A 115,343-nucleotide genomic window follows, 5' to 3' on the forward strand; every position below is an offset into this window, starting at 1 on the left:
CCCGCCCCCCCCGCCACGGCCGCCACCCCCCCCCCCCCGCCCCCCCCCCCGCCCCCCCCCCCCCCGCCGCCCCCCCCCCCCGCCCCCCCCCCCCCCCCCCCCCCCCGTCCCGCGTTCAGGGGCGGGTGGTCCGCCGGCACCAGTCCACGACGGTGCTGAGCACCTCCCCGTCCACCGGGGAGCGCAGCTCCTTCCGGTAGGCGCTCAGCGAAGCCGGCCCCGGCTGCCGCCGCAGGGTGTGCGTGACGTCGGGGACGAAGTGGGTCTCGACCGGGCCGCCGGCCACCGCCGCGACCACCGCCAGGTCCTCCGGCCGCACCTGCAGGTCCTTGGCGCCGGTGACCGCCAGGACCGGGACCGTGATCCGGGCGAGGTCGTCCCGCGGGTCGTGCGCCAGGAACTCCCGGGTCCACCGGGCGTTGACCCGGGCGCCGCCGATGCGGGCGACGTCGGTGGTCGTGGCCTTGATCCGCGCGTGGTTGGCCGCGACCTTCGCCTCCAGGTCGGTGCGCAGGAGGCGGAGCAGGAGGCGCACCGGCGCCGGGAGGGTCGGCGTGATCTGCCGCGCCTGCCACCGCAGGAGCTCCTCGCCGCGGGTGGCGCTCATGGCGAGCAGCACCAGCCCGGCCACGGGCGCGCCGCGGGCGGCGAGCGACGCCGCGAGGATCGCCCCCTCGCTGTGCCCGGCGAGCAGCACCCGGTCCGGGTCGACCTCCGGCCGGGCGCGCAGGGCTTCGAGCGCGGCGGCCAGGTCCTCGACGTTGTCGTGCAGACCGGTGGCCCGCCAGTCACCCGGGCTGCCGCCGACCCCGCGCTTGTCGTAGCGCAGCGAGGCGATGCCCGCCTCGGCCAGGGCGCGGGCCAGCTGGCGGGTGACGTCGAAGCGGGCGCGCCGGTGGTTCGAGTCGCGGTCGAGCGGGCCGGAGCCGGACGCCAGCAGGACGGCGGGCACGGGCGGTGCCGCGCCGGGGAGCGTGAGGGTGCCGGCGAGCGGGGCGGCGCCGGGGACCTGGACCGGGGCGTCGCGCACGTCAGCCGACCGGGTGCAGCGCGGCGGCCACGGCCGGGGCGTCGTCGGTGCCGACGAGCAGGGTGTCGTACCGCTGGCCCGCGAGGCGGACGCGGACCGCCGGCTGCCCCCGGCGCACGCAGACCAGCGTGCGCTCGCCGGGGCGCCGCCAGGTGCCGATCTTCCGGGCGCCGGGGAGGGCCAGGCCGGGGGCGCGCAGGCCGCGCGTGGCCGGCAGGGGGTCGGGCACGACCTCGGCCGAGCGGACCGCCGAGCGCGGTACCTCCACGTCCCGCAGGAGGCCGGCGATCTTCTCGCCGAGGGTGAGGTGCACCGCGACGGTCGACGGTGTCAGTTGCAGCGTGGCCATGCCGGTCACTATTCTCAGACGTGAGACTGTTGTCAAGCGTGAGAACGGTGAGCTCGTGAACTCGGTCGACCTGCTGCTGCACCCCGTCCGGCTGCGCGTGGTGCAGGCATTCCTGGGCGGGCGCACGCTCACCACGGGGGAGGTGCGCTCCGCGCTCCCCGACGTCCCGGTCGCGTCGCTGTACCGGCACGTCGGTGTCCTCGCCGACGCCGGGGTGCTCGAGGTGGTGGGGGAGCGGAAGGTACGCGGCGCCGCGGAGCGCAGCTACCGCCTGGTGCCGGCGGCGGCGGAGGTGTCGGCCGACGACCTCGCCGCCATGACGGGCGAGGACCACCGGCGGGCGTTCACCACGTTCGTCGCCTCGCTGCTGGCGGACTTCGACCGCTACCTGGCCCGCGGGGAGCCCGACCTGGTGCGCGACGGGGTCGGTTACCGCCAGGTCGGCCTCTGGCTCACCGACGCCGAGTTCGGCGAGCTGCTCTCCGATCTCCGCGGGGTGCTGCAGGCGCGGCTGGCCAACCGGCCCGGCGACGGGCGCCGGCGCCGGCTGGTCGGCCTGGTGAACCTGCCCGGGGACGAGACCCCCGGGGAGGTCAGTCGCTGAGGCGGCGACGGGCCTTCGCGGCCCGCTTGTTGGCCTTGTCGAGCGTCTTCGCCGCCTTGCGCACCCGCCGCGGTTCGCGGTCGACGGTGCCGCGCACCAGCATGCCGATGCCGATGCCGAGCAGCCAGCTGTCCTTGGCGATCGACAGCCCCTGCTCGGTGGGGGCGAGGCTGCCCTCCTTCCGCATGCCCGGCGTCTTCAGGTAGAGCCCGAGCAGCCCGCCGGAGAAGGCGGTGAGCGCGGCGCCGGCGACGGCGGTGGGCACGAACGGCGTCAGCAGCGCCGCGCCGATGGCGATCTCGGCGGTGGACAGCGCCTTCGCGAACTGCTGCGGCTCCATCCGCGCGAGGAACGGGTACGTGCCGCTGGCGAAGCCGTGCATGCCGGCCGCCGCCTGCTCGTCGGCACCGCGCTTGCCGAGGCCGCTGTTGAGGATGAAGGCGCCGGCGGAGATCCGGGGTGGGATCTCGGACAGGGTGATGGGCAGACCCACGGGAGCACACCTCTCTGGTCGGGGAAGCTGGTGAAGTGCTCAACCAGCATGACCGGATCAGTGCCCCCGCACACCGTGGGGCAACCCCGGGGCCGTCGTGCACGTGCGGCTACTCGGCGCCACCGGCGGTGCGGGTGCGGCGTGCCACTATGACGGCGTGGCGTCCTCCTCTGCGTCTGCCGGCGTGCTGCTGCGTCACGTGCGGACCGGGCGTGCCCGGAGCCGGGCGGACCTGGTGGCGCTGACGGGTGCCTCCCGGAACACGGTGAGCGCGCGGGTCGACCAGCTCATCGCCGCGAACCTGCTGGAAGAGGGCGGGCGCGGCTGGAGCACCGGCGGCCGTCCCCCGACGCTGCTGCGCTTCAACAGCGGCGCCGGCTGCGTGATCGCCGTCGACCTCGGGGTGACCAGCGTCGACGTCGCCGTCACCGACCTGTCCGCCCAGATCCTCGCGACCGTCGGCCACCCGATCGACATCGCCGACGGCCCCGGGCCGGTGCTGGCGGAGGTCGACCGGCTGGCCCAGCAGGGGCTCGCCGAGGCGGGGCTCACGGTGGGCGACGTCTGCGCGGTCGGCGTGGGGGTGCCCGGTCCGGTGGAGTTCTCGACCGGGCGGCCCTCGCACCCGCCGATCATGCCGGGCTGGCACGACCACCCGATCCCCAGCGCGTTCGGCCGGTACGAGTGCCCGGTCTACGTCGACAACGACGTGAACGTCATGGCACTGGGGGAGATCGGCGTCGCCGGCTCCGTGCAGGACGTGCTGGTCGTCAAGGTGGGGACCGGCATCGGCTGCGGCGTGATCGTCGACGGGCGGGTGTACCGGGGTGCGCAGGGCAGCGCCGGCGACATCGGGCACATCCACGTCGCCCAGCCCGACGGTCGCACCGTCGTGTGCCGGTGCGGGCAGGAGAACTGCCTGGAGGCGATCGCCGGCGGCGGCGCGCTGCTGCGGGACGCGGTCGCCGCGGGGCTGCCGGTCGAGTCCGTCCGCGAGGTCGTGCGGCTCGCCGCCCAGGGGGACGGCGTGGCGCTGGAGCTGGTCCGCGGCGCCGGGCGCACGATCGGCACGGTGCTCGCCGCGCTGGTCAACTTCTTCAACCCGCACCGCATCGTCATGACCGGGGGTGTGGCGCAGGCCGGCGTCCCGCTGCTCGCGGGCATCCGGGAGGCCGTCTACCGCCGTTCGATGCCGCTGGCCGCCCGGGCCCTGGAGATCACGGTGAGCGAGGCCCCCGAGCTCTCCGGCCGCGTCGGCGCCGCGCTCATGGCGATCGAGGAGTTCCTCGACGAGGAGTCGGTCCAGGCCCTCGCGCGCTGACCGGACCCCGGCCCCGGCTGCCCACCCGCCCGGCCGCACGCCCGCACGCCCGCACGCCCGCCCGGCCGCCCGCCCGGCCGCGTCTTCGGGGAAGTGGGGCTCTATCGGCGCGATCGGCGGCCGACTTCCGGGAACTCGGCCGGAGATCGACGACGTAAAGGGTCTCGGTTCGGTAACCAGCGCCCGGATTCTTGACCCCCTGTGACCCGCCACATATGTTGCTCCCTCAACGGACTAATGATCAGTGGTGAGCAAAAGTGCCGGAGGTGGGTGCGGTGGCCGGTGCGCCGGTGGGGCACGACGGGGCGGGAGGCGCGCCGCTGCTGGCGATGCACGGCATCGTCAAGACGTTCCCGGGGGTGCGCGCGCTCGACGGCGTGGACCTGGACGTGCGCGCCGGCGAGGTGCACTGCCTGCTCGGGCAGAACGGCGCCGGCAAGTCGACGTTGATCAAGGTGCTCGCCGGGGCGCACCAGCCCGACGGCGGCCGGATCGAGTGGCGGGGCGAGCCGGTCGCGCTGACCAACCCGCAGGCGGCGATGAAGCACGGGATCGCCACCATCTACCAGGAGCTCGACCTGGTCGCCGGCCTCACCGTGGCCGACAACATCTTCCTCGGGCGCGAGCGCACGCGGTTCGGCCTGGCCCGTCCGGCGCCGGCGAACGAGGCCGCCGGGAAGCTGCTGGCCCGCCTCGGCCACCCGGAGATCCGCCCGACCGCCGAGGTCGGCTCGCTCCCCGCAGCCGCGCAGCAGATGGTCAGCATCGCCCGGGCGCTGTCCCAGGACGCGAAGCTGATCGTCATGGACGAGCCCTCGGCCGTCCTGGACAACGAAGAGGTCCAGCACCTGTTCGAGGTCATCCGCGACCTGACCCGCGACGGCGTCGCGGTCGTCTACATCTCCCACCGGCTGGAGGAGATCCGCGAGGTCGGCGACCGGATCACCGTGCTCAAGGACGGGCGCACCGTGGCCACCGGGCTGCCGGTGCGGGACACCTCCACCCGCCAGGTGATCGAGCTGATGACCGGCCGCGACATCGAGTACGTCTTCCCCGAGCGCCGGGCGGTTCCCGCGGCGGAGCCGCTGCTCTCGGTGCGCGACCTGAGCCTGCACGGCACGTTCCGGGGCGTCTCGTTCGACGTGGCGCCGGGGGAGGTGGTCGGCCTCGCCGGGCTCGTCGGCTCCGGCCGGTCGGAGATCCTCGAGACGGTCTACGGGGCGCGCAAGGCGACCGGCGGCACCGTCTCCGTGGCGGGGAAGCGACTGCGCCCGGGCAGCGTCGCCGCCGCGGTGCAGGCCGGGGTGGGGCTGGCCCCGGAGGAACGCAAGAGCCAGGCGCTGCTCCTGGGCGACGCCGTCTACCGCAACATCAGCATCGCCAGCCTGGCGCGCTTCGCCCGCGGCGGCTTCCTCTCCGGCGGCGCCGAGAAGGACGCCGCGCGCGAGCAGGTCCAGGCCCTCGACGTCCGTCCGGCCGACGTGGACCGAGAGGTGCGGACGCTGTCGGGCGGCAACCAGCAGAAGGTCGTGCTCGCCCGCTGGCTGCTGCGCGACTGCCGGGTCCTGCTCCTCGACGAGCCGACCCGCGGTGTGGACGTCGGGGCGCGCTCGGAGATCTACGCGCTGATCCGCGAGCTGGCCGACCGCGGGGTCGCCGTCGTCGTCGTCTCCAGCGAGATCCCCGAGGTCCTCGGCCTCGCCGAGCGGGTGCTGGTGATCTCCGACGGATCGGTCGTCGCCGAGCAGCCGGCCGACGCGCTCGACGAGCACGCCGTGCTCGACCTCGTCATGGAGGGAACGGTCGGCCCGCGCCCGCGCGGCGACCGGCAGCACGCCACCGCACAGCAGCACGAAGGGGACGTGGCATGACCGGCAGCACCGCGACGACCGAGGGAGCGGGCGCACCCGCGCCCTCGAAGGACCGCGCGCCCGAGGGCGGGAACGGCAAGGGCCCTGGCTTCATGGCCGGGTCGGCGGGGCCCCTGGTCGGCCTCGTCGTGGCCCTGGCCCTCCTCTGCATCGTGGGGGCGGTCACCGCGCCGGAACGGTTCGTGGACATCGACAACGTCCTGACCATCCTGCGGCTGGCGGCGGTCGTCGGCGTCGTCAGCATTGGCATGACCTTCGTGATCATCGGCGGCGGCATCGACCTGTCGGTCGGCGCGCTGGTCGCGCTCTCGTCGGTCTGGGCGACCACGCTGGCCACCCAGCAGATGGCCGGGGACTTCCACTGGATCGTCATGGTGTTCACGGCGATCGCGGTGGGCGCCGGAGCGGGCCTGGTCAACGGGATCGTCATCGCCTACGGGCGGCTGGTGGCCTTCATCGCGACCCTGGCCATGCTCGCCGCGGCGCGGGGTCTGGCCGAGATCATCGCCAACCGCCGGACCCAGATCGTGCAGAACGACGGCTTCCTCGACTTCTTCGGGGGCGACGTCCTGGGCGTCCCGATGCTGGTGATCATCTGGGCGCTCGTGTCGATCGCCGGCTGGATCCTGCTCAACCGCACGACGTTCGGCCGGCACACCTTCGCCGTCGGTGGCAACGCCGAGGCCGCCCGGCTGGCCGGCATCCGCGTGCAGTGGCACACCCTCAAGCTCTACGTGCTCTCCGGCATCACCTGCGGCATCGCCGCGGTGATGCTCATGGCGCGGACGACGACCGGCAGCTCGACCCACGGCACGCTGCTGGAGCTCGAGGTGATCGCCGCCGTCGTCATCGGCGGCACCCTGCTCACCGGTGGCCGCGGCACGATCGTCGGCACCGTCCTGGGCGTGCTGATCTTCGTCACGCTCGGCAACATCTTCACGCTCAACAACCTGTCCAGCTCGGTCCAGGCCGTCGCGCGCGGCGTGATCATCGTGGTCGCCGTCCTGCTGCAGATGCGGCTGGCCGAGGGCGGCGGAGGCGGGTTCGGCCGGCTGTTCCGCAGGTCGGGCGGCGGCGAGTCGTCGTCCGACGGCCCGGTCGCCGGGGGCACCCCGGCGGGCGCGGTGTCCGGCGGCTCGAGCGTGTCCGGCGCCCCCGGCGGAGCCCGGCCCGGCGCCGGCCCCACCCCCTGACCAGCCCACCACCCGTCCCACCCACCAGCACCTGCCGGCGACCCGCCGGAGAAGGCACACCGAGGAGAGAAACATGTCTGCAGCGAGGCAGCGCCCCTATCGTCGCCTGATGTCCACCGCGGTCGCCCTGGCCGGCGCCGGCGTGCTCGTCGCCGGCTGCACCAGCAACGAGCCGGAGAGCACCGGCGGCGGCGGCGGTGGCGCCGGCGCCAACGCGGCCAGCTCCAACGACGAGACCGGCGAGACCGTCCGGATCGGCTTCTCGGCCCCGGCCGCCGACCACGGCTGGATGGCCGGCATCTCGGAGGCGGCGCAGGACGCGGCCGGCGAGTACGAGGACATCGACATGATCATCGCCGAGGGCACCAACGACGTCAGCACCCAGATCAGCCAGGTGGAGACCTTCATCAACGAGGGGGTCGACGCGATCGTGCTGCTGCCCTTCGACGGCGCCGCCATGACGCCGGTGGCGCTGCAGGCGATGGAGGCCGGCATCCCGGTCATCAACGTCGACCGCGAGTTCAACAGCCCGTTCGCCGCCCGCGCCACGGTGCTGGGCGACAACTACGGGATGGGCGTCTCCGCCGGCACGTACATCTGCGAGCAGGTGGGTGACAACCCCGACGCGGTCGTCGCCGAGATCGCCGGCATCGACTCGCTGCCGCTCACCCAGGAGCGCAGCCAGGGCTTCGCCGACGCGCTCGCCGACTGCGGGCTCGACGTCGACAACCGGGTCGCGGCGGACTTCACGGTGGAGGGCGGCGAGGAGGCCGCGGCCAACCTGCTCCAGGCCGCGCCGCAGATCGACGCCCTCTGGAACCACGACGACGACCAGGGCGTCGGCGTCCTGGCCGCGATCGAGAACGCGGGCCGCGACGAGTTCGTCATGGTCGGCGGCGCCGGCTCGGCGAACGCCATGCGGGAGATCCAGTCCGGCGACTCGGTGCTGCAGGCGACCGTCATCTACCCGCACACCCAGGCCGCCGACGGCATCCGCCTGGCCCGGCTGATCGCGCAGGGCAAGTCGATGTCGGACCTGGTGTCGCCCGAGGTGCCGCGGGAGATCGTGCTCAACGCGCCGGTCGTCACGGCCGAGAACGTCGACGAGTACATCGACCGCGCGTTCGAGTCCTGATCCGACGGAGCAGCGGGGGAGCGAGCGCGTTCCCCCGCTGCTCCACCCCCGCTGGGAGAAGCAGATGACCCGCACCCTCGGCGTCGGCCTGATCGGCTACGCCTTCATGGGCGCCGCGCACTCGCACGCGTGGCGCACCGCCCCCCACTTCTTCGACCTGCCGCTGCGGCCGGAGCTGACCGTGCTGGCCGGGCGGGACGCCGCCAAGGTCGCCGAGGCCGCCGGCAAGCTGGGCTGGTCGAGCACCGAGACCGACTGGCACCGCGTCGTCGAGCGCGAGGACGTCGACCTGGTCGACGTCTGCACGCCCGGCAACACCCACGCCGAGATCGCGATCGCGGCGCTGGAGGCCGGCAAGCACGTGCTGTGCGAGAAGCCGCTGGCCAACACGGTGGCCGAGGCCGAGGCGATGGCCGAGGCGGCGGCGAAGGCCGCGACCCGCGGCGTCCGGTCGATGGTCGGCTTCACCTACCGGCGGGTGCCCGCGATCGGGCTGGCCAGGAAGCTGGTCGCCGAGGGCCGGCTCGGTCAGATCCGGCACGTCCGCGCGCAGTACCTGCAGGACTGGATCGCCGATGCGTCCGCGCCGATGTCGTGGCGGCTGGAGAAGGACAAGGCCGGCTCCGGCGCACTGGGCGACATCGGCGCGCACGTGGTGGACCTGACGCAGTACATCACCGGCCAGACGCTCACCGGGGTCAGCGCGACCCTGGAGACGTTCGTGACCGAGCGCCCGCTGCCGACCGAGACCGGGAAGCTGGGCGGGGTCGGCGGCTCCGAGATGGGGCAGGTGACCGTCGACGACGCCGCCGTGTTCCTGGGCCGGTTCGCCGGGGGAGCCCTCGGCGTGTTCGAGGCGACCCGGTTCGCCCTCGGCCGCAAGAACGGCATCCGGATCGAGATCAACGGCTCGGCCGGCAGCCTGGCCTTCGACTTCGAGGACATGAACGTCCTGCACTTCTTCGACGGCACCGAGCCGGCCGAGACCGCCGGCTTCCGGCGGATCATCGTGACCGAGCCGGAGCACCCCTACGTCGCCGCGTGGTGGCCGGCCGGGCACGGCCTGGGCTACGAGCACGGCTTCACCCACCAGGTCGTCGACCTGGTCACCGCCATCGGGGCGGGGGAGGACCCGGCCCCCTCGTTCGCCGACGGCCTGCAGGTCCAGCGGGTGCTCGACGCCGTCGAGCGCAGCGCCGCGGACCGCTCCACCTGGACCGAGATCCCCTCATGACCACTCACCTGCGAGGAGACGCCTGATGCCCCGTCCCGTCACCCTCTTCACCGGCCAGTGGGCCGACCTCCCCTTCGAGGAGATGTGCCGGCTGGCCTCCGGTTGGGGCTACGACGGCCTGGAGATCGCCTGCTGGGGCGACCACCTCGACGTCGAGCGCGCCGCGAACGACGACTCCTACGTCGCCGACAAGCAGGCGATGCTGGAGAAGCACGGCCTGAAGGTCTTCGCGATCTCCAACCACCTCAACGGCCAGGCCGTCTGCGACGACCCGATCGACGAGCGGCACCGCGGCATGGTGCACCCGCGTGTCTGGGGCGACGGCGACCCCGAGGGCGTGCGGCAGCGCGCCGCGGAGGAGATGAAGCTGACCGCCCGCGCGGCGGCCAAGCTCGGCGTCGACGTCGTCGTCGGGTTCACCGGCAGCAAGATCTGGAAGACCGTGGCGATGTTCCCGCCGGTGCCCGAGTCGATGATCGAGGACGGGTACCGCGACTTCGCCGACCGGTGGAACCCGATCCTGGACGTCTTCGACGAGGTGGGTGTGCGGTTCGCGCACGAGGTGCACCCGTCGGAGATCGCCTACGACTACTGGACGACGGTGCGCACCCTGGAGGCGATCGGGCACCGGGAGGCGTTCGGGCTGAACTGGGACCCGTCGCACTTCGTGTGGCAGGACCTGGACCCGGTCGGGTTCCTCTGGGACTTCAAGGACCGGATCTACCACGTCGACTGCAAGGACGCGAAGAAGCAGGTGGGCAACGGCCGCAACGGACGGATGGGCTCGCACCTGCCGTGGGCCGACCCGCGGCGCGGCTGGGACTTCGTCTCCACCGGGCACGGCGACGTCCCGTGGGAGGCCTGCTTCCGCATGCTCAACACCATCGGCTACGCCGGGCCGATCTCGGTGGAGTGGGAGGACGCCGGCATGGACCGGCTCGTCGGTGCCCCCGAGGCGCTGGAGTTCGTCCGCCGGCTGGCGTTCGACCCGCCGTCCGCCGCCTTCGACGCCGCCTTCGCCAGCGGCGGCTGAGCTCCGGCGGCGCCAGGCAGGGTCACTCCACCTGGACGGCGACCTCGATGCCCCGTTCCCGGTCGTCGCGCTGCGAGGAGTAGAAGACGTACTCGCCGGGCTCCAGGGTGACGGTGAGGGTGCCGGTCAGCCCTGGCCGGATCAGGCCGGTGGTCGCGACCTGCTCCCCGTCGCGCTCGACGGAGAGGTCGTGCTCCTGCCCGCCCTCGTTGACGACCTCCATCTCGTAGGGCCCCGCCGCGAGCTGGGTCGGCATGATGATGCCGCCGTCCTCGAGCCGGACGGTCTCGGTGAGGACGTCGGTCTCGACCCCCGTGGGGGTCGCCGGCGCCGAGCCGCCACGCCCGGAGTCACCGGGCTGGGTCGGCAGCCCCGGTGCCGTATCGGTCGGCACCGCGTCCTCCGTGGAGCCGGTCCCCCCGCAGCCGGTGAGCAGGCCCAGCCCGACGGCGATGGCGGCCGCCGTGACCTGGCGCCGGTGGAACGGGGGACGGGGCGATCGGGGCACGGTGCCTCCTCCGGGTGCGGTGCGCCTGGCGCGGACGTCGTCGTCGGCCCGCGCCGGACGAGCGTCGGATCCGACGGACGGGCAGTCCAGTGCCCAGCGACCCGCGAGCCAACCGTCGACGGCTCCACCGCGGCGGCACCGTGCCGGTGCCGCCGCGGCAGGGGTCAGCGACCCCGGCGGGACCGCGAGCTGAACGAGGCGGCCGAGGTCGTCCCGGCCCGCGCGGCCAGCTCGGCGCGGGTGCGGGCGGGACCGGAGGCCCGCCCCGAGCCGCCGCGGGAGCCACCGGCCGGAGCCTTGGCGGCCGCGGGGGCCCCACCGCCGGAGCCGCCCCGACGACGCCGGCCGCCGCCCTGACCCTGCGGCTGCGGCTCGGGCGCCGGAGCCGGCTCGACGTGCGGCGCCGGCGGACCGGCGAGCTCGGCGATCTGCTCGGCCCCGGGGCGCACCTGGCTGACGATCGGGGAGATCCCGGCCTGGCGGGTCAGGGTGCGCACCTCGCCGACCATGTCGGGGGTCGTGATGGTGACCACCGTGCCGCCGGCCCCGGCGCGGGCGGTGCGGCCCGAGCGGTGCAGGTAGGCCTTGTGCTCGGTCGGCGGGTCGACGTGCACGACCAGCGCGACGTCGTCGACGTGGATGCCCCGGGCGGCGATGTCGGTCGCGCACAGCACCCGGCTGGAGCCGTTGCTGAACGCCTCGAGGTTGCGCTCACGGGCGTTCTGGCTGAGGTTGCCGTGCAGGTCGACGGCCGGGATGCCCGACGCGGTGAGCTGCTTGGCCAGCTTCTTGGCCTGGTGCTTGGTGCGGGTGAACAGCACGCTGCGGCCCAGGCCGGAAGCGAGCTGGCGCACGACCTCGGCCTTGTCCGCGCTCTGGACGTGGAACACGTGGTGGGTCATGGTGCTCACCGGCGCCACCGCGGGGTCGACCGAGTGGGTCGTCGGGTTGCTCAGGTAGCGCTTGACCAGCACGTCGACGCCGTTGTCGAGGGTGGCCGAGAAGAGCATCCGCTGCCCGACCTTCGGGGTGCGGTCCATGATCCGCTTGACGCCGGGCAGGAAGCCCAGGTCGGCCATGTGGTCGGCCTCGTCGAGGATGGTCACCTCGATGGCGCCCAGGTCGCAGTGGCCCTGACCGATCAGGTCCTCGAGCCGGCCGGGGCAGGCGATGACGATGTCGACGCCCTTGGCCAGCGCCTGGACCTGCGGGTTCTGGCCGACCCCACCGAAGATGGTGGTCGCCGACATGCCCAGCGCCCGGGCCAGCGGGTCGACGACGGCGAAGACCTGGTTGGCCAGCTCACGGGTCGGCACGAGCACCAGCGCGCGCGGGCGCTTGGCCTGGCGGCGGGTGCCGGAGGCGGCGAGCCGGGCGACGAGCGGGATGCCGAAGGCCAGCGTCTTGCCCGAGCCGGTGCGGCCGCGGCCGAGCACGTCGCGGCCGGCCAGGCTGTCGGGCAGCGTGGCGACCTGGATCGGGAAGGGCGCGGTGATGCCGCTGGCCGCGAGCACCTCCACCATCGGCGCGGGGACGCCGAGGGCGGCGAAGGTGGTGTCGGTGGGCAGGACGGTCGCGTCGGCCCCGACGGGCACGACGACCGGCGCGGGGGCGGCGGCGGGCGCCGGGTGGTTCTGGTTCTGCTGCTCGCCGGCCGGGCGGGTGCCGCGGCCGCGGCCGCCACGACGGCGGCGGGGGCCGCCCTCGGTCGGGGCGGGGGTGTTCTGGGTGGAGGTCAATGGAGTCCTTCGACGCTCGAGTGGCTGCGCGAGCACCGCAGTCGAGCGAGCGCCGGCGCACCTGCACGTTCGGCAGGGCGGGCTCGCATCGTCGGCGAGACGTCGGTCAGCCGGGCGCACCAAGGTGGCGCAGCCTCAGCCCGACGTCGATTCCTGCCGCTCCGGATGAGCGAGGGCGGCGCCGGTACACACCACTCAACCAGACCCGGCCGCCGTGTGGTCCCACCGGGAGGGAGTGTCAGGTCACATCGGGTGAGCGAGAGGACGCTGCGCACCCCCGGGCACAGGAGGCTCTCCCTGCGGTTCGGGGCCGCGAGACGGAGGCGCAGCCTCCTGTGCCGGGGAAGGGGTGGGGTCAGCCGGCGGCGGTGAGCTGCGCCGCGGGGGAGCGGCCCAGGATCAGGTCGGCCGCCCGCTCGGCGATCATGATCGTCGGCGCGTTGGTGTTGCCGCGCACCAGCGTCGGCATGACCGAGGCGTCCACCACCCGCAGCCCCTCGATGCCGCGCACCCGCAGCTGCGGGTCCACGACGGCCAGCGGGTCGGTGCCCATCCGGCAGGAGGACACCGGGTGGTACAGCGACTCGAGGGTGTCGCGCACCTTCTGCCGCAGCGCCTCCCGCCCGTGCACCGTGCCGCCGGGCGACCACTCCTCGGCCAGCACCGACGCGAGCGGAGCCGCCGTGGCGATCTCCCGCGCCTTTTCGACGCCGGAGACCAGCGCGTCCAGGTCCCGCTCGTCGGTGAGGTAGCCGGCGTCGATGGCCGGGGCCCACGTCGGGTCGGCCGAGCGCAGCCGCACCGAGCCGCGCGAGTGCACCCGCACCAGCACGACGGCCGAGGTGAACGCCTCGGCGTCGGGGTCGACCTCGGCCTGCTTCCAGAACTTCACCGGCAGGAAGTGCATCTGCAGGTCCGGCTCGGCGAGCTCCGGGTTCGAGCGGGTGAAGAGGCCCGCCTCGGCGAGGTTGGAGGTGAGCGGCCCGCGACCGGCCGCCTTCCACTTCGCGAGGTTGACCGGCGTCTCGGCCAGCCGCAGCGACCTGCCCGAGCGCACGTTCCAGATGACCGGCACCAGCGGGTGGTCCTGCAGGCCGGCACCCACCCCCGGCAGGTCGTGGACGACGTCGACGCCGACCTCGCGCAGGTGGTCGGCCGGGCCGATGCCGGAGAGCATGAGCAGCTGCGGGGAGTTGACCGCGCCGCCGGAGAGCACCACCTCCCGGGTGGCGCGCACCGTGTGCAGCCGGCCGCCGCAGCGGTACTCGACCCCGGTGGCCCGCCCGTCCTCGACCAGCACCCGGGTGGTCAGCGCCCCGGTGCGGACGGTCAGGTTCGCGCGGCCGGCGGCGGGGCGCAGGTAGGCGTCGGCGGCCGACCAGCGGCGGCCGCGCTTCTGCGTCACCTGGTACTGGCCGACGCCCTCCTGCGTGGCGCCGTTGAAGTCGGGGTTGCGCGGGTAGCCGCTGGCCACCGCGGCCTCCACGACCGCCGTCGTCCACGGGTGCGGCGAGCGCAGGTCCTCCACACGCAGCGGGCCGCCGACCCCGTGCCACGGGTCGGCGCCGCGGGCGTTGTCCTCCATCCGCCGGAACAGCGGCAGCACCTGCTCGTAGGACCACGACGGGTCGCCGGTCAGCTCGGCCCACTCGTCGTAGTCGGCCCGGGCGCCGCGGATGTAGATCATCGCGTTGATCGACGACGAGCCGCCGAGCAGCTTGCCCCGCGGCCAGAACAGCTTCCGGCCGCCGAGGCCCGGCTGCCCGTCGGTCGTGTAGTTCCAGTCGTGCCGGGTGCGCCAGACCTTGTAGAGGCCGGCGGGGATCTTCACCTCGAGCACGTCGTCGGCGCCGCCGGCCTCGAGCACGAGCACGCGCAGCGTCGGGTCCTCGGAGAGCCGCCCGGCCACCGCGCTGCCGGCCGAGCCGGCGCCGACGACGACGACGTCGAACTCCTCCACGCCCGCCGCCGCGCTCACCGGTGCCGCCCGTGCACCATGCCCATGACCCGGGCGAGCGCGTCGGCGGCGTTCGCGGGCCGGCCGAAGCTCATCAGGTTCACCGGCAGCGGCACCCGCTGGCGGGTGATGGCCTTGGCGCGGGTGAACTCCTTCAGCCCGTCCTCGCCGTGGATGCGGCCGAAGCCGGAGTCGCCCACCCCGCCGAAGGGCAGGGCGGGGACCGAGGCGAAGGTGAGCACCGAGTTGATCGAGGTCATGCCGCTGCGCATCCGGCGGGCGAGGTCCATCGCCTTCTCCTTGGACGCGGAGAAGATCGCCCCGGCCAGGCCGTAGGTCGTGTCGTTCGCCCGCTGCAGCGCCTCCTCGGCGTCGCGCACCTTCGTGATGGTGAGCGTCGGGCCGAAGGTCTCCTCGCGGATCGCCGCCGCGTCCTCGGGCACGTCGAGCAGCACGGTGGGCGCCACGTACCCCGCGGCGGGGAACGCCGCGGCGTCGGTGCCGCCGGTGACCACCCGGGCGCCGGCGGACTCGGCGTCGGCGACGTGCGAGCGGACCACGTCGATCTGCCCGGGCATGGTCATCGGGCCGTAGGCCGCCTCGCCGTCGGCGCCCGGCCGCAGGGTGCGCACCTGGGCGGTGACCGCTGCCACGAAGCGGTCGTAGACCGCCTCGGTGGCGTACACCCGCTCGATGCCGATGCAGGTCTGGCCGCCGTTGCTCATCGCGCCCCAGACGGCCGCGTCCGCGGCGGCGGCCACGTCGGCGTCGTCGTCGACGATCATCGCGTCCTTGCCGCCGAGCTCCATGAGCACCGGGGTGAGGGTCTCCGCGCAGGCGGCCATGACCTTCCTGCCGGTCGCCGCGGAGCCGGTGAAGGCGAGCTTGTCGACCGGCACCCGGCACAGCGCGGCGCCGGTGGCCCCGAAGCCGGTGACGACCTGGAAGGCGTCGGCGCAGTCCGGGACGGCGGCCCGCCAGGCGGCGGCCAGCCAGGCGCCGACGGCCGGCGTGTACTCGGAGGGCTTGAAGACGACGGCGTTGCCGGCGGCCAGCGCGTAGGCGATCGAACCCATCGGCGTGAACACCGGGTAGTTCCACGGGCCGATCACGCCGACGACGCCCAGCGGCTGGTACTCGAGGTAGGCCGCGTGGTTGGCGGCGAGCAGCCCCGGGGCGACGCGGCGCGGCCCGAGCGCCTTGCGCGCGTGCCCGGCGGCCCAGGCCAGGTGGTCGACGGCGAGGGTGATCTCGAGGATGGCGTCGGCGTGCGGCTTGCCGTTCTCCCGGTGCACCAGGTCGGCGAGCTCGTGCATGCGCCGGGCCAGGTAGCCGCGGTAGGCCGAGAGCCGCTCCTTGCGGCCGTCGAAGCCCAGCGCCGCCCACTGCTGCGCGGCGACGCGGGCGCGCGCGACGGTCTCGCCGACGGCGGCCTCGTCGTGCACCGGGAAGACGCCGACGACCGCGCCGGTGGCCGGCGCCGTCGACTCGAAGGTCTCGGTGGTGGTGTGCCGGCCGACCGTTCCCGCGGTGGAGCCGGTGACCGTGTCCATCTGCTCGGCGAGCGACATGTGGCGCACGTTACCCGCGAGTCACAGACACCCGCGCGGGGGTTCGCCCGGTCGGGGACGGGAGGCCGGCACGGGTCGGACCGGGCCGGTCCCGTCAGGTGCCGTCGACCACGGCCCAGGCGGTCTTGGCGCCGGGCTCGGCGAACCAGCCGTGGGCCACGGAGAGGTCGGCGACCAGGTAGAGCCCGAAGCCCCCGAGCCCGGGGTCGCGGCCCCGGGCCGGGGCCGGCGGGACGTCGGCGGCGGAGTCGCGGACGGCGATCAGCCACCGGTCGCCGTCGCGGCGGAGGACCGCCGCGACCGGTGCGCCGCCGTGGCGCAGGGCGTTGGAGGTGAGCTCGTCGGCGATGAGCACCAGCCGCTCGGACCAGTGGTCGCGCTCGGGGTGGGCGACGGTCGGGCTGCCGGTCGTGGCGGTCCGCAGCCGGGCACGCAGCGCGGCCAGCTCGCCGAGCGAGGAGAGCTCCTGGCACCACACCTCGGTGAACCGGTCCGGGGGGCGCGCGGACTGCCAGAGCGCCACCCGTCACCGCCTCCTCGTGCCGGCTTCGCTGACCGGTCGTGGCGCCACCCTGCCCGTTCCGGTGCGGCTCGAATCCTCGCCCCACCCCGAAGAGGTGACCCGGGGGCGGCGGGGCGGCCCTAGGGTCCGGGCGCATGGCCGCCAGCACCCCCGGGAACCCCCGCGACCCGTTCGGCACGGCCGGGCTGCGGCGCCGGGTGCTCGCGGCCTGGGCCGACTCGCCGGCCCGGTTCCGCGAGGACGCCAACGCCGAGGAGGACCTCGTCCGGGGTGGGTACCGCGACCGGCTGCTCGTGGAGCTGGCGCAGAACGCCGCGGACGCCGCGCTGCGGGCCGGCGTGCCGGGACGGCTGCGCCTGCTGCTGGCCGGCGACGAGCTGCGCGCCGCCAACACGGGGGCGCCCCTGGACGCCGGCGGCGTCGTGGGCCTGGCCACGCTGCGCGCGTCGGCGAAGCGGGACGACCCCGCCGCGGTCGGCCGGTTCGGCGTGGGGTTCGCCGCGGTGCTGGCGGTGAGCGACGAGCCGGTGGTGCTCTCCCGCACCGGGGGCGTCCGGTTCAGCGCCGGGCGCACCCGGGCGGAGGTGGAGGCGCTGCCGGAGCCGGCCGCCGAGCTGGCCCACCGGGACGGCGCGGTGCCGGTGCTCCGGCTGCCGTGGCCGGCCGCCGGCGCCCTCCCGGAGGGGTACGACACCGAGGTGGTGCTGCCCCTGCGCCCGGGCGCCCGGGACGGCGTCGTCGCGGCGCTCCGGGCGCTCCCGGCCGAGCTGCTGCTGGCGCTGCCGGGCCTGGCGGTGGTGGAGGTGGTGGTCGAGGGCGCCCGCCGCGTTCTGATCCGGGAGGGGAGCGCGCCGGAGGTGCGGCTGACCGAGGACGGCGTGCCGACGCGGTGGGCCCTCGCCGAGCGGTCGGGCCGGCTGCCGCCGCAGCTGCTCGCCGGGCGACCGGTCGAGGAGCGCGAGCGCCGGGCCTGGACGGTCACCTGGGCGGTGCCGCTCGACGAGGCCGGGCGACCGCGGCCGCTGCCGGGCCGCCAGGTGGTGCACGCCCCGACGCCCACCGACGAGCCGCTGTCGCTGCCGCTGCGGCTGCTCGCGCCGTTCCCGCTGGGGCCCGACCGGCGGCACGTGCTCCCGGGCCCGGTGACCGACCTGCTCGTGGCCGAGTCGGCACAGGCGCTCGCGGACCTGGTCGCCGGCCTGCCCGCCGATCCCGCGCTGCTGACGGTCCTCCCGCGGCCCGGGCTGGCCGGTGCCGCCCTCGACGCCGCGCTGTCGGGGGCGGCGCTGGACCGGCTGCGCGCGACCGCGTGGCTGCCGGTGGCCGGCGAGCCGGGGGAGCGGCAGCCGCCCACCCGCGCGGTCGTGCTGGACGACGCCACCGCCGAGCAGGTCGCGGCGGTGACCGGGGTGCTGCCCGGGCTGCTGCCGGCGGGCTGGTCGCGGCGCACCGACGGGCCGGTGCTCGCGGCGCTCGAGGTCCGCCGGGCCGGGCTCGCCGACGTCGTCGAGGCGGTGCGCCAGGTGGCCCGCCCGGCCGGCTGGTGGGCGGAGCTGTACGCGGCCTTCGCCGACGCCGACCGGGAGGAGCTGGCGGCGCTGCCGGTGCCGCTGGCCGACGGGCGGACCGCGCACGGCCCGGCCGGCGTGCTGCTGCCCGAACCCGGCCTGCCCGTGGAGCGGCTGGCTGCCCTGCCGCTGCGCCTCGCCGACCCGGCCGCGGCGGGCCCCCGGCCCGCGCGCCGGCTGCTCGAGCGGCTGGGCGCGCGTCCGGCGACGGCGACGGCGGTGCTCGGCGACCCGGCGGTGCGGGCGACGGTGGCGGGCTCGCTCGACGCGGCCGAGGAGGACGTCGCCGGCGCGCCCGGCCCCGAGGAGCTGGCCGACGCGGTGCTGGCCCTGGTCGCCGCCGCCCCGGACGTCGCCGGTGCGCCGTGGCTGGCCGAGCTGGCGCTGCCCGACGCCGCCGGCGGGTACGCCCCGGCGGGCGAGCTGCTGCTGCCGGGCTCGCCGCTGGCCGCCGTGCTGGAGGAGGGGGCGCTGGGCGTCCTCGACCCGGCCTTCGCCACGGAGGCGGACGTCGAGGCGCTGCGCGCGGTCGGCGTGCTCGACCGGTTCGCCCTGGTGCGCGCGGACGACCCCGACGAGCTCGACGTCGACGGCGCGCTCGACTGGGCCGACGCCGTGCTGGACCGGCTGGCCGGGGAGGAGCCGCCGGTCTGGCCGCCGCTGGTCGCCGTGCGCGACCTGGAGCTGGTGGCCGACTGGCCGGGGGCGCTCGCGCTGCTCGCCACGGCCCCGGCCGAGGCGTGGGCCGACGTCGTCGTCGGTGGTGTGCCGGTGCCGGGCTACCTGCGCTGGTGGCTGCTGACCCACCCGGTCCTCGACGGGCACCGGCCGGACCGGCTGGCGCACCCCGGCAGCACCGAGCTCGCCGGCCTGTACGACCCGGCCCCCCTCGGGGAGCCGCTGCTGGGGCTGCTGCGCCCGCCGGCCGTGCTGGCCGACGTGCTGGTCGATCCCGACGGCGCCCGCGATCTGCTCGACCGGCTGGCGGACCCGGCCCGCACGGTCGCGCCCGCGGTGCTCCGCACGGTCCACGCGCGGCTGGCTGCCGCGCTGGACGGGTGGGACGTCGAGCCGCCACCCCGGGTGCGGGTCGCGCCGGACCGGGTCGTGGAGCGGGCGGTGGTGCTCGACGCGCCGCACCTGCTGCCGTTGGTGGACCTGCCGGTCGTGCCGGCCGGCGGGGCCCCCGGGCCGGTGGCCGACCTGCTGGACCTCCCGCTGGCCGGCGAGCTGGTGCGCCGGCCGCGGGTGACCAGCGAGCCGCGGTACCGGTCGGCGTGGGCCGAGGTGCCCGGCGCCGGGCTGGCCGCCGCACGGCTCGGCCGCGCCGCGCTGACCGGGTCGGTGGCGGTGCACGCGCCGCTCACCGTCGACGGGCGTCCGGTGCCGTGGTGGCCGGCCGACGACGTCGACCACGTCGACGGCACGCCGGGTGCGCTGGGGCGCGCGCTGGCCTGGCGGTCGGGCGCGTGGGGCCTCCGCCAGGCGCTGGCCGAGGCGTTCGCCCTGCCAGACCGCGCCCCCGACCTGGCGGCCGAGGACGCGGTCGGCTGGTGAAGGACCCCGTCCCTCTCACCGCTCGCACGCTCGCGGCGAGCCTCCGGACGGGGCCTCACTGACCCCAGCGGGGGATGGCGGCGGCGCCGGGGGCGTGGCCGTGCGGGGACGGCCGGCCGCCGTCGCGCCGGTTGCCGGCGCCGGCCGCCGCCGGCGCCGGGGACACCGACTGCCAGCAGCGGAACAGCGACAGCCACCGGTCGGCGGTCAGCGCCGTCGGCCGGGTGGTCGGCGCGAGCCCTTCCTGGCGCAGCCAGCGGACGCCGGCCGTGCCGGGCAGCTGGGCCCGCAGGAGCGGGCCCAGCGGCGCCGTCGGCGAGGTGAGGAGGGCGTGGGCGAGGCGGTCGAACGCCTCGGTCTCGTTCTCGGGCAGCGCGGCGCGGGCGTCGGCGGCAGGACCGGACGGGACGGGGCTGGTTCGGGACACGGGGTGCCTCCGTGACGGTGCGGTGCGGGGCGTCCCGCGGGCGCGACGAGGGCCGGCGGGGACGCGGGGGAGCGGGCGCCCGGGGCAACCGGGCGCGGACGGCGGGCGGTGGAACCGGCCCGCGGCGCGTCAGCTCAGGAGGTGCGCAGTCGCACGGAGTACCGCATGGGGAGGGACGGTAGGTCGTCGTCGCCCCGCCGTCGAACCATTTAGCGGGTGGTGTCCCGCGCCGCCTTGCGCGCCTGGTGGGCCTCCCAGCGGGCGCGGTCGCGCGCCCGGGCGTCGGCGTTGCGGTCCCACTTCTCCTTGCGCCGGCGAGCCCGGGCCAGCTCCCGCTGCTCGAAGGTCTCGTGCGCCTCCCAGTCGGAGGCGGCGACGGCCAGGGCCACGGCGGTGAGCGCGGCGATGGCGACCGCGGCCGCGAGGATCAGGTCCAGCAGGAGGAACGCGGCCACCGCCACCGCCACCCCGGCGACGCAGCCTCCGACCAGCAGCGGGGACGGGCGGCGGGACGAGGGGCGGGGCTCGGTCACGGGCCCAGTATCCGCCCCCCGCCGGACCTGCGGCGGAACACCTCGCAGGCGTCGGCGTCCCGGCGGCGTGCCGACCCTTGTGCCCCGACCCCGCAATGCCTACGGTCGGAGATGCGGTTCAGCAGCAGCCGCCAATCCAGTGCTGGTCGTCGTGTCGTTCGCGTCCGCAGGCTCACTGGTCCGGCATCCGCCCCGAGAGGCATACCCGTGACCGCTTCCTCGCTCGACCGTTCGCTCACCGAGTCCACCCGGGTCACCGTCGGGCCGGACGTGCCCACGGCCGCTCCCCTCGCCCTCGAGGTGGCCGGCACCGCCGCCCAGCCGCGGCTGACCGTCGCCGGCGAGGTCGACTGCACGTCCGCACCCCGGGTCGGCGCCGTCCTCGACGAGCTCGTCGACGCCGCGCCCCGGGAAGTCGTGGTCGACCTGACCGCCGTCACCTTCCTCGACTCGGCGGGGCTGTGCGCCCTGGCCGCCGCGCACCGGAAGGCGCTGGCCGCCGGTGGGCAGCTGCGGGTGCTGGCGGCGACCCGTGCGGTGATCCGGCCGCTGCAGATCACCGGCCTTTGGAACCTCCTGGCCGGCGAGCAGGTCGACGCCGCTGCCTCCTGACCCCTCAGCCCCCGCCGGACGGGGGCCGGGGGCGCGCCCCGGTCGCCGGGGAGGCAGACTCGGCGCCACACGGTGCCGCGCCGGGCGCCGGGAGCGGACGAACGAGGAGGACCACCGTGCGGGATGCGGTCATCTGCGAGCCCCTGCGGACGCCGGTCGGCGGGTTCGGGGGCTCGCTGCGCGACGTCCCGGTCCAGGAGCTGGCGGCGACGGTGATCCGGGCGCTGATGGAGCGCACGGGGCTGCCGCCGGAGTCGGTGGACGACGTCCTGCTCGGGCACTGCTACCCGACGATGGACGCCCCGGCCCTCGGCCGGGTCGCCGCCCTCGACGCGGGCCTGCCGGTGACGGCCTCCGGTCTGCAGATCGACCGTCGCTGCGGCTCGGGCCTGCAGGCGGTCGTCTACGCGGCGCTGCAGGTGCAGTCCGGCGCCTCCGACGTCGTCCTGGCCGGCGGCGCGGAGTCGATGAGCAACGCGCCGTTCTACTCGACCGCGATGCGCTGGGGCGTCAAGCCCGGGCCCGGGGTGCTGCTGGAGGACGGGCTGGCCCGCGGCCGGGTCACCGCCGGCGGCCAGAACCACCCCGTGCCCGGCGGGATGCTGGAGACGGCGGAGAACGTCCGCCGGGACTACGGCATCGGACGCCAGGAGCAGGACGAGTACGCCGTCCGCAGCCACCAGCGCGCCGCCGCCGCCACCGCCGAGGGGCGGTTCGCCGACGAGATCGTGCCGGTGACGGTGAAGCACCGGAAGGGCGAGACGGTCGTCGACCGCGACGAGCACATCCGCCCCGACTCGAGCGTCGAGACCCTCGCCAAGCTGCGCCCGATCCTGGGCAAGAACGACCCCGACGCCACGGTCACCGCCGGCAACGCCTCCGGGCAGAACGACGGCGCCGCGGTCGCGATCGTCACCCATCCGGAGAAGGCCGCCGAGCTCGGCCTGCGCCCGCTGGCGCGGCTGGTCAGCTTCGGCGTGGGCGGCGTGCCGCCGAAGACCATGGGCATCGGCCCGGTGCCGGCCACCGCGAAGGCGCTGGCGCTGGCCGACCTCAAGCTCTCCGACGTCGACCTGATCGAGCTGAACGAGGCGTTCGCCAGCCAGGTGCTCGCCGTCGCCAAGGAGTGGGGCTTCACCGACTCCGACTGGGAGCGCACCAACGTCAACGGCTCGGGCATCTCGCTCGGCCACCCGGTGGGCGCGACCGGCGGCCGCATCCTCGCCACGCTGCTGCGCGAGATGGACCGGCGCGGCGCCCGCTACGGCCTGGAGACGATGTGCATCGGCGGCGGCCAGGGGCTCGCCGCGCTGTTCGAGCGCGTGTAAGGACCCCGCTGCCCCCCACCGCTCGCGAGCTCGCGGCGGCCCCCCGCAGCGGGGCCGTTCCCTCCCGTCGACCAGAGGAGTTCTGCATGTCCGAGTCCACTGCCCGCGTCGCGATCGTCACCGGTGCCGCCCGCGGCATCGGCGCGGCCACCGCGCTGCGGCTGGCCGCCGACGGCTTCGCCGTGGCGGTGCTCGACCTGAAGGAGGATGACGCCCGCGGCACCGTCGAGGCGATCGAGGCCGCCGGCGGCCGGGCGCTGGCCGTGGGGGCCGACGTCGGCGACGGCGAGCAGGTGCAGGCGGCGGTCGACCGGATCGCCGCCGAACTCGGCCCGCCGGTGGTGCTGGTGAACAACGCCGGCGTCACCCGCGACAACATGCTGTTCAAGATGAGCGACGCCGACTGGGACCTGGTCATGCACGTGCACCTGCGCGGCTCGTTCCTCATGACCCGGGCCGCCCAGAAGCACATGATCGACGCCAAGTGGGGCCGCATCGTCAACCTGTCGAGCACCTCCGCGCTGGGCAACCGCGGCCAGGCGAACTACGCCACCGCGAAGGCGGGTCTGCAGGGCTTCACCAAGACCCTCGCCATCGAGCTGGGCAAGTTCGGCGTGACCGCCAACTGCATCGCGCCCGGCTTCATCCAGACCGAGATGACCAAGGCCACGGCCGAGCGCATCGGGGAGGACTGGGAGTCCTACGTGCAGAAGCGTGCTGCGGCGATCCCGGTCGCGCGGGCGGGCGTGCCCGAGGACATCGCGCACACCGTCTCCTTCTTCGTCAGCGAGGGCGCCGGGTTCGTCTCCGGCCAGGTCGTCTACGTCGCCGGCGGCCCCCGGAACTGAGAGGGGACCCCCCACCGCTTGCTCCGCTCGCGGCGGGGCCCTGCACGGGGGCCGTTCCAGCACGTCACTGTGACGGGTCGCGGTCGGGGTAGCGCGCGCGGGCGAGGGCGTAGACCCCGAAGGCGGCGAACCCGGCTGCGACCCCGGCGAGCAGCCACGGCCCGGCGCGCACCCCGGCGATCGCCGTCATGGCGCCGTCCAGGCCGGTGGCGGTGGAGACGTCGGAGGAGGCGGCCGCGCGCCACAGCAGGACGCCGACCAGCCCGAACGCGATGCCCTTCGCCAGGTAGCCGATCCGGCCGAGCACCTCGATCACCGGCTCCCAGCGGTCGGGGGCGGCGGGGAGGTCGATGTCGCGCATGAAGCCGCCGGTGCAGCCGCGCGCGAACGTGTAGATCCCGACCGCCACCACCCCGGCGGCGACCGCGCCGACCAGCACGGCCCCGCCGGGGATCAGCAGCGTCTCCTCGGTGAGGTCGCGCAGCCGCTCGTCGGCCTCGTACTCGAACCCGAGGGCGAACAGCAGCGAGGTGAGCCCGAGGACGCCGTACACCGCGCCCTTGGCCAGGCACTTGGCGCAGACGACGGCGGTGCGCACCCGGTGTTCCGGATCGAGCAGCCCGTGCCACCAGAGCAGCACCTCGGCCGCCTGCCACACGGCCAGCGAGAGCATGCCCAGACCGATCGCGACGAGCAGGAACACGCCGCCCGGCCCGGCGGCGACGGTGAGCAGGGCGCCGGTCTGGTCGGCGTCGGCTCCCCGCAGGCCCATCGCCAGCCGCAGCGCGAGCACGGCGATGAGCAGGTGCATCGCGCCGTAGGCGATCAGGCCGGCGCGGGCGAGATGGGTGAGCACCGGGGAGTCGGTGACCCGGCGGACCCGTTCGACGAGGTCGTGCAGCCGGTGCCCCAGGGACCGGGCAGACGGTGCCGGCGGGCTCACGTGCGCTCGGGGTACCGGGCGCGGACGAAGCAGTAGGCACCGAAGGCGGCGATCCCCACGGCGACGAGCGTCAGCAGCACGGGCCCGGCGGGCGCGGTGAGCACCGTGTGCAGCGCGCCGTCCAGGCCGGAGGCCTTGGCGGGGTCGAAGGTCCATGCCGCCCACACGAGCAGCCCACCCACGAGGCCGAGCGCGACGCCCTTGGCGGGGAAGCCGACCTGACCGAGCCGGGTGACCAGCCGCCGGGCCGAGGTGGAGCAGCCGTGCAGGTCGATCTCCTTCAGGAAGCGCTTGGAGAGCCCCTTGTGGACGAGGTAGCCACCGACGCCCACGACGACCAGCCCGGCGGCCGCCACCAGCCAGCGGCCGGCGGGCCAGCCGAGGACGCCGGCGGTGGCCTGCTGCTGGGAGCCGCTGCCGGACTGCCCGCCCCCGGTGGCGAACCGGACCGCCAGCACCGCCAGGGCGAGGTAGACGACCGCCTTGGCCACCGCCTTGGCCGTCCGCTCCAGCGCCTGGGTGCGGGCCTTCCCGGACGCCGACCAGCCGTGCCGCCACCGCAGCACCTCGGCGGCCTGCCACACGGCCAGCGCCAGGAGGCCGACGGCGAGCACCCACAGCAGCGGACCGCCCAGCGGCTGCGCGGCGAGGGTCGCCAGGGCCCCGGACTGGTCGGCCTGCTGGCCGGCGCGCCCCCACGCGAGCTGCAGCGCCAGCCAGGCGATGAGCACGTGGACCAGCCCGTAGGCGATCAGCCCGACGCGGGCGAGGTGTTCCAGGCCGTCGCTGTCGGCTGCCCGTCCCGCGGCCGACCCGGCGCTGCCCTGCACGCTCATCCCCGGTGCCTTCCTGACCTCGGTCCTGGCCGCGTGGAACGCGGAGATGATCAGCGTGGCACGGCCTCCGGCCCGGTGCCTCCCCGAGCGGTGGCGGGGGTGAGGGACACTGGGCACGTGGCGAACGGAACCGGAATCCTCTCGGCCGGCACGGTCAGCTCGGCGACCCCGGAGGTCGCGCGGCGCACCTGGCCGCGGTGGCTGGCGCTGGGCGTCGCGATGATCGCGGTCGCGGTGGTCGCCGTCGTGTGGGAGGCAGCCGGTGCCCGGCTGCTGCTCGGCGCCGTGGGGCTGTTCCTGGCCGTGCGGGGCGCCGTCCTGCTGCGCGGCGCCCGCTCGGGTGCGGTGCCGGGTGAGGTGGCCGGACGGGCGCGGTCGCTCGGCACGGTCGCCGTCGTCGCCGGGGCCGCGGGCGTGGTCGTCGCCGTCGCCTCGGCCGCCCTGTCTGCGGTGGTCCTGCTCGTCGGCGTCCCGCTGCTGCTGCTGGTCACGTCGCTCGGCCTGCTGGGCCGGGGTGGCGCGGCGCGGCGCGGCGGGCAGGCGCTGCTGGTCTGGTCGCTGCTGGTCACCGGGCTGCTGGTGGTCACCGGCATCGCGCGGAGCTGGGACCGGGCCGCCGACGTGGCCACCGTGGTGACGGCGCTGGCCGTGGCGGTGCTCGGCGTCCCGCTGCTGATCGGCGCGGCGAACCTGCGCACGGTGGCCGCGACGCCCGCCCCGGCGCCGGTGCGCGCCGGCTGCGGCGGCTGCGCCTGCGGCGCCGGTGGCTGCGGGTCCTGACCGGCCGCGCATGACCCACGGGCCCTGGGTATGGGCCCGGCCGTGAGCGGACACGTCTTCGTGGTCGGCGCGGACCTGACGCAGCTGTCCTGCGACGACGTCCTGGTGCCGACCGACCGCTCGCTGCGGGTGGCCCGCGGCTGGTGCTCCCTCCTGCCCGAGGAGCTGATCACCGACCGGCAGGCCGACGGGAACTGCGTCGACCTGTCGTGGTCGGGGGACGAGCGGGTGCTCGAGGTGCCCGGCGAGGGCCCGCGCCGCGCCTGGCTGGTCGACACCGTCGACGGGGACGCGGACGGGTCGGGGAGCCGGGGGCTGCCCTGGTTGCTCGACGGGGCGCGCGAGGCGCTGGCGGCGGTCGCCCGGCGCGAGGTGGCCGAGCCGGTGCACGGACGCGCGCGGCGGCTGGTGGGGCTGCCCGCGCTGGGCACCGGCTGGGGCGGGGCCGCCGGCGAGCGGGGGTCGTTGCTGCAGCAGCTGCTGCCGGTGCTGCGGGAGGCCGCCGAGGAGCACGGTTTCGACGTCGCCCTGGTGCTGCGCCGGCCCAGCGACCTGGCCGCCGCCCAGCGGGTCCGCCGCGGCGAGGAGGCGAGCTGGGACCTGCCCGGGCACCTGCGGAGACTGGCCGAGGACCTGGGCGACCGGGCGCGCCGCGGCCAGCTGGCGCTCTTCATCGGTGCCGGGGTCAGCGCCGCCGCGGGGTTGCCGACGTGGGAGCAGCTGGTCGACGAGCTGGCGACCCGATCGGGTCTGGACGACGAGCTGCGCGCGGGGCTGGCCCGGCTCCCCGCCCAGGACTCCGCGGCGCTGCTGGCGCGCGAGCTGGGGGCCGACGAGCTGGCGGCGTTCGTCCAGGAGCGGTTCGGTCCCGGGCCCTACGCGCTGGCGCACGCGCTGATCGCCGACCTGCCGGTGCAGGAGTTCGTGACCACCAACTACGACCCGCTGGTGGAGCGCGCCGCCGACGACATCGGCCGGCAGGTGACGGTGCTGCCCTTCGACGAGGCCCGGCCCGGGGCGCCGTGGCTGCTGAAGCTGCACGGGGACGCCGCGCACCCGGAGAGCGTGGTGCTGACCCGGGAGGAGTACCTGCAGTTCGGCAACACCGGCGCCGCGCTGGCCGGGGTGCTGCACTCGCTGCTGCTGACCCGGCACGTGCTCTTCGTGGGCACCTCGATGCTGGACGACGACCTGATCCGGATCGCCCACCAGGTGCGCACCGCGCTGCAGACCCAGGGATCGCGGGCGGCCCGGCGGACCGGCACCGTGCTGGCGCTGCGGGAGGACCCGGCGCGCGCCCGGCTGTGGGAGCAGGACGTCGAGACCGTGGCGATGAGCCCGGCCGACGCCTCGCCGGCCGAGGCGGCGCGCCGGCTGGAGGTGCTGCTGGACCTCATCGGCTGCCTCTCCACACCACCCACCGGCTACCTGCTGGACCCGGCGTACCGGGGGCTGCTCAACGACGAGGAGCGCGCGCTGGCCGAGGCGCTGGCCGGCGTCGCGGAGGTGCTGCCCGAGGACGCCTCCTCCCACGTCGCCCACGAGGTGGCCGGGCTGCTGCGCCGGCTGGGGCACGGCAGCTCCGCCGCCGACGGGGACGACCCTCCCGCGGACGTCGCCACCCGGCCGCGCGACGACCGGACCCAGGAGCAGCGGCCCGGCTGAGCCCGGTGCACGGTTGCCCACCTGCGCGGATGGGCATCGCAGCATCCATGCCACGACTCGAGAACAGCCTGAAACTGCTGTCCAAGGGCTACGGCTGGCTGCCCGACGAGCGCCGCCGGGCCGGGAAGCGCGCGGTCGGGGTCCGGCTGGGCGGGATGCCGGCCGTCGGGATCGAGGGGCCCGAGGCCGCGCGCTTCCTCTACGACGAGGACCACGTGCGCCGCTCGCACGCCATCCCCGAGCCGGTGCAGGGCACGCTGTTCGGCAAGGGTGCGGTGCACACGCTGGACGGCGAGATGCACCGGGTGCGCAAGGCGATGTTCGTCGCGCTGCTGATGCGCGAGGACGGCATCGCCTCGCTCGTGGCGCGGACGACCGCGGCCTGGGACGCCGCGGTGCCGGAGTGGGCAGGCCGTCCGGAGATCGTGCTGTTCGACGAGGCGAGCCGGGTGCTGGCCGGCTCCGTGGCGCGCTGGACCGGCGTCCCGGTGCGCGACGACGAGGTGCCCGACCTCGCCCGCGACATGGTGGCGATGGTCGACGGCTTCGCCACCGGCGGGCCGCGGCACTTCCGGGCGCGGCGGGCCCGGGGCCGCCGGGAGAGGTGGCTGACGCAGCTGGTGCAGGACGTGCGCAGCGGGCGGACCCGCGTGGAGGAGGGGACGGCGGTCGACGTCGTGTCGCGGCACCGGGACGCCGACGGCACGCAGCTGCCGGCGAACGTGGCGGCGGTGGAGCTGCTCAACATCATCCGGCCGACGACGGCGGTCGCCTGGTTCATGGCCTTCTCCGGCCACGCGCTGATCCGCTGGCCCGGGAACCGCGAGCGGCTGGCGGCCGGCGATCCCGCGTTCGCCGAGGCGTGGGCGCACGAGGTGCGGCGGTTCTACCCGTTCGCCCCGTTCATCGGCGGCCGATCACCGCGGCGCAACGAGTTCGCCGGCGAGGAGATCCCGGAGAACGCCATGGTGCTGCTGGACCTGTACGGGCAGAACCACGACCCGGCGCTGTGGGACACCCCGTACGCCTTCCGCCCCGAGCGGTTCCTCGACCGGGAGATCGGGGAGTTCGAGCTGGTGCCGCAGGGCGCCGGCGACCCGCGCACCAACCACCGCTGCCCCGGGGAGCAGATCACCGTCGCGCTGCTGTCGGCGCTCGCGGTGCGGCTGGCCCGGCTGGACCACGAGGTGCCCGACCAGGACCTCACGATCGCGCTGCACCGGATCCCCGCCAAGCCGAAGAGCGGCGTGCGGCTGAGGGTGCGCGCCGGGGCCTGAGGTGGTCCCTCCTCGACAGTAGGTCTCTGCCCATCCTGGATGGGCAGAGACCTACTGCCCGGGACAGCTGTCCGGGGCCGGTCAGCGCGGGTCGAGGCCCTTCAGCTCCGGCGGTAGCTCGCCGGCGTGCACGACGCCGAGCCGCTGCGTGGCGCGGGTGAGCGCGACGTAGAGGTCGTTGTGGCCGCGGACGCCCTCGGTGAGGATCCCGACGGGGTCGGCGACGAGCACCGAGTCGAACTCCAGGCCCTTGCTGCCCTCCGGGGTGAGCACCACCGGGCCGGCGGTCAGGTCGCCGTCCGCGGAGGCCGACGGGAGCCGGTCGCGCACGGCGGCGGTGACGGCGGCCAGCCGGCTGCGCGGGACGACGACGGCGAGCGTGCCCGCCTCGGCGTCGAGCTCCGCGGCCGCCTCGGCCGTCGCCGCGACCAGCTCGGCCTCGGGCACCTGGCGGGACCACGGCAGCTCGCCGGTGGAGCGCACCGACCGGGCCGCTGACGTGGCGGCCCCGCCCGCGACGAGCACCGCGGCGGCGACGTCCATGATCTCGGCGGGGGTGCGGTAGTTGACGGTGAGCTCCTCCAGGCGCCACCCGCGGACGCCGAGCGCGGGCTCGAGCACCTCCGCCCAGCTGGTGGTGCCGGCGGCGGAGCCGGTCTGGGCGACGTCCCCGACGAGGGTCATCGACCGGGTGGGGCAGCGGCGCAGCAGCACCCGCCACGCCATGGCCGAGAGCTCCTGCGCCTCGTCGACGATCACGTGCCCGTAGGTCCAGGTGCGGTCGGCGGCCGCGCGCTGCGCCGTCGACCGGCCGTCCCGCTCCTCCTGCCGCTCGGCCAGGCCCTCGGCGTCGAGCAGGTCGCCGGCGGAGAGCTCCTCGGACTCGTCCTCGGTCTCCCAGTCGGTGGAGCGGGAGCCGTGGAGGAGGTCGAGGGTCTCCTGCGCGTCCCGCAGCCGCCGCTGCCGCTCCCGGCGGGCCGCGGCCCGCTCGGCGCTGTCGTCGACGCCGAGCAGTTCGTCGGCCTCCTCCAGCAGCGGGACGTCGGCCGGGGTCCACGGTGCCGAGGCGGGGCGCAGCAGCAGCTCGCGGTCGGTGTCGGACCAGCCCCGCGTGGCGGCCTCCAGCCGCCGGCGGGAGGAGAACAGGTCGCGCAGCAGCCGCTCGGCGGTGAGCCGCGGCCACAGCCGGTCGACCAGCGCGTGGACGGCGGGCTCGGCGGCGACCTCGCGGCGCAGCGCGGCGACGTCGCCCTGGCCGAGCAGGTTGCCGCCGCCCAGCACGTTCTCGCCGAGCTTGTCGGCGTACTTGCCGGCGACCAGGTCGATCACGGCGCGCACGAAGGCCGGCCGGGCCTCGTTGTGCAGCCGGGAGGCGGCGCGGGCACGGCTGCGGGCGCGGGCGGCGTCGGCCTTGGTGAAGCGCAGCGGCGTCCCGTCGATCGTCAGCGTGACCGGCCCCCCGTCGAGGACGGCCTGCCGGTTCCGGACGGCGGCGGTGACGACGTCCACCATCGCCAGCCGGCCCTTGACCTCGGCGACCTCCGGCCGCTCGGGCGCGTGCGCCTGCAGCCCGGGCCGCAGCCCGCCCATGTCGGTGAGCACCACGCCGGTCTCGCCGAGCGAGGGCAGCACGTCGGCGATGTAGCCGAGGAAGGTGGGGGAGGGGCCGACGATGAGCAGCCCGCTGCGGGCCAGCCGCTCCCGGTGGGTGTAGAGCAGGTAGGCGGCCCGGTGCAGGGCGACGGCGGTCTTGCCGGTGCCGGGGCCGCCCTGGACGACCAGGACGCCGCGGTGGTCGGCCCGGATGATGCGGTCCTGCTCGGCCTGGATGGTGCGGACGATGTCGTTCATCCGGCCGGTGCGGGTGGCGCCGAGCGCGGCCAGGAGCACCGACTCGCCGGCCAGGCCCGACCGCTGCGCGAGGTCGGGATCGGTGAGGTCGAGGGTCTCGTCGGTGACGTCGACGACCCTGCGGCCGCGGGTGCGGATGTGCCGGCGGCGCCGGACGCCGAGGTCGTGCAGCGGCGTGGCGGTGTAGAAGGGCTGGGCCGCGGGGGCGCGCCAGTCGACGAGCAGGGGTTCCTCCCGGCCGTCGTCGGCGTTCAGCCCGATCCGGCCGATGTACCGGGGCACGTCGGCGTCGTGCCGGTCCAGCCGGCCGAAGCACAGCCCGCTGTCGGCGGCGTCGAGCGCGACGATCCGCTGGCTGTGCAGCTCGACCGCGGCCTCCCGCTCGCCGACGGCCTGCGGGTTGTGCGGCACGGTGGCCAGCGCCTCCTGCAGGCGCGCGACCGTGCGGGCGCGCACCTCGTCGAGCCGGCCGTGCAGGGCGCTGACGTAGGTCTGCTCCGCCGCGATCTCGGCGTCGAGGGACCCGGCCGGACGAACTGTCGTCAAAGACTCTTCGCTCTCTACTGGAACGGTGGTGCAATCGCTCTTCGCGCCGTGTCGGCAACTGCCCATTGTGCCCACGGCCGCGGTGCCCCAGCACCGTGCCACGCACCACTAGCGTGCTGCTCGTGACGCAGGTCCCGGGCATCGACGTTCCCGACGCACGCGGCCGGACCGGCCTGGACCGGGTGGGGAGGGACCTCGACGGCAACCCGCGGGTACGGGTCACCGACGTGGAGCTCGTGGCCAGCGCCTGGCACGTGCTGCGCCGGACGACGTTCGAGTACCGCCGCGCGGACGGCACCTGGGTGACGGAGACGCGGGAGACCTACGACCGCGGCAACGGCGCGACGATCCTGCTGCACGACGTCGCCCGCGGGACCGTTCTCCTCTCCCGGCAGTTCCGCTTCCCGGTCTACGTGAACGGCCACCCCGACGGCATGCTCCTGGAGGCTGCCGCCGGGCTGCTCGACGAGGACGACCCGGAGACCGCCATCCGGCGGGAGGCCGAGGAGGAGCTCGGGGTCACGGTGGGCGAGCTCGAGCACGTCTTCGACGTCTGGATGAGCCCGGGCTCGGTCACCGAGCGGCTGCACTTCTACGCCGCGCCGTACACGGCGGCCGACCGCACGGCGGACGGCGGCGGGCTGGCCGAGGAGGGCGAGGACATCGAGGTGGTGGAGCTGCCGTTCGACGAGACGCTGCGGATGGTGGCCGACGGCCGGATCGCCGACGCGAAGACGATCATGCTGCTGCAGTGGGCCGCGTTGTCGGGCCCGTTCGCCCCGGTCAGCCGCTAGCCGATCGGGCGTCGTCCCGATCCACGGATGCCTCCCCCCTACAGGGTGGTGCGGGATTAGTTGGCGTTCCATCGCAACTCTGCGGACACCTTCTGGACACACCGGTTCCCTAACGTCGTCGGCACGACGACGAGGGGAGGACCAGCCATGAGCACGGCGACCAAGGAACGGACCACCTGGGTCTGCGACAACTGCCACGGGCGCGAGATGAGCGCCCGCAAGCGCTGCCGCGACTGCGGGACGTCCCGCTACTGATCGGCCCGGCGGTTCAGGCGGCGGGCGGGGCGCCGCGGAGCCGGACGACGGCGGCGCGGTAGCGGCCGCCGCCGTAGAGCCGCCAGGCCAGCCGCGTGGCGCGCGGGACGCCGCCGAGCAGGCGGGCGCGGTCGGCGGCGCTGCAGTCCTCCAGCGCGAGGCCCAGCACGAGCAGCTGCTGGCGCCCGGAGAGCCCGCAGCGAGCGGTCCGCACGACGGCCGCCCACGCGGCGTCGGTCAGGTGGGCGTCGAGGAGGGGAAGCAGGGTGGCTTCCTCCTCGGCGGTCTGCGCGGCGACGTCGTCGGCCAGCCGCCGGCAGGAGCGGGCGAACGTCTCCCGGGCCCGGCTGCTGCCGGAGGTGGCCCACTGGCGGGCCGCGGTGTCCAGGTCGCGCAACGCGGCGTCGATGCGCGCGCACGACGACGTCCAGGCGGCGACGGCGGCCGCCACGGCGGAACGGGCCTCCTCGGGCGCGCTGCGGAGCAGCGCCGGCCACACGGCATCCCGCTCGACGGCGTGGTGGTGCAGGAGCAGCCGGGAGACCAGCCCGGCGTGGTGGGTGAGCAGCCCGGTGCGGGCGCACACGCCGTCCGGTGCCCAGGTGACGACGTCGGCCAGCGTGCGCAGCTCCCGGCGCACCAGCTGGTGCAGCACCCGCTGGTAGGCGGCCGCCCGGCCGGGGAGCGGGGGCACCGCGCGGGCGGAGGTGGGGTCGCTCGGGCGCCGGGGGAGCGGGACGGCGGGAGGACGGACCGCGGTAGCGGTCATGGCGCGCACCTCGTTCAGCGGGGTCGGGCCGGTGCTCCGGGTCTGCCGGAGCGCGGGATGCCGGGAGGGTAGGGCCGGACGGACGGCGGCGGGAGCGGTTTCCCGGGCGGCGGACGCGGGCCGGGGGCGCGCTCCGGCGGCGCGCGGCGATGCGTCGTCCCCGGCTCACCGACCGTCATGCCCGGCGGGCGGGGATCGGCGCGGAACGGTTCCGCCGGGACCGTGCGGGGGGACCACACGGGTCGCTCGTTGCACTACGGTCGGCCTGTGGGCAGCGTCGTCACGCGGAACCGGGTCAACGTCAGCGGCCCGCCCGAGGGGCGGCCGCTGGTCTTCGCCCACGGCTTCGGCTGCGACCAGACGCTGTGGCGCCTGGTCGCTCCCGACTTCGCCGTCGACCACCGGGTCGTGCTGTTCGACCACGTCGGGGCGGGGCAGTCGGACCTGTCGGCGTACGACCCGGAGAAGTACGGCTCGCTCGACGGGTACGCGAGCGACGTCGTGGAGATCTGCCGCGAACTGGCGCTCACCGACGCGGTGTTCGTCGGGCACTCGGTGAGCGCGATGATCGGGGTGCTCGCCTATCACCGCGCGCCCGAGCTCTTCGGTGCGATGGTGATGGTCGGGCCGAGCCCGCGGTACGTCGACGACGTCGACTACGTCGGCGGGTTCAGCCGCAGCGACGTCGCCGGCCTGCTCGACGCGCTGGACAGCAACCACCTGGGCTGGTCGGCGCAGATGGCGCCGGTGATCATGGGCAACCCGGAGCGGCCGGAGCTCGCCGAGGAGCTGACCAACAGCTTCTGCCGGACCGCGCCGCACATCGCCCGCCAGTTCGCCCGGGTCACCTTCCTCTCGGACAACCGCGCCGACCTGCACGGCATCGACGTGCCCACGCTGGTGCTGCAGTGCAGCGCCGATGCGATCGCCCCCGACGCGGTCGGCGAGTTCGTGCACCGGCAGATCCCGGGCAGCGTGCTCGTGCGCATGCGGGCCAGCGGGCACGTCCCCCAGTTGTCCGCGCCGGAGGAGACGACGACCGCCATCCGCGCGTTCCTGGCGACGTGACCGGCCCCGACGACCGGGGGGAGCGGCTGGACCGCCTGCTCGACGAGGACCCGGCGGACCTCTACGAGAACGCGCCCATGGGCTACCTGTCCGCGCTCCCGGACGGGCGGATCGTGAAGGTCAACCGGACGTTCTCCGCGTGGACCGGCCGGGCACCGGGCGATCTGCTGGACCACCGCTTCCAGGACCTGCTCAGCGTCGGGGGCCGGGTCTTCTACAACACCCACCTGGTGCCGCTGCTGCGGATGCAGGGAGCGGTGCGCGAGATCGCCATCGACGTCACCCGGATCGACGGCACGCTGCTGCCGTGCCTGCTCAACGCCGTCGAGGTGCGCGACGAGGACGGTGCCCCGCTGCTGATGCGGGCGACGCTGTTCGAGGCGACGGCGCGGCGCCGCTACGAGCGGGAGCTGCTGGCGGCGCAGCGGGTGGCGGAGGACTCCGAGGCCCGCGCGCGGGTGGTGCAGAAGGTCGTCTTCGACCTGGCGGCGGCGACGACCCCCGAGGACGTGGCGACGGTGATCGTGCAGCGCGGCCGGGGGGCGTTGCGGGCGGCCGGCGCCGCGCTGGTGCTGGTGGACGGCGAGGCGGACGACCCGCGGGGGCTGCCGGTGCTGCGGCCGGTGCGCTCGGACGGGCTGTCGGTCGAGCTGCTGCGGCGGCTGCGGGAGGCGGCGGGCACCCGGTTGGCGCTGGAACTCGCCCAGGGACTGCGGTCGATCGTGCTGGACGCCCGGCTGCGCGCCGACCAGCCGGAGCTGGCGGCGAGCATGGCGGCCGACGGGGTGACCGACCTGGTCGTCGTGCCGGTGACGGCCGACTCCAAGCGGCTCGGGGTGCTGGTGCTGGCGCGCGGTGCACCGTCGCCGGGCGACCTGATCAGCCTGGAGGAGCCTGGGGAGCACCGGCCGCTCAACCCGGCCGAGGTCGACCTGCTGTGGACGCTCGGCCGGCAGGCCGGGCAGGCGCTGGAGCGGGTGCGGCTGCACGAGGAGACCCGCCACCAGGGTGAGCGGGCCGCATTCCTGCTCGAGGCCGCGCGGCTCATGAGCGGGGCCCGGGACGTCACCGAGACGGTGCAGCGGCTGGCGGGGCTGGTGGTGTCCCGGCTGGCCGACGTCTGCGTCATCGACCTGGTCGCCGAGCACGGCGTGCACCGGCCGGTCGCGCGGCACCGGGACCCGGCCCGGCAGCCCCTGCTCGACCGGCTGCGCGCCCACCCGCCGGCGCGGTCGCCGCTGCACCCGTCGGTGCGGGCGCTGCGGGAAGGGCGGACGCAGTGGCTGCGCGACCTCGAGCAGGGGCGGGCGGTGCTCGACGCGGTCGCCCCCGACGACGTCTTCCGGGAGGTGGCCGGGCAGCTGGGGCTGGTCGGCGTGGTCAGCGTGCCGATGATCGTGGACGGCCGCCGGCTCGGCGTGGTGACGTTCGGGGCCGACCGGCAGCGGGCGCCGTTCACCGCCGCCGACGTCGAGGTGGCCGAGCAGCTGGCGCTGCAGCTGTCGCAGGTGGTGGACAAGGCGCTGCGCTTCGAGTTCGAGGAGCAGACCTCGCACACCCTGCAGGCCAGCCTGCTGCCACCGTCGCCGCCCGCCATCCCGTCCCTGGCCACTGCGGTGCGCTACCTGGCGGCGACCCAGGGGGTCGACGTCGGCGGCGACTTCTACGACGTCATCCGGCTGCCCGGGGACCAGGTCGGGCTGACCGTCGGCGACGTCGTCGACCACGACATCACCGCGGCGGCGACGATGGGGCAGCTGCGCAGCGTGACCCGCGCGATGTCGGTCGACAGCCCCTCGCCGGCCGTGCTGATCGAGCGGCTGCAGCACAACTGGGAGCTGTTCGAGCTGCAGCGGATGGCGACCGCGCTGTTCGCGACGCTGGACCCGGCGTCGGGGGAGCTGCGCATCGCCTCCGCCGGGCACCTGCCACCGCTGCTGTGCGCGGACGGCGGGGCGGAGCTGCTGCCGGTGCGGCCCGCCAGCATGCTCGGTGCGCCGCCGGGGCCCGCGCAGGAGTGGACCGGCGTGCTGCCGAGGGGGGCGGCGCTGCTGCTGTTCACCGACGGGCTGGTGGAGAGCCGGGGCGCCGACATCGACGCCGGGCTGGCCCGACTGGTCGAGGTGGCGGCGCGGTCGTGGAACGGCGACCCCGAGCAGCTGTGCGACCGGCTGCTGAGCGAGCTGACCGGGGAGCACCGGGCCGACGACATCGCCCTGCTGGCGCTGACCCGCGCCTGAAGGCCGGCGCCGACCACCTTCCGGACGCCGACGTTTCGGGTCACCATGGAGGCCCGACCCGGGAGGTGGCGGTCATGGACGCATCGGCTCGTGGGAACCCGGTCACCCAGGCGATCGACGGGGCGACCGGTGACTGGACGCTGTCGGGGGACGCGATGCGCTGGTCGCCCGAGCTGGCGGAGCGGACACCGGCCACCGGTGAGCTCGGTGGCCTGGAGGCGGGGTCCGGCGTCGGCGCCGCGCTCGGGCTGGACGTGCAGGGGGTGCGGCGGCTGGTCTCCGGCGCGCTGGTCTCGCTGGGCACGGTGGCCACCGACGTCGTCACCGAGCTGCGCCAGCTGACCCGCGGCACCGGGGACGGGGACGGGGACGACGCGGAGGGGTGAGGCGTCAGCCGGCCGCGCCGAGGCCGGTCCGGACTGCGGGTGGGGAGCCCGGCGGTCCGGCGTCCGCGGCTGCCCTGTAGAACGGCGGTGAGCACGGCCACCTCCGAGGGAGTCGCATGAGCAACTCGTTGACACTGGCGCCCGCACCGCGGTCCGAGGCAGCCGAGCAGGTGCGGGCCGAGGTGCGCGAGTTCCTCGCCGCCGAGCTGGCCGCCGGCACGTTCCGCACGCACGTCGACACCTGGCTCTCCGGCGTCGACCCGGAGTTCTCCCGGAAGCTGGGCGAGCGCGGCTGGCTAGGGATGACCTGGCCGAAGAAGTACGGCGGGCACGAGCGCTCGGCGATGGAGCGCTACGCCGTCACCGAGGAGCTGCTGGCCGCGGGCGCCCCGGTGGCCGCGCACTGGATCGCCGACCGGCAGTCGGGCCCGAACCTGCTCACCTACGGCACCGAGAAGCAGCGGCAGGAGATCCTGCCGCGCATCGTGGCGGGGGAGTGCTACTTCGTCATCGGGATGAGCGAGCCGGACTCCGGCTCGGACCTCGCCTCGATCCGCACGAAGGCGACCCGCAACGCCGACGGCGACTGGGTGGTCAACGGCGCGAAGGTGTGGACGTCGAACGCGCACCACTCCCACTACGGGATCGTGCTGGTGCGCACCTCGCCGGCGGACTCGGCCAACCGGCACGCCGGGATGTCGCAGCTGCTGATCGACCTGTCCCTGCCGGGCATCACGATCAACCCGATCCGCATCCTCGACGGCGGCCACCACTTCAACGAGGTGGTGTTCGACGACGTCGTCGTCCCGGGCGACATGCTGCTCGGCGAGGAGGGCAACGGCTGGCACCAGGTGACCGCGGAGCTGGCGTTCGAGCGGTCGGGCCCGGAGCGGTTCCTGTCGACATATCCGCTCGTCGCCGAGTTCGGACGTCGATGTGCGGACTCGGGTGACCCGGCGCAGCTGGCGGTGCTGGGGCGCTTGTCGGCGCGGCTGCTGGCGCTGCGGCAGATGTCGCTGCGGATCGCGGCGGCGCTGGACCGCGGGGAGCTGCCGAACATCCCGGCCGCGCTGGTCAAGGACGTGGGGACGACGTTCGAGGCGGACGTCATCGAGGAGGTCCGGCGGGTGGTCGACCTGACGCCGTCGCTGGCGTCGCCGGACCCGCTGGCGCGGGCGCTGGCCGAGGCGCAACTGCACCAGCCCGGCTTCACGTTGCGGGGCGGGACCAACGAGATCCTGCGCGGGATCGTCGCTCGTGGATTGGGGCTGCGCTGATGGCATCGGACCAGGACCTGGTGGTCGAGACCGTCCGGGACATCCTCTCCGGCTTCGAGCCGTTCGTGCTGACGGCGGAGCGGCCGTGGGACGCCGGGCTGTGGTCGGCGCTGGCGGAGGCCGGGCTGACCGGGGTGGGGCTGCCCGAGGAGGCCGGTGGCTCGGGTGGCGAGCTGGCCGACGCGGTGGCGATCGTGCGGACGCTCGCTTCCGGTGCGGGGGCGGTGCCGGTGGCCGAGCAGCTGCTGGTCGCGGGGCCGGCGCTGGTGGCGGCGGACCTGGAGCTGCCCTCGCCGGAGGAGCCGACGACCTTCGCGATCGCCGACGCGGTGACCGTGCACCCGGTCGACAACGGCGACGGCCCGGGGCGGTTCACGCTCTCGGGCACCGTCCCCGAGGTGCCGTGGGCGGGTGCGGCGCGGCACGTCGTCGTCCTGGCGCCGGCCCCGGCGGCGATCGAGGGGGCGGTGCTGGCGCTGGTCGATGTCTCCTCGCTGCCGGCCACCGACGCGGTCAACCTGGCCGGTGAGCCGCGCGGGTCGCTGGTGCTGGACGAGGCGGCTGCTGCCGGTGCCCTGCTGACCGAGGCGCAGGCGCAGGCGGTGCGGGCCCGGTACGCGCTGGCCCGGGCGGTGCAGCTGGGCGCGGCGCTGGAGCAGGTGCTCGCCTGGACGGTGCAGTACGCGGGGGAGCGGCACCAGTTCGGGCGGCCGCTGGGCAAGTTCCAGGCGATCCAGATGGAGCTCGCGGAGATGGCCGGCGAGGTGACCGCGGTGACGGCGCTGACCGATGCGGCGGTGCAGGCGCTGGACCGGGGCGAGAACGTCGTCCTCGCCGCTGCGGCGGCGAAGGTACGCGCCGGTGCCGCCGTCGAGGTGGTGGCGCGGCTGGCGCACCAGGTGCACGGGGCGATCGGGTTCACCCAGGAGCACAAGCTGCACCACCTGACGCGGCGGCTGTGGTCGTGGCGGGACGAGGCGGGCAGCGAGCTGGTGTGGTCGCGGGTGCTGGCGTCTGGGCTGCTGGCCGACGGGCCGGACGGGCTCTGGCCGGCGCTGACCCGCGCCGTCTGACCTGGTCGGCCGCCGCCTCGTTCAGACGGTCTCGGGTACCCGGAGTTCGGCCACCACGAGGTCGTAGGTGGCGACCTCGACGACCTGGGCGCCCATCTGGCGGGTGAACTCCTGCCGCAGCTCGATGGCGCGTTCCAGGGCCTCGTGCATGGCATCGCGGGAGTCGTAGGTGACGGCCGTGGTGGCGCGCCCGGTCGTCGGCTGCACGAGCACGCTCACCGAGCAGAAGCCGGGGAGGTCCTCCAGCCGCGGGATCATGCTGACGCCGAACGCATCGGTCATCCGGTCGAGTCGTTCGGGCTTGCCGTGGGTCCAGGTGACGCGGGCGCAGGCGCCTTCCGGTGCGGGGTGCATGCGGTGGAGGACGGCGATCGACCACTCGTCGACCACCGCCGGGCCGCCGAGGATGTCGCTGGCCCGGGCGCGCATCGCCTTCACCTGGTTGGCGCTGCGGTGCAGGGCGGTGGAGTCCTCCCAGGCGGTGGTGACGATGCAGCGGCCGGAGTGCCGGTCGACGAGCATGGAGAGGCCGATGAAGCCGTCCATGCCCGTGACGGCGGGGAGCACGCGGTCGCGGATGTAGACGATGCCCCGATCGACCTGCACGGGATTGCCGGCGATGGTGGTGGAACGCGCGTACATGCGACGGGTCCTCTCGCGAGCAGCCGAGCCTCCGGCGGGTGTTGCTTGGCTGCCCACTGTCCTCGCTCGAGCGCTGCTTGGGAACAGTCCGGACGGATGCGTTCCGCGGGTCAGTGGAGCAGTGGATCGGGTGGGGCGTCCTCGTCGAGCCAGGGTGGGTCGGGTTCGGGTTCGTGGCACCAGCCCGGTGGTCGGGTGGTCCGGGAGATGCCGCTGGGGGTTCGCACGATCAGGCGTCCGTCGGCGAGCAGTTGGAAGCGCCAGCCGCGGGCGAAGGTCTTGATGCGGTGGTGCCGGCGGCACAGGCAGCAGAGGTTCCAGCAGTCGGTCGGGCCGCCGTCGGCGTGTGCGGTGCCGTGGTCGATGTCGCAGCGGCCGGGGCGCCGTCGGCAGCCGGGCATGCGGCAGTGCCGGTCGCGGACGTGGAGGAAGCGGCGTTGCCCGGCGGTGGGGCCGTAGGCGGTGGTCGGTGCCGGTGGGCCGAGGCCCGGCCCGCTCCGGGGCTGGTGCCCGGTTGGGGTGGATCGGCTGGTCGGGGCCTTGCCGCGCGTGCGGGAGGGGCGCTGGTGCCCGGCGGCGCGGCGGAGTTGGCGGTGGGTGGCGACGGCGATGAGCCGGCCGTCGGCGGGGTTGCCGATGGCCACCTGCACGCATCCACCGGTGGGTGCGGCGCCGATGCCGAGCAGGTCCAGTTCGCGCAGGATCTCCCGGCAGTGGGCGGCGGTGACGACCTCACCGGCGACCTCGGCGGCCGGCTGCGTGCCGCGCTCGCGGTCGGGGTCGTGCAGGGAGGGCAGTGGGGCGTGGATGGTCAGCTGGGCGGTGACCGGCGGCCGGGAGGTGTCCCAGGGGCGGAGGATCAGGTCGGCGGCGACGGCGGCCCGGAGGACGCCGATGGGCCGGGAGTCGCCGTCGGCGCGCAGCAGCTGGGCGTACTGGTCGATGGCGTCGGCGCAGGCGGCGGCGAGGTGGACGGGCAGGTCGGCGACGAGCTGGCTCATTCCGTCGCCGGTGCGGCGGGTGGTGACGTCGGCCCGCTTGGCCGCTTCGGTGCGGCGTTTGTCGAGGGCGTCGGCGTCGAGGCGGGCCAGTGCCCGGCGTACCCGGGCGCGCAGCTGGGGGACGGTGAGCCGGCCGGCGTCGGGCAGCACGCGGCGTTCGACCTCGGCGATGACGGCCGGCTTGGCCGTGGCCAGCAGGTCGACCAGGGCCCGCATCTTCCGCACGTCGATGCGGCCGGCGTAGAGGGCGTCCCAGGTGCCGGTGAGCAGGGTGGTGAGCAGGATCGACTCGACGGCGAGGGCTTCGGCCTCTGCCTCGGTGCAGCCGCGGATCATCGCCAGCTCGGTCACGAACGTCTCGCTGACCAGGGCGAGCACCTCGGAGCGGCGGAGCCGGCTGTCGAGCCCCGGGCCGCCGAGCGGGCCGAAGTCGCGGTCGCGGTCGATGGAACGGCGGCGGGCGAGCGCGGTGATCGCTTCGGCGCGCTGGGCGGCGTACCGGGCTTCGCGGGCATCGGCGGCCCAGATGTCGGCGACCAGTTCCAGGTCGCTCAGCCCGGGGGCGTCGGTGTCGGGCACCCAGGGGATCGGCACGCCCTCGTCCGGCGCGCGGGGAGGCTCACCGGGGAACACACCTGCACGGTAGAGCCGACCACCGACAGTCTCCGCAGGTCAGTCGTAGGGATTGGTCAGGACGGTGCGGGCCTGGAGGACGTCGAAGGTGACCGGTGGTCCGTCGGTTGTGGTGGTGCCGGGGACGTCGGCCTCGGCGCTGCCGTCGACGGTGAAGGTGGCGCCCCAGGTGACGGTGAGGTGGGCTGTGTAGTTGCCGGGCCGGTAGCTGTGCCGGATGGTGTGGTCCGGGTACGGCGCGCCGGGGTCGGTCGTGGTGATCTGGCCCGTGGCGTCGCCGGTGTGCCAGGTGAACTGCTCGGCGCTGGCTTCGATGACGACGGTGAAGCCGCGGATGTCGACGGTGAAGGTCTGGGTGGTGGGGGAGTCGGTGTAGAAGATGACCGGCAGGCCGGTCAGGCCGTCGCCCGGCGGCTGGTGCTGGGTGGTCAGCTGCGGCAACGGGAGCGTCTGGAAGTAGCGGAACACCTCGTCGGGGGACGGTGGCGGGTTCAGAGCCGTGATGTCGATGCAGGCCCGCGTTCCGACGATCCATGGCCCGACTGGCGTGCCCACCGGGGCGTCTCCGATGGGGAAACCATCGATAGTCCTCGTCGCGTTCTCCGGGCCTGAGAGAGCCAGGCGTCGCTGCTCGGCGACGAGGTCTTCCACGACCCGTCCGGGTGGTGACGGGCACTGGAAGAAGTCACTCGGTCGGCATCCGCCGTCTTCGCGATCACTGATGACGCAAGGCCGAGACAGTCGGTAGGTGTATGGGTGCTCGACTGGAGCGCCATTAGTCGCCACCCAGGATCCACCCGGCATCTGCTCCAGGTATGCCGCTGTAAGCGACCCTCTCCCTGTCTCAACGCTGGGGCATTCACCGCGGCGGCATTCAGAATTGGGTGCCGCTTTTGCAGTGGGTGCGGCTGCCACGAGGGATGGCGCGACGGTCAGCAGGGCCAGCACCAGTAGGAGAGCAGCCCTCAGCCCAGCGGTCACCCCAGCGTCAACTCAGTGAGAGTCCACGAACTCTTCAAGGAGTCCCAGACCGTGATCGCTCCCGACGACAATGAATTCTCTCCGTCGAACGTTAGGTCTGCCACCGGCTTCCCACTGGGATCTACAACCGTCATGGGCGCCTGGTCTGCCAGGAATGCCGATTGCGCCTCTTCTGGCGCCGTGACAATCACCGACATGTCGCCGGAGATGGTCAGCTCCCCGCCCTGATAGCTGTAGCCCTCGGCGGCGTCCTTCTCGGTTTCCTGCGCGATTCGCTCGCAGACATCGCACCCGTCACTCGCAAAGAGTCGCAGATGCTGAGGGTCCATCGTCTCGAGCGAGTGGTTGAGCAGAGCGAAGTAATAGCGGACGAAGGCTTCTGCGCCGGCCGCATCCTGCGTGCGGGCCTCATCCGGCATGGGCATGTCGGCCGGGCCCAGCGGCGGGAGCGCCTCGGTGGTCGGAGCGGCCGCCGTCGTCGGCAGGGTGGTGTTCGTTTCCTGCTTCTCCGAGCACCCGGTGAGCAGCACGGTGCCGGCCAGCACGCAGCCGAGCGTCGTCCGGACCAAGCCCCCACGGAGATCACGCACAGCGGGAGACTACGCAGAGTTCGGCTGCATCCGGTTCCGTAACTGTGGACAGCCGCCGCGTGCCGCCGGATCGGGTGACCGCCCCGGCGCACGAGACCTGGCTCACCGGCGCACAATCCGGAGCCGACGAGCACCGCAGACTGGGGGACGCATGAGCACGGACAGCGCCGCGACGGGGGAGCACCCCTTCGACACCAGCGGCATCGAGCTCGGCTCGGACGGCATCCGCCGCTACACCGGCCTCCCCGTCAACCTGGTCCGCGTCCTGCTGGCCCAGGCGGCGACGCGCGCGGACAGCACCGCGATCGTCGAGCTGGGCGGCGGCGAGCTCACGTACGGCCAGCTGTGGGAGCGGGCCATGCGCGTCGCGGGCGGCCTCCGCGACGCCGGCGTCCTCGCCGGCGACCGGGTCGCGGTCCAGCTGCCCAACGGCATCGACTGGGTGCTCGCCTTCTGGGGCGCCCACCTCGCCGGCGCCGTCGTCGTCCCGATGAACACCCGCCTCGCGCCGGCCGAGGCCGACTTCATCCTCGCCGACTGCGGCGCCGCCTACGTCGTCCGCCCGGGGCAGCCGCTGCCCGACGGGGAGCCCGGGGAGGTGCCCGACCCGCAGCACACCGACGTCGCCGCGCTCTTCTACACCAGCGGCACGACCGGCCGCCCCAAGGGCGCGATGACCACCCACGAGAACTTCCTGTCCACCATCGAATCGGTCATCCGCTGCCGCGATCTCAGCCGCGAGCCCGGCGTCCGGCACGCCACGCTGATCTCGGTTCCGCTGTTCCACGTCACCGGCTGCAACTCCCAGTTCCTCACCCAGATCGCCCTGGGCGGCACCTCGGTGCTGATGCCCCGCTTCGAGCCGGGCGCCTTCCTCGCCGCCATCCCCGAGCACGGCATCACGCTGATCACCAGCGTCCCGACCATCTACGAGCTGGTGCTCCGCCACCCGGCCCTGGCGACGACGGACGTCTCCACCGTCCGCACCCTCAGCTACGGCGGCGCGCCGATCGCTCCGGAGCTGGTGCACCGCCTCCGCCAGGCCTTCCCGAACGCCCGGCTCGGCAACGGGTTCGGCCTCAGCGAGACCAGCGCCCTGGCCACCTTCCTCCCGCACGAGTACGCCGAAACCCACGCCGACGCCGTCGGGTTCCCCACTCCGGTGAACGAGGTGTGCCTCGACAAGGCGGACCCGGTCACCGGGGTCGGCGAGCTGCTGGTGCGCGGCCCCAACGTCGTCGCCGGGTACTGGGGCGACCCGGTGCGGACGGCGGAGACGTTCGTCGACGGCTGGCTGCACACCGGCGACCTCGCCACCCTCACCGACGGCGTCGTGCGCATCGTCGACCGCGCCAAGGACATGATCAACCGCGGCGGCGAGAACGTGTACAGCGTCGAGGTGGAGAACGCCCTCGCCGAGCACCCCGACGTCCTCGAGGTCGCCGTCGTCGGTGTCCCGGACCCGGTGATGGGGGAGAAGGTGGGCGCCGTCGTCCTGCCGAAGCCGGACGTGGACGCCGGCCGGCTGGTGGCGTCGCTGAACGACTTCGCCCGCGAGCGGCTCGCCGACTTCAAGTGCCCGCAGTTCGTGCGGGTCATCGACGGCCCGCTGCCACGCAACGCCGGGGGCAAGGTGCTGAAGAGCCCGCTGCGCGAGGCGGAGGGCTGGGTCGCCGTCCCGCGGTAGCGCTACGTTGCCGGGGACCGCGTCCCCGGCGACAGGAGCCTCCGTGCGCATCGGCATGCCCATCTCCTACAGCGGCGGGTTCGACGAGACCGCCGCCGTCATCGCCGAGTACGAGAGCGCGGGCCTCGACACGGTCTTCGTCGCCGAGGCCTACTCGTTCGACGCCGTCAGCCAGCTCGGCTACCTGGCGGCGCGGACGACGACGGTGGAGATCGCCTCGGGGATCCTCAACATCTACTCCCGCACCCCGGCGCTGCTGGCGATGACCGCCGCCGGCCTGGACTTCGTCTCCGGCGGCCGCTTCACCCTCGGCATCGGGGCGTCCGGGCCGCAGGTGGTCGAGGGCTTCCACGGCGTCCCCTACACCGCCCCGCTCGCCATGACCCGCGAGGTCGTCGAGGTGTGCCGCGCCGTCTGGCGGCGGGAGAAGCTCGACCACCACGGGAAGCACGTCGACGTGCCGCTCACCCCCGAGCGCGGCGGCAGCGGGCTCGGCAAGCCGCTCAAGCTGATCAACGAGCCGGTCCGGCCGCGGATCCCGATGGTGCTGGCGGCGATCGGGCCGAAGAACGTGGCGCTGGCCGCCGAGCTGTTCGAGGGCTGGCAGCCGGCCTTCTTCCTGCCCGAGGGCAGCGCGACCGCGTTCGGCGACGCGCTCGCCGAGGGGGCGGCGCGGCGCGACCCCGAACTCGGTCCGCTGGGCATCGTCGTCGACACCCAGCTGCTCATCAGCGAGGACGCCGACGAGCGGGCCGCCGCGCTCGACCGGGTGCGGGCACAGCTGGCGCTCTACGTCGGCGGCATGGGCGCCCGCGGCAAGAACTTCTACAACGACCTCGCCGTCCGCTACGGCTACGCCGACGAGGCGACGACGGTGCAGGACCTCTACCTGGCCGGCCGCAAGGAGGAGGCCGCCGCCGCGCTCCCCGAGGAGTTCGTGCGCGGCGTCTCCCTCATCGGGCCCCGCGGCCACGTCGCCGAGCGGGTCGCCGCCTTCCGCGACGCCGGCGTGACGACGCTGAACGCGACGCCGCTGGCCGCCGAGCACGCCGACCGGCTGCGCGCGGTCGAGACCTTGAAGGCGCTCGCGTGACGGCGCTGCCCGCTCACGAGCAGGAGTTCGTCGCGCTCACCGCCGAGTTCGTCGACCGGCGGGTGCGCCCGCGGGTGGCCGAGTTCGAGGCCGAGGACCGTTACCCGCACGACTTCATCGAGGAGATGAAGGCGCTCGGCTTCTTCGGCCTGCTGGTGCCCGAGGAGCACGGCGGCAGCGGCGTGAGCACCGCCTGCTTCGCCCGCGTCACCGAGGAGCTCGCCCGCGGGTGGATGAGCCTCGCCGGCGCGATCGGCGGGCACTCGGTCATCTCGCACCTGCTGGCGACCGTCGGCACCGACGAGCAGCGCGCCCGGTACCTGCGGCGCATGGCCACCGGCGAGATCCGGGCCACGATGGCGCTCACCGAGCCCGGCGGTGGCAGCGACCTGCAGGCGATGCGCACCCACGCCGTCCGCACCGGCGACGGCTGGGCGGTCACCGGCAGCAAGACGTGGATCTCCAACGCCCAGCACTCGCAGCTCATCGGCCTGCTGTGCCGCACCGACCGCGACGCCGTCCCGCCGCACACCGGCATGAGCGTGCTGCTGGTGGAGCCCGGTGACGGCCTGGAGATCTCGGCGAAGATCCCCAAGCTCGGCTACCGCGGCATCGAGGCGTGCGAGCTGACCTTCGACGGCATGCGGGTGCCGGACGACGCCGTCCTCGGCGGGGAGCCCGGCCGCGGCTGGGTGCAGATGATGCGCGGCCTCGAGGTGGGCCGCGTGCAGGTCGCCGCCCGGGCCGTCGGCGTCGCGCAGGCGGCGCTGGCCGCGGCCACCCGGTACGCGCAGGAGCGCGAATCGTTCGGCGTTCCCATCTGGAAGCACCAGTCGATCGGCAACCTGCTGGCCGACATGGCCACCAAGGTGCAGGCCGCCCGGCTGCTCACCGCCGACGCCGCCGAGAAGCTCGACGGCGGCGCCCGCGCCGACATGGAGGCCGGGATGGCGAAGCTCTTCGCCTCCGAGGCGGCGATGCAGGTGGCGCTCGACGCCATGCGCGTGCACGGTGGCTACGGCTACTCCAGGGAGTTCGACGTCGAGCGCTACTTCCGCGACGCGCCGCTGATGATCCTCGGCGAGGGCACCAACGAGATCCAGCGCACCGTCATCGCCGCGCAGTGGATCGCCCGCCACCCGATCTAACGGCCCCAGCCGTCGACCAGCGGCAGCACGCTGCCCGAGGCCGCCACGTGCAGGCTCCAGGTGCCCGGCGCGCGGTCGTCGTCCAGCACCGACCGGAGCCCCTCCGCCCAGGCGTCGTCCTCCGCGGTGATCACCGGCTCGCCCGGCCGGCACAGCGCCAGCGCCAGGTGGCCGCCTCCGCCGAGCTGGTCGTCGACGACCGAGCCGTGCACCTCCCGCAACCCCACCAGCAGGGCGGGGTCCGGGAGGAGCGGCAGGTCGTCGACGGGCACGACCACCGGCAGCTGGCGGCCATCGGTGCCGAACCAGGTCAACCAGAGGCTGCGCGCCGCGAACACGGGCGAATCGAGCACCGACCGCCAGCGATCGGAGAGGTCGGCGGCAGAGCGGATCCGGGCATCGGCGAGGGGAGACGTCGTCATGCCCGTCACCGTGTCAGCTCGCGCGGACCCCGGACGGGTTGTCCACAGGTCAGCGGTGGCCGATGCCCCCGGGGCCGTGGTCAGCCGGCACCTGCTCGCCCGCCGGCGGCGGGCCGGGCGGGGTGCCGTCGCCCCACGGGCGGTCGCTGAGCTGGTCGCGGTTGTGCCGCATCAGCCAGCCGGAGGTGTCGGGGCCCTTCGGGATGATCTGCGTCGGGTTGATGTCGGCGTGGACGACGTAGTAGTGCTCCTTGATCTGCGGGAAGTCGATCGTGTCGCCGAACCCCGGCAGCTGGAACAGGTCGCGCGCGTACGCCCACAGCACCGGCATCTCGGAGAGCTTCTGCCGGTTGCACTTGAAGTGGCCGTGGTAGACGGTGTCGAACCGCGCCAGGGTGGTGAACAGCCGGACGTCGGCCTCGGTGATCTGCCCGCCCATCAGGAAGCGCCGGTGCTCCAGCCGGTCGCTCAGCCAGTCCAGCGCGGTGAACAGCCGGTCGTAGGCCTTGTCGTAGGCGCCCTGCGACCCGGAGAACCCGCACCGGTACACGCCGTTGTTGACCTCGGTGTAGACCCGCTCCATCACCTCGTCCATCTCGTCCCGCAGGTGCTCGGGGTAGAGGTCCGGGGCGCCCTCGCGGTGGTGGGCGGTCCACTGGGTGGAGAAGTCGAGGGTCATCTGCGGGAAGTCGTTGGTGACGACGGCGCCGCTGGGGACGTCGACCATCGCCGGCACCGTGATCCCGCGCGGGTAGTTCGGGTCGCGGGCGAAGAAGGCCTCCTGCAGCCGCTCGTAGCCCAGCACCGGGTCGCGGCCGCCGGGGTCGAGGTCGAAGGTCCAGCTGCGCTCGTCGTGGGTGGGGCCGCACAGGCCCATCGAGATGACGTCCTCCAGGCCCAGCAGCCGGCGGACGATGACCGCCCGGTTCGCCCACGGGCACGCCCGCGCGACGACGAGGCGGTAGCGCCCCGGCTCCACGGGCCACGGGCTGGAGCCGTCGGCGGTGATGCGGTCGGAGATGTACTGGGAGTCGCGCTTGAAGTCGGCTTCGACGTATCCGGATCCGCTCTTTTCCTTGCTCACCGCCCCAGCCTCGCGGAACGGGCCCGGCCGCGCGAGGCGGGGCGGGTCAGAGCCGGCTCGTGGTCGCGTCGTCCTCGGCGCCGGCGAAGTAGTGGTCGAGGACCTCGCGGAAGACCGGCTGGTCGGGGGCGGCGTGCGCGAACAGGGTCATCGACGACCGCAGCTTCCGGGCGTCGACCGGGCCGAGCACAGCGTCGGGGTCCTCGGTGTCCAGCGTGGTGAGCGCCCGGGCGCACTCGACCAGCCGGCGCCCCAGCACCGGGTGCGCCAGGTACGCCCGGGCCTCGTCGAGGCCGGAGAGCGCGAAGCGCTGCGCCATGCCGCTGCGGCCCAGCCCCGCGATCTGCGGGAAGACGAACCACATCCAGTGGGTGCGCTTCTCACCGGCGCGGAGCTCGGCCAGCGCCTGGTCGTAGGTCTGGGCCTGGGCGTCGAGGAACCGGCGGAGGCCGAAGGGGTCGCTCACCGGCCCAGCCTGCCGCACCCGATGAGTTCCCGGCGCCCGGGGCGTCTGCACTGCATGGAGACGACGACCGTGGACCTGGGACCGACCACCGCGGAGCTGGCGCGGGTGGTCGCCGGCGTACAGGACGACCAGCTGGCGGATCCGACGCCGTGCAGGGGCATGCCGGTGGCCGGCCTGCTCGACCACCTCCTCGGCCTGGCCCTGGCGTTCCGGCTCGCCGCGCAGAAGGCGCCGGCAGAGGGCGGCCCGTCGGCGGACGCCGCCGACCTGGCGCCCGACTGGCGCGCGCTGCTGCCGGCGCGGCTGGAGGCGCTCGCCGCCGCCTGGCGGCGACCCGGCGCCCGGGACGGCGAGGCCGAGGTGGCCGGGGTGCGGATGCCCGCGGCCGCCATGGCGCTGGTCGCCCTCGACGAGGTCCTCGTGCACGGCTGGGACCTCGCCGTCGCCACCGGGCAGCCCTACCGCCCGGACCCGGCGGCCGTCGAGGCGTGCCTGGAGTTCGTCGGCGACCGCAGCGATCCCGCCGGCGAGCCCGACGGGCTCTTCGGGCCGGTCGTCCCGGTGCCCGACGACGCCCCCGCCCTGGACCGGCTGCTCGGCCGCACCGGCCGGGACCCGCGCTGGACGGCGACCGGCGCCGGCTGACCAGGGTTCATGTCGAAGCCGTGTCATCTCCGGGGCAGGGCGCGTGGTCGCGGCGTCACCGGGGCACCGGAGCAGCGGCTCGACGGACCAGAGGGGGGACCCATGCGCAGGACCACGCGGATGCTCGCCGGTGCGGTGCTCGCCGCCGGGGTGGGCCTGACCGGCTGCGGCGGGGACGACGAGGCGGACCCAGGGACGGGCGTCCCGGACGTCTTCCAGGAGGAGGAGGTCGGCAGCCCCGACCCGGTCGACGGTGGCGAGGAGGACGCCGACGGCGTCGACCGCGGGACCGGTGGCATCGACGAGGACGACAACACCGGCTCCGACCCGGGGACCGGGGAAGAGGACGCCGGCAGCGTCGACGGTGAGGACGGCACTCCCAGCACCGAGGAGGGCGAGAGCAACAACTGACGCATCGGGCAACTGGGAGCTCGCTCACGTCGTGACCGTCCCGTCACAGCCCCCGTCCTGCCGATAAGGGCTGGTGGGTAGCGGTCTTCTCACGACCCCCGCTGCCCGGGGGGCACTGCATGAGCGAGCGACGACGGCGCATCGGCGACGGGCTGGCCGTCCTGGCCGGCGCGCGGCCGGATGTGCTGGCCGCCGCGCCCGGGGCCCGGCCCAAGTTCGTGGCGCTGGGCGGCGTGCTGCTGAGCACGGGCGCGCTCGCCGCCGTCTCCGCGGCGTTCGCGGTCGCCATGGCGCTGGGCGTCTGGTGGCCGCTGGCGGTGCTGGTCGGCCTGGGCTGGGGCGCGGTCGTGGTCAACCTCGACCGGATGCTGCTGGTCGGGATGGCGCACGACGCCTCCCTGAAGCGGAACTTCGCGATGGCCGTGCCCCGCGTCGGGCTGGCGCTGGTCCTCGGCGTCGTCGTGGCGACACCGCTGACGCTGCAGGTGTTCCACAAGGAGATCGACGCCGAGATCGTGGCGATGCAGGCCGAGGCCGCCGATGCGCACCGCCTGGCGCTGGAGTCCGACAGCCGGTTCGCCGGGCTGCCCGCGCTGCGGGAGCGCATCGCCGCGCAGGAGGCGGTCGTCGCCAGCGGGGGAGCGGCCGATCCCGGGCTGGAGGTGGTGCGCGCCGGCGTCGCCGAGAAGCAGGCGGCGTACGACCGGGCGGTGTCGCTGCAGCGCGACCTGGACGCCAAGGCGCAGTGCGAGCTGGACGGCACCTGCGGCACCGGCGACGCCGGCACCGGGGAGGCCTACCTGCAGGCGCGCGCCGCCGCCGACGCGCAGACCGCCGTCGTCACCTCCGCCCGCGCGGAGCTCGACGCCGCCGTCGCCGCGGTCGGCGCCGCCGAGGGGCGCAGTGCCGCGCTGGCGTCGTCGTCCCTGGACGGCGACCGCGCCGAGCTGACCCGGCTGACCGCCGAGCTGGAGCGGCTGCAGGCCGCGTTCGACACGCAGAACGAGGGCTCCGGGGGCATCCTGCTCCGCCTGGAGGCCCTGGACCGGCTGGGCGAGCGGAACGGCACCCTGGCGGCCGCGCAGTTCATGCTCTCGCTGCTGTTCATGTGCGTCGAGGTGCTGCCCGTCCTCATGAAGCTGCTGCTCAACTTCAGCCCGCCGACCGCCTACGACCGGCTGGTGCAGCTGCGCGACTCCGGTGACGTCGAGCTCGAGGAGATGGCGCAGGAGTCCCGGCGCACCGTGGCCGCGGCCAAGGAGGAGCTCCTGGTGCTGGCCGAGCGGGAACGGGTGGACCGGCAGAAGGAGGCGATCCTGGCCCGCCGCCGGGCGGCGCTCGCCGAGGTCGCCGCCCGCACCGGGGCGGCGCGCAGCGAGAACCAGCGCGCCGAGCAGCCGGCGGCCGAGGAGCCGGTGGAGGCGCCGCGGCAGCTGTGGGACACCGGCCCGATCCGCGAGCTCGCCGCCCGCACCGTGCGGTCGGTGCGCCGCCGCCCGGTCGACCGGACGCCGACCACCGTCTGACCCCCACCGCCCCGGACCTCCCCGCGAGGTCCGGGGCGCTGTGCGTCCGCCGGCAGTTCGCTGCGGATCGCCGCCCGCGCCGCCGTCCCGCCGCGCGGCTGTGGCAGGGTTTCCGCGTCAGCCGACCGGGCCGTCCGGCCCCGGCTCCCGCGTGCCCCCGCGCCGCGGACCCGATGACTCCCGCACCCCGACGAAGGACGTTCCGCCATGAGCACCGACGACCCGAACCCGACCGGCGCCACGGCGGGCGCGGGCCGGCCCGATCCCGCGATCGTGCCTCCCGTGCCGGCCGCCGCCGGGCCCACCGACGGCGTGGGCACCGGGGCCCTCCCCGGCGGGGTCGTGCCCGGCGCCGGCGTCCCCGGTGGCGCGGCGCCCGCGCCGGACGAGCAGCAGGGGAGCGAGCCCGGCTGGGCGTCGCGCAATCGCGGCCTGCTGATCGCCGCGCTGGTGGCCGTCGTGGTGGCGGCGATCGCCATCGCCGGGCTCATCCTCTGGCGGGGCGGTATCGACGACGACAACGCCGCCACCGAGGCCGCGGTCACCCGCGCGCTCGCCGAGCAGGGCGGGCAGGTGGAGACCATCGAGTGCGACGGCGACACCTGCGCCGCGATCATCGGCGGCCAGGCCTACACCGTGCTGGTGCAGGAGGACGAGAACGGGCAGCAGCACTTCGGCGTCGCCGCCTACACCGGCGACTGAGCACCGCGCCGACGCGGGCCCCGCACCCGCCGAGGGTGCGGGGCCCGTGCCGTCACGGGGTCCGGGCGCTCGGCCGGCGGGCGAGCAGCGCCGGCACCACCTCGGCGCCCGCCGCACCGAGGACGGCCGCGCCGAGCACCACCGCCCACGACAGCGGGTCCAGCGGGGTGCAGCCGAAGAACAGGTTCACGCCGGGGGTCTGCACGATCGCCACCAGGGCGGCCAGCGAGCCGGCCACGGTGACCAGCACGAGCGGGCTGCGCCGGCCCGACCACGCCGTCTGCGCCAGCTGGGTGGTGATCAGCGCCGCCAGCCCCATCGTGCTCGCCCGGCCGGGGAAGACCGGGGTCACCCGGCCGACCGTCCAGGCGGCCGTGGCACCGGCCGCCGTCGCCGCGCCCCGCACCACCACCATGCGCCGCACCGCCGCGGTGAAGCCGCGGTGCGGGCCGGCCCGCAGCACGGGCGCGAGCGGGTGCCCGGCGAGCGGGCCGTCGTCGTCGCCCACTGGCACCTGCCGCGGGGCCGCCACCGCCACGGCGAGTGCCGGGAACATGTCGGTGAGCAGGTTGACCAGCAGCAGCTGGCGGGTGTTCACCGGCGCCCGCCCCCCGACGGCGGTGCCGAGCACGGTGAACGCCACCTCGCCGGCGTTGCCGCCGACCAGCACCGACACCGCGTCGCGCACGCGGGACCACATGGCCCGCCCCTCGGCGATCGCGTCGACCAGGCGGGTGAGATCGAGGTCGGTGAGCACGAGGTCGGCGGCGGTGCGGGCGGCCGGTGACTCGGCGCCCTCGACGCCGACGCCGACGTCGGCCAGCCGGATCGCGGCGGCGTCGTTGACCCCGTCGCCGGTCATCGCCAGCGTCGCGCCCGCGCGGCGCAAGGCGGCCACCAGGGTGACCTTCTGCTCGGGGGAGAGCCGGGCGAAGACGGCGGTCTCGGCGACCAGGCGCGCCCGCTCGGCGTCGGTGGCGCGGGTCAGCTGCGCGCCGGTGACCACCCGGTCGGCATCGGGGACGCCGGCCTGCGCGGCGATGGCGCTCGCCGTCTCGGGGTGGTCGCCGGTGGCCACCACCACCCGCACGCCGGCGGCCCGCAGCTGCTCGACGGCGCGCACCGAGGACTCGCGCAGCGTGTCCGACAGCCCGACCAGCCCGCGCAGGGCGAGCCCCGTGGCCGCCTCGTCCAGGTCGTCGGGGGTGCCGTCGACGGCGCGGTCGGCGACGGCGAGCACCCGCAGCCCCTCGCCGGCCAGCTGCCGGACGCGGTCGCGCAGCTCGGGGGCGTCGGCGCAGCGGCGCAGGACGGTCTCCGGGGCGCCCTTGACGACGAGCCGGCCGTCGCGGACGGCGGCGGAGAAGCCGCGGCCGCCGGCGAAGGCGAGGCTCGCTTCGGGCGGGGAGTCCCAGGCGTCGCCGGCCGCGTCCAGCACGGCGCGGTCGGTCTCGTGCGCGCCGTCGTCGCCGTTGCCCATGCCCGCGGCGGCCAGCCGGAGCAGCTCCTCCTCGCTGCCGCCGTCCAGGGGGAGCAGCCGGGTGACGCGCAGCCGGTTCTCGGTGAGCGTCCCGGTCTTGTCGAAGCAGACGGTGTCGACCCGGCCGAGGGCCTCCAGCACCCGGGCGCTGCGCACGACCGCGCCGCGCCCGGAGAGCCGGCGGGCCGCGGCCTGCTGGGCGACCGTGGCCACGAGCGGCAGCCCCTCGGGGACCGCGGCGACCGCGATCGCCAGCCCGGCGGCGACCGACTCGCGCAGCGGGCGGCCCCACAGCACGCCGAGCAGGGTGACCGCCCCGCCGCCGGCGAGGGTGAGCGGGAGGACGGCGCGGGTGAGCTCGGCCAGCCGCGCCTGCACGCCGGCCGGTGGCGCCGCACCCCCGGCGGCGCGGGCGGCCCGCCCGGCCTGGGTGGCCGCACCGACCGCGACGACGACGGCGCGGCCCCGCCCGGCGACCACCGTGGTGCCGTCGAAGAGCATGCAGGTGCGGTCGGCGAGGTCGGCTCCCGGCGTCGCGGGCACCGACTTGGCGACCGACAGCGACTCCCCGGTCAGGCTCGACTCGTCGACCTCCAGGTCCTCGGCGTCCAGCAGCCGGGCGTCGGCGCCGACGATGTCGCCGGGCTCGACGAGCACGACGTCGCCCAGGCGCAGCGCGGTCGCGGGCACCTCCTCGGTCCCGCCGTCGGTCTCCCGCCGGGCGCAGTGTGCCTGCTCGAGCAGCAGCGACTCCAGGGCGCTCTCGGCGCGCATCCGCTGCAGCCCGCTGACGACGGCGTTGATGGCGGTGACGCTGCCGACCAGCACCGCGTCGGTGATCTCGCCGAGCACCGCGGTCGCCGCGGCCCCGGTGGCCAGGATCGGGGTGAGCGGGTCGGCGAGCTCCGCGGCGACGGTGCGGGTGAACCGGACCGGGACGCGGACGGCGGGGAGCGCGGCCGCCCGCCGCGCGGCCGCGGGCAGCCGGCCGGGCCGGTGCTCGGGCGCGGCCGGGACGTCGGCCAGCCGGCGGAGGACGTCGTCGGGGTCGAGCGCGTGCCAGGGGGTGTGCACCGTGGGGGCGGGCACGGGGCGGCGGGCGGCGCGGACGGCGGCGCGGGTGCCGGCGGCCATCGTGCTCAACGTGGCGTACTTGCCCGGCGTCGTCGCCCGGCGCTGGCCGAGCCGCGGGCTGCCGACGGCGGCGAGCAGCCCGCCCAGGACGTTGCCGGTGAGCGCGGCGCCGGCCGACCGGCGGCTGGTGGCCTTGGCGTCGGGGACGGCGGCGACGACGCGGCAGGCGTCGGCGAGGCCGGGGTCGGTGACCAGGTCGGCGCCCCACGCCGGGGCGTGGCCGGCGAGCACCGGGGCGAGGCCGACGTCGGCGGCCATCAGCGCGGGCCCGTCGGTCGCCGAGACGAGCAGCACGCCGCGGCCGTCCTCCTGCAGCGCGCGCACGGTGTCGACGAGCGCCTCGTCGTCCGCGACCTCGTCGGCCAGCCCGGTGACGTCGCGGGCGCCGACGTGCCGGGTGAGCACGAGCCGCAGCCCCGCGTCGGCGACGGTGGTGAGCAGCGCCTCGGCGTGCGGGTCGAGCTCGGCGGCGACCGTCACCGTGCCGACCCGCCGGCGGCCCTGGAGCAGGGAGCGCACCTCGCCGCCGGGGGCGTCGTCGCTCCTGCGCACCGGCCCGAGCCGGAGCCGGGCCGGGGCGTCCTCGTCCGGCCCGTCGCCGCTGAGCAGCCGGGTGGCGGCCGACCAGACGGCGGCGTCGTCCCACCCGTCGGCCGCCGCGGTGGCCTCGACGACCACCGGGGGGCCGGTGCAGAGCGCGGCGGCGTCGACGACGACGGTGTCGACGCGGTCGAGGCGGCGGTAGGCCGAGCCGTCCAGCGGGAGGATGCCCTGGCGGCAGAGCAGCAGGTCGAGGGTGGCGGCGAAGGACTCCCGGCCGTGCACGGCGGCCTTGGGGGTGAGCGCCCGCAGCAGGTCGGCGGAGCGGCCGGGGCGGCGGGTGAGCGCGAGCAGGCCCAGCGCCGCGCCGAGCTCGGTCGGGCCCAGCCGGTCGCGGTAGGTCTCGATCGGCCCCCTCGGCAGCGCGCCGGGGCGCGGGCCGGGCGGTGGCTCGGGGGTGCGGTCGTCGTCGGGCTCGGGGCCGCACAGCTCCCGCTCGCGGCGGCGCCACACCTGCCGGCGGGCCCGCATCTCCAGGGCTCGCTGGACGGCGGCGGCGGCGTTGAGCGCCGGCACCGTGGGGCTCTGGGTGAGCGAGTGCAGCACCGCGCTGGTGCCCTCGAACACGAGGTCGGTGCCCACCGGGCCGATGCGGTCCGACAGCGCCCGCTTGAGCCACTGCTGGGTGTCGAGCAGCGCCATGACGAGGGTGGCGTGCCGGTGCACCGCGGGGACCGGCAGGTACTTGGCGGCGGTCGCGACGCCGAAGGCCACGGTGTCGACGGCGGCGGCGAGGACGGCGGCCAGCAACGGCTCGACGTCGGCCGGGTGGTCGGGGCGCTGCGGGAAGACACCGGTGCCACCGCGGGCCTGCTCGATCTCGGTGACCACGCCGACGACGTCCTCGAGGCCGACCCGGCGGGCGTCGACGGCGACCAGCACCCGGCCGACGACGTCGTTCACCGTGGCCCACTCGACGCCCTCGAGCCGCTCCAGGTGGCGGCGCAGCGCGGCGCGGGCGGCGGGGGCGTCGTCGTCGGCGGGTTCCTCGAGCTCGACCTGCAGGCGGTCGCGGTCGCCCCAGACACGGCGGGTGTGCCGCGCCGGCGGCGGCTCGAGCAGGCCGCGGGCGGCGTCGACGAGGTCGTGCAGGTGGCCGCTGGGCAGCGGGTCGGCGCCGGTGACGAGGGTGCCGACCGCGCGCGTGCCGGAGACGGCGGCGTCGTGGACCAGGTGCAGCGACCCGGTCACCCCGGCGCGGGCGAGCCGCGTCGTCCCCCCGACCAGCCCGGCGCCGACGACGACCGGGACGGCGGCCAGCGCGGCGGCGCCGGTGGCCACGCGCGCGACGTCGTGGGCAGCCCGGCGGGCCGAGTCGAGCCGGTGGAGCAGAGTCATGGATCTCCCGTGACGACGGTCACGGCAAACGGTACGTGGACGGCGGGTGAACCGCAGGGGAGCTGGACGCGGCGCCGCCCCGGGGCCCGTGCGGACCCCGGGGCGGCGCGCGGTGGGTCAGCGGCTCACGAGCAGTGCCCGCCCGGCGCCTCGTCCCCGCCGCTGGCCGACGCGCAGTGCGACGACGCCGACCCCGGTACGCCGAGCGCGGGATTGCGGTCGAAGAACCCGACCGGCTTGAGCGTGAACCCGGCGTAGTCGACCGGCATGACCGGCCAGTCCTCGGGCCGCGGGAAGTGGGTCAGCCCGAAGGTGTGCCACAGGACGACGTCGGTGTCGGTCAGCGGCGCGTCGTCGGCGACGAACGCCGGGAGACCGGCCGAGCCGGGGTGCTGGTTGACGAAGTCGCCGGCCGCGTACCTCTCCGCCGGGTCGTACCGGGTGACCCACAGGTGCTTGCTGGAGAAGGTGGCCCGGGCGTGCACCGACGACGACTCGTCGGCCAGCAGCGCCGGACCGCCCTCGGGGTGCAGCGCGTACCCGACCGGCTGACCCAGCCGGTTCCTCTTCGACCGGTTGACCACGTGCCACACCCGGCCGACGGTGGCGTCGGCCATCCGCGCGGCGCCGGCCTCGCTGGTCAGCGGCGTCATGCGGCGGGTGAACGCGTTGCCGTAGGAGTTGACCTCGCTGACCGGCTGCCGGACGGCGTCGACCTCGTAGACGGTGTTGTCGACGCCGTCGACGGCCATGTCGAGCCGCGCGGAGAACAGGTGCTGGTGGAACGGCGCGCCGAGGCCCGGAGCGACCTCGGTGGCGTACGGGTGCTCCTCCCCGCGGTAGGCCGACGTGAACACGATGCCGGTGGCCTTGCTCTCCAGCTGGATCGTGCCGTCGAGGTAGAGGTACCAGTAGAAGCCGTAGTCGTAGTTGCCGATGGTGGTGAAGAAGCTGATCACCAGCCGGCGCTGGCGCCGCGTCTCGGCCATCCCGTTGAACATGTCGGTGTGCTTCCAGAGGACGCCGTAGTCCTCCTCGTGCATGCAGATCGCGTTGCGGATCGTGCGCGGGGCGCCGTCCTCGTCGGCGATCGTGGCGTCGAAGTAGCGGATCTCGCCGAGGCAGTCGCAGCCGAGCTCCAGCGAGTTGGTGTACCGCGCGAAGAGGTATTCGCCGGTGTCGAAGTAGTTCTGCCAGAACCGCACCGGCGAGGGGTCGGCGTAGGGCACCACCATCTCCGCGATCGAGGCGCGGTGGATGACCGAGCGGCCGTCGATCGAGAGCTGGTTGAGGATCAGCCCCTCGCGCATGTCGAAGCCGATGCGGAACCGCCAGCCGGCCCAGGTGACCTCGTCGCCGTCGACGGTGAAGCTCGGCCCCTCCGGCTGGACGATCTCGATCGGCTTGAGGTCGCGGACCGGCGCGGGGTGCACGTCGGGGGTGAGGTCGGCGCGCTCGGCGGGCACCGCCAGGTCGAAGTGGTCCTGCACCGCCGTCGCCACGCCGCGGGTGATGTCGACGAAGGCGACGACGCCGTCGACCGGGTGGGCCCAGGGCAGGTCGGCCTCGTCGGCCTGGTGGAAGCCGAGCACGCGGACGATCCGGTGGCCCGCCTCGTCGGCGAAGTAGGAGCCGGCCGACAGGGGCACGGCGCGCACGTCGGCGACGTCGAGCCCCCGCTTCGCCATCGCCGCGACCCAGCGCTCGTCGGCGGCGAGGATCGGCTCGATCGACTCGAACTCGGCGTCGAGGATCGGCACCTGCCCGTCGGCGACGGCGTCGAGCTCGACGTCGCGGACGACGGTGCCGGCGGTCAGCGAGACGGTGACGTCGCGGCCGGCGCCGGTGGCGCGGTCGAGCAGCAGCGCGCGGACCCGGCGCTCGACGGCGTCGCCCGGCCGCCAGGCCAGCACCTGGGCCTTGTGCGGCTCCTCGAGGCCGAGGTAGACGAACTTGCTGGACTCGGCGCAGAGGCCGGCGGCGCGGACGATCGCCGTCGCGGCGGCGATCTCCTCGCCCGTCAGCCGGGCGAGCGGGTGGGTGGTCGTGCCGGTGGTGACGGCGGTCATGGGACGTGCCTACTCCTGGGCGTGCGGAAGGGGAAGGGCTCCGGTCGGGGCTCGGATCGGCGCCGTCCACGTGACCGGGAGCACTCCGGCGTTCCGGCCGGACGGGTGCCGTGAGGGTGGGGGCATCGGCTAGACAGTCCCCATGACCGAGCTGACGACGGCGACAGGCGGGGGCTGGCTGGCCCGCGAGGAGATGGACGCGGCGCGCGAGCGGCTGCCGATCCTGTACGTCGACGTGGTGCCCGTCCGGGTGGACGAGCACGGCACGGTGACGTCGATCGGGCTGCTGCTGCGGGCCGGTGAGGACGGGCAGATCAAGCGGGCGCTGGTATCGGGCCGGGTGCTGTACCACGAGCGGGTGCGGGCGGCGCTGCTGCGGCACCTGGAAAAGGACCTCGGCCCGCTCGCGCTGCCGCGGATCCCGCCCGCGCCGCAGCCGTTCACCGTCGCCGAGTACTTCCCGACGCCGGGGGTGACGCCGTTCCACGACCCGCGCCAGCACGCGGTGTCGCTGGCCTACGTGGTGCCGGTCGAGGGGGACTGCTCGCCGCAGCAGGACGCACTGGAGCTCACCTGGTTCTCGCCGCTGGAGGCGCGCGACCCTGCGGTGCTGGCCGAGCTGACCAACGGGCAGAGCACCCTGCTGCTGCAGGCGCTGGCCCACCTGGGGGTCTGACTCACCCGGTCGGAGGGGCCCCCGCTCCAGCTCCGGTCGTGCCCACCCGATCAAACGGTCGTGCGCATGAGTCGGATGGCCCCGGAGGTGGCCACCCCGCGAGTGGTCGCCCGGACCGCCGGGCTGCTCACCGCTCTGGGCGGGGTGGCGGCGGTCGGGCTGGTCATCGGCACGCCCGGCGGACTCGATCACGTGCACCCGGCCGTCACCGCCCTCGGGCCGTTCACGACCCTGGTGGGGCTGGCGGTCGTGCGCTGGGGGCACCTGGTGCCGCGCGGCTTCTTCCAGGCGCTGCTGGTGCTGGGCGTCGCCGGCATCGGCGTCTTCGCGCTCTCCGCGCCGACGGTGAGCGGCGCGGTCGCGGTGCTGGCGCTGTCGGCGTTCGCGGCCATGGTCGCCTTCCTCTTCTTCCCGCGGCCGTGGGCGCTCGGCTTCCTGACCGAGATGCTCGCCATCGGCACGGTGGTCGTCGCTCTGCGCGGTGACGTCCCCGCCGGGACCGCCGTCGTCCTGGCGGTGCTGGTGCTGGGCTCGGCCGGCGCCGTCGGGGTGCTGGCGCGGCGGGCGGCCAGCGCCGAGGAGGACGCGCTCACCGGGCTGGTCAACCGGCGCGGCTTCGACGAGATGCTGGACACGGCGGTGCGGACGGCGGTGCGCTCGGGCGAGCCGCTGTCGGCTGCGCTGTTCGACCTCGACCACTTCAAGACCGTCAACGACACGCAGGGCCACGCGGCCGGCGACGAGCTGCTGCGCGCGGTCGCGGCCACGTGGCGGCCGCTGCTGCCCCGGGGTGCGGTGCTGGCGCGGCACGGGGGCGACGAGTTCTCCCTGCTGCTGCCCGCCTCGGACGGCGAGCGGGCGCTGGCGGTCGCGGAGTCGCTGCGGGCGGCGCTGCCGCAGGTGGGGACGTCGGTGGGCGTGGCGCAGCTGGCGCTCGGCGACTCGCCGTCGGACCTCATGCGCCGGGCCGACGCCGCGCTGTACCGGGTGAAGACGCTCGGCCGCGGGCGCAGCGAGCTGGACGCCGACGGGCAGAGCCCGCTGGCGCGCGACCTGGCCGCCGCGCTCGCCGCCGGCCGCTCCGGCGGGCTGTCGGTTCACCTGCAGCCGATCGTCACCCCGGCGGACGGCGAGGTCGTGGGCGTGGAGGCGCTGGTGCGCTGGGTCCACCTGTCGCGCGGGCCCGTCCCGCCGGCGGAGTTCGTGCCGGTGGCCGAGCAGGAGGGCCTGGTCGGTGCGCTGGGCGCGTTCGTGTGGGCGGCGGCGTGCGAGGACGCGCGGACGCTGTCGGCGGCGACCGGGCGCGCGCTGTTCCTCACGGTCAACGTGTCGGGCCTGGAGCTGGACGACCCGGGCTTCCCCGACCGGGTGCTCGCGGCGCTGGCGGCGACCGGCTGGCCGGCGGAGCGCACCGTGGTCGAGGTGACCGAGAGCCTGGTCGAGGCGGAGACGACCCGGTCGGTCGCGGCGCTGCACGCGCTGCGCGAGCACGGGCTGCGGGTGGCGATCGACGACTTCGGCACCGGCTACTCGGCGCTGGCGCGGCTGGACACGCTGCCCACGGACTTCCTGAAGCTGGACAACTCCTTCGTCTCGGCGATCACCACCTCCAGCCGGCGGGCGCGGCTGCTGCGCAGCGTCATGGCGCTGGCCGACGCGCTGGAGCTGGTCCTCGTCGCCGAGGGCGTGGAGACACCGGAGCAGGCGCGGGCGCTGGTCGAGCTGGGCTGCCCGCGGGCGCAGGGCTACCTGTACGGGCGGCCGAGGCCGGTCGGTGAGCTCGTCACCGAGCTCGGGCCCGGGGTCCGGGTGTAGCCGACCGCCGTCGCGCGCCATCCCGCCCTGGCGCACGAGCGGCCCCGGCGTGCGCCGCCGGGGCCGTCCGTGCGCAGGACCGGTCGGTTCAGAAGCTCGACCGCGGCACCCCCATGCCCGGGTCGATGCGGGTCGGCCCGGACGCGGACGGCTCCACGTCGAAGTCGAAGATCCCGGTGGGCAGGTAGACCGTCGAGCACGAGTTCGGGATGTCGACCACCCCGGAGAGCCGGCCCTCGATCGGTGCGGCCCCGAGGATCATGTAGCCCTGCTCCGGCGTGTAGCCGAACTTGGTCAGGTAGTCGATCGCGTGCAGGCAGGCGCGCTGGTAGGACAGGTGCGAGTCCAGGTAGCGCTGCTCGTCGTCCAGGGTCACCGACGTGCCGGAGAACGCCAACCAGCGCTCGTACCGCGGGTCGACGTTGCCCGGCAGGAAGATGGCGTTCTCGCCGACGCCGTAGGTCTCCATGCCGCCCTTGATCAGGTCGACGTGCAGGTCGATGAAGCCGCCCATCTCGATCGCGCCGCAGAAGGTGATCTCGCCGTCGCCCTGCGAGAAGTGCAGGTCGCCGAGCGAGAGCTTCGCGCCGTCGACGTACACCGGGTAGAAGACCCGGCTGCCCTTGGTGAGGTTCTTGATGTCCTGGTTGCCGCCGTTCTCCCGGGGCGGTGCGGTGCGCGCGGCCTCGCCGGCCACCCGGTCGTAGTCGGCGCCCTGCAGCGTGCCGAGGATCGCGTCCTGGGGGAGCGGCGGCAGCGCCAGCGGCGGCACCCGGTCGGGGTCGGTGTCGATGAGCGCCTGCTCCCGGCGGTTCCAGCGGGCGAGCAGCTCCGCCGACGGTGCGGTGCCCATGAGCCCCGGGTGCACGATGCCGGTGAACGAGACGCCGGGGACGTGCCGGGAGGTGGCGGTCTGCCCGGAGAAGTCCCAGATCGTCTTGTAGGCGTCGGGGAACTGGTCGGTGAGGAAGCCGCCGCCGTTCTGCTTGGCGAAGATGCCGGTGTAGCCCCACCCCTGGCCGGCGAGCGGCCCGGAGTCCTCCTGCGGGATCGGCCCGACGTCGAGGATGTCGACGATCAGCAGGTCGCCCGGCTGCGCACCCTCGACGTGGAAGGGCCCGCTCAGGCAGTGCACCGTGGACAGCGGCGCGTCGCGGATGTCGTCGGCGGAGTCGTCGTTGTGGATGGCGCCGTCGAACCACTCCCGGCAGTCGACGCGGAAGGTGTCGCCCGGGCGGACGGTGACGTTGGCCGGGATGTCGGGGTGCCAGCGGTTGTGCCCGACGTACTGCTGATCGGTGAACTTCTTCGACGAGTCGAGGGGGTACACGACTTTCGGCACGGATGACCTCCAGGTCTAGGCGGTGCGCGTCCGGGATGGGAGCGAGGCTGGGTGCGGGTGCTGGATCGGCGTCACCGCCTCTCGTGGGCGGAGGGGGTGCCGGAGCGGGAGGACGGCGGCGCCTCGGGCTCCCGGAGCTCCGGGGCGGGCGCCGTCGCCTCGGTGGCCGCCGGCTCGCGCAGCCGCGGGGCCAGCGCCAGTGACGCCAGGCAGATGACCGCGAGGGCGATCGCCGACTCGGTGAGGTAGTCGCCCCAGACGCCGGTGAGCAGCAGGAACGCCGGGACGGCGGCGGTGAACACGCCGGCGACGACGGCCACGAGCCCGGTGAACCGGGTCCACTCCTCCCGCTTCAGCCCGAGGACGACCCAGAACAGCCCCCACAGGACCGCCCAGTAGAGCCAGATGACGCCGAAGGCGGGGTCGTCCAGGCGCCCGAAGTTGAGCCCGGCGTAGACCAGGGCGCAGCAGGCGACGAACGCGGAGAACCAGCCGAGCCCGGTGCCGTCCAGGTCGCCCAGCAGGTTGAAGCCCACGTAGAGGTAGGTGAAGCCGAACAGGTACAGGCCCGAGGCGGCGAGGATCGTGTCGGGGTCACCGCCGGAGGTGACGATCAGGAAGGTCGGCGTGAGCACCTGCAGCCCGCCGACGAAGAAGTTCAACGGCGCGGCCGCGCGGGCGTCCACCCACCCGAGCAGCATCAGCCCGTTGAGGATCAGCACGGCCCCGACGTAGAGCAGTCCGACGCTGGCCATGGCGACGTCCCTTCATCGGGGGTCGGCGGAGCGGTGTGCCGGCCGGCGGACCGCTCCGGTGGGCGACGCCCGGCTCAGGGCCGGGGCAGGTGGCGGAGCGCGGGGTTGGCGGCGACCGGCGAGCGGCGGGCCGGTCGTGGGCCGGGGGAGGAGACGACCTCGGGTTCGTCGCGGGTCCGCTCGGTCCGGTCGATCAGCGCGCGGCGCGCGGGGTCGCCGAAGGAGAGGCGCGGCGGGGTGAAGACCCGGACCGCGGTGGACCCGCACGTGGGGCAGCAGGTCGTCGGCTCGGCGGTGCCGATCGGGAGCGAGCGCTCCGTCAGGCCGTGGTCGTCGCATCGGTACACGTAGGAAGCCATCGCCGTCCTCGTCACTCGCGGTGTTCGAGCAGGCGACCCACGCTCTCGGTGGCCGGAGGACCGGTCAAGGCCTCCGGGAACCCGGCGGCATCCGAGATCGTTCCGGTACGCCAAATCCCGCGCGCGCCCTCACGCACCGTGCTGTCCCCTGCGGACTCCGCCGCTCAGGGCGCCCGCTGTCGTCCCGGCCGCTACACCGGGACGGAGGCCGGCTCGGGCTGCTGCGGGACGGCGCTCGGCTGCCCCCATGCTGCGTGGGCCGCTCCGGCGGCGACCACGACGGCGGCGGCGACGGCGGGGGCCACCAGCGCGGTGCCCGCGCCCAGCCGGTCGGCGACCACGCCGGTGAGCGCGGAGGCGACCGCCTGGCCGACGACGACCGCGGACCCGAGCATCGTCATGGTGGTCGCCGAGCGGCCGGCCGGGCTCAGCGACGCGGCGAGGCTGTACAGGGTGACCAGCGTCGGCCCGACGCCGCAGCCGAGCACCGCGAGGGCCGCCACGAGCGCCGGCACCGACCCGGCGCACGCGTAGCCGATCGCGGCGGCGAGCAGCAGCGAGCCGAACGCGAGCCACCGCGCCGGCAGCGGAAAGCGCGCCGGCAGGGCCGCGGTGCCGAGCGCGAACACGGCGGACCCGATGCCCATGACGCCGTAGAGCAGGCCGGCGCGGTCGCCGTCGCCGTCGACGGCCAGGAAGCCGGTGAGCGAGGTGAGGGTGGCGCCGAAGAAGAGGCCGACGCCGAGCGTGCCGACCACGACGGTCAGCAGCGGGAAGCGGGTGAGCTCGCGGGCGGGTGCTTGCCGGTCCGTCGCCCGGCCCGTGCCCGGGTGCAGCCGGCCGGTGGGGTGCAGGGCGAACGCGGTGACGAACACGAACGTCAGCGCCGAGGCGCCGGCGATGGCGACCCACGGGGCGATCGCGGTGGCGAGCAGCCCGACGAGGAAGGGGCCGACGATGAAGACCATCTCGTCGGCGGCGGACTCGTAGGCCATCGTGCTGCTGAGCACCCGCTCGCGGCGGTCGCGGTGCACCGACCGGCGGATGATCGCCATCAGCCGGGTGCGCGACATGGGGGCGATCTGCGGCGCGGAGGCGCCGATGAGCACGGACAGGGCCAGGAGCGCGGCGTCGGCCGCGGTGCTCGCGACGACCAGCGGGAAGGCGCCCAGCAGGCTCGCGTTGAGCAGGCCCACCGGGACGAGCACGCGGCGCTGCCCGAAGCGGTCGACCGCGGCACCGAGCAGCGGGCCGGCCAGCGCGGTGCCGAGGCCGGCGCAGGCGGAGTTCAGGCCGCCGAGGGTCACCGAGCCGCGCTCGGCGACGACGAGGGTGAGCACGCCGACGACCATCATCGCGAACGGCAGCCGCGCGATGAACGCGAGCGGGAAGTAGGAGAGACCGGCGGAGCGGATCACCGCGGAGTCGGTCGGGCGCGTGTGGAACATGACCTCTGCTGCTGCGGATCGGGCGTGCCGCCTTGATCCGCCGGCGAGGCCGGCAGCAGGTAGTTACACACGGACGTTCGGAACGACGACCAGGGTAGCTCTGCCTCGGCTCAGGTCCCGGGACCCTGCCGGTGGTCACCGGAAGCGCCGGCGAGCTCGGCGATGGGCGCGGACCACGCGTCGGGCGCCGTCCAGACGAAGCTGTGCGCGCCGGGAACGCTGCGGAACCGGCCGTCCCGCGCCCGCGCGCCGAGCTCGCGCGCCCAGGCCTCGGTGCAGAGGCGGTCGCGGTCGCCGTGGAGGACGAGCACGGGGCAGCCGACCCGCTCGACGGTGTCCTCGAGGCGGTCGGCGAGGTGGGTGGCCAGGGCGTGCCGGACCCGCCGCAGCCCGGCGCGGCGCCGGTCGGGGGTGTGCTGGACGTCGAGCTCCGGCGGCTCGAGCTCGTGGTTGCGCCGCCAGGCGAGCAGGACGCGGCGCATGCTCCGGTAGGCCGGGTCGACGGTCGGGCTGGCGAGCACCAGCGCCCGCACCCGCCCGGGCTCGCGGGCCGCGACGTGGGCGGCGACCTGGGTGCCGCTGGAGTGCCCGACGAGCACCGCGTCCTCGGGCCCGCCGGCAACGAGCCAGTGGGCGACCGCGTCGGCGTGCTGGACGACGTCCATCGGGTGCGGCGGCTCGCCGCTGCCGGCGAAGCCGGGCAGCTCGACGAGGTGCGCGCGGGTCCAGGTGCCGAGGGCCTCCAGGGCGGGCTGGAGGTAGCCGGCGACGGCCAGGCCCGGGACGACGACCACCTCCGCGACGCCGGGGCGCGGGGTGCCGGCCACGCGGCTGCGCATCACGCCCCAGGGAGTGGGGCGGTGCTGCAGCTCGACGGCCGGCGGCACGCGCTACCGGGCGCCGGTCGGCGCGGTGACCTGCCGGAACCCGGCGCCGCGGCGGTCGGTGGTCATGGTCGTGGACGCTAGCGGCCGGCGGGCCGGCTCGCGCTGCGGGTCGGTCGCGGCGCTGGTTGAGTGGCCGGTGGCGGTGAGCTGACGCCGCCTGTCCTGGTACCGGGAGGTTAGCGATGGCCAAGAAGAAGACCGCAGCGGGAACGTCGAAGAAGTCGATGGCGCAGGCACTCGGCGCCGTCGGGGCGGCGTTCGGGGCGATCAGCGTCCTGGCGCCGCGGGCGGTGGCGAACAGCTACGGCGTGCCGGTGTCGCCGCCGGGCCTGCAGCTGCAGCGGCTGTTCGGCAGCCGGGCGCTGGTGGTCTCCGCGCTGGCGCTGACCGCGAAGACCGACGAAGAGGTCGACCGCGGGCTGGCCGCCGTGGCGGCGATGAACCTGCTCGACACGCTGACCGCGCTCGCGGCGGCGGGCCAGGCGGGTGGCCGGACCACGACCCGGGCGATCACCAGCTCGCTGGCCTACGGCGGGGCGGCGCTGTGGATCCGCTCGCTGAAGGACTGACCCACCCGCCACCCGCCACCCGCCACCCACCGCCGGTCGCGGCGGCAGCCGCTGCCGTAGATCCCTCCTTCGAGCTATCCAGCACCGTCCGGTGCGCGCCGAGGTCCTGCAGGAAGAGGTCTCGACGACGGATCGGGTGACGCATGAGGGACACGGCAGGCCGACCGGCCGGCAGGGGGTACCGCGGGATCGCGGTCCTGGCGGCCGCGGCACTGGGATTCGGGGGCACGGCCGTCATCGGCACGCTCGCCTCCGCGGCACCGGCGGTGCCGGTCGCCGACGACTTCGGTCCGGACGGCGACGGGCTCACCCGACTCGTCGTCACGCTGGACGGCGGGGTGACCGCCGAGCAGGTGGCGCTCCTGGACGCCCACCCCGCAATCGCGTCGGCGCAGTCGCTGTTCGACGGCTCCGCGCTGGTCGCGGGGAAGGACCTCGTCCCCTCCGTCGTCACCGAGCTGCTGGCCGGGGCGCAGGTGACGCTCTCGGAGTCCGGCGAGGTGTTCGGGGAGTCGGTCTCCGACCCGGACTGGAGCCGCTTCGGCTGGAACCTCAGCAACACCGGCTCGAACTTCTACGGGCAGAGCGGGGTGGCCGAGGCCGACGTCTCCGCGCCGGAGGGCTGGCGGGCCGGCACCGGCCGGGGCCTGACCGTCGCCGTCCTCGACACCGGGCTGGCGCCCGGCCACCCCGACCTGCAGGGTGCGCTGTGGACCAACCCCGACCAGCCCTGCGGGGCCGGTGACACCGACGCCAACGGCAAGCCGGGCGACTGCCACGGCTGGAACTTCTACACGAACTCGCCCGACGTCACGAACGCCGGGCTGGACAACTCGCACGGCACCACGGTGGCCGGCGCCGCCGGCGCCCGGGCGGGGAACGGCCACGGCACCGCGGGCGTGGCGCCGGACGTCACGATCATGCCGCTGGTCATCGGCGCCGGGCGGAGCGTCGACCTCCACCTCGGCGCGCAGGCGATCCGGTACGCGGCGGACAACGGCGCCGACGTCATCAACGCCTCCTGGGGCGGCCCCGGGGGCGCGGCGATCCTGACCGAGGCGATCGACTACGCGAACAGCTTGGGCGTCGTCGTCGTGGCGGCGGCCGGCAACGACAGCGGCAACCGCGACACGTCGTTGTTCTACCCGGCCAGCATCAACCGCCCCAACGTGATCACGGTCGGAAGCAGCACGGCCGCCGACACGGTCAGCGACTTCTCGGCCTACGGGGCGGGCACGGTGGAGCTGTTCGCTCCCGGGACGCTGGTGTACACCACCTGGCCCGACGGCGGTTACCGGTTCGTGAGCGGCACCTCGATCGCGGCTCCGCAGGTGGCCGCGGCGGCGACGCTCTACCGGGGGCTGGACCGCGAGGCGTCCGCACCCGAGGTGGTGCAGCGGCTGCTCGCCGACGTCGAGCCCCGGCCGGCGTTCGCCGGCAGGTCGGTGACCGGCGGCCGGCTCTCGCTGACCAAGTTCGGGGAGACGGCGGCACCCGTGCGGTACCGCTTCACGAACATGACCGCGATGGCCGGGACGGTGACGCCGCAGGTCGTCGCCAGCGGCTCGGTGCCGGGCGGTGCCTACGAGGCGCGGATCTCGCTGGGCATGGAGCACGGCGGCGACGTCCTGGCGCTGACCCAGCACGCGATCGAGCTGAACGGCCAGACGGTGACGACCGACGACGCCGGTGAGGCGCGGTTCTCCCTGGGAAACCGGGAGGGCCTCGGCTCCCTCGTGCTGACGCCGAGCACCGAGCTGCAGGACGGCCGGTACGTGCTGGTGGTCCAGCTGGCCAAGGACGGCGAGGCGCTCGGCATGGCCTACGCCGCCCCGCTGCTGGTCGGCGAGGAGGCGCAGCGCAGCACCGAGCCGGCGCCCGAGCCGTCCCCGGGGACGCCGGTCCCACCGTCGGGTGGGAGCGCTCCGGCGCCGTCGATCGGCAGCCCGGCGCCCGGTGGTTCGGCCCCCGCGCCGGGGACCGCCCCGACGCCGGCTCCGACGTCGCCGACCTCTCCGGCGCCGTCCCTCCCGGGCGCTCCGGCGCCGTCGGCACCGGTTCCGTCCGTCGGCACCCCGGCGCCCGGTGGCTCGGCTCCCGCGCCGGGGACCTCCCCGGCGCCGGCACCGTCGACGCCCGTGGTGGACGGCGGCCGCACCCCGGACGGTGGCAGCACTCCGCCGAGCGCGCCGCGGCCGGGCAGCGAGACGCCGTCGTCGCCGGCACCCTCGGCCCCCGCACCGTCGAACCCTGCTCCGTCGGCTCCTGCTCCTGCGCCGGCACCTTCGCCGTCGGCACCGCAGCCGGCCACGGGCGGGGAGAAGCAGTACCCGTCCGTCGGGGCGTATCGCATCACCTCCATCTCGCCGTCGGTGGTGAGCGCCTCCGGTGGCACCCGGGTGCGGATCAGCGGATCGGGCTTCCAGTCCGGGGTGCTGGTGCGCGTGGGGAGCAGCACGGCGGTGCGGATCGTCGGCCTGAGCGGCACGGAGATCGTGTTCGAGTCGCCGAAGCTGGTGGCGGGCGTCTACGACGTCTTCGTCTTCGCGCCGGACCGCTCGTCGACGGTGCTCGGCGGCGGGCTGACCCTGGTGACGGCGACCTCGTCGCCGGCCCCGACGGCGCCCACCCCGACGGCGCCCGCGCCGTCCGCCCCCGGCACCGAGCCGGGCGTGGATGCACCGGGCGGCACCCCGCCGGCCGGTGGGTCCGACGGCACGGTCCGCGGTCCGCGCGGGGAGCGGCTCCTGCCGTCCGCCCGGTTCAGCGCGCTGGCCCGCTCGATCTGGACCGTCGACTGCAGCAGCGGTTGCGGCGGGTTGAGCATCTGAGGTGAGCGACGGCAGCCCCGCGACGACCGCGGTCGTCGCGGGGCTGCCGCGTTTCCCGGCACCGGGCGGGCCGCCGTGCGGTCAGCGGGCGCTCCCGTCCGGCTCGAGGGGAGCGGTGCCGACGCCGACCGGCCACCACGGGTCGACCACCGCCGGGTGTGGGGCGGTGGCTCCCGGCGGAGCGGGGCGGTCGGGCCGCAGCAACGGAGCCTGCGCGGTTAGGGTTGCGCCATGCGCAACGGAACGGGTGACGGACCAGTGCTGGTGCAGTCCGTCGACCGGGCGCTGGCGATGCTCACCGTGCTGGCCGACCGCGGCAGCGCTGGGGTCACCGATCTCGGTGCCGAGCTGGGAGTGCACAAGTCCACCGCCTCCCGGCTGCTGGCGACGCTCGAGGCGCACGGCCTGGTCGAGCAGGTGGGGGAGCGGGGCACCTACCGGCTGGGGTTCGGACTGGTGCGCCTGGGCGGGGCCAGTGCCGCACAGCTGGACCTGACCCGGCTGGGACACGAGGTGTGCGAGCGGCTGGCCGCCGAGCTGGACGAGACGGTCAACCTGGCGGTCCTCGACGGGGACAGCGCCGTCAACATCAGCCAGGTGCACGGGAGCGCCTCGGTCGGCGTCCTCAACTGGGTCGGCCGGCGCACCCCGCTGCACGCCACGTCCAGCGGCAAGGTGCTGCTGGCGTTCGGGTCCGCGGCCGCCCGCTCGGCGCTGTCGGCCGCTCCCTTCGCCCGCTACACCCCGGCGACGATCACCGACGCGGCGGTTCTCGACGAGGTGCTGCACGAGGTCCGGAGCCGGGGCTGGGCGGCGACCGAGGGCGAGTTCGAGCTGGGCCTCAACGCGGTGGCCGCGCCGGTGTGCGCGCCGGACGGGCGGTTGCTCGCCGCGCTCAGCGTCTCCGCCCCGGCCTACCGGCTCCCCGCCGAGCGGTTCTCCGTCGTTGCCGAGCGACTCTGCGCCGTCGGGCGGGAGACCGGCCACCGGCTCTCCTGAGCGTCCTATTGCGGATCCATTCGGCCGTCCGTGTCGGCGTTGTGAACTCGTTGTAAGGACTCGCGCAGGCGCGCCGTCCGACCCTTGACGGCCCCGAGCCGCTCTCGAAGTCTGTTGCGCATCCCGCAGGGCGTTGCGGGTGCCGCAACAAGGCAGAGGTGTGGCCATGGGCAACGGTTCCCGGCAGGCTCCCCGCAGGACTCCCCGCGTCGTCGTCATCGGCGCCGGCATCGTCGGGTGCTCGCTGGCCGACGAGCTCACCGGGCGTGGCTGGACCGACGTCACCGTGCTCGACCAGGGCCCGCTGTTCGCCGCCGGCGGGTCCAGCTCCCACGCGCCCGGCCTGGTCTTCCAGACCAACCCGTCGAAGACGCTGGCCGAGTTCGCGAGCTACACGGTCGGCAAGCTGCGCGACCTATCGCTGGACGGCGCGCCGGTGTTCCGGTCCGTCGGCGGCCTCGAGGTGGCGACGACGCCGGAGCGCTGGGCCGACCTGGCCCGCCGGCACGGGCTGGCCACCTCCTGGGGGATCGAGGCCCGGCTGGTCGACCCGGAGGAGTGCGGCCGGCTGCACCCGCTGCTCGACCCGGGCGCGGTGCTGGGCGGCCTGCACGTACCGAGTGACGGCCTGGCCCACGCGGTGCCGGCGGGCGAGGCGCAGGCGCGGCGGGCGATCGAGCGGGGCGCCCGCTTCCTGGCCCGGCATCGCGTCACCGGCGTCGCCGAGGAGCGCGGCCGGGTGAGCGGGGTGCACACCGACCAGGGCTTCGTGCCGGCCGACGTCGTCGTCTGCGCCGCCGGCTTCTGGGGTCCGGACGTCGGCGCGCTCGCCGGGCTGACCGTGCCGCTGCAGCCGCTGGCGCACCAGTACGCCACCACCGCGCCGGTGCCCGCGCTGGCCGGCGCGACGCGCGAGATCAGCGCGCCGATCCTGCGCCACCAGGACGCCGACCTCTACTACCGCGAGCACCGCGACCGGATCGGCATCGGCTCCTACGGCCACCGGCCGATGCCGGTCACCGCCCGGGACACCGAGGCGCACCCGAACAGCTGCCTGCCGTTCACCCCCAACGACTTCGCCGACGCCTGGAAGCAGAGCCTGGTGCTGCTGCCCGGTCTCGCCGCCACCGAGGTCGCGGCCGGCATCAACGGCGTCTTCTCCTTCACCCCCGACGGCATGCCGCTGCTCGGCGAGCACCGCGACCTGCCCGGGTTCTGGGTCGCCGAGGCGGTCTGGGTGACCCACTCGGCGGGCGTGGCGAAGGCGCTGGCCGAGTGGCTGGTCGAGGGGCAGCCGCGCACCGACGTGCACGAGTGCGACCTGCACCGGTTCACCGACGTGCAGCTCTCGCCCGACTACGTGGCCGGGCGGGGGGCGCAGCAGTTCGTCGAGGTCTACGACGTCGTCCACCCGCTGGACCCGCCGTCGGTGGCGCGCCCGCTGCGGGTCAGCCCGTTCTTCGCCCGCCACCAGGAGCTGGGTGCGGTGTTCACCGAGGCCGGCGGCTGGGAGCGGCCGCTGTGGTTCGAGGCGAACGCGCCGCTGGCGGCCGACCTCGACCTCCCGCCGCGCGATCCCTGGGCGGCGCGCTGGTGGTCGCCGATCGCGGCTGCCGAGGCGCTGGCGACGCGGAGGCACGGAGCGCTCTACGACATGACCCCGCTGTCCCGCATCGAGGTCACCGGGCCGGGCGCGTGCGGCTTCCTGCAGCGGCTGACCACCAACGACGTCGCCAAGCCCGTCGGCCGGGTCACCTACACGCTGTCGCTGGACGCCGCGGGCGGGGTCCGCAGCGACCTGACGGTCGCCCGGCTGGGTGAGCAGCGGTTCCAGGTGGGAGCCAACGGCCCGCTCGACCTCGACTGGTTCCGCCAGCACGCGCCGGACGACGGGTCGGTGCAGCTGCGCGACAGCACGGCCGGCACCTGCGGCGTCGGGCTGTGGGGGCCGCGGGCGCGCGACGTGCTGCAGGCGCTCACCCGCACCGACGTCGGGCACGAGGCGTTCGGGTACTTCCGGGCACGGGAGCTGTTCGTCGGCGGGGTGCCGGTGACGGCCCTGCGCGTCTCCTACGTCGGTGAGCTCGGCTGGGAGCTGTACACCGACGCGGCCACCGGGCTGCGGCTGTGGGACGTGCTGTGGGAGGCCGGCCGGGCGCACGGGATGGTCGCCGCAGGCCGCCGCGCCTTCGACAGCCTGCGGCTGGAGAAGGGCTACCGCGCCTGGGGAGCGGACATGACGACCGAGCACGACCCGGTCGAGGCGGGGCTGTCGTTCGCCGTCCGGCGGGACAAGGGGGACTTCCTCGGGCGCGAGGCCCTGGAGCGCCGTCCGCACGACCGGAGGCTGACCTGCCTGGTCCTCGACGACCCGGCGGCGACGGTGCTGGGCCGGGAGCCGGTGCGGGTCGGCGGGACGCCGGTCGGCTACGTGACCAGCGCGGGGTTCGGCGCCACGATCGGGCGGACGGTCGCCTACGCCTGGCTGCCCGCGTCGGTCGCCGGGCCCGGCACCGCGGTGACGATCGACTGGTTCGGGGAACCGGTCGCGGCGACGGTGACCGCCGAACCGCTGGTCGACCCCGCCGGCGCACGGATGCGGTGCTGACAATGGCCTACGACGTCATCGTGCTGGGGCTGGGTGGCATGGGCAGCGCCGCCGCCGCGCACCTGGCCGCCCGCGGGCAGCGGGTGCTGGGCCTGGAGCGGTTCGGCCCGGCGCACGACCAGGGGTCGAGCCACGGCGGGTCGCGGATCGTCCGGCAGGCCTACTTCGAGGATCCCGCCTACGTGCCGCTGCTGCTGCGCGCCTACGAGCTGTGGGACGAGCTGTGCGCCGACTCCGGCACCGACGTGCTGGTGCGCACCGGCGGGGTGTTCCTCGGCCGGCCCGACAGCCGCACCGTCTCGGGGAGCCTGCAGTCCGCCCGGCAGTGGGGGCTGGCGCACGAGCTGCTGGACGCGGCGGACATCCGCCGCCGGTTCCCGACGCTGACCCCGGCCGACGACGAGGTGGCGCTGGTCGAGATCGCCGCCGGGTTCGCCCGGCCGGAGGCGACCGTGGCCGCGCACCTCGATCTGGCCTTCTCCCGCGGCGCCGAGCTGCGCTTCCGCGAGCCGGCGCTGGACTGGTCGGCGACCCCGGGCGGCGGCGTGCGGGTCCGGACGGCGGCGAGGGAGCACGAGGCGGGCGCGCTGGTGATCAGCCCCGGTTCGTGGGCGCCGGAGGTGCTGGCGGACCTCGGCGTCCCGCTGACCGTGGAGCGGCAGGTCATGTACTGGTTCCAGCCCGCCGGGGGCACCGGCGCGTGGACGCCGGACCGGCACCCGGTCTACATCCACGAGGCGGCCGACGGCGTCCAGGTCTACGGCTTCCCGGCCATCGACGGGCCGGACGGCGGGGCGAAGGTGGCCTTCTTCCGGCGCGGGATCCCGTGCACCCCGGGAACGATCGACCGGGAGGTGCACCCCGAGGAGGTCGCGGTCATCGCCGGGCACCTCGCCGGCGTGCTGCCGACCCTGCCGGGTGAGCTGCTCAAGGCGGCGACCTGCATGTACACCACGACGCCCGACGAGCACTTCGTCATCGCGCCGCACCCCGAGCACCCGCAGGTGACCGTGGCCTGCGGCTTCTCCGGGCACGGCTTCAAGTTCGTGCCGGTGGTCGGCGAGGTCCTCGCCGACCTCGCCACCACGGGAACGACCGCGCACCCGATCGACCTGTTCGACCCCCGCCGGCCCGCCCTGGAGGCCACCTCATGACCACGACCCTCCCCGCCGCGCCCGCCAGCCTGATGCCGACCCTGCCCGGGCGGTACTACACCGATCCCGACGTGTTCGTCCGCGAGCAGGAGCGGGTCTTCGAGGCGATGTGGTGCTGCGTCGCCCGCACCGACGAGGTGGCCGCGGCCGGCAGCTTCCGGCGGGTGCAGGTCGGCCGGGAGAGCGTGCTGGTGGTGCGTGGCCGGGACGGCGCGCTGCGCGCCTTCCTCAACGTGTGCCGGCACCGTGGCGCGCAGCTGTGCACCGAGGAGTCGGGCCAGGTGAACCGCACCCTGCGCTGCCCGTACCACGCGTGGTCGTTCGGGCTGGACGGCGAGCTGGTCGCCGCGCCCAACCTCGCGCGGATGCCCGACGTCGACCGGGTGGCCAACGGTCTGGTGCCGGTGCACCTGCGTGAATGGCTCGGCTACGCGTGGGTGTGCCTGGCCGACGACCCGCCGTCCTTCACCGACGACGTCGTCGGCGCGGTGACCGAGCGGCTCGGCGACCCGGCGGCCATCGAGGGCTACGACGTCGGGCGGCTGGAGCTGGGCCGGCGGATCCGCTACGACGTCGCGGCCAACTGGAAGCTCGTCGTCGAGAACTTCATGGAGTGCTACCACTGCGCGACGATCCACCCCGAGCTGACCGACGTCCTGCCGGAGTTCAGCCGCGGGCACGCTGCCCAGTCGTACGTCGGGCACGGGGCGCAGTTCGCGGCCGGGGTCGAGGGCTTCACCGTGGACGGCTCGGCCGGCTTCCCGGCGCTGCCGGGGATCGACGCCGACCAGGACCGGCGCTATTACGCGGCCACCATCAAGCCGGCGGTCTTCCTCAACCTGGTGCCCGACCACGTGATCCTGCTGCGGATGACCCCGCTGGCCGTCGACCGCACCGTCGTCGAGTGTGACTGGCTGTACGCGCCGGAGGTGGTCGCCGCGGGTCTGGACGTCTCCCGGTCGGTGGAACTGTTCCACCGGGTCAACCAGCAGGACTTCGCCGCCTGCGAGCGCACCCAGCCGGGGATGAGCTCCCGCGCCTACGCGGCCGGCGGCGTGCTGGTGCCCGTCGAGCACCACCTCGCGCTCTTCCACGACTGGCTGCGCGGGCGGCTCGGGGAGGGCTGAGCGCACCTGCGGGCGTGGGACCTCACCGTCGCAGCAGGCGGGCCCAGTCGTCGACCAGGCTCGTCCCGTAGCGGTGCCCGGCGCCGGGCGGGTGGTCGAGGGCCGTGACGAGACCGGCGGTCACCTGCCAGAACGTCACCGCCGGCAGCCACGGCAGGTCACCGCGCGGGGCCAGCACCAGGCCGGGGTGCCACTCCGGGATGGGGTCGTCGTCGTTGCGGACGTCGGTGCACCCGGGGACCGGCGACGAGCCCGCCGATCCCGGCCGCCCGGCCAGCAGGCAGCCGTCGACGCCGCCGACCTCGGTCACCGCCGCGGCCGCGGCGGTCGCACCCAGGCTCTCCCCGAAGATCAGCAGCCGCGGTCGCTCGCCGGCGGGCAGGGTCGCCAGCTGGGCCCGGACCGCACCCAGCAGGGCCACCGCCGACCGCGCCGCCCGGTCGGTGCCGAGCAGGTACTCCACCCAGCTCGGGCGCTGCGCGTACTGCACCGTCACCGTCGCGAGGTCCCCGCCGGTCAGCTCGTCCAGCGAGGCGACCGCCTCCTCGTCCACCCAGCCCGATCCCGTGGGCACGGCGATCACCACCGTCGAGCGCGCCAGCCCACCGGCGCCGACCAGCTCCTCGACGGCCAGGTGGGCCCGCGTCTCGTCGGTCGGCGCGTCGGCCAGGTCGATCCGCACGCGGACGGGTGTTCCCGCCGGCACGTCCGGCGCCGACGCCACGACCGGCACCCAGGCGGGCGCCGCGGCAGCTGCGCGCGGGGGCGCTGCCCCGCACCCGGCGACCACGAGCACGGCCGCCATGCCCACGGCCAGGCGGGCCGACCGCGCCCGCCCGCGGAGGACGTTCCGCACCCCCTCGACGACGGCTCCGACCAGCCGCGCCGCGCACCACCACGTCGCCGCGGTCAGCAGGCCGGCCAGCAGCCGCACCCACAGCGGCGGTTCGAGCAGCCACGGAGTGACGACGCAGACGATGCCTGCCGACGTCGCGACCACGGCCGCCACGGGATGCCGCCTCACGCCGTCGCCCCGTCCCGCGCACCGGTCACCACGCCGGCGATCGCGGTGAGCACCGCCGAGCCCGGCCGGAAGTAGCCGTCGTGCCGAGGGACGTCGTCGGCCGGGATCAGCCGGGCCCCGAACTCCGGTGACGCGGGGTCCGCGCCGTGCCCGAGGTCGCCGACCGCCAGGTGCGGCACGAACCGGATCCAGTCCTCCGCACCCCGCGCGGCGAACACCCGCGCAGACGTGCGCAGCCCGGTGACGTCGTGCGCTCGCGCGCCCGGGCTGGCCACCAACACCACCTCGTCGGCGGCCAGCTCCGGCGCCGCCAGCGCGACGACGACGGCGCCGTAGCTGTGCCCGATCACCGTGACGTGCGGCGCCGTCCCCGACCGGAACCGGAGTTCCGCGACGGCATCGAGCAGAGCCGGCGCGGCCCCCCGCGCGAGCCGGCCGGTCGCCGCGTCGACGCCCGGGCCCCGCGGTGACTCGTAGCCGACCCAGAGGACGACGGCGGTCCGCGGGCCGGCGGCCGATGCCAGCGACCTGGCCCACCCCCACGGCCGGTGCAGGGGATCGGTCGGGTCGTGCAGGGTGGCCAGATCGGTGTCGGCGCCGGGCACGAGCACCGCGACGGAGTCCGCCGTGGCCGGGTCGCCGAGCGCGACCACCGCACGTCCCCGGCCGGCCGGGTCGCAGCCGAGCACGCGCACCGCGGCGTCGGAACCGGCGGTGAGGCGAGCGGACAGCTCGTCGGCGCAGCGGGGGTCGAGGCCGACCGGGGACCCACCGGAGGAGGCCCGCGGCTGGGCGAGCAGCGACAGGCTTCCGACCAGGGACAACAGCCCGACGAGGAGGGCGAACAGCGGGGTGCGCATGCCGTCCGATCGAAGCTCCGCGAGGGAGCGTCGTCGTCACGCTGCGGAGCCGTCCTCGCGCGCTACCGGCGTCCGACGCCGGCGGTGCGTGCTACTCCGGTAGGGGGCGCAGCTGCCCTTCCGGAGGGACGCGGGGGGCCGTTCCGCGTGGCTAGGCTCGCAGCGCGATGAAGCCGACCAGCCTGCGCCGCATCACCGCCACCGGCGCCTCCGGTGCGTGGTCGGCGGTGCTCGCGGCGGTCCGGCCGGAGCAGCCGGCGTGGTCGGCGCCGTGGTCGCGGCTCCCGCGGGCCGGGACCGTCGTCCCGGTGCTGTTCGGTCTGTACGGGCTGGTCGTGGCCATCGCGGTGTCGAGCGCGGTGCTCAACGAACGCGGCGGGCTGCTCGGCGGGGTGGCCTTCCTCTACCTGCTGCCGGCGGCCCTCGGGCTCGCCGTCGCACCCAATCGTCCGCTCGACGGGTGGCTGGCCGTCACCTGCTGGCTCGTCGTCCTGCGGTTGCTCATCCCGGCGTCGCCGGAGCCGCTGCCGGTGGTGGAGGTCTGGCACTGGCTGTTCTGGCTCCCGGTGCTGCTGATGGCCGCGTGGGCCGCCCGCGGTCGCGCGCTCCTCGGCGTCGCCCTGGTCTCGGTGGTCGCGCTGCTCCTGTTCGGGATCATCGACGCGGAGGCGGTGGACGCCGGGTCGTGGTCGACGGCGCTGGTGGGGGTGGCGGTCCCGCTGGTGCTCGGCGGGGCGCTCGGGGCCCGGCAGCGGGCCCGCGCGGCGCTGGCCGGCGAGCAGGAGCGGGCGGAGGAGGCGCTGGCTCGGCAGGGCGCGCTGGCCGAGCGGGCGCGCATCGCACGGGAGATGCACGACGTCGTCGCCCACCACATGTCGCTGATCGCGGTCCGTGCCGAGACCGCGCCGTACCGGCTCGACGAGGTGACACCGTCGGTGCGCACCGAGTTCGCCGAGGTGGCGAGCGCGGCGCGGCAGTCGCTGGCGGAGATGCAGAACCTGCTCGGTGTGCTGCGCTCCGACGACGGCGCCGAGCGGGCGCCCCAGCCCGGCCTGGGCGAGCTGGAGGACCTGCTCCGTGCAGCGCGGGCGGCCGGCGCCGAGCTGCAGTGGGAGCTGCGCCTGCCGGAGGCGCCCGCGGCGCTGGGGCTGTCGGCGTACCGGATCGTCCAGCAGGCGTTGGCCAACGCCGCCCAGCACGCGCCGGGTGCACCCGTGCGGGTGCGCGTCGCCGGGGAGGGCGGGGTGCTGCGGATCGAGGTGGTCAACGGCCGGGGAACAGCGACGCCGGCCGCGTCGGGCGGAGGGAGCGGCCTGCCCGGCATGCGGGAGCGTGCGGCTCTGCACGGCGGCACGGTGGAGGCGGGCCCGACGGCCGACGGCGGTTTCCGCCTCGTCGCCGAGCTGCCGCTGGTCGCGGGGGTGGACGCGTGATCGGGGTGCTCGTCGTCGACGACCAGTCGATGGTGCGGGACGGGTTCGCCGCGCTGCTGAACGCTCAGCCGGACATCGAGGTGCTCGGCACGGCCGGTGACGGGCAGGCCGGCGTGGAGCTGGCAACCGAGCTGACTGCCCGGGGGCGCGGTCCGGACGTCGTGCTCATGGACGTGCGGATGCCCCGGCTGGACGGCATCGAGGCGACCCGGGCACTGCTCGGCGGTGCGCTGGAACCGGCGCCGCGCGTGCTGGTGCTGACCACGTTCGACCTCGACGACTACGTCTACGCGGCGCTGCGGGCGGGGGCGAGCGGCTTCCTCCTCAAGCACGCGCCGGCCGCGGAGCTGCTGCACGCCGTGCGGGTGGTGGCGGCGGGGGAGTCACTGCTGGCGCCCGAGGTGACGCGACGGCTGATCGCGCACTACCTGGCGACGGGCCCCGCGCCCGGGAACGACCGACGGCCGGCGCAGCTGGAGGCGCTGACGCCACGGGAGACCGAGGTGCTGGCGCTGGTGGGCCGGGGCCTGTCGAACCGGGAGATCGCCGAGGCGCTGTTCGTGGTCGAGCAGACGGCGAAGACGCACGTCAGCCGCGTCTTCGCCAAGCTCGGCCTGCGCGACCGGGCCCAGGCCGTGGTGCTCGCCTACGAGACCGGGCTGGTCCGCCCGGGCGGGTGACTCGAGTACGCCGCGCAGAGTGGCGTCGACATCCGCGAGGGCGGCCGGCGTGCTCGGTCCGCGCGCCGGCCGCCGTCCTCAGGCCATCTCGGGAACGCGCAGGTGGTGGATCACCAGCTCGAACTCGGCGATGTCGGTGATCTCCAGGCCGATCTGCTGGGTGAACTGCTCGCGCATCCCGCGCACCGCCTCGGCGGACCGCTCCAGGGACGCGCGGTCGTCGTAGGTGGCGGTGAGGACCCCCATGCCGGTCTGCCGGTCGCCCATCATGCTGACGCTGCAGAACCCTGGGATGTCGTCCAGACGCGGGATCAGGCCGGTCCGGAACGTCTCGGTCACGTCGTCCATGCGGGCGGGATCACCGCGGGTCCACGTGACGCGGCAGCAGGCGCCCTCGGGCGCCCGGTGCGCGCGGTGCAGGACGGTGATCTCCCACTCCTGGACGTCGAACTCGCCGCCCATGACGTCGACGGCCCGCTCGCGCATGGCGCGGACCGCGTCCCTGCTGGCGCTCATCGACTCCGCGGAGTCCCAGCTGGTCGTGACGATGGAGCGGCCGGACCCGCGGTCGCACAGCATGGACAGGCCCATGCAGCCGGGCATGCTCATGACCGCGGGCATGACCTCGTCGCGAGCGAAGGCGATGCCGTCGTCCATGCGCTGCGGGTCGGCGTGGACGGTGTTCGATCGGGCGTACATGCCGCCCTCCTCTCGGGATGGCGGGCGGCGCCCTTGCGGCGTCGCCGCAGCGGCCATGCTGCTCGCGGTCGGGAGGCTGTCAACGGGTCCGCGCACGGGCGGGGCGCCGCTCTGCGGCGGTCGGATCGCGGACCGTGCGCCGCTACCGGCGGTCGGTCCGAGCTGATCGACGGTGACGTGAACGCGTCCCCGCCCTGGCTCGCCTGCTGGTCCTCGCGGGAGTGCTACGCCGGCGTCGGCCGGGACAGTCCCGGGGGGAGGTCGACGCCGCGGCAGTCGCGCAGGTAGGCGTTCCAGTCCCAGCCGGCCAGGAACTCGCGGGCGGCCCGCTCGCCGGCCGCGATCAACCGGGCCCGCTCGGCCGCGTCGATGTCGAATTCGGTGAGCCCGGTGCCGATGGTGCCGATCGAGAAGGCCCGGCGGCGCACGCAGGGGTCGGCCAGGTAGGTGCGGTCCCGCCCGGTGACCGTGGTGGCGACCAGGGAGTCCAGCAGCCGCAGCGGCGGGGGCAGGTGCCGGACGCCGAACACCGAGACGTCCTCGTCGGCGAGCGTGTCGCCCACTCCCACCCCGAAGGTCGGCCAGCGCGGTGTGGCGGCGTCGGTGCGGTCGAAGATCTCGATCGGGAAGTTGGACAGCACCCCGCCGTCCACCAGGGTCGACCTCCGTCCGGTGCGCGGGTCCTGCAGGCTCCGGGGCGCGAAGAAGTAGGGGATCGCCAGGGACGCGCGGACGGCGTCGGCCACCGGCTGGCGGTCGGGATCCAGGCCGAACTCGCGGTAGTCCCACGGCAGTCGCAGCAGCCGGCCCCGGGTGACGTCGGTCGCCGTCACCACCAGCCGGTAGCGTTGCCACGGCTCCAGCGCGGGGTCGTCGCCGGGGTCCTCGCGGCGCAGGTCCCCGAAGGTCACGACTCCGAGGCCGGCCAGCTCCCGGCGCACCCACTCGGTGATGTAGCGGCCCGGGTGCAGCCCCGACCGGAGCAGCAGCCCCGCCGCCGGCGACAGCAGGGGCACCGGGGCCCAGGGGTCCGGGATGCGGCCGTACTCCAGCCGGGCCGCCGCTGCCCGGATCCCGTCGGCGGAGAGCCCGGCGGCGAGGAACGCGGCGAGGACGGCGCCCGCCGATGAGCCGGCCACCCGCTCGAACCGGTACCGGCCCAGCAGCTCGACGGCGGCGCCCGTGAGCGCGATGCCCTTGACGCCGCCGCCCTCGAGCACCAGGTCGGCCGGCAGGGGGCGCGGCGAGGTCATGCCCCACCGTAGGGGCGTCGCACCCCGTCGGCGCTGCGGTCAGGACGAGCCCCGCGGGGAGCCTGAGCGCGGCGGCATGTCCGGACGGGCGTGCTTTCGGGCTACCGGGGCTCTCAGACCAGTTCGGGGACGCGCAGGTGGTGCAGGACGAGGTCGAACTCGGCGACGTCGGTGGCCGACATACGCAGCCCGCGACGGAACTCGTCGCGGATGTACGTGGCCCGCTGGCGGGAGGCCTCCATGGAGCGGCGGTCGGCGTAGACGGCGGTGAGGGCGTTGTCGCCGGTCTGCCCGTCGAGCATCAGGCTGAGGCTGCAGAAGCCGGGCATCTCGTCCATCCGCGGAACGAGGTCGGAGCGGAAGACGTGGAGGACCTTGTCGAGGGTGGCCGGGTCGACGCGGGACCAGGTGACCCGGGCGCAGGAGTCCTCGCCTGCGGGGTGCAGCCGGTGCATCGCCACGATCTCCCACTCCCGCACCTCGGGCTTCTCGGCGCCCAGCTCGTCCGTCGCCTGCTCACGCATCCGCTGGACTGCCTCGCGGGTCGCGGCCATCGCCTCCTCGGTCTCCCAGGCGGTGGTGACGATGCAGCGGCCGGAGCTCCGGTCGCACAGCATCGACAGCCCGACGTAGCCGTCCATGTCGCCCACGGCGGGCATGACGGTGTCGCGGACGTCGGCGATGCCGGCGTCCAGGCGGTTGGGGTCGGCGGTGATCGTGGTGCTGCGGGCGTACATGCGCAGTTCCTTCCGCGGACAGGCGCGGCGCCCGGCGACGTCGCCGCGCGAGTCATCGTGCTCGGCTGCCCGGCGGTGTCAACGGGTTCGCGCGCGGGCGGTGTCCGTGGCGATGTCAGATGGACGGCATCGGTACCGAGCGGGCGGCGCTGATGGCGGGCTGGCTCCCATGGAGAAGGGACGGCGCGCTCAGGCGGAGCGCTTTCTCTTCCTCCGGGCGTGCGCCCAGATCGCGTGGTCCAGCTCGGTCGGCGAGACCTCCAGGCAGACCGCAGCCGCCTTGACCAACTGCTCCGCTGTCTTGGCGTCCACCATGCGACCGACGGCGGCACTGACGAATCGGATGATCCAGGTGTCGGCCTTCACACCCGGTGCGCCGAGCAGCATCGCGAAGTACTTCCAGGTCACCGGTCCGAGTCCGGTGACGCTCGCCCAGGCCCGCGCCTGCGCCGGGTCTTCTGCATCTACCTGCTCGGCGTGGCGGACGCCGATCGCGACGAGGTTGCGGGCCGCCTCCACCATGGCGCTTGCCTTCGTGCGCTGCGCCGTCAGCTGCTGGTTGTCCAGCAGCGTGGCGAGCGCGACAGGGTCGGCCTTGGCGAGCCGCTCGAGGTCGTCGAGGACCCCGTCGTTGCCCGCGCGGTACAGCGTGATCCGACGGGGGATACCGGAAGCCTGCCTGCGCTCGTCGGCCGCGCGGCCGTAGGTGGCTCGGATCGACAGGACGGCGTCGATGAGGGCAGCCTCCACCTCACCGGGTCGACCTCCCGGCCAGGGTGTCCACGGCCTCGGGATCTCCGCCTCGATGTGGTCGACGAGCCGGGTCGTGTCCTCAGCCGCTGTAGTCATGGCGGGAGCATGACGGCTAGCGGTGACGAACTGCCGTATCCCGCCGTCGGATCGGCCTGTGCCGCTTGGAACAGCGCAAGCGTGGAAGTCTGCGCGCGTGCAGATGTGTGCGGTGCCCACGGACGGGATGGCCCAGGCCCTATGTGCGGCAGCGGAATCGGCGGCAGCGGTATGAGCGCCGTCGACCTGCGCGGCGACGTCGTCCCCGTCGACCAGGCGCTGGATGCGGTGCCGACCGAGCCGGGCCTCTACGCCTGGTGGTCCCTTCCTGGCGCGCTGCCGGGTGTCAGCGGTCCGGGGCATCCCGACGGCCAGCACGAACTCGTGTACGTCGGCCTCGCCCGCAGCACTCCGTCGTCTCGGGCGACGTTGCGGAGCAGAGTTGTCGGCAACCACATCCGCGGGACGACCGGGCAGTCGACGTTGCGCCGATCACTTGCCTCCCTGCTCCACGAGCAGCAGGGGTGGCGCAGTCGCTACACCGACCGCCCCCTGCTGGTGCCCGAGGACGAGCTGGAACTGAACGCCTGGATGCAGGATCACCTGGCTCTCACCTGGGCGGTGCACGAGGAGCCTTGGACGGTGGAGGCGCACGTGATCGCCGAACTGACGCCGCCGCTCAACCAGTCGGCCAATGCGGCCCACCCGCTGTACCGCCATGTCCGCGATGCTCGGCGGCGCTGGCGGACGGCGGCACGACACGCCTCGAGCTGAGCGGGCGGCAGGCGGTCGCCCGGTCGGGTGAGTCGAGCGGCCGGCGACCCTCCGGCTGCAGTTCTGTGTCAGTGGCGTCCGCTATCCCTGCAAGCAGGCAGGGTGGGACCCGCCCCGCAGGTTGTGCGGGACGGCGACGCGGAGAGGCACGGGGATGCAGCGACTCGACGGACGGCTGGTGCTGAGCCCGACCGATCTGACGCACCACCAGGAGTGCCGGCACCTGACCCGGCTGGACCTCGGCGTGGCCGCGGGGGAGTGGGCGGCCCCGGAAGCCGAGACGACCGACGAGCTGCAGCTTGTCTTCGACCGCGGCGTGGCCCACGAGAAGAAGTACCTGGAGTCGTTGCGGGCCGCCGGGAAGACGGTCGCCGAGATCGACACCGTCTTCGACGCGGCCGGGCGCCGTCGGGCGGAGACCGAGACGGTCGAGGCGATGCGCAGCGGCGTCGACGTCGTCTACCAGGGGACCTTCTTCGACGGCGCCTGGGGTGGGCAGGCCGACTTCCTGCTCCGCGTCGAGGTGCCGTCGTCCTTCGGCGGCTGGTCCTACGAGATCGCCGACACCAAGCTCGCCCGGAAGCTCAAGGTCGCCGCCCTGCTGCAGATGGCGACCTACGCCGAGCGGCTCACCGTGCTGCAGGGCGTGGCGCCGGGCGGGATCCACGTCGTCACCGGCGACGGCGTCTCACGGCCGTGGCGGCTGGTCGACGTCGCCGCGTACGCGCGCCGGGCGCGGGCCCGGCTGGAGACGTTCACCGCCGCTCCGCCGTCGACCGCTCCCGCGCCGATCGGCTACTGCGACCAGTGCCGCTGGGCGGAGAAGTGCACGACCGAGCTGCGGGAGGCCGACGACCTCGGCCTGGTCGCCTTCATGCGCGGCGACCACCGCGACGCCCTCCGCGCGGTGGGCATCCCGACGCTGGCGGCGCTGGCGACGGCGTCCCCGGAGCAGCTCGCGGCCTCGGGTATCGGCGCCGACGCACGCACCCGGCTGCAGCAGCAGGCGGCCGAGCAGCTGAAGGAGCGGACGACGGGGGAGCCGTCGCGGACGCTGCTCGACCCGGTCGAGGGCCTGGGGCTGCTCCGGCTGCCGCCTCCCAGCGTCGGCGACCTGTACCTCGACTTCGAGGGCGACCCCTGGTTCGACGACGGCGCGGGCATCGAGTACCTCGCCGGCATCGGCGACCGGTCCGGCGGGTTCACCGCGCTGTGGGCGCACGACCGCCCGGCGGAGAAGCAGCTGGTCGCCGACCTGATCGACCGGATCGCGTCGGCGGTGCAGACCGACCCGGCGATGCACGTCTACCACTACGCGCCCTACGAGGTGACCGCCCTCAAGAAGCTGACCGGCGGCTACGGCGTCCGGGAGGCGGAGCTGGACCAGCTGCTGCGCGAGGAGCGGTTCGTCGACCTCTATCCCGTCGTCCGGCAGTCGATGCGGATCAGCAAGGAGTCGTACTCGATCAAGAAGGTCGAGGCGTTCTACGGGCGCTCGCACGAGGGCGCGGTGGCGAGCGCACTGGGCAGCGTCCTGGAGTACGAGGCCTGGCTGGAGGACGGCGACCAGGCGCGGCTGGACGGCATCGAGGCCTACAACAAGGACGACGTCGACTCGACCCGTGAGCTGCACGAGTGGCTGGAGCAGCAGCGCGCCGAGCTGGAGGCGCTGCACGGGCCGTTGTCGCGGCCGGCGGTCGCTGTCGTGGCGCCGGACGCGAAGGTGACCGAGGCGCAGGCCGCCGAGCAGGAGCTGACCGACCGGCTGCACGCGGCCGGGCACGAGCTGCTGGGTGACCTCGTCGGCTGGCACCGCCGCGAGGACCGGCCGGCGTGGTGGGAGGTCTACCGGCTGCAGGACCTCGACGCGGAGGAGCTGGAGCGGGACGGGACGGCGCTGGGCGGGCTGTCCTTCGTCCGGCACGTGAGATCGGAGAAGCGCAGCCAGCTGTACGAGTACGCGTTCCCGGTGCAGGACACGAAGGTGTCCGCCGGTGGCGACGTGCTGGATGTGGACACCGCGAAGCGGCTCGGCACGGTGGTGGAGCTCGACATCGCGACATGTCGACTCGTCCTCAAGACGACCTCGGCGGAGCCGCCGCACCCTCGGGGGTTGGGTCCGGGCGGGCCACTGAACACCGCGGGCCTGCGCGCGGCCATCCAGGACACCGGCGACGACGTGCTGGCCGGCCGGGACTGCCTGGGGCAGGCGCTGGTCGAGCGGCGCGTTCCCGCGGGAACGCGGCTGCGTGAGGGTGAGACGACGACGGCGGCGATCGTGCGCCTCGGCCTGGCGCTGGACGGCGAGGTGCTGGCGATCCAGGGGCCACCCGGAAGCGGGAAGACGACGGCCGCCGCCGCGCTGATCCGGGAGCTGCTGGACGCCGGGAAGAAGGTCGGCGTCACGGCGACGTCCCACGCGGTCATCGGCAACCTGCTCAAGGCGGTGGGTCGGCCGGCGCTGCAGAAGTGCGAGGAGCACCAGCACTGCGGCGCGGACGGGGTGGCGTGGTCGAAGGACAACGGCTTCGTCGCCCGCGCGCTGGCGGACGGCGACGCGCGACTGGTCGGCGGGACGGCGTGGTTCTGGACGCGACCCGACGTCGTCGGTGAGGTCGACGTGCTCGTGGTCGACGAGGCGGGGCAGTTCTCGCTGGCCAACGCCGTCGCCGTGGCGCGGGGCGCGCGGTCGATGGTGCTGCTCGGCGACCCGCAGCAGCTGGCCCAGCCGACGCAGGCGGTGCACCCGGGCGGCTCCGGGGCGTCGGCGCTGGAGCACCTGCTCGATGGCCACGCAACCATCCCCGCGGATCGTGGGGTGTTCCTCGACCGCTCGTACCGGATGCACCCGGCCCTCACCACGTTCGTCTCCGATCTCGCGTACGAGGGTCGGCTGGAGGCGGCGGACGGCCGGGAGCGGGTGGCGGTGCTGGGGGAGGGGCTGCTCGCCGGGAGCGGCCTGCGGGTGCACCCGGTGGAGCACGTGCTGACGGCGGCGGACAAGTGCCAGCAGGAGGCGGATGCGGTCGCGCGGTTGTGGCGGTCGGTGCAGGGCTCGAGGTGGCGGAACCACCTGGGGGAGGAGGCGCCGATCGGGCCGGCGGACGTGCTGGTGGTGGCGCCGTACAACGCGCAGGTGGCGCTGATCAAGGCGGCGCTGCCGGACGGGGCGCGGGTCGGCACCGTGGACAAGTTCCAGGGGCAGGAGGCGCCGGTGGTCCTCTACTCGATGACGAGCACCAGCGCCGACGACGCTCCCCGGGGCGTGTCGTTCCTCTACGACCTGAACCGGCTGAACGTGGCGGTGTCGCGGGCGCAGGCGCTGGCCGTCGTGGTGCTGAGCCCGTTGCTGCTGGACGCGCCGGTGCGCGCGCCGGAGCAGCTGCGGCGGGTGAACGCGCTGTGCCGGCTGGTGGAGGCGGCAAGCGTCGTCTGAGCTCGACCGCCGGTGCGCGGGCGGGTGCGGCCCCGTGGTGTGATGCCTGTCAGGTGATGTCCGGATCGGCGCTGGGGCCGGTCCGCAGGTGAGGAAGGTGGGCTCGTGGCCGGTACCGGTGAGGTTCAGCTCGAGGTGGACGGCGGCGTCGCGATCGTGACGCTGAACGCGCCCGACCGGCGTAATGCGCTGACGCCCGGGATGGCCGACGAGCTGATCGCCACGTTCGACGAGGTGGACGCCAAGCCGGAGGTCGGCGCGCTGGTCATCCGCGGTGTCGGCAAGTCGTTCTGCGCGGGCGGCGACGTCGCGACGCTGACCTCGGCCGGCAAGGACCCGGCGGCCCCCGACGCCTACGAGGGCATGGGGAAGATCTACGACTCGTTCTACCGGCTGGGCCAGGTGAAGATGCCGACGGTTGCGGCAGTGCGCGGCTCGGCGGTGGGCGCCGGCATGAACATGCTGCTGGCGACCGACCTGCGGGTCATCGCGCGTGACGCGCGGCTGCTGGCCGGCTTCCTCAAGCGCGGCATGCACCCGGGCGGCGGGCACTTCGTCATCCTGTCGCGGCTGATCGGCCGCGAGGCGGCGGCGGCGATGGCGCTGTTCGGCGAGGAGATCAACGGGGCGAAGGCCGTCGAGCTCGGGCTGGCCTGGGACGCACCGGAGGACGCTGCGGTCGAGGACCGGGCGCGGGAGCTCGCGGCTCGGGTCGCGGCCGACCCGGAGCTGGCGCGGATCGCGGTGAGCAACTTCCGCAAGGAGGCTGTTACCGGCGCGATCCCGTGGGACGTCGCCATGCAGTCCGAGCGCCCCGCTCAGATGTGGTCGATGCGCCGCTCTAGCTAGTAGTCACAGGGGTTTGAGCGGCCTCGACCACCCGCCCTCCCAGTAGCTCCTTGCCCACTTTGATGATTGGCGGTGTGGGAGCCGGTCTCCGAGTTGGCTCGTCTGATTGGGTTCCTTGATGCAAGCGACGTTCCATTTCCCTGCGGCTGAGATGAGTACACCCATCGCCGGGGCACTCTGCCTGTCCGCCGGGGACCGGTCCTCAGGTGCTCGCAGGGCGCTGGAGCAAGGTGGCTTCGACCAGGCGCCGGTTCTTGATGACGGCAGACTGGTCGGGTGGGTCAGACTGAAGGATCTCGGGGGCCGAGGATTCGTCGCATCTTCCGTGGTCCCGCTAGACAAAACAGTCGTACTCGCTCGCTCAGCCTCCGTAGGCGATGCCCTCGATCACCTGGCGCATGGCCACCTCATCTTTCTTGCAGGCTCGTCGGGCATCGTGGAATTCGTGGTGGTCTCGGACCTCGATCGCCACATCGTCAGAAGCTACTTGTACGTCCTGTTGTCAGCTGTGGAGTTCCGGCTCGCCGAACTGGCGAAACGGCACCTCGACGACGAACAGATTGTCCGAAACTTCCAAGGCCAGTCACGTTCTCGCTACAGAAGGGCGCGTGCGAAAGGTCGAGAAACTAGGGCGGTCGAATACCTGTACCTGCTCGACTATGCCCGGATCGGCAAGCTGATTCCGGAATTGCAGTCATCGGAGTGGGTCCCCGGAGACCAGGAGTGGGATCTCGTGGAGCTCAACGTCTTAAGGAACTGTGTCGCCCACCCGTCGAAGTCGCTCACCGGCGACTTCGACGCAGCGGAGGTGTCTCGGCTTGCCGCGCGAGCCAACGATATCCTTCGCTGCCTGAAGGCATGACAGAAGGGCTGGCACCGCGCAACCACACTTCTACGCTTCGACGGGTCCTACCTCTAGCCCAAGACGGCTGACGTAGTCCCGAAGGCCCTGCACCGACGTAAAGACGTGATAGCCGAGAGCAGCAAGGCCATCCTCGTCCGCTTCTTCCGGCTCCATTTCCAGGACGACGGGCGAGCCCATTCCTTCCTGTAGCCCGTTGGGCCAAAACGCCTCGGCTACGGCGAGCACGGTGCCCGTCACGGGGTCTGTCACCTCCACGCCGGTGTCCGGCTTGGCGTAGCCCTGCTCCGTGATCCAGCCGATGACCCCCTCGACAGCTGCTGTCTCGGGGTCCGTGTCCGGAGAGACGATGACAGAGCCCGAGGCAGCAACGTCCGGCGTAGCAGACTGCGCGGCCGTTCCGGAGAGCAGTGAGTTCAGGAAGCCGTTCGCTGCCGCCGCCAGCAGTTCCCGCCGGGCCGCTAGAAAGTCCATGTACCGATCCAGGCGCCACAGCGACGAATCGGTGGGTATCCACTGACTCGCCAAAGCGCCGGGATTATTAGCCTCGATGTCGGCCAGGTAGTCGGCGGGGTCGGCGGCACTGATGGCCAGGTTGGTGTTCTGTGTCAAGAAACAGAAGTTGGCGACCGCGTTGACGTCACCCTGCCTGTATCCAGCGGCATACAGCTTCGCCTTCGGGAAGATGTGGTGGACCTGCAGGCTTGTTAAATGCCCCAGCATGTGAGCCGAGAGGGGCACCCCCGAGCCGAAGTCTTGTGCGCCAAGGGTACGCGTTAGAAGGTAAAGGACCGGATAGAAGCGAGCGCCCAGGCTGTATCCCGAGAAATCGGCCGGCCTGACCGTCAGGTCGCCGCCTCGCATCTGACGGATGTTCTCGATCAGGGCGTCGACGCCACCACCGTCGACGGCCGCGAGATCCTGGTTGAGAACTGTTTCGGTCGACCCCGCGAACCGCCCCCACATGCCAGCGTGCACGTACCAGTAGAGCAGCTTGTCCCGTTCGGCTGCGCTGGGGACCTTCCCCTTGTGGTGGTGCAGGTACCGGGTCATGACCGGGAATGCGTACCGCGCGAACAGGACGCGGTCGTGATCGAGACCGAGCCGACCTGAGACGATGTCCAGCAAGTGGGAGACGCGCTTGACGGTCTCGGTCAGTCCAGTCTTGATGTGCGCCGTGTCGACGTCGGCCAAGGCGCCGAACATGGCCTCTCCGGTCACCTCGGCATTGACGTTTCGCAGTAGCCACTCGAGCCGGAAGCTGTAGCCGGCCTTTCCCCAGCTGTCGAGCGCCTCGTTCATCTGGTGTCTGGCTTCAGGCCACGACGCACAGATCTTGGCCAGGGCGAGATCGCCCTTGGACAGCTTCGTGCCCCCGGAGTTCACTCGATTGAAGATGTCGACGACGACGTCGAGGGTCTTGTCGGCTCCAGTCACTTCCTCGATGTGGACGTCGATCGCGGCGATCTGGGTGATCATGTTGAGTCGATTGATGTACTCCGCGATCGGCGTGGCGCCCTGATTCGAGAGATGCTGGGCCCGCGCGATGAAAGGGCCGATGCCCTGACTCATGAGCTCGGTGACGCTGATCCAAGCAACGTTGCCCTTCATCTTGGCCGGTGCGAAGAACTCGAACGATTCGTCGTCGAGGTTGAAGTGCAAGCCCGAGAAGGTGCTGGAGCTGCCTTCGAAGAACTTCGGCGCCTTGCCCCGTATGACGCCGTACAGGGTCGTCACCCGCTGCTGACCGTCGAGCAGCAACTTGACGGTGCTATCGACGGCCACGGGACCACCACGCGCTGCGGCGCCGTCGGCCTTCGTGTTCCAGGTCATGAACGCGCCGATGGGGTAGCCCCGGTACAGAGAGGAGAACAGGCCGCGCACCTGCTCGCGGTTCCAGACGTACCCGCGTTGGAACTCGGGCAGAGCGATGTCCCCGGAGTCGACCAGGTCGAGGATCTGTTGCACCTTCACGATTTGTCTCCCGGCTGTGCGTTGCGTGCCTAAGGGCTGGAGGCGAGGGTGAGCCGCTAGGCCACAGCGGTGTCCGGCAGGAAGGGCGACGGGGCGCCGCTCCAGGTGACGACGAGCTCGTCCCGGGCCCGGCTACAGGCCACGTAGAGAAGGGACCGTTCTTTGGCCATTGCCGTTTCCTTCTCCGGTCCGGGTGCTTGATCCAGAAGGAACCGCAACGGGACGACCGCCGACTCCACGCCGAACACGACGACCCGAGAGAACTCCATGCCCTTCGCCCGGTGCATGGTCGTGATCACCACGGCGGACCGGGTCGACTGCTGCGTCGGGCCGAGGACCTCGACCGGCACGCCGGCCGACTGCAGGGCCTGACGAGCGCGCTCCTGGTCCGCCTGGCGCCGCACCAGAACCCCGATGGAGGCCGGAGCGACGGCTCCCGCCACCCAGCCTCTCACCGTCTCCACCAGGTGGTCGGCCTCCTCGGCCTGCGTGGGGAATCCCCTGCTAGTAGGCGTAGGGCCGTCGAACGCGGCCCGGTAGCCGGCGACGGTCTCCTGGTCGCCTTCCGAGTCGACGATGTCCGCTCCCGAGATCACGCCGAGAGCGAAGCGCAGGTTCTGTCGAGAGGACCGATAGTTCAGCGTCAGACGGCGTGAGCGGCCGCGGGTCTCGATCCCGTACCGGCTGAGGACCAGGCGCTCCCCGTAGATCCGCTGGTGCGCGTCCTCGCAGATGAAGAGGTCGTTCTGTCCCGGGCTGACGAGGGCTCGCAGGAATCGCCAGTGTCCCGCGTGCAGGTCCTGGCCCTCGTCCACGACGACGTGGTCGTAGCTTGCTTGCGCCACCTCGGCGGCGCGGGCGGTGAGCAGCTCGAAGGTCGTCGAACGCTCCGCTCGCAGTCCGCGCTGGAACTCCTCCACGACTCGCCACACAGCCGTGCGCTGGACACGGTTGAGGCGGACGGCACGGCCGGGTCGCTTGGCGGACAGGTAGTGCTCTTTCGTGAGGGCCGGCATCCCGAGGATGACGGCGCGGAACTCCGCGGCCATGAAGTCCGGCGTCAGTGCCGGGACGAGGTCCGGCGGGACGTCGGCCGATGCGACGGCATCGACCCAGAGACGTTCCTGCAACCTCGAGTCGGCGAGCCGCGGCACGTCGCGGTCGCGCTCCCGCACCGTCCGGTTCACGGCCTGGTCGACGCCCAGGACGTCGATCCGCGCCAGAGCCTCGGGCGAGGCGAGCCGGCGCAGCTGCGACTCGAGGGCGCCGGCCAGCGTCCGGTTGTAGGTGCAGAGCAGGACGCGGGCTCCCGGCCGCTGCGCGAGATAGTTCGCCCGGTGCAGTGCGACGACGGTCTTCCCCGTGCCCGCGCCGCCGGCCAGACGGAACGGTCCGTTGTAGACCGGTCGCTCGGCGAGGACACGCTGCTGGGGGTGGAGAAAGGTTCGCCACTCCTCGAAGTCGCCCTCGATCATGCGTCGCAGCTCGTCGTCGTCCTGGATGGTCACGAACTCCATCCGGGTCACAGGCCGCTGCAGCGACTGCTCGGGGTCGTCCGTCGGCTCGTCACCGATGCCGTAGTCGGACCGGACGTCCTCGAGGCTCTTTCCTGTGGCCAGGTCGAGCAGGGCCTGCTGCTGCCACTCGGGAATGTCCTCGACCAGGGTCAGCAGCTCGTCCTCGCTCACCACCCGGACGGCCTGCTCGGCGATGTCGTCACGGATGCCGACCCCGACCAGCTCGTCGGAACTGAAGGGGAGGACCTGGGGCTCGTCGAGGGCGCGTGGCTTGTCTCGGAACTCCTTGACGGTGCGCTGGATGGCCTCCTCGGCAATGAGCTCCATCGCACCGTTGGCGGCGTTGATCTCGAGCCGGACCGAACTGGCATAGGCGTAGGCGTCGTCGTGGGGCTTGATGGCTGCCATGACCAGCATGTCGTTGGGCAAAGCGAAGAGGACCGCTCGGAAGTTCTGGTCCACGCGCGCTGTGCGGACCCGGCGATCGACGACGCCCTGCGGCATCTTCAGGTCGAGCCCGACGGCGTCGGGATCATTGTTCAGCTTCATCATGAAGTCCCAGGCGCGAGCCTTCATCGAGCCGTCGACGCGCAGGTCCTTCTCGTACTGCTTGGCGATGACGACGGTCATCGGGACTCCTCTGACTGGGAGTTAAGGGCGGCCAGAATCTGATGCGCGTCGACCGGGAGGACGGTCCAACCGTGCTCGGAAAGCCAGTCGTCCCGTTCGGCATCCTCCTCGACCGACACGGCGACCCGGGCCTCGGGCCAGGCCAGGTCCACGAGGTACTCGCCGTCCGCCAGCTCGAGGCCCGCCTCCGGAAGGTCGACACCGGTGGTCGCCAGCTCCCGGACGAGGTCGGCCAGAGCGCCCTCGAAGGTCGAAGCCACTTCTCGCCAGGCCGGACTCATGGCGACAGGAGCGGGCACGGCGGCATCGACGGGGAGCCCGTCGATGCTCCTCGACTGGAAGGCCGAAGGCTCGAGGAACTGCAGGACGTTGCCGAGCGACAGCCAGTCCCGCCACGCGGCGAGATGAGCGTCGGTTCCCACCACGCCGTCACGGTCGTCGACGGCGAGCACCGCGCGCACGTCGGTCAGTCCTCGCAGATCGATGCCGAGCGCCGCCCCGCCGGCGGTCCGGCCGACGACGACCTGGTGTGGGCCGGCCGGGACGGTCATCGACTCGCCGAGCATGTCGGCGCGGAGGACGGCCGGCAGGAGCGACCCCTCGGTCTGTACGGCGCTTTCCCAGAACCCGGTGGTCAAGGCGAAGGTGGCGGCTCGCGCCGCGGGAGCCCACCGCGCCGGGGCCGGCCGCAGCAGGAAGGCGGTCAAGGCGGAGACCGGGTCCGTGAGGACCGCGGTGGCGTGCACGTCACCCGCCTGGCAGAGCTGGACGCCGTACTCGGACGTCTTCGTGGCGACCTCAGACGTGACCCAGCCGGGGCGCGGAGCACCGGTGCCGTCCAAAGCCGCCTCGAAGGCGTCGAGATCGCGGTGGGTCAGGGCCCACACCAGCGCACCCTGCTCGCGGAGTTCGTGACGCTTCACGGCGTCGTCCGCGACCCGATTGCACTGTGCGTGAGCGTGATAGCGGACTCCGTCGCAGAACACGGTGACCGTCGGGACCTCCGGGTCGTCGGTGGTCAGGTCGAAGTCGGGGACGACGAAGCCGTGGTTGACCTGCGGCGTGAGCTTCCACCGCAGTCCACCGAGGGCCGCGGGGAAGACGAGGTCCACACGGTCACCGAAGCTGGTCGCCTGCGTACTCACCGAGGCGCCCTGCGCCTTCGCCCAGCGGATCAGCAGTTGGCGGAAGCGGCGTTCGATGGGTGTGTCGTGGGGGCCGACCTCGATGCTGCGGAGCGACGGGATCTCCCGAGGGACCCAATCACGGAGGACGTCCATGAGCAGCTCGATCGCACGGTCGCGTCGCGCCAGCTCGGCCATCGGCGGCGGGACGTGCGGCAGGAGGCAACGGTGACATGCGGCCACGTCCTCGTTCCGGCACGGGCAGGTCTGCAGCGCGTCGAGCGCCGCCTGCAGCAGACGTTGGACCTCCTCCGGTTCGCCGAAGCGGGCCAGGTAGCCGGTACCGCCTGGCACGGTGTCGTGCAGCACCATGGCCCAGCGTTCCACCGACCCGGGCGCGGGGTCCACGGCGGTGACGACGTCGAGGTGGTCGGGATCCCCACCGAGCACCTGACGGAGACCCAGGAGCAGCGCCGCCCGGAACGACGTCAGGAGGGTCGGGTCCACCAGGACGACCGGGGGCACCAACAGGCGCACCGCCTGCGTACGGAGCTGGTGGGTCAGTACGACGTTGGTCCAACCGTCGGCGCGAGGGGATCGACGCTGAGAGCACCATCCACGGTGACGTGCCTCGGCCGTGCTGTTCACCCCTCGCTGGGCCGCCCACACGACGCCACAGGTGGTGCACGCCTCGAAACGAGGAGCGGCCTCCTCGTTCCCTGCGATCCGCAGCGACGCTCCGTTGCGGGCCGCCGGCCCCACGTTGATCCACCGGATGTCGGCGCGGCGCAGCACCTCGGCGCCGAACTGGTAGTCCTCGAGCCCCCAGGCGACGGCGATGTCGGCCGGGTCCGCGTCAACGGTCGTGAGGACCGTGAAGGACGTGCGACGGCGGTCGTCGCTGTCCTCGTCCCGCTGGGCCAGCTCACGGGATGCGTAGGCGGACGCCTTGCGGAAGGGCAGGGTGCGGACGATCTGGCCCGTGTCCGCAGCGGCGGGGTCGTCGCAGCGGGGGCAGGCCGTGATGGCGGTACTGGCGGGCCCGGACCACCCACAGGACGGGCAGAAGCGGCGGTCCTCGGTCGCCGGGTTGCGGCTGCTGCCCAGCTCCAGTCCGTCGATCTCGACGGAGGTTCCGCGGACGTAGAAGGTGGCGCCCGGTGCGAGCTCGCCCAGTGCGGTGCGACTGCCGCGGACGTACGTGTCGTCGCTGCGCTCCGCGGCGCCGGACTCCTCGTCCGTCCACCACAGGGCCACGTCCAGGTGGGTGGAGTCGTCGAGCAGGGCGTAGTTCGGCAGCAGTCCGACCGCTTCCAGGACGCTGATCCAGTACGTCGTCCGTTGCTCGGAGAGCGTCCTGCGGATGGCGGCGAGCTCGCCGAGCGTGCGCTTGTGGTCGCGCTTCTGCGCGTCGTCCAGGGAGGGGAGCTGGTCCATCCGGTCGGCCTCTGCCTGCAGCGCCTTCTTCCGGGTCTCCAGTTCGGCGACGTCGGCGAGCCAGGTGTTGACGGCCAGCTCGACCGCCCGCTCCATCTCGGGGACCTCGGCGCCCGCATCGACGCCGGCCCAGCGACGGAGGTCCTCGGCGGTCTCCTTGGAGACGGCGTCGCCGAAGCCCTGCAGGAACTCGGTGACGTAGTCCTCGGCGTGCGCCCGCGCGTCGGCCATCAGCCGGCCCAGGTACGAGGTCGGAGCGAGTCCGCCCACGAACACGTCCGTGGCCCGCCGCAGAGGGCGGGCCTGTTCCGACCGCGCCTGACGGTCGACGAGGGAGGCGAGGTACTGGCGGCGGAGGATCTCCACGGCATCGAGGTAGCAGGCCGGTGGGACGACGTCGCCGGCGATCATGGTGAGCGGGTCCACCAGGCGCTGCAGTTCGAGCGGGCGGGCGGGCAGCAGCGACAGCACGAGTGAGCTGCCCGTGAGCCGACCGGCGCGACCGACCCGCTGCAGGTACGAGGCGGTCGAGCGGGGCATCGACGTCAGGGCCACCATGGTCAGGTCGCCGATGTCGATGCCGAGTTCGAGCGTCGGCGTGCAGGTCAACACGTTGGGGTCGCTCGCTGCCTGCTGCGTCTGCTTGAACCGCTTCTCGAGGCCGACGCGCTCGTCCGCCTTCAGGAGCGACGTGTGTTCGTGGGCCACGATCCGACGGACCCGGCCCGCGCGGTACAGGTCCCGGTAGTAGTCGGGCTCGAGCGTCGTCACCGAGTAGGTGCCGGGACACCCGATCCGCATGCACGGCGCGCCGGCGAGCTCGGCGAGGACCTCGTCCGGAGCCGGGAGGTCGCTCGAGCAGATCCCGCATCGCAGCACGCCCGGTCGACGGCCTTCGGTGCGTCGCACGTGCACCCGCGACGGCGGGAGCTGCCACACCCGGTTCTTCCCGTCCGTCTGGACGACGGAGAGCACGCCCGCGGACGTGCACGCGTCGAGAAGGGCCCGGACGTAACGGGGGGCGTCGACGGACGGCACGTCCAGCGCCCGCGCCGTCCACCGGGCGTACCAGCCCTTGGAGCCGGTGACGGTGTCGAAGGCCTCGGACGCGGCGGCCGTCGTCGGGAAGCTGGGCGCCGGGCGGCCTCGCGGGAAGGCGGGCATGCCTTCCCGACGCGGCCGTCCACCCCAGATGCTGTAGCGGTCGCCACCGGAGGTGGCGTACTTGTCGAGCCAGGGATGGGCGATCCCGCCCTGCAGGCGGATGCGCTCGAGGACCCCACGAGCCCATCGGACGGTCCTCTCGCCGCCCCGCCCGCGCAGCTCCATCTGGACGGTGAGCGCGTCGTCCTCCAGGGCCGTCTGCACGGGGAGTCCGTCGACGACCTCCATGACGGTGTCCACCAGGTCGGACAGCGAGTCGACGTGGACGTGCGCGGTCGCGGCGCCCGTCAGCTCCAGCGTGCGGCCCACGCGGGCCGACAGCCCGAACTCCAGTGCCGCGGCGAAGTCCATGAGCTTCGCGACAGAAGCGATGACCTCCCCGACGGGCTCCTCCTGCCAGTAGCGGCGGAAGGTGGCGTGCTCCTTCAGATCGGGTGGGAGGACGGCGTAACGCTCCTCCGGGGTGTGCGCCGCTGCCGTGAGGGAGTCGCCCACACGGTCGAGCGTGCATCCGTCCGGCCCGACGGCGCGCAGCAGCAACGACCGCCGGTTCAGAACGTAGGCCCGGGACTCGATGAACGATGCCCGGTGGGACGCGTCCTGGACGCTGTCGGTGAAGACGAGCGTCTTCTTCTGCGCGGGCTCGATGTCGGGGCTGGCGAAGACATGCCCGAGCGCCGCGGAGGCCAGCGTGGCCACGCTGGACCCGAGGAAGCGGATGCCGTCGTCCAGGCCGCAGAGGGGACAGCGGTCCTTGCGGGCCGCCTCGTCGTCCGGGGTGACGACGACCGGCACCTCGGTCGTGTGCCGACCCGTCGTGGTGCGGGACAGCTCACCGGTGTCGCCGTCGACCCAGTGGACGCGGGGGTCGCCGGCGGCGCCTTCACCGGGCGCGAAGATCCACGCCCGCTGCAGCCGCCTCTCGGTCATCGAGCTGCGCCACACGGTGTCGGGGTTGATGCCGTAGCCGCCCGCGGCCTTGGCGGCGGCCCCCCAGCCGGAGCGACCGCAGTGCCGGCAGAAGAGCGCGGCCATGGCCTGGCCGTGGGTGGGGGCCACTCCCTCGAACCACTCGAAGCGCGGCGCCACGTCGAGTCGCCGGACGACACGGCGCACCTCTCGCAGCCACAGCTGGACGTCCACCGCCATGAGCGGGCGGTCGCCCTCGTCGCGCGCCTCGCTCAGCATCGCCAGGAAGGCCGAGACGGCCGCACGGGCGTCCCGTGGGCGCGCGGCCCAGCCCGGTTCCACCTCCGCCGCGACGTCCGCCAGGTGGCGGGCGTCGGCGGCCGCGGCCACCAGCCGTCCGGTCAGGGGATGTGCACGCAGCGCTCTGCCGAGGGCCTGGGCATCCTCGGCTACCTCGCCGAGGAAGGTCCGTTGCGCGGCCTCCACGACCTCCTCGTGGGACGTGCAGAGCGCGAGGGCGCCGGCGACCTGGTCCAGCAGAGGAACGGCGCCTCGGGGCCCGGTCGCCCACTCCTCTGCGGTGAGCCGGTCCTCGCCCACCACGGCGTCGGCGGGAAAGGGGATGCCGAACACCGTCTCCGCGAAGTCGCGGAGTGCCTGGGTGTCGCCTGCGCTGCTGCCCAAGGTGGCCGAGGTCGCCACGGGGGCGACGCCGGTCAGGGGGCCGTCGATGCCCGTGGTGCCGATGGCCATGCCGAGACGGCGCAGCAGCATGGCGACGTCGGTGCCCTGGGCGCCGTCGTAGGTGTGGAACTCGTCCAGGACGAGGTAGCGCAGTGACTGGCCGGCGCCCTCGAACAGGGCCTTGTCCTCGCTCCTGAGCAGGATCATGTCCAGCATCTTGTAGTTGGTGAGCAGGATGTCCGGCGGGTTGCTCCGCAGCTCGTAGCGGTTCCCGATGACCGCGCCCTCGGACATGGTCGACGAGTCGGGGGAGTCGCCGGTGTAGAGCCCCACCCGGACGCCGCCGAGCTCGTCGGGATGGTCGTGCACCAAGCCGGCGATCCGTCGGGCCTGGTCGTTGGCCAACGCGTTCATCGGGTAGAGGACGATCGCCTTGATGCCGCGGACGTGGCCGTTCCGCCGGCAGTGGTCGAGCAGCGGCACAAGGAAGCTCTCGGTCTTGCCGGATCCCGTGCCCGTGGTGACCAGCGTCGGCCGTGGCGGGTGGTGCAGGGACGAGAGTCGCTGCCAGGCCTCGGCCTGATGGCGGTGCGGGGTGAATCCGTGCGGGATGAAGCCGAGCTGGTCCTGCCAGCCGTCCTGCGCCGGCCGGAACGGCAGCCGGAGGCGGACGTAGGGGCCGCGGAACACGCCGTGCTCCTCGTCCGCGATGAAGCGCTCCAGCTCCGCCCGGACGTCCTCGTCGGCGAGCGCGAACGTGGTGCCCAGGAAGCTGGTCAGCGACGAGCGCAGTTCCTCAGCGACCAACGACGGCAGCATGACCATCCCCGTTCCATGTCACAGCGCCCACACTATGCGTGAGAACTGCACCGTCCCGGTAGCCGTCGCCCGGGCAAGTCGCCGGTCCCGGCAACTCGACCGGGCAATCCAAGCCCCGGTGCGCGGATGCGCTTCGCCTCAGCGCTCCGCGAGTCGGCGTGAGAACTCGGCGTGGGCGATCGTCATCTCCGCCTCCCGGTCGACACCGGTGAAGGGGAGTGCGTACCGGCCGAGGTCCGCCCGGTCGCCCTTCTTGGCGTACTCCTTGAGCACCTCCGCAGGCACTTGGCGGCCGTTCGCGTCCATCTGCATGACCCGCTCGTACTTGCGCAGCACGCCGAACTGGGTGCGGTAGATCGCACACAGCTCCTCGGCGGTGATGCCGAGCATCACGGCAGCGAGCGCGTCGATCTCCACCAGCGCCTGGCGGCGCTCGGCGTCCTTGCGGAGCGGAGTGGTCATCGTCCACTCTTTCTGAACTTCGCCCATCGGTGCGGCGGGAAGCTTCCGGGTCCACGAGTCCTCCTGCCAACGCGGATGGAAGAGCTCCTCCCACAGCGGCGCGTAGTCGGCGGTGAGGCAATTCAGCCGTAACGCTCGCAATACGAGCTCGGAAACGAGTCCGTGGTCACGCGGATGCGGGAAGCGACCGGCGACGTTCGTCTTGAGTTCGGTGATGCCGCCAGCCTTCACGAAGAAGTCGACGGGCAACGAGGCCCACATGCCAGCTGCCACGGCTAGGTCAAGTGACGGTATGTCGCCAGCGCTCAGAACCGTCCCCACGAACGCCGGTCCCGGCGGAACTAGTGCTGCATGGAGTGTGCGCACGGTGGATGAGTCGGCCATGCGGCGCCAGGCGAGTCGGAAGAACTGGTTGCTCGGCTTGCCGTGCCAACGGGGGTAGGCAGCCTCGTACTTTTCGGGGGAGGTAGCTCGCTGATAGTTCGTCCGGGGAATCGCCCGACTGGTCAGTTCTTCGAGATTGACCGGTCGGTAATCCTTGAATGTCCGATAGGTAGGAGGAGGGTTCTGAAAGAAGGGATTCGCGGGGCCGAGGTGTGGGCCCTGCAGGATCGCGTCCCGCCAACTCTCGGGAACTGCCGACCCGCTGCTAAAGAATCCAGCCTGCCGGTCACTGGTTTCATTCCAGCCGAAGGTCCACGAAAAGTTGCTCGCGCTGAATCGAGGCGCGCCTGCCAGTTTGTCGAGGACGACCTGGCTCGATGTAGTGACGGGATAAAGCATTCGGGCTTCGGCTTCGGGAGTTCCTGGTTCGTCCACCAAAGCGGCCCAACTGGCAAGTATTCGACCGTTTACCCGCAGGACGCGCCGTCCGTGGGGGCGAAGATCCCAATTGTCTTGTTCGTCCTTGATGCCAGGCTCAGGGTCAGACCCGTCATGGTCAAGGGATCGCTGGATCGTCGCTGGGTCATAAATGGACGCCGCGTTGAGAAAGTTGGGCGCGCGGCGGCATCCATAGATGTGAACTCCGTAGGTGCGCGTGTTGCCGATTTCGAAGAACTTGAGCTCATTGCGAAACTGCCAATGGCGACGAAGTCGGGCGTAGGTCTGTCGGCGCAATCCGCCAGCCCGGGCCTCGGTGAAGTGCGATTCCGGGTGGATGAGCCCCACGATGCCGACGGTTGCCATCGACCGCCATGTTCGCTCCATGAAGCAGCGATACAGATCGGGCCGGAGCCCCGTCAGGACCGGTCGGTCGACCGTGCTGCCGAGATGCTCGCTCAATCCAGCGAGCGCGGCACGGGCCTCCAGATAACGTTCGGCCCCAGCTGGGGCGGCTAGAACGGCGGCCCGGCGATCACGCACTGCTGCGACGGAGGGCTTTTCGGCGAGGCCAAACCAGGCGTCGAATTCGGCTAGCGTGAGCGCGTCGTCCCAGTCCGGCCGCACCCACGGTGGGTTGCCCAGCTGCAGGTCGAATCCGCCGCTGCGGGCGAAAACGGGGCCGAAGGTCAGCTCCCAGTGGAAGAAGCCCTCGCGCCGCCCGATCCGCTCGCAAACGCGAAGCCACGGATGCTCGTCCAGGACTCGAGCGACCGGGCGTGCCTGGCTCCAGGCGCGGTCGTCGTGCTCGGCGACGTCCAGGTCGCCCCAGGTCTCGAGGTCGGCGAACATGCCGCGGCCGGCCTTCGCCTCGGCCTTACTCACGGTGCCGAGCAGCATCTCCAGAGCGCCGAGCCACTGTTCGCGGGTGGGCGGCGCCCCGTCAGCCGTCATCGGCCAGCTCCACAGTGCAGCCCACGCGTCCATCACCCGGTGGAGGCGCTGGTAGGCGCCGTCGGGGTCAGTGAGCACCGCCTCGATCTGCTCGCGTTGCACCGCGCCGGTCCCGGTGGGCAGGTCCTCGGCGCCCCAGACGTCGATGTGCCGGCGGGCCTCGGCCTCGGCAATCTCCAGGCGACGCAGCGCCAGTCCCCACAGCGCCTCGACGCGCTGGGCCAACGCCGCAAGTTGCTTCTGCTCGGCCTTGGACAGCGTGGCGGTGATCTTCTTGCGCCAGTCCGCCAGCTTTGCCCGCGCCTCGGGGGCCAGTTCCTTGGCCTCCTTGGTGTCGGACACTGCTCCCCAGCCCGCGGCGGGGAGCAGGAAGTGGTGGACCTCGCCGACCTCGACCGGCGTCCCCAACGGCCGGGCGGTGGGCACGGTGGTCAGCCAGGCTCGTTTGTCGAGCTCCTTCTGCGCGTACACCTCTCGTCGCGCGCCGATGAGGGAGTTGCCCCGGCGCAGGTGCAGCCCGAACCACGGTGCCCGCAGGCCCGGGTGCATGGCGTCGAGCCACAGGGTGATCTCGGCCAGTTCGACGGCGGTGGCGTTGAGGTCGACGCCGTAGCACTGATGGAGCGCGAGGTGCGCCTTCACCTTCTGCAGCTCGGCGGGGTAGTCCTCGGCGGGGATCCGCTTGCCGAGTTCGGCCTGGCGCCGGCGGAGGTACTGGTCGGCCAGCTGGCGGACGGCTTCGACGAGGAAGGCGCCGGATCCCAGGGCCGGCTCGCACACCGTCAGCGACAGGATGTCGCCCGCCGGCGTGGTCTCACCGTCCTGGTCGAGCAGTTCGGCCAGCGAGTGGTCGACCACGAGCCGTGTGAGCACCTCGGGGGTGTAGTAGCTGGCGCTCCGCTGTCGGTCGTAGCCCGAGAGACGGAACACGAAGTCGCCCGGCGCGTAGGTGATGCGGCGGAGCAGCCCGGTCTCCGGGTCGGTCACCTTGACGAACCAGGACTCGTCGAATCCCTCGGTCGCCGACTGTGGCACGACCCAGGAGCCCTTGCTGCGATCGCCGTCCTTCGCGACCTCGATGGACGGCACCGTGGCGATCGACCCGGTGTAGGACATCAGCCCCTCGTAGACCGCGCCGAGCTGGTTGATGCCGAGCTGGGCGTAGGACACGAAGCCGCGGTCGCGCCCCTTCTGCTTCTTGCTGAGCAGCAGTCGGCTGAGCACCTGCTGCAGGCACCGGTTGCCGAGGCCGACCTCGTCGACGAGGGCCACGGCGTCGTCCGAGAAGAGATCCGCACGCAGCGCCTCGAACCGCAGCTCGCCACCGTCGTCCGTCGGGACCTCCCCGACCGACCGAGTGCCCACGCCGTCCAGCGTCTCGGGCGGATAGCCTTCGTTGACCAGGCGGAACAGGGTCGCCAACGACTCGTAGAAGTGGCGGCCGTTCTCGGCGCTCTCGGTGGTGAGTTCGGTGAGGACGAGTTCGCGCAGGCGGTCGAGCCCGTAGCCCTCGGAGTACTCGGGGGCGCCGGTCGGCAGCACGCCCAGCTCGGGGCGGGCCTCCGCGTAGAGCAGGAAGAGGATCCGGTACAGGTAGCGCAGGCACTGGCGCGTGAGGTCACGGGCCAGGTCGGGCGCGTCGTCGGGCAGGCCCTTCTCGCGCCGGCGTCGCAGGACGTCCGTGGCGAGCAGTTCGATGGACTCGCGGATGCCGTCGCGCAGGTCCTGCGAGACGCCGACGGCGTGCTTCACCGACTCCTCGAGGAGGCTCAGCAGCAGTGTCGATCCGTCGTCGGCCGGCACCAGGGTGTCGGCCGACATCAGCGCCGCAGCCGTCTCCAGCTCTCCCGCGGCGCGGGTGTCCCGGCGGTCGCACACCGTGGCAAGGTCGACTGCCAGCCATCGCCCTTCCGGCCAGCTGCCGCGCTCGGCCAGCAGCAGCCACGCGCCGGCGGTCACCACCACAAGGGCAGGTGGCTCCTCGGACTGGAACACCTCGCTGATGGCCGTGGCGGTGGCCGTGATCGTCGTCGTCCCGAGCTGCGCCGGAGTGAGCAGCTGCCCCTTGCCCTCGGTGTCGAGCAGGTCCTCGACGGTGCCGGCATCCTGGGCCTGCAGGATCAGGAGGGGCGGCCCGTCGGGAGCTCCGGGTGCGACGGCGGAGACGGCCAGCTCCGTCCCGCCTCGTTCGCCCAGCCAGGTGTCCTCTTCGCCGGGAAACTGGAGTGCCGCGCGCACGGACGCGTGAAGCCTGCGCAGCCCGTCGAGGTCCTCACGGTCCATGGCGGCCCGCTCACGCAGTCGGGCCAGATCGACGCCGAACGTGCCGGCCAGTGCGAGCAGGCCGGACCGCGGGGTGGCCTTGCCGTGCTCCTCGCGCTCCTTCCACGCGGCGCGGAGCGCTTTGACGGTGGCAGGGAACTGCTCGGCCAGCCAGTGCTCGGAGACGAGGTCGTTGCCGACCACGATGGTGTCGAAGCCGGACATCACTGGCCTTCCGTGCGGGGGAGCAGGAGGAGCAGCACCCGGACCATCGGATCCGGACGGGCGGTGAGGCTCTCGGCCAGAGCGGTGGCGTCCCGGCGGGTGCGTTCGACGTCGCGTCGCAACCTCGCCGCCTGCGCGGGGGCGCGCGTGTCGGCGAGTGCCTCGGCCTGTTCGCTCCAGCCGGCGATGCGCTGCTTCGCCTGCTCGATCGGCTCGGTCAGGGCGTCGACGCGGAAGGAGTGCAGGGTCTGCATGGAGCGCTGCATCTGGGACACGGCCGCCGGTATCAGCGGCTGGTGACGGGTGAGGTCGATCGTCACGCCGGTGTTGGCGCTCGCGCTCGTGAATCCGGAGTCGTCGAGCAATCCGGCGACGTCCTCGACGAGGATCGGCTCCCATGCGGGGTCGTGGAACTGCTGCGCCACGATGCTGCGGAGGACGACCTGTCCCCGGTGGTTGCTGAGGGTGCCGAGGGTGATCGCTGTGGGCACAGGGACGTCGGCGAGGGCCACGGGTACGTGGTTGCGGCCGAGCTGGGACAGGGCGCGGTCGACGGCCCAGTCCAGCACCGGGTGCAGCGGCGAGAGGTAGTGCGCGGTCGGCCACTGGGTCTTCTCGCCCGCGCGGGCCAGGCGCAGGGACTCGTCGGCCGCCGGGCGCGTGGTGGCGAGCAGGAGTCGCTCGCGGACCTTGCGCTCGGCGAGGTAGCTCTGCGGCAGGGCGGTGAGCCGGCTCATCAGGTCGGCCGGTGGGACGAGCTCCACCACCCCGTCGTCCGGATGTTCACGCCACCCGACCCCGCCTCCCTCCAGCGGCGCCGCGGGCGCCGGGAAGGCCTCGTGCAGCGCCTCCCGCAGGAAGTCGACCTCCGTGGTGAAGAGCCCCCGCTCGTCCCACTCCGGCACGGCGGGAGGAGTGGCCGCGACGCCGGCGTCGAGGAACGCCAGCACCGCGAGCCCGGAGACGGCGGGAGTCAGCTGGGCGGGCTCGGGGACGACGTCGTCCAGGTCCCGGCCTTCTGCGAGGGCCTTGCGGATGGCGGCCTCTTCGCGGTCGACGTCGTGCAGGTCGAGCAGGCTCGCCGCGTCACCGAGTGCGGTGTGCGCGGCGTGTTCCTTGTCCAGGAGCTTGGTGATGACGCGGACGTCGCCGCTGAAGCGTTCGTCGGTAGTGGTCAGCGCCAGTGCCGTGATCTCGGGCGGGTGCACCTGCCCGTAGCGGTCGATCCGACCGTTGCGCTGTTCGATCCGGATCAGGCTCCAGGGGATGTCCACGTGGACGAGGTGGTGGCACTGCTTGTGCAGGTTCACTCCTTCACTCGCCACGTCGCCCGTGAGCAGGACGCGGATGGGGCTGCCCGAGCGCCCGAAGGCGTCGACGACCTCGAGCTGCTCCTTGTCCTGCAGCCCTCCGTGCAGGACGGCGAAGGCATCCTCGGGCAGCTTCAGGGCGGTCGGCAGGGTGCGCCGCAGCCAGTGGAGCGTGGCAAGCCGCTCGGTGAAGAGGACGACGCGGACGTCAGTGCCGCGCCGTACGCCGATGGTCGTCAGATGCTCGACCAGGGCATCCAGCTTGGCGGACCCCTCCTTCTCTGCTCCCTCGGCGAGTTCGACCAGACGGGCCAAGGCCGTGCCCTCCGCCGTGTGGCTCTCACCCTTGTCGGCCAGCGTCTTCTGCCGGTTCTGCACCGTCTCCAGCAGCGCGGCGGGGGAGGAGAGGAAGGACTTGGCGAGGGTCCAGGGGAACAGGTGCCGGCCCTGACCGGACACGGGTGTTGCGCCCTCCAGCGGGTGGAGCCAGACCTGTGAGAGTTCGGTGGCGAGCGCGTCCTCGGCGGGGGACGCCTGAACGGCGAGGACCTGGGGCACCGGCCGCGCCGCCCAGGTCGTGTTGACCTCTCGCGCTACCTCGGGGGAATTGCGGTGGCGCCGGATGAAAAGGTGCCTGATGTCGCGTAGGTCGTAGTCCGACCGGTCGACAATCGCCGTCGGGTCGAGCAGGTTCACCAGGTTCGCGAAGGACTCGGCGTCGCCGTTGTGCGGAGTCGCCGACGCCAAGATCAGCGCCTCCGTGTTCGGGGCAATCGTTCGGGCCAGCTGACTGTTCAGCGTCGACGACCGGGCCAGGTTGTGGGCCTCGTCGATCACGACGACGTCCCATCGGTGGTGCTCGAGGTGGGTCCGGTACCTGGCCGACTTGAGCGTGTCGATCGAGACGATCACCTTGGGGAAGAAAGTGAACGGGTTTCGACTGGCCGGCAGCTGCTGTCGGACCTTGGCGATGCCTTCCGAGTCGAGCCGCACCAAGGGAATGGCGAAGCGGGTCCACAGCTCGAATTGCATCTGCTCCAACACGTGCCGGGGCGTCACGACCAGGACCCGGTCGGCCCGACCACGACGTTGCAGTTCGGCCAGGGTCATGCCGATTTCCAGCGTCTTGCCGAGCCCGACCGCGTCGGCGATGAGCAGGCGGGGGCGGAGCCGGGTGGGGTCCAAGGCCTGCTGGACGGCCTGACGCTGGTACTCGTTGGTGTCGAGAAGCATGTGCTGGGCAACGGTGAGCCCGGGCTCGTGCAGCGGGACCGGCGTCTTCCGGCGGACCGCCTCCACCCACAGCCGGCTGCGGCGGAAGCCCGGGGAGGTGTCCTGGACGAGCTCTGCCTTGGCCGGGTCGAGCTGCTCGATGTCGTCCAGGCTGCTGAAGAAGGTCGCGGTCGTGCCGCGAACGAGCTCGGTCCGCCCCACGCAACGAACCTTCCAGCCGTGACCGGCGCGCTCGCTGGAGGAGACGACCCACTCCTCGTCACGGACGACGACGACGCTGCCGGCTGGATGTGCCTGGGCGACGGACATGGCCCTCCTTCGTGGCGCTGGGTTTCAGCCCCGGGCGACTGTAGGTGAGGAGCTGGAGGGCGAGGCAGTCCGACGCCCATTCTGTCCCGTAAGCCACGCCAGTCCGCGCACACTCCAGAAACGTCCAGGGGGCGTCCTTGTCGACCCGCTTCACAGCCGGCCGCCGTCGACAGCCTTCCGCCTGCCTCAGCGCCTCATGGGGTGGCCCGAAGGGCGGCTCCTCGGCGCGCCGCCTCGGCGCTCCGGACGACACCCCGCGGCCCTACAAACACCCGGACTGGTTAGGCGCCCCGCAGCGGTTCGCCTACCGAGTGATTCAGCTGTCCGACCAGACGCTTCATGCACGTCTTGCCCAAGCGGCACAGGCGTTCCAGGGTCAATGCGCCGCTGGCATCTACTTTGCCGCAGTGACGACTACACAGCGACGCGCATACCGGGACTACACGGCCGACGGCAAGTACTGGACGGTGCGCAAGTACGGGGCCACGTACTGGGTCGTCCTGATCGATTCCTCCTCAGGGTCCTATGTCTGGGACTACGTCTGGGGCGGTTATGCGACGGCGGGGGGAGCGGGCGGAGCAGCTGCCCAGCTGGCCTACAACCAGGGCCAGGCAGACGCACGCAGGAAGCTCGCAGAGTCGCCGCACATGGCTCTCGACGACGTCGGGCTCGGTCTTCCGACACCGCCCCCCGCGCCTGTGCCGGCGTCATCGGCGCCGGAGCCGACAGTCGTCAGCGAAGACGAGTAATGCGTCGCCAGTGGCCCTCTCCGTCAATATGTCGGGAGTCCGTCGGCGTGCATTGGATTCCCGGACACAGCCGATAGATGGAGCAGCTATGACGTCCTGGGGAGCTGCGGCGGCCGAAGCTCGAGACAGTCGTACGTCCGTGACCGAATGGCCTCGCCTGGGGCTACGCTGGCGAGCTTTTCGTGGTGTCGGCGTCATCCGTACGCGACCGATCGGGCAAACTCGGTGCAGATCGGCAGAGATCTCGTGAGCTTTCCGCCCGCAGGCGTGCTCGCCTCAGAGATGCTGTTCCACCGGCTCCAGGCGCTGGCCTCGGGCCTCCCGGCGCGGCTGGAGCCGCTCGGACTGAGGGCCGAGGTGGCCCACGACCCCCAGACCTTGCTCCAGTTCATCTCGATCCCGCTGCCGGCCGGCGGCAAGGTCAGGCTGTATTTCGACAGCAGGGGCGCCTGGATCGTCGTGCGCCCGCTCGAACCGCACCAGCCGGGCGAGCTGACCGCCTGGCCGTTGGAGACTCCGCCGGCGGCGCTTCTCGACGTCGTCGCGGAGGCGGCCCGGGCGAGCATCGAGCGGCGCCCTCTGCTCAGCCCCTACTTCTGGGGCCGGGTCGAACACTCCGACATCACCGGGCTCGCGGACGCCCTCGTGGCGCTCGGCGTGCCGGCCGGGGCCATCCAGGTGCCCCGGGCTCTCAAGCCTGAAGGCAACAGGTTGGTTCGGGACAGCGGGCACTTGGAAAGGTTGGTCCTGCAGGAGGAGATGGACGCGGCGCAGGTCGAGGTCGCGCTGAGACCCCATCTCGGTTGGACCGCGGACCTTGAGGTCTACGACGACCCGGGGTCCCGAGGACGGATGGACGTGCGTTTCGCCGTCCACCACGTCCGGGAGCCCAGGCCCGACATGCCCCTCGGGGAGCTGCCTGTCGACGACCTGGCCGGATTGCTCCGGGAGTGGTCGGCCGCTGACCCGGAAACCTCCAAGTGGGGACGGCTGTGGCGATACGCACCCACGCCGCGCTGGTCCGAACGCTATGAAGAGGACCTCGACGACCACTGGTTCTTCGCGAGCTGGTTCCGGTGGTGCGGCTTCACGGATGTGCGACCGCAGAAGGCCGGCAGGGGCGTTCAGCTCGGCGGAAAGCACCTGCTGGTCCATCTGCATTCTGCTGCTTCGAGCGCGGGGCTTTCCGTTGTGCAGCGTGTGCAGGGTCAGGCCAGCGTGACCGCCCGCCGCGCTGCGGTGATGTCCCGGGCGGGCTTCACCCGCCAGGCACTGCGCTGGGCCGAGGACGCGGGCGTCGCCCTGTTCGGAATCGGTCGCGACGCCGTTCCCCGGCCAGCCAATGAGGCGGCGGCGCATCTGATGCCGGAGCCAGGGGAGATACTTCCGTCGGCGTGTGCGGACTCCGCCTGCAGGGACTTCGGATGCGTGCTTGATCAAGGAGAGTGCCCCTCGGACATCGGCAGCAAGTGGTCCGACCCCCACTCCTACCTATGGCGACAAGTGCAATTCTGAGCCGATCGGACCAGCGCAGGGCTCCCGGTTCAGTTGATTGTCCTGAGACCCGAGACCCGAGACCCGAGACCCGAGACCCGAGATCCGAGACTCGCGCCGAGCAGAACGGGCGAGACGGCGCTCAAGCGCCTGCCGCCCTCGTCCGGATAGCCCCTGTGCAGGTCATGCTCTGGTCATCGTCGTCGACAGTCGGCCCCGAAGTGGTCCTCTGCGGGACGCCTACACGGCTGTGTCAACGGGGTGTAGGTCGGTGGGCCGTGCCTCAACCGTGCCGACACGACGTCGGCGGCGGAGCAGGACCCGCGTCCGTGGCGCCACGAACCGCCGCCTCGACGGATCCGGCGGCGCTCACCGGATCTTCGTGCTCCCAGAAGCGGAGAACCGTCCAGCCGAGTCGGCGCAGGTGTTCGTCCGTGTCTCGATCCCGACTCACGTTCCTGTCCAGCTTCGCTGCCCACCAGTCGGCGTTCGATGCGGGAGCGGTCCGATGCTCCGGACAGGCGTGCCAGAAGCAACCGTCGATGAACACTGCGACGTGCTTCCGGGTGAAGGCGACGTCGGCCCGTCGACGGGGTAGCCCCGGCAGCGGCCAGTCCACACGGAAACGCAGGCCCCGTCTGTGCAGCTCCCGACGCAGCGCTACCTCCGGAGCCGTGTCCCGGCGCGGCTGGCGGGACATCCGTCGGGCGACCGACGCATCCAGCGGTACCGGTGGGGCGCTGGGGCCGGGATCTTGGCTCATCGTCGGACTGTCGCCTCAACGTTCGTCGGTGGGGCCGGCTAGCCTCCGCTTGTGCAGCCGTTCCCCTCGTCCTCAGATCCGGCCGCGGACCAGGAAGGGCGGCACCTCGCGACGGTACTGGACCTCTTCAGTGGTGCCGGCGGGATGACGCAGGGCTTCCATGCGTCCGGCGCCTTCCGCACCGTGGAAGCCGTGGAGATGGATCCCCAGGCGGCGGCCAGCTACAAGGCGACGTTCGGCGACGCCGTCGTCCACGTACGAGCCATCAGCGACTGGCTAGCGAACTGCGATGTGCCGTCCGTCGACGTGGTCGTCGGAGGCCCCCCCTGTCAGGGCTTCTCGACCCTGGGGAAGCGGGACGCGGAGGACGAGCGCAATGCGCTCTGGCACGACTACGCGCTCACCATCGTGCAGGCGGAGCCCCGGTACTTCGTGCTCGAGAACGTCGGCGCGTTCCTCAAGTCGCGGCAGTTCGCGGACCTTCGGGCGGCCACCGAGCCAGGTGGGCTGCTCGCCGACTACGACTTCGAGGCGGGCGTCCTCAACGCAGCGGATTTCGGGGCGGCTCAGGCGCGCCGCCGGACCATCCTCATCGGTCATCACCGCGAGCTTCCTGCGCCGGGTCTGCCTGCGCCGACCCATCTCGGACGGCACGTGACCCTGCGGTCCGTCCTCGACGGCGTGGCAAATCAGGTGGAGACGACCGAGCTGCCGTCGGGTCAGTGGACCGTCGTGGGTACGCGGAAGGTGCCGGGCCCTTTCAGCACGTCGGAGCTCCATGTCGGACGCACCTACTCGGAGACCTCCGAGAAGCGCATCCGCTCGATCGGTCCTGGCGGCAACCGCTTCAACATTCCCGAAGAGCTGCTTTCGAACTGTTGGACCAAGCACAAGACCGGGTCAGCGGACGTCATGGGTCGGCTGTCCTGGCACAAGCCTTCGGTGACAATCCGGACTGAGTTCTTCAAGCCCGAGAAGGGGCGCTACCTCCACCCGGAGGAGCACCGTGCCATCACGCATTACGAGGCGGCGCTGATCCAGGGCTTTCCGGAGAATCACCAATGGGTTGGGTCTAAAACCGCGATCGCGCGCCAGATCGGCAACGCGGTTCCCATCCCGCTCGGACGGGCCATCGCCGCTCATCTCTCTCAGGCGATGACGAGGACCACGGCGGACGACTTGATCGACCTCGCCGTCCCTCTCGCCGTCTGACGCCCGTGGAACCAGCGGACGACAAAATGTGGGGCGTGGGCACTTCCGTTGCGCCGACCGCCCGCTTCACCGCGCTCGACCTGTTCGCCGGTTGTGGCGGTCTGACCCGGGGTTTCCTCGACGAGGGCAGCTTCTCGTCCACCGGCGCGGTGGAGGCCGACACGGCCGCAGCGGCAACGTTCGCTGCCAATTTCGATCCAAGAGGCGAACACACCTTCGCTGGCGACATCGCCGACTTCCGGAGCGTTCCGAACGTCGACGTGGTCATCGGCGGACCACCGTGCCAAGGCTTCTCCGCGTTGGGCAAGCGAGATCCGGCGGACGCGCGGAACCAGCTGTGGCGCCACTTCGTCCGCGTCGTGCGCGAGTCGGACGCGTCCATGTTCGTGTTCGAGAACGTCGACCGTTTCGCGAAGACCCCCGAGTTCGAGCTTCTCCGACGTGCGGCGAGCGAGGACGGCGAGCTGGCCGATTTCCGCACCCAGGTCCTCCGGCTCAATGCTGCCGATTTCGGGGTGCCCCAGAAGCGCGTCCGGACCATCATCGTCGGCTCGAGAATCGGTCCAGTGGCCGAGCCCGCACCTACGCACGCAAAGGTCCCGACGAACGGGCGGGCCACCTGGACGAGTCTGCGGCAGGCCTTCATGCAGGGCCCGGTCGTTCTCGAGCCGGACGTACGCGAGGAGTGGCTGCCCGAGAGCAGCATCGTCTTCGGCGGCCAGGAGGTGCCTGGAGTGTTCAAACTGCGAGACCTGCACATCACGCGGCACTACGACCTCACGTCGCAGATCCGGTACGCCCACATCGCGCCGGGGCAAGGACGGTTCAGTCTGCCCGAGGAGCTGCAGTACCCGTGCTGGCGCCGGCACACGAAGGGCGCCGGTGACGTCCTGGGGCGGCTGCGCTGGGACGAGCCGGCCGTCACGATCCGCACGGAGTTCTTCAGGCCTGAGAAGGGGCGCTTCCTGCACCCTCAGTGGCAGAACGGCGGCATCCAGGTCAACCGAGCGCTGACACACGCCGAGGCCGCGGTCGTCCAGGGCTTCGACGAGCGTCACGTGTGGTGCGGTAGCAAGGCAGAGATCGCTCGTCAGATCGGCAACGCCGTGCCGCCCCCCTTGGCCCGTGCAGTGGCGCAGGTCGTCGCACAGCGACTCCTCGCCGTCTGAGCTGCGGAGGCGGGTCCGGCGCCGTCGGCGACACCGGACCCGCCTCGCGATGTGCTTCCTACAGGCCGTTCGAAGCGAAGGAGCTGAAGAAGCCTTCGCCCGGCTCGTCAGGCGTCCCGAAAAGAAGAGCCCTGTCGAGCAGGACGTTCTGCTCCTCGCACGACGTCTCCGGGGCGAGGACGCAGGCGTGACAGGCCGCGAGATTCAGCCCGTCGGTCCCGGTGCCGACCGACTCGATGCACACGGGGTCGGAGGAGCACCACGACAGCCGCTCGAGGCCGTCGACGACCAGTCGACCGACGCGGTCCTCCTCCGCCTGAGCCGCCAGGCCGCCCAGACTTCCGGCGGAGTCCGACGTGGCGGTGTACAGCAAAACCCCGGACATCGAATCGTCGACGTACAGCCGCTCGCGGATGGAGGCTGCCGGGTAACCCGCCTCGAGCGCCAGCTGGTCGATCAGTACGTGGGCGAACGTGTGGAGCAGGACGTGAGCGATGTCGACCTCCCGTGAGGGTGGTCGACGGGCTGCCTGATCGGCCTTGTCGGACGCGTCCTGCAGGAGCTTCCTTCTCCGCTCTGCGAAGCGGTCGTGCGCCCAGCGCTGAACGGCCGCGGTGTCGATCTGGAGGAAGACGCCTTCCCCGAGTACCTCGATCGCGGGCAGCCAGGTCTGTCGGTGCTGGCTGAGTTGGCACAATCGGGGATCCGAGGGGTCGGACACCGCGGACAACCGCGAGAAGCCGAACAAGGCGCGGACCTCACGGAGTCGGGTCACTTTCCGGACGGCCGAGACATGATCGGCGAGCTCGGCCGGTACAGGCCTTTCCAGGCAGACGAAGTCGGAGCCGTCCCGCTCTTCCGGACGTCCCTCCAGGAGGGCCCGGTACTCGTCCCGGCGTAGGGACGCCTCGGTCAGGTCGTCCTCTGCCGCCTCGGCCTCGTGACGGCGACGCGTCTCGCCGATGATCTGCTCCGCAGTGAACCGCCCACGGCTCTTCTTCACCAGGCCGTCGATGAGCCACGGCGCATCGACCGACTCGGGGGATCTGAGTGAGTCCCATTCCCGGTCCACGAACCGAGCGAGTGCCTCCGAGAACGGAGGGATGGAGATCGCCGACCGGACGGCGGGGAACCACACGTTCGACGCGCCTCGCTGCAGCGTGCAGGGTGTCTCGTCGCACTCCTGGGACGCATTCGGGCCCAACCAGGGACGTTCTCCCCGGCAGCGGGTGATGCCCTTCAGCGCCGCAGCATCGAAGGAGCCGTCCAGCCCCACGGGCGGGATCCCGCAGGAGCATTCGACGATCAGGTCCGCCAGGGACGAGGTCCGGCCGCGGCTGACCAGACGCAGTTCGTGCTTGCCCTCGGACCGTTCCCCTCGGCCGGCGTGCGCCCAGCTGAAGTAGGGGAACTCCCCGACATGGCCCATGCGGCAGGCGACGATGAGACGGGACGGAGTCAGCGGAGCGGACGGGCGGCAGAGGTTGCACACCGCCTGGTTCCACGGTGATCGGAAATCGGACGGGAGACCGATCCGTCGGCAGCTCGGGCAGATCTGCATCTGCGGGAACCTGACGACGGGCACGTCCCGACGGCCGCCCGCGGGCGGCATGAGGAGGGACGTGACTCCGAGCGACCGGGCCAGACGGGGCTCGCTCGCCACGTCGGCTCGCTTCTCGTCCCAGTGCTCGAGGCCGGCGATCATGAAGCTGGTGTTCTCGGACGGGAAGAGGCCGCCGACGCCGAACGTCGAGATGAGCTGACTGCGGCGCGCCTTCGGGGTCTGGTTCATCGTTCCTTCCTCAGTGCCACCTGGTACAGGCCGCTCTCGGCGTCGACGTCCCGGAGGCTCTGCAACGTCGGCCAGGGCACCTGGCCCTGATCGAAGTCAGGGATGTCGTCGTTGACGAGCATGGTGGCGGGATCGACGAGCAACGACGCGTCCCAGTTGTTGCGCAGCCAATAGGCGAGCCCCGGCTTCGACTCCGCGGCTCCGAGCCACTCCTCCACCAGGTCGTCGAGTTGCGCAGCCGTCTCGTCGCCGTCGTCGGAGCAGTCCTGAGCCCGTCGGGCGATGATCGCGGCCGCCAGCTCGAGCTTGTCGCGCTGACCGGCCGCCATGCCGGCTCCGGTGTTGGTGCTCAGGTCGTTGAAGAGCAGGCGGACGATCGACGTCAGCACGCCGTGCAGACCCCGGTCACGAGCGCGGGCGGCGAACGGCGTCGCGCTCGTCGCCTCCACGGACCTGTACACGGACTGGTGGAAGGGGATGAAGTTCTCGAAGTGCGAACGGTCCCTGGAGCGAGCGGAGTTGAACATCGTGACGACCAAGCCAGGATGCTTGCGCCCGACGCGGCTCGTCGCCTGGATGTACTCCGCGCTCGACTGAGGCTGGCCCATCACGGCCATCACTCCGAGCCGGTCCACATCGAGGCCCACTGAGATCATGTTGGTCGCGAGCACGACGTCGTCGGCCCCACGGTCGTCGACCCTCACCTCGAGGTGCTTCAGCCTCTCCGGGATCTCGCGGGCCCCGACGCGGCTCGTGAGTTCCGACAGTTGCCGAATGGGTCGCTCCTGCGTTCCGGCCAGACGGGCGAGCAGGCCGAGGCGGATCTTGACGTCGTCGCGGACCTGGAGCTCGGCGGAACCCAGGACGCGCAGACTGCTGAAGTAGCCGAGAAGCGTCCAGTACGGATCACGTGTGTCCACATCGCCGGGGATGTCCTGGGCGCTCTGCAGCAGCGACGCGTACACGCGGATCATGAGGGACTGGTGACTGGTGCCGGGCGCCATGACTCCGACATAGGCACGGTCTCCCAGCTCCGTCGACGGCGCCGGCTCGGCGAAGAACGAGAGATCGGGATCGATCCCCGGTGGCGGAAACTGGGCAGCCTCTCGATTGAAGACCGAGTGCACCTGCTCGGTGGCCCGCCGGATCGTCGCCGTCGAGGCGATGACCTTGGCGCGACCCCGGGGTGGTGCGAACGGATCCGCACTGTCGACGGCGCACGCCGCGTCCACGGCCGTCTCGTAGAGCCCGACCATCGAACCGAGAGGCCCGGAGATGAGGTGCAACTCGTCCTGGATGACCAGCTCGGGTCGGTGTCCCTGACCGTCTCGCGCGAACAGGGACCCCGCCCTCTCGGTCCAGGCCATCCGCGCGAATTTGTCCACGGTGCCGATCACGAGCTCAGGCCGTTCGCGGTAGACGTCCTCGTCCACCAGGTGCACCGGAAGGCCGGAGGAGAAATCGCATCCCGACCGACCGCAGGCGACCCTCAGGTGTCGATCCGGGTGGTTAACGAT

The 115,343-nt window shown here is 73.6% G+C and carries 87 protein-coding genes (1 of these 87 running past the window's edge); 45 read left to right on the top strand and 42 right to left on the bottom strand.

Annotated features, from left to right (window positions below; translation table 11 throughout):
• Window positions 1-115: 115 nt before the first annotated feature.
• Together ACI79S_RS01770 and ACI79S_RS01775 are read right to left on the bottom strand one after the other, a co-directional pair.
• Complete coding sequence (locus tag ACI79S_RS01770; protein WP_456591720.1) at window positions 116-1,030, bottom strand: alpha/beta hydrolase family protein; 915 nt, start codon at window positions 1,028-1,030, stop codon at window positions 116-118.
• Window position 1,031: 1 nt separating this feature from the next.
• Window positions 1,032-1,379: a hypothetical protein gene (locus tag ACI79S_RS01775; RefSeq protein WP_456591721.1), complete on the bottom strand. Its 348-nt coding sequence runs from the start codon at window positions 1,377-1,379 to the stop codon at window positions 1,032-1,034.
• A gap of 55 nt (window positions 1,380-1,434) precedes the next feature.
• Between ACI79S_RS01775 and ACI79S_RS01780 the strand changes: the two genes are divergently transcribed.
• Complete coding sequence (locus tag ACI79S_RS01780; protein ID WP_456591722.1) at window positions 1,435-1,983, top strand: helix-turn-helix domain-containing protein; 549 nt, start codon at window positions 1,435-1,437, stop codon at window positions 1,981-1,983.
• On the opposite strand, the gene ACI79S_RS01785 is transcribed toward ACI79S_RS01780, so the two are convergent.
• Entirely contained in the window at window positions 1,973-2,476 is a 504-nt protein-coding gene (locus ACI79S_RS01785) for a hypothetical protein (RefSeq protein WP_456591723.1), read from the bottom strand. The two genes, ACI79S_RS01780 and ACI79S_RS01785, sit on opposite strands and share 11 nt — an antisense overlap.
• 184 nt (window positions 2,477-2,660) lie before the next feature.
• On the opposite strand from ACI79S_RS01785, the gene ACI79S_RS01790 reads away from it, so the two are divergent.
• From ACI79S_RS01790 to ACI79S_RS01815, 6 genes are all read left to right on the top strand, one after another.
• The gene (locus ACI79S_RS01790; protein WP_456591724.1) at window positions 2,661-3,797 is read left to right on the top strand and encodes an ROK family protein; all 1,137 of its coding nucleotides are present in this window, start codon (window positions 2,661-2,663) and stop codon (window positions 3,795-3,797) included.
• Between the two features lie 275 nt (window positions 3,798-4,072).
• On the top strand, window positions 4,073-5,668 hold the full coding sequence (locus ACI79S_RS01795) for a sugar ABC transporter ATP-binding protein (protein WP_456591725.1): 1,596 nt from the start codon (window positions 4,073-4,075) through the stop codon (window positions 5,666-5,668).
• Window positions 5,665-6,861 carry an ABC transporter permease gene (locus ACI79S_RS01800; RefSeq protein WP_456591726.1) on the top strand — a complete coding sequence of 399 codons (1,197 nt, stop codon included), beginning with the start codon at window positions 5,665-5,667 and terminating at the stop codon, window positions 6,859-6,861. The genes ACI79S_RS01795 and ACI79S_RS01800 overlap by 4 nt, the downstream gene beginning before the upstream one ends.
• 109 nt (window positions 6,862-6,970) lie before the next feature.
• The gene (locus tag ACI79S_RS01805; RefSeq protein WP_456591727.1) at window positions 6,971-7,996 is read left to right on the top strand and encodes a substrate-binding domain-containing protein; all 1,026 of its coding nucleotides are present in this window, start codon (window positions 6,971-6,973) and stop codon (window positions 7,994-7,996) included.
• A gap of 64 nt (window positions 7,997-8,060) precedes the next feature.
• Window positions 8,061-9,230, top strand: coding sequence for a Gfo/Idh/MocA family protein (locus ACI79S_RS01810; protein WP_456591728.1), 1,170 nt, complete (start codon window positions 8,061-8,063; stop codon window positions 9,228-9,230).
• Between the two features lie 25 nt (window positions 9,231-9,255).
• Complete coding sequence (locus ACI79S_RS01815) at window positions 9,256-10,263, top strand: sugar phosphate isomerase/epimerase family protein (protein ID WP_456591729.1); 1,008 nt, start codon at window positions 9,256-9,258, stop codon at window positions 10,261-10,263.
• 22 nt (window positions 10,264-10,285) lie between these two features.
• On the opposite strand, the gene ACI79S_RS01820 is transcribed toward ACI79S_RS01815, so the two are convergent.
• From ACI79S_RS01820 to ACI79S_RS01840, 5 genes are all read right to left on the bottom strand, one after another.
• Window positions 10,286-10,771 carry a hypothetical protein gene (locus ACI79S_RS01820; RefSeq protein WP_456591730.1) on the bottom strand — a complete coding sequence of 162 codons (486 nt, stop codon included), beginning with the start codon at window positions 10,769-10,771 and terminating at the stop codon, window positions 10,286-10,288.
• 164 nt (window positions 10,772-10,935) lie between these two features.
• Entirely contained in the window at window positions 10,936-12,510 is a 1,575-nt protein-coding gene (locus tag ACI79S_RS01825) for a DEAD/DEAH box helicase (protein ID WP_456591731.1), read from the bottom strand.
• A 355-nt stretch (window positions 12,511-12,865) separates the two neighbouring features.
• On the bottom strand, window positions 12,866-14,488 hold the full coding sequence (locus ACI79S_RS01830) for a GMC family oxidoreductase (protein WP_456591732.1): 1,623 nt from the start codon (window positions 14,486-14,488) through the stop codon (window positions 12,866-12,868).
• Complete coding sequence (locus tag ACI79S_RS01835; RefSeq protein WP_456591733.1) at window positions 14,485-16,038, bottom strand: aldehyde dehydrogenase family protein; 1,554 nt, start codon at window positions 16,036-16,038, stop codon at window positions 14,485-14,487. The genes ACI79S_RS01830 and ACI79S_RS01835 overlap by 4 nt, the downstream gene beginning before the upstream one ends.
• 94 nt (window positions 16,039-16,132) lie before the next feature.
• Window positions 16,133-16,561, bottom strand: coding sequence for an ATP-binding protein (locus tag ACI79S_RS01840; RefSeq protein ID WP_456591734.1), 429 nt, complete (start codon window positions 16,559-16,561; stop codon window positions 16,133-16,135).
• A gap of 134 nt (window positions 16,562-16,695) precedes the next feature.
• Here ACI79S_RS01840 and ACI79S_RS01845 point away from each other — a divergent pair, with 134 nt between their 5' ends.
• Window positions 16,696-19,686, top strand: a complete 2,991-nt coding sequence (locus tag ACI79S_RS01845) for a sacsin N-terminal ATP-binding-like domain-containing protein (protein ID WP_456591735.1) — start codon at window positions 16,696-16,698, stop codon at window positions 19,684-19,686.
• Between the two features lie 55 nt (window positions 19,687-19,741).
• On the opposite strand, the gene ACI79S_RS01850 is transcribed toward ACI79S_RS01845, so the two are convergent.
• The gene (locus ACI79S_RS01850) at window positions 19,742-20,113 is read right to left on the bottom strand and encodes a hypothetical protein (protein WP_456591736.1); all 372 of its coding nucleotides are present in this window, start codon (window positions 20,111-20,113) and stop codon (window positions 19,742-19,744) included.
• A gap of 209 nt (window positions 20,114-20,322) precedes the next feature.
• A complete protein-coding gene (locus ACI79S_RS01855) occupies window positions 20,323-20,646 on the bottom strand; it encodes a hypothetical protein (RefSeq protein WP_456591737.1) in 324 nt (107 codons plus the stop codon).
• A gap of 207 nt (window positions 20,647-20,853) precedes the next feature.
• On the opposite strand from ACI79S_RS01855, the gene ACI79S_RS01860 reads away from it, so the two are divergent.
• From ACI79S_RS01860 to fabG, 3 genes are all read left to right on the top strand, one after another.
• A complete protein-coding gene (locus tag ACI79S_RS01860; protein WP_456591738.1) occupies window positions 20,854-21,258 on the top strand; it encodes an STAS domain-containing protein in 405 nt (134 codons plus the stop codon).
• 116 nt (window positions 21,259-21,374) lie between these two features.
• The gene (locus ACI79S_RS01865; protein WP_456591739.1) at window positions 21,375-22,586 is read left to right on the top strand and encodes an acetyl-CoA C-acetyltransferase; all 1,212 of its coding nucleotides are present in this window, start codon (window positions 21,375-21,377) and stop codon (window positions 22,584-22,586) included.
• Window positions 22,587-22,672: 86 nt separating this feature from the next.
• On the top strand, window positions 22,673-23,434 hold the full coding sequence (fabG, locus tag ACI79S_RS01870) for a 3-oxoacyl-ACP reductase FabG (protein WP_456591740.1): 762 nt from the start codon (window positions 22,673-22,675) through the stop codon (window positions 23,432-23,434).
• Between the two features lie 64 nt (window positions 23,435-23,498).
• Here the strand turns inward: fabG and ACI79S_RS01875 are convergent, their stop codons facing one another.
• On the bottom strand, window positions 23,499-24,377 hold the full coding sequence (locus ACI79S_RS01875) for a DUF1206 domain-containing protein (protein ID WP_456591741.1): 879 nt from the start codon (window positions 24,375-24,377) through the stop codon (window positions 23,499-23,501).
• A complete protein-coding gene (locus ACI79S_RS01880) occupies window positions 24,374-25,213 on the bottom strand; it encodes a DUF1206 domain-containing protein (protein WP_456591742.1) in 840 nt (279 codons plus the stop codon). Before ACI79S_RS01880 ends, ACI79S_RS01875 begins: the two co-directional genes overlap by 4 nt.
• A 117-nt stretch (window positions 25,214-25,330) precedes the next feature.
• On the opposite strand from ACI79S_RS01880, the gene ACI79S_RS01885 reads away from it, so the two are divergent.
• From ACI79S_RS01885 to ACI79S_RS01895, 3 genes are read left to right on the top strand one after another with little or no spacing between them, the layout of a single operon-like run.
• Window positions 25,331-25,993 (top strand): hypothetical protein, encoded by a 663-nt coding sequence (locus tag ACI79S_RS01885; protein ID WP_456591743.1) that lies wholly within the window; start codon window positions 25,331-25,333, stop codon window positions 25,991-25,993.
• Window positions 25,994-26,035: 42 nt separating this feature from the next.
• On the top strand, window positions 26,036-27,658 hold the full coding sequence (locus tag ACI79S_RS01890) for an SIR2 family protein (protein WP_456591744.1): 1,623 nt from the start codon (window positions 26,036-26,038) through the stop codon (window positions 27,656-27,658).
• Between the two features lie 47 nt (window positions 27,659-27,705).
• Window positions 27,706-28,935, top strand: a complete 1,230-nt coding sequence (locus ACI79S_RS01895; protein ID WP_456591745.1) for a cytochrome P450 — start codon at window positions 27,706-27,708, stop codon at window positions 28,933-28,935.
• An 81-nt stretch (window positions 28,936-29,016) separates the two neighbouring features.
• Here ACI79S_RS01895 and ACI79S_RS01900 read toward each other — a convergent pair whose 3' ends face one another.
• Window positions 29,017-31,332 (bottom strand): HelD family protein, encoded by a 2,316-nt coding sequence (locus ACI79S_RS01900; RefSeq protein WP_456591746.1) that lies wholly within the window; start codon window positions 31,330-31,332, stop codon window positions 29,017-29,019.
• A 122-nt stretch (window positions 31,333-31,454) separates the two neighbouring features.
• Here ACI79S_RS01900 and ACI79S_RS01905 point away from each other — a divergent pair, with 122 nt between their 5' ends.
• Window positions 31,455-32,126, top strand: a complete 672-nt coding sequence (locus ACI79S_RS01905) for an NUDIX domain-containing protein (protein ID WP_456591747.1) — start codon at window positions 31,455-31,457, stop codon at window positions 32,124-32,126.
• A 268-nt stretch (window positions 32,127-32,394) separates the two neighbouring features.
• Here the strand turns inward: ACI79S_RS01905 and ACI79S_RS01910 are convergent, their stop codons facing one another.
• A complete protein-coding gene (locus ACI79S_RS01910) occupies window positions 32,395-33,150 on the bottom strand; it encodes a hemerythrin domain-containing protein (RefSeq protein WP_456591748.1) in 756 nt (251 codons plus the stop codon).
• Between the two features lie 267 nt (window positions 33,151-33,417).
• Here ACI79S_RS01910 and ACI79S_RS01915 point away from each other — a divergent pair, with 267 nt between their 5' ends.
• From ACI79S_RS01915 to ACI79S_RS01935, 5 genes are all read left to right on the top strand, one after another.
• Window positions 33,418-34,218 (top strand): alpha/beta fold hydrolase, encoded by an 801-nt coding sequence (locus ACI79S_RS01915; protein WP_456591749.1) that lies wholly within the window; start codon window positions 33,418-33,420, stop codon window positions 34,216-34,218.
• Window positions 34,215-36,458, top strand: coding sequence for a SpoIIE family protein phosphatase (locus tag ACI79S_RS01920; protein WP_456591750.1), 2,244 nt, complete (start codon window positions 34,215-34,217; stop codon window positions 36,456-36,458). Before ACI79S_RS01915 ends, ACI79S_RS01920 begins: the two co-directional genes overlap by 4 nt.
• Window positions 36,459-36,532: 74 nt before the next feature.
• Window positions 36,533-36,844 (top strand): hypothetical protein, encoded by a 312-nt coding sequence (locus ACI79S_RS01925; RefSeq protein WP_456591751.1) that lies wholly within the window; start codon window positions 36,533-36,535, stop codon window positions 36,842-36,844.
• A 116-nt stretch (window positions 36,845-36,960) separates the two neighbouring features.
• A complete protein-coding gene (locus ACI79S_RS01930; protein ID WP_456591752.1) occupies window positions 36,961-38,121 on the top strand; it encodes an acyl-CoA dehydrogenase family protein in 1,161 nt (386 codons plus the stop codon).
• The gene (locus ACI79S_RS01935; protein WP_456591753.1) at window positions 38,121-39,194 is read left to right on the top strand and encodes an acyl-CoA dehydrogenase family protein; all 1,074 of its coding nucleotides are present in this window, start codon (window positions 38,121-38,123) and stop codon (window positions 39,192-39,194) included. Before ACI79S_RS01930 ends, ACI79S_RS01935 begins: the two co-directional genes overlap by 1 nt.
• A gap of 21 nt (window positions 39,195-39,215) precedes the next feature.
• On the opposite strand, the gene ACI79S_RS01940 is transcribed toward ACI79S_RS01935, so the two are convergent.
• The 4 genes from ACI79S_RS01940 to ACI79S_RS01955 form a co-directional block, all read right to left on the bottom strand.
• The gene (locus ACI79S_RS01940; protein WP_456591754.1) at window positions 39,216-39,836 is read right to left on the bottom strand and encodes a hypothetical protein; all 621 of its coding nucleotides are present in this window, start codon (window positions 39,834-39,836) and stop codon (window positions 39,216-39,218) included.
• A gap of 110 nt (window positions 39,837-39,946) precedes the next feature.
• Entirely contained in the window at window positions 39,947-41,470 is a 1,524-nt protein-coding gene (locus ACI79S_RS01945) for a DUF222 domain-containing protein (RefSeq protein ID WP_456591755.1), read from the bottom strand.
• 39 nt (window positions 41,471-41,509) lie between these two features.
• A complete protein-coding gene (locus ACI79S_RS01950; RefSeq protein ID WP_456591756.1) occupies window positions 41,510-42,025 on the bottom strand; it encodes a hypothetical protein in 516 nt (171 codons plus the stop codon).
• Window positions 42,026-42,447: 422 nt separating this feature from the next.
• A complete protein-coding gene (locus ACI79S_RS01955; protein ID WP_456591757.1) occupies window positions 42,448-42,996 on the bottom strand; it encodes a DUF6318 family protein in 549 nt (182 codons plus the stop codon).
• A gap of 196 nt (window positions 42,997-43,192) precedes the next feature.
• Between ACI79S_RS01955 and ACI79S_RS01960 the strand changes: the two genes are divergently transcribed.
• From ACI79S_RS01960 to ACI79S_RS01970, 3 genes are read left to right on the top strand one after another with little or no spacing between them, the layout of a single operon-like run.
• Window positions 43,193-44,728 (top strand): class I adenylate-forming enzyme family protein, encoded by a 1,536-nt coding sequence (locus tag ACI79S_RS01960; RefSeq protein ID WP_456591758.1) that lies wholly within the window; start codon window positions 43,193-43,195, stop codon window positions 44,726-44,728.
• Between the two features lie 43 nt (window positions 44,729-44,771).
• The gene (locus tag ACI79S_RS01965; protein WP_456591759.1) at window positions 44,772-45,821 is read left to right on the top strand and encodes an LLM class F420-dependent oxidoreductase; all 1,050 of its coding nucleotides are present in this window, start codon (window positions 44,772-44,774) and stop codon (window positions 45,819-45,821) included.
• Window positions 45,818-46,969, top strand: coding sequence for an acyl-CoA dehydrogenase family protein (locus ACI79S_RS01970; RefSeq protein ID WP_456591760.1), 1,152 nt, complete (start codon window positions 45,818-45,820; stop codon window positions 46,967-46,969). Before ACI79S_RS01965 ends, ACI79S_RS01970 begins: the two co-directional genes overlap by 4 nt.
• Here ACI79S_RS01970 and ACI79S_RS01975 read toward each other — a convergent pair.
• From ACI79S_RS01975 to ACI79S_RS01985, 3 genes are read right to left on the bottom strand one after another with little or no spacing between them, the layout of a single operon-like run.
• Window positions 46,966-47,391: a hypothetical protein gene (locus ACI79S_RS01975; RefSeq protein ID WP_456591761.1), complete on the bottom strand. Its 426-nt coding sequence runs from the start codon at window positions 47,389-47,391 to the stop codon at window positions 46,966-46,968. The genes ACI79S_RS01970 and ACI79S_RS01975 overlap by 4 nt on opposite strands.
• A gap of 49 nt (window positions 47,392-47,440) precedes the next feature.
• Entirely contained in the window at window positions 47,441-48,475 is a 1,035-nt protein-coding gene (locus tag ACI79S_RS01980; RefSeq protein ID WP_456591762.1) for a glutathione S-transferase family protein, read from the bottom strand.
• 46 nt (window positions 48,476-48,521) lie between these two features.
• On the bottom strand, window positions 48,522-48,941 hold the full coding sequence (locus ACI79S_RS01985; RefSeq protein ID WP_456591763.1) for a DUF1810 domain-containing protein: 420 nt from the start codon (window positions 48,939-48,941) through the stop codon (window positions 48,522-48,524).
• Between the two features lie 69 nt (window positions 48,942-49,010).
• On the opposite strand from ACI79S_RS01985, the gene ACI79S_RS01990 reads away from it, so the two are divergent.
• The 4 genes from ACI79S_RS01990 to ACI79S_RS02005 all read left to right on the top strand — a co-directional run bounded on the left by ACI79S_RS01990 (window position 49,011) and on the right by ACI79S_RS02005 (window position 52,225).
• A complete protein-coding gene (locus ACI79S_RS01990; RefSeq protein ID WP_456591764.1) occupies window positions 49,011-49,586 on the top strand; it encodes a TIGR03086 family metal-binding protein in 576 nt (191 codons plus the stop codon).
• A 102-nt stretch (window positions 49,587-49,688) separates the two neighbouring features.
• A complete protein-coding gene (locus ACI79S_RS01995) occupies window positions 49,689-49,997 on the top strand; it encodes a hypothetical protein (RefSeq protein WP_456591765.1) in 309 nt (102 codons plus the stop codon).
• Window positions 49,998-50,116: 119 nt separating this feature from the next.
• Window positions 50,117-51,523, top strand: coding sequence for a DUF4407 domain-containing protein (locus tag ACI79S_RS02000; RefSeq protein ID WP_456591766.1), 1,407 nt, complete (start codon window positions 50,117-50,119; stop codon window positions 51,521-51,523).
• A gap of 207 nt (window positions 51,524-51,730) precedes the next feature.
• Window positions 51,731-52,225 (top strand): hypothetical protein, encoded by a 495-nt coding sequence (locus tag ACI79S_RS02005; RefSeq protein ID WP_456591767.1) that lies wholly within the window; start codon window positions 51,731-51,733, stop codon window positions 52,223-52,225.
• Between the two features lie 52 nt (window positions 52,226-52,277).
• Here ACI79S_RS02005 and ACI79S_RS02010 read toward each other — a convergent pair whose 3' ends face one another.
• Together ACI79S_RS02010 and ACI79S_RS02015 are read right to left on the bottom strand one after the other, a co-directional pair.
• Entirely contained in the window at window positions 52,278-56,777 is a 4,500-nt protein-coding gene (locus ACI79S_RS02010; RefSeq protein WP_456591768.1) for an HAD-IC family P-type ATPase, read from the bottom strand.
• A gap of 125 nt (window positions 56,778-56,902) precedes the next feature.
• A complete protein-coding gene (locus ACI79S_RS02015; protein WP_456591769.1) occupies window positions 56,903-58,846 on the bottom strand; it encodes a primary-amine oxidase in 1,944 nt (647 codons plus the stop codon).
• A gap of 142 nt (window positions 58,847-58,988) precedes the next feature.
• On the opposite strand from ACI79S_RS02015, the gene ACI79S_RS02020 reads away from it, so the two are divergent.
• A complete protein-coding gene (locus ACI79S_RS02020; RefSeq protein ID WP_456591770.1) occupies window positions 58,989-59,522 on the top strand; it encodes an NUDIX hydrolase family protein in 534 nt (177 codons plus the stop codon).
• A 66-nt stretch (window positions 59,523-59,588) separates the two neighbouring features.
• Complete coding sequence (locus tag ACI79S_RS02025) at window positions 59,589-61,337, top strand: putative bifunctional diguanylate cyclase/phosphodiesterase (RefSeq protein ID WP_456591771.1); 1,749 nt, start codon at window positions 59,589-59,591, stop codon at window positions 61,335-61,337.
• An 88-nt stretch (window positions 61,338-61,425) separates the two neighbouring features.
• Here ACI79S_RS02025 and fmdA read toward each other — a convergent pair whose 3' ends face one another.
• The 5 genes from fmdA to ACI79S_RS02050 all read right to left on the bottom strand — a co-directional run bounded on the left by fmdA (window position 61,426) and on the right by ACI79S_RS02050 (window position 66,080).
• Entirely contained in the window at window positions 61,426-62,679 is a 1,254-nt protein-coding gene (gene fmdA, locus ACI79S_RS02030; protein ID WP_456591772.1) for a formamidase, read from the bottom strand.
• 71 nt (window positions 62,680-62,750) lie between these two features.
• Window positions 62,751-63,434: an AmiS/UreI family transporter gene (locus ACI79S_RS02035; RefSeq protein WP_456591773.1), complete on the bottom strand. Its 684-nt coding sequence runs from the start codon at window positions 63,432-63,434 to the stop codon at window positions 62,751-62,753.
• A gap of 74 nt (window positions 63,435-63,508) precedes the next feature.
• Entirely contained in the window at window positions 63,509-63,793 is a 285-nt protein-coding gene (locus ACI79S_RS02040; RefSeq protein WP_456591774.1) for an FmdB family zinc ribbon protein, read from the bottom strand.
• Window positions 63,794-63,984: 191 nt separating this feature from the next.
• Window positions 63,985-65,241 (bottom strand): MFS transporter, encoded by a 1,257-nt coding sequence (locus ACI79S_RS02045; protein WP_456591775.1) that lies wholly within the window; start codon window positions 65,239-65,241, stop codon window positions 63,985-63,987.
• A 110-nt stretch (window positions 65,242-65,351) separates the two neighbouring features.
• A complete protein-coding gene (locus tag ACI79S_RS02050) occupies window positions 65,352-66,080 on the bottom strand; it encodes an alpha/beta fold hydrolase (RefSeq protein ID WP_456591776.1) in 729 nt (242 codons plus the stop codon).
• Window positions 66,081-66,310: 230 nt separating this feature from the next.
• On the opposite strand from ACI79S_RS02050, the gene ACI79S_RS02055 reads away from it, so the two are divergent.
• The 6 genes from ACI79S_RS02055 (at window position 66,311) to ACI79S_RS02080 (ending at window position 75,416) form a co-directional block, all read left to right on the top strand.
• Window positions 66,311-66,697 (top strand): hypothetical protein, encoded by a 387-nt coding sequence (locus ACI79S_RS02055; protein ID WP_456591777.1) that lies wholly within the window; start codon window positions 66,311-66,313, stop codon window positions 66,695-66,697.
• A 143-nt stretch (window positions 66,698-66,840) separates the two neighbouring features.
• Window positions 66,841-69,528 (top strand): S8 family serine peptidase, encoded by a 2,688-nt coding sequence (locus ACI79S_RS02060; protein WP_456591778.1) that lies wholly within the window; start codon window positions 66,841-66,843, stop codon window positions 69,526-69,528.
• A 231-nt stretch (window positions 69,529-69,759) separates the two neighbouring features.
• Window positions 69,760-70,527 carry an IclR family transcriptional regulator gene (locus ACI79S_RS02065; protein ID WP_456591779.1) on the top strand — a complete coding sequence of 256 codons (768 nt, stop codon included), beginning with the start codon at window positions 69,760-69,762 and terminating at the stop codon, window positions 70,525-70,527.
• Window positions 70,528-70,693: 166 nt separating this feature from the next.
• On the top strand, window positions 70,694-73,135 hold the full coding sequence (locus ACI79S_RS02070) for a GcvT family protein (RefSeq protein ID WP_456591780.1): 2,442 nt from the start codon (window positions 70,694-70,696) through the stop codon (window positions 73,133-73,135).
• 2 nt (window positions 73,136-73,137) lie between these two features.
• Window positions 73,138-74,289, top strand: a complete 1,152-nt coding sequence (solA, locus tag ACI79S_RS02075) for an N-methyl-L-tryptophan oxidase (protein ID WP_456591781.1) — start codon at window positions 73,138-73,140, stop codon at window positions 74,287-74,289.
• Window positions 74,286-75,416 carry an aromatic ring-hydroxylating oxygenase subunit alpha gene (locus ACI79S_RS02080; RefSeq protein ID WP_456591782.1) on the top strand — a complete coding sequence of 377 codons (1,131 nt, stop codon included), beginning with the start codon at window positions 74,286-74,288 and terminating at the stop codon, window positions 75,414-75,416. The genes solA and ACI79S_RS02080 overlap by 4 nt, the downstream gene beginning before the upstream one ends.
• 22 nt (window positions 75,417-75,438) lie before the next feature.
• Here ACI79S_RS02080 and ACI79S_RS02085 read toward each other — a convergent pair whose 3' ends face one another.
• Entirely contained in the window at window positions 75,439-76,440 is a 1,002-nt protein-coding gene (locus ACI79S_RS02085; protein ID WP_456591783.1) for an alpha/beta-hydrolase family protein, read from the bottom strand.
• Window positions 76,437-77,300: an alpha/beta hydrolase gene (locus ACI79S_RS02090; RefSeq protein ID WP_456591784.1), complete on the bottom strand. Its 864-nt coding sequence runs from the start codon at window positions 77,298-77,300 to the stop codon at window positions 76,437-76,439. The genes ACI79S_RS02085 and ACI79S_RS02090 overlap by 4 nt, the downstream gene beginning before the upstream one ends.
• 167 nt (window positions 77,301-77,467) lie before the next feature.
• Here ACI79S_RS02090 and ACI79S_RS02095 point away from each other — a divergent pair, with 167 nt between their 5' ends.
• Both ACI79S_RS02095 and ACI79S_RS02100 read left to right on the top strand, forming a co-directional pair.
• On the top strand, window positions 77,468-78,733 hold the full coding sequence (locus tag ACI79S_RS02095; protein ID WP_456591785.1) for a histidine kinase: 1,266 nt from the start codon (window positions 77,468-77,470) through the stop codon (window positions 78,731-78,733).
• Window positions 78,730-79,413, top strand: coding sequence for a response regulator (locus ACI79S_RS02100; RefSeq protein ID WP_456591786.1), 684 nt, complete (start codon window positions 78,730-78,732; stop codon window positions 79,411-79,413). The genes ACI79S_RS02095 and ACI79S_RS02100 overlap by 4 nt, the downstream gene beginning before the upstream one ends.
• 78 nt (window positions 79,414-79,491) lie before the next feature.
• Here ACI79S_RS02100 and ACI79S_RS02105 read toward each other — a convergent pair whose 3' ends face one another.
• From ACI79S_RS02105 to ACI79S_RS02120, 4 genes are all read right to left on the bottom strand, one after another.
• Window positions 79,492-80,112: a hypothetical protein gene (locus ACI79S_RS02105; RefSeq protein ID WP_456591787.1), complete on the bottom strand. Its 621-nt coding sequence runs from the start codon at window positions 80,110-80,112 to the stop codon at window positions 79,492-79,494.
• A gap of 224 nt (window positions 80,113-80,336) precedes the next feature.
• Window positions 80,337-81,365 carry a patatin-like phospholipase family protein gene (locus ACI79S_RS02110; protein WP_456591788.1) on the bottom strand — a complete coding sequence of 343 codons (1,029 nt, stop codon included), beginning with the start codon at window positions 81,363-81,365 and terminating at the stop codon, window positions 80,337-80,339.
• Window positions 81,366-81,478: 113 nt separating this feature from the next.
• Entirely contained in the window at window positions 81,479-82,102 is a 624-nt protein-coding gene (locus ACI79S_RS02115; RefSeq protein ID WP_456591789.1) for a hypothetical protein, read from the bottom strand.
• Window positions 82,103-82,291: 189 nt separating this feature from the next.
• Window positions 82,292-82,852 (bottom strand): hypothetical protein, encoded by a 561-nt coding sequence (locus ACI79S_RS02120; RefSeq protein ID WP_456591790.1) that lies wholly within the window; start codon window positions 82,850-82,852, stop codon window positions 82,292-82,294.
• Window positions 82,853-83,122: 270 nt separating this feature from the next.
• On the opposite strand from ACI79S_RS02120, the gene ACI79S_RS02125 reads away from it, so the two are divergent.
• The 4 genes from ACI79S_RS02125 to ACI79S_RS02140 all read left to right on the top strand — a co-directional run bounded on the left by ACI79S_RS02125 (window position 83,123) and on the right by ACI79S_RS02140 (window position 88,812).
• On the top strand, window positions 83,123-83,665 hold the full coding sequence (locus ACI79S_RS02125; protein ID WP_456591791.1) for a GIY-YIG nuclease family protein: 543 nt from the start codon (window positions 83,123-83,125) through the stop codon (window positions 83,663-83,665).
• 154 nt (window positions 83,666-83,819) lie between these two features.
• Complete coding sequence (locus ACI79S_RS02130; protein ID WP_456591792.1) at window positions 83,820-87,101, top strand: TM0106 family RecB-like putative nuclease; 3,282 nt, start codon at window positions 83,820-83,822, stop codon at window positions 87,099-87,101.
• Window positions 87,102-87,206: 105 nt separating this feature from the next.
• Window positions 87,207-87,950 (top strand): enoyl-CoA hydratase/isomerase family protein, encoded by a 744-nt coding sequence (locus ACI79S_RS02135; RefSeq protein ID WP_456591793.1) that lies wholly within the window; start codon window positions 87,207-87,209, stop codon window positions 87,948-87,950.
• 118 nt (window positions 87,951-88,068) lie between these two features.
• The gene (locus tag ACI79S_RS02140; protein ID WP_456591794.1) at window positions 88,069-88,812 is read left to right on the top strand and encodes a hypothetical protein; all 744 of its coding nucleotides are present in this window, start codon (window positions 88,069-88,071) and stop codon (window positions 88,810-88,812) included.
• A 30-nt stretch (window positions 88,813-88,842) separates the two neighbouring features.
• Here ACI79S_RS02140 and ACI79S_RS02145 read toward each other — a convergent pair whose 3' ends face one another.
• From ACI79S_RS02145 to ACI79S_RS02165, 5 genes are all read right to left on the bottom strand, one after another.
• Window positions 88,843-90,786, bottom strand: a complete 1,944-nt coding sequence (locus ACI79S_RS02145) for a GmrSD restriction endonuclease domain-containing protein (RefSeq protein WP_456591795.1) — start codon at window positions 90,784-90,786, stop codon at window positions 88,843-88,845.
• 56 nt (window positions 90,787-90,842) lie between these two features.
• Window positions 90,843-92,933 (bottom strand): 3'-5' exonuclease, encoded by a 2,091-nt coding sequence (locus tag ACI79S_RS02150; protein WP_456591796.1) that lies wholly within the window; start codon window positions 92,931-92,933, stop codon window positions 90,843-90,845.
• Window positions 92,930-99,058: a DEAD/DEAH box helicase gene (locus tag ACI79S_RS02155; RefSeq protein WP_456591797.1), complete on the bottom strand. Its 6,129-nt coding sequence runs from the start codon at window positions 99,056-99,058 to the stop codon at window positions 92,930-92,932. The genes ACI79S_RS02150 and ACI79S_RS02155 overlap by 4 nt, the downstream gene beginning before the upstream one ends.
• Window positions 99,059-99,208: 150 nt before the next feature.
• Window positions 99,209-103,795 (bottom strand): class I SAM-dependent DNA methyltransferase, encoded by a 4,587-nt coding sequence (locus ACI79S_RS02160; protein WP_456591798.1) that lies wholly within the window; start codon window positions 103,793-103,795, stop codon window positions 99,209-99,211.
• Complete coding sequence (locus ACI79S_RS02165; RefSeq protein ID WP_456591799.1) at window positions 103,795-106,338, bottom strand: SNF2-related protein; 2,544 nt, start codon at window positions 106,336-106,338, stop codon at window positions 103,795-103,797. Before ACI79S_RS02165 ends, ACI79S_RS02160 begins: the two co-directional genes overlap by 1 nt.
• Before the next feature lie 620 nt (window positions 106,339-106,958).
• Between ACI79S_RS02165 and ACI79S_RS02170 the strand changes: the two genes are divergently transcribed.
• Together ACI79S_RS02170 and ACI79S_RS02175 are read left to right on the top strand one after the other, a co-directional pair.
• Complete coding sequence (locus ACI79S_RS02170) at window positions 106,959-107,396, top strand: hypothetical protein (protein ID WP_456591800.1); 438 nt, start codon at window positions 106,959-106,961, stop codon at window positions 107,394-107,396.
• Window positions 107,397-107,621: 225 nt separating this feature from the next.
• Window positions 107,622-108,911, top strand: coding sequence for a hypothetical protein (locus tag ACI79S_RS02175; protein ID WP_456591801.1), 1,290 nt, complete (start codon window positions 107,622-107,624; stop codon window positions 108,909-108,911).
• A gap of 262 nt (window positions 108,912-109,173) precedes the next feature.
• On the opposite strand, the gene ACI79S_RS02180 is transcribed toward ACI79S_RS02175, so the two are convergent.
• Window positions 109,174-109,653, bottom strand: a complete 480-nt coding sequence (locus tag ACI79S_RS02180; protein ID WP_456591802.1) for a very short patch repair endonuclease — start codon at window positions 109,651-109,653, stop codon at window positions 109,174-109,176.
• A 51-nt stretch (window positions 109,654-109,704) separates the two neighbouring features.
• Here ACI79S_RS02180 and ACI79S_RS02185 point away from each other — a divergent pair, with 51 nt between their 5' ends.
• Window positions 109,705-110,865: a DNA cytosine methyltransferase gene (locus ACI79S_RS02185; protein ID WP_456591803.1), complete on the top strand. Its 1,161-nt coding sequence runs from the start codon at window positions 109,705-109,707 to the stop codon at window positions 110,863-110,865.
• Window positions 110,866-110,900: 35 nt separating this feature from the next.
• Entirely contained in the window at window positions 110,901-112,034 is a 1,134-nt protein-coding gene (locus tag ACI79S_RS02190; protein ID WP_456591804.1) for a DNA cytosine methyltransferase, read from the top strand.
• Between the two features lie 58 nt (window positions 112,035-112,092).
• On the opposite strand, the gene drmB is transcribed toward ACI79S_RS02190, so the two are convergent.
• Both drmB and ACI79S_RS02200 read right to left on the bottom strand, forming a co-directional pair.
• Complete coding sequence (gene drmB / locus ACI79S_RS02195; RefSeq protein ID WP_456591805.1) at window positions 112,093-113,826, bottom strand: DrmB family protein; 1,734 nt, start codon at window positions 113,824-113,826, stop codon at window positions 112,093-112,095.
• Window positions 113,823-115,343, bottom strand: the end of a protein-coding gene (locus tag ACI79S_RS02200; protein ID WP_456591806.1) for a helicase-related protein. 1,665 nt of this gene lie beyond the right edge of the window; the window shows 1,521 of its 3,186 coding nt (coding positions 1,666-3,186); its start codon lies beyond the right edge, outside the window; the stop codon is at window positions 113,823-113,825. Before ACI79S_RS02200 ends, drmB begins: the two co-directional genes overlap by 4 nt.

This window comes from Blastococcus sp. SYSU DS1024, assembly GCF_054050795.1.

Bases quoted from the DNA above. Each gene is read 5' to 3' on its own strand.
- ACI79S_RS02065 (WP_456591779.1), top strand. From the start codon at position 69,760: ATGCGCAACGGAACGGGTGACGGACCAGTGCTGGTGCAGTCCGTCGAC.
- ACI79S_RS02015 (WP_456591769.1), bottom strand. From the start codon at position 58,846: ATGACCGCCGTCACCACCGGCACGACCACCCACCCGCTCGCCCGGCTG.
- ACI79S_RS02035 (WP_456591773.1), bottom strand. From the start codon at position 63,434: ATGGCCAGCGTCGGACTGCTCTACGTCGGGGCCGTGCTGATCCTCAAC.
- ACI79S_RS02110 (WP_456591788.1), bottom strand. From the start codon at position 81,365: ATGACCTCGCCGCGCCCCCTGCCGGCCGACCTGGTGCTCGAGGGCGGC.
- ACI79S_RS02180 (WP_456591802.1), bottom strand. From the start codon at position 109,653: ATGAGCCAAGATCCCGGCCCCAGCGCCCCACCGGTACCGCTGGATGCG.
- ACI79S_RS02045 (WP_456591775.1), bottom strand. From the start codon at position 65,241: ATGTTCCACACGCGCCCGACCGACTCCGCGGTGATCCGCTCCGCCGGT.
- ACI79S_RS02125 (WP_456591791.1), top strand. From the start codon at position 83,123: ATGAGCGCCGTCGACCTGCGCGGCGACGTCGTCCCCGTCGACCAGGCG.
- ACI79S_RS02020 (WP_456591770.1), top strand. From the start codon at position 58,989: ATGACCGAGCTGACGACGGCGACAGGCGGGGGCTGGCTGGCCCGCGAG.
- ACI79S_RS02160 (WP_456591798.1), bottom strand. From the start codon at position 103,795: ATGTCCGGCTTCGACACCATCGTGGTCGGCAACGACCTCGTCTCCGAG.
- ACI79S_RS02165 (WP_456591799.1), bottom strand. From the start codon at position 106,338: ATGCTTCTCGACACCAACGAGTACCAGCGTCAGGCCGTCCAGCAGGCC.
- ACI79S_RS01960 (WP_456591758.1), top strand. From the start codon at position 43,193: ATGAGCACGGACAGCGCCGCGACGGGGGAGCACCCCTTCGACACCAGC.
- ACI79S_RS01880 (WP_456591742.1), bottom strand. From the start codon at position 25,213: ATGAGCGTGCAGGGCAGCGCCGGGTCGGCCGCGGGACGGGCAGCCGAC.
- ACI79S_RS02140 (WP_456591794.1), top strand. From the start codon at position 88,069: ATGCAAGCGACGTTCCATTTCCCTGCGGCTGAGATGAGTACACCCATC.
- ACI79S_RS02115 (WP_456591789.1), bottom strand. From the start codon at position 82,102: ATGTACGCCCGCAGCACCACGATCACCGCCGACCCCAACCGCCTGGAC.
- ACI79S_RS02150 (WP_456591796.1), bottom strand. From the start codon at position 92,933: ATGACCGTCGTCATCGCCAAGCAGTACGAGAAGGACCTGCGCGTCGAC.
- ACI79S_RS01930 (WP_456591752.1), top strand. From the start codon at position 36,961: ATGAGCAACTCGTTGACACTGGCGCCCGCACCGCGGTCCGAGGCAGCC.
- ACI79S_RS01940 (WP_456591754.1), bottom strand. From the start codon at position 39,836: ATGTACGCGCGTTCCACCACCATCGCCGGCAATCCCGTGCAGGTCGAT.
- ACI79S_RS02010 (WP_456591768.1), bottom strand. From the start codon at position 56,777: ATGACTCTGCTCCACCGGCTCGACTCGGCCCGCCGGGCTGCCCACGAC.
- ACI79S_RS02130 (WP_456591792.1), top strand. From the start codon at position 83,820: ATGCAGCGACTCGACGGACGGCTGGTGCTGAGCCCGACCGATCTGACG.
- ACI79S_RS02080 (WP_456591782.1), top strand. From the start codon at position 74,286: ATGACCACGACCCTCCCCGCCGCGCCCGCCAGCCTGATGCCGACCCTG.
- ACI79S_RS01925 (WP_456591751.1), top strand. From the start codon at position 36,533: ATGGACGCATCGGCTCGTGGGAACCCGGTCACCCAGGCGATCGACGGG.
- ACI79S_RS01805 (WP_456591727.1), top strand. From the start codon at position 6,971: ATGTCCACCGCGGTCGCCCTGGCCGGCGCCGGCGTGCTCGTCGCCGGC.
- ACI79S_RS01775 (WP_456591721.1), bottom strand. From the start codon at position 1,379: ATGGCCACGCTGCAACTGACACCGTCGACCGTCGCGGTGCACCTCACC.
- ACI79S_RS02095 (WP_456591785.1), top strand. From the start codon at position 77,468: ATGAAGCCGACCAGCCTGCGCCGCATCACCGCCACCGGCGCCTCCGGT.
- ACI79S_RS02090 (WP_456591784.1), bottom strand. From the start codon at position 77,300: ATGCGCACCCCGCTGTTCGCCCTCCTCGTCGGGCTGTTGTCCCTGGTC.
- ACI79S_RS01935 (WP_456591753.1), top strand. From the start codon at position 38,121: ATGGCATCGGACCAGGACCTGGTGGTCGAGACCGTCCGGGACATCCTC.
- ACI79S_RS02050 (WP_456591776.1), bottom strand. From the start codon at position 66,080: ATGCGCAGCCGCGTGGCCGGCACCCCGCGCCCCGGCGTCGCGGAGGTG.
- ACI79S_RS02005 (WP_456591767.1), top strand. From the start codon at position 51,731: ATGAGCACCGACGACCCGAACCCGACCGGCGCCACGGCGGGCGCGGGC.
- solA (WP_456591781.1), top strand. From the start codon at position 73,138: ATGGCCTACGACGTCATCGTGCTGGGGCTGGGTGGCATGGGCAGCGCC.
- ACI79S_RS01835 (WP_456591733.1), bottom strand. From the start codon at position 16,038: ATGTCGCTCGCCGAGCAGATGGACACGGTCACCGGCTCCACCGCGGGA.
- fabG (WP_456591740.1), top strand. From the start codon at position 22,673: ATGTCCGAGTCCACTGCCCGCGTCGCGATCGTCACCGGTGCCGCCCGC.
- ACI79S_RS01845 (WP_456591735.1), top strand. From the start codon at position 16,696: ATGGCCGCCAGCACCCCCGGGAACCCCCGCGACCCGTTCGGCACGGCC.
- ACI79S_RS02025 (WP_456591771.1), top strand. From the start codon at position 59,589: ATGAGTCGGATGGCCCCGGAGGTGGCCACCCCGCGAGTGGTCGCCCGG.
- ACI79S_RS02070 (WP_456591780.1), top strand. From the start codon at position 70,694: ATGGGCAACGGTTCCCGGCAGGCTCCCCGCAGGACTCCCCGCGTCGTC.
- ACI79S_RS01910 (WP_456591748.1), bottom strand. From the start codon at position 33,150: ATGACCGCTACCGCGGTCCGTCCTCCCGCCGTCCCGCTCCCCCGGCGC.
- drmB (WP_456591805.1), bottom strand. From the start codon at position 113,826: ATGAACCAGACCCCGAAGGCGCGCCGCAGTCAGCTCATCTCGACGTTC.
- ACI79S_RS02055 (WP_456591777.1), top strand. From the start codon at position 66,311: ATGGCCAAGAAGAAGACCGCAGCGGGAACGTCGAAGAAGTCGATGGCG.
- ACI79S_RS02040 (WP_456591774.1), bottom strand. From the start codon at position 63,793: ATGGCTTCCTACGTGTACCGATGCGACGACCACGGCCTGACGGAGCGC.
- ACI79S_RS02060 (WP_456591778.1), top strand. From the start codon at position 66,841: ATGAGGGACACGGCAGGCCGACCGGCCGGCAGGGGGTACCGCGGGATC.
- ACI79S_RS01995 (WP_456591765.1), top strand. From the start codon at position 49,689: ATGCGCAGGACCACGCGGATGCTCGCCGGTGCGGTGCTCGCCGCCGGG.
- ACI79S_RS01895 (WP_456591745.1), top strand. From the start codon at position 27,706: ATGCCACGACTCGAGAACAGCCTGAAACTGCTGTCCAAGGGCTACGGC.
- ACI79S_RS01810 (WP_456591728.1), top strand. From the start codon at position 8,061: ATGACCCGCACCCTCGGCGTCGGCCTGATCGGCTACGCCTTCATGGGC.
- ACI79S_RS01975 (WP_456591761.1), bottom strand. From the start codon at position 47,391: ATGACGACGTCTCCCCTCGCCGATGCCCGGATCCGCTCTGCCGCCGAC.
- ACI79S_RS01815 (WP_456591729.1), top strand. From the start codon at position 9,256: ATGCCCCGTCCCGTCACCCTCTTCACCGGCCAGTGGGCCGACCTCCCC.
- ACI79S_RS01800 (WP_456591726.1), top strand. From the start codon at position 5,665: ATGACCGGCAGCACCGCGACGACCGAGGGAGCGGGCGCACCCGCGCCC.
- ACI79S_RS02000 (WP_456591766.1), top strand. From the start codon at position 50,117: ATGAGCGAGCGACGACGGCGCATCGGCGACGGGCTGGCCGTCCTGGCC.
- ACI79S_RS02105 (WP_456591787.1), bottom strand. From the start codon at position 80,112: ATGTACGCCCGATCGAACACCGTCCACGCCGACCCGCAGCGCATGGAC.